This window comes from Gimesia aquarii (assembly GCF_007748175.1).
Lineage (GTDB): Bacteria > Planctomycetota > Planctomycetia > Planctomycetales > Planctomycetaceae > Gimesia > Gimesia aquarii_A.
This window is the reverse complement of the sequence record NZ_CP037422.1, coordinates 4,879,704-4,995,046: the sequence shown is the minus strand read 5'-3', so window position 1 is coordinate 4,995,046 and position 115,343 is coordinate 4,879,704. Positions and strand designations below refer to the sequence as shown.

Sequence of the window (115,343 nt, the reverse complement as noted above, 5' to 3'; positions counted from 1 at the left end):
CGACAACACACTTCGGCGGGCGCACAATACCATCGGGTGAAGGTTGGAAATTACCAGCCAATGCTTTGGCATAAGGGTCTATCAGACGAGCCCGCTTATCAAAACGCTGACCGATCTCTGGCTGAAAAGGACCATCAGCTTGAAAATGATAAAGTTGCCCTGGCCCGATTCCAGAAATAAAAGCGGTCCAGATATCTCCCAATCGCCCATATTCTTGATTGAATTTAATGACTTCTGACGGCTCTAAATCTTCAACATGGTCGTAAAGCAGCAACCACATCGCCTTTGCTGAGCGGCTATATACAGAAAAATGCACTCCATTATCCTGTGGAACTGCTCCATAGGAAAATGTATGCATTGAGTGAATCGGGGAACTTAAAGAATGTACCAATTCGCGACCCATTAATTAACCTATTCCACTAAAAACATTTTTAAACAAATCACCTTGAAAATTTCGTCTTTTTGTGAATGTCGAAAAAACAGAACTTTCAATTCTACTTGGTGATTTCGTCTCCTCATAGTATTAGATGTCAATATACAACACATCCACTATTACTAATCACTATACCTATACTTCGGCGCACTCCCAGTGAATAATCATGTCTTTTTTGACTTCTAAGTTAGTTATCTGCGATCGGTGACTGCCAACAAAAAAGATCGAGAGAATAAGCCTTTTGTATTTTATTCAACTAAAACTCAGGTTAGATACATATTATCTGATTGTTCCAAGCAGTTAATCAAGTAAAACAAATTTACACAGTACACTTTTAAAATAGACAAAACTGAGCTACTGAAAAAACAGTAGCTCAGTATGTTCTTAACCGCATTGTAAACCCTGTCTTAAGAATCTTGTTTTCTTAATAATCACACTTTCAGATTACCGGAAAAAAGGATCATTACGGATAGAATTGCTTGGGGTATAAGGCTTGTAAACTGGCCGACTTACAGGTTGGTAAGCTGGACGATAGGTCGGATATTGCTGTGTAGAATTCCAATTCGTCCCTCGATAACCTGTATGATTTTGGTAAGGTGCCAGGTAACGAGTCGTACCACAGTTTCCTCCAGGACAGTTACTATAACCATAGCCTGTTGAGCAATTTCCGTTAGTACAAGGGCTTCGATACCCAGTCGGATAACATCGACCATTCACACAATTGGCTCCTCCATAGATAGATTGTCCACGATAAGACTGATGCCCTCTATAGCTGACTGGTGAAGTTAACGCTCTAAATGGTGATGTCACTACATCTAACACGCCACCAGGACGTGGTTGAAAAAATGCGGTCTTAGTCTCTGATGCAAAACCAATTGAGTTGTGATCAGCTGCATTTGCCTGATCTGAAACTAGCAGCATCGAAGCCAAACATATTGACAATGTTGTTAATAAACGTGTCATCTTAAATTCTCCTCATTTTAATTTTATTGCTGAATAACTGTAATCATTTAAACCAACGAGTGGTGAATAATATCAATTGCATTCGCCATGCCAAAACGAGAATTCAAAATAGCCCATCAATACTTATCAACAATCACAAAAAGCACTTACATCTTTAACAGAAACACAACAAAATCATTTACGCGACACATTACACGTATTTTTTGTAACAATTACGACACCATAAATACAAAATGACCTCTCCAAAGAAGGTTCGATTCACACTAGGTAATATTTAACAGCATCATTTACTACTTAGTACGGATATAAAAGGATTTAAGTTTTAATTCCAGATGGATACATGTCATCATATTGATAATCATGAGCTTCAAATGCTGGTGACAGATCCGATTATTCTGAATAGGCGCTTTTGCCGATACTATTTATAAATTCCCCCCCTTCATTTTCATGCTGTAGAATTTTTTCATTTCAACAAATTCTTTGATCACCCAATCTATGAACCAATACATCAAAAAAGTCGATCAGTTAGCGGCAGCCCCTATGTTTTTTGGAACTGTTTTGTTCCTCGTTTTTTTTGCTGGTACTTTGCATTTATTTAATGTGGAATCGCCGGGAATCGCGTTAGACATCTGCAACTGGTGTCTCTTTCTGATCTACCCATTATTTATTATTGAAGCAGTAATCCACATAGCACTTGGAAGTCCAAGGTGGAAATTCAATCTACTTTATTGCCTCATTCCACCATTACGAATCTGTGCACGCGACCAAATGACGGGACGGGCCATCTGGTTTCCGATTCTTGCTTGGCAGGAAGTTACACCAGAGTTTCGAGAGAGGATTAGAAAATCATTTTCTGTGCCACTACTATTGATAGCACTATTAGTACTTCCCTTGTTTGCCGTTGAACTTTATTGGCAAAAGCAAATTGAATCCAGCGCCATGCTGGCTGACTTGACTGCAATCGCGACCGGTTTTATCTGGTTTGCATTCACACTGGAATTCATTGTGATGATTTCGATAGAAGAAAAACGCTTGGAGTACTGCCGGAAACACTGGATTGATCTCGCCGTTATTTGCCTACCAATGATTGCCTTTATGAGGGCGTTGAGAATCACCGGGTTACTGCGACTGCAACAACTCACAAAATCAGCTCGGGTTTTTCGGCTCAAAAGTTTGATTATGAAGCTTTATCGCGCAATGCTGGTACTGGAAGTTGTGAACCGTTTAATACATCGCAATCCTGAAAAAAGTATCGCACGACTTGAAGTATTGCTTGCCGAAAAAGAAAAGGAAGTGGAAGAAATCAAAAAAGGAATTTCGGCTCTATCTGAACGAATCGCTATGAATACATTGCCTCACTCTGAAATATCAGAGCAACAAGGAACACAGCGAGAAAATCGCAGAGCCGCCTGAAATTCCGATCAGAATAAGCGAGAAACTCTATTCTTCACGATCATATCGCGGCCTTCGATCAGACCAGTCACCAGGTAGTTTTTTGAGATTCTTGTCTAGGAATTTAAGAATATCAATTTCAAGACCTAAACGCTTCCCAAGCATATCAGTGCCTCGAAGCTTTCCACGGTACTCCTCAAGCACGTATTTCGTTTTCAGCTCCTTTGGAACGGGAGTTGGAGACAACTGCGTAAATAGTTTTTTGGCAGAACCTCGATCAAGTGAATCACTTTTAGTCGTACATACTAAAAAACTGATTCCGAATAATGGATCTCGCAATCGCATCGCAGGACGAGCAGAGGTAACACCTGTTACACTGTTAACCGGTGAGATTAATACCATTGCTCTAACAGTTTGTCCTTTGGGAGTTTTGGCCGCGAGCACAGGTGCATCATCATAAGGAATTTTACTCCAGTCAAACAGGGCATAATTTAAAGCAATTGGAACACTCATGTCTGAAGCGATAATTGCTGTCTTCTGCATATTCAAGCGTTTTTTCTGATGTTCTTTATAGAGAAATCTCCAGACTGCTTCCATATCCAGGGCAATCATTGCCTTGTAATCTAATGAGGACAACTTTGACTTCGTTCTCCCTTTTTGATTTTTGTTTCCCCCTTGGTCAGCTGAGTTCCCTTTACTTTTCCCATGTTTCCTCAAATCAACGGAAATGACTGCATATCCATTTTGCTGTAAGATGGGGGCAAACTGGTTATCCCACGTTCTTTTACTCCCCCCCTTCCCATGTAAAAGCACAACAACGGGCGCATCAGCGGCATTACTCGATTCGTAATAAGTAATAGAAATTGGCCAACCACCTTGCGCTGTTAACGTAACTTCTTTCGGCTTGGGAGGCCCTTTTGAGTCTTTACCCTGTGCATACAATGCACTCGTAGTCAAAAGTGAAATGACCATGAATGTTAAAACTGGTTGGGCTAACTGACTCTTCTTCATACAGAGGAAAAAGTTTTTCACAGGGACTCCTCATAGATGGGATAAAATCTTTTCGGCTTCAAGCTTGCAGTTTCGGGGGATCCCGATTATCCAATATGTTAACTAATTTATACCTTTATTCTATGGATAATTTGTAGCGAGGTCAATTAGTGGTCTGTAGTTTTAAGCCCTTTAACAACACCACGATCAACCCTACTATTCATAGTTGAGCCATACGACAACACTATTTTCAAACTGCAGAACGACTCTTTATGTCATTTTTTACTATTTGATTGGCAGAAGACACATGCAGGAAGAACATCCTGAAGAAATCCCGAAACCATTTCTGGGACTGCAAAGAGATGACCAGTTTTTTCTGGGTACGCTCTTGATTGCGATTCTGGTTCTCGCAGTAATCTATATTGGCCAACTTTCCCGCTGGGGTACTGAACCGATAGAAATCAAAAGACAAAACCATCTACCTTATGACTATCAAATTGACATTAACAAGGCGACATGGGTTGAGTTTGCACAATTAAAGGGAATTGGCCCAGTCTTGGGAAAAAGAATTGTTGCATACCGAGACGAACATGGCCCCTTCCAGTCGATTGATGATTTATTGATGGTCAAAAATATTGGCCCAGTAAAACTAAATGAAAACCGAATTTATTTCAAACCAATACCAATTTCCCCTGAATAACTATGCAGACGATCAAGTCCTGTTTCATTTTTATCACAACGCTTGGGTCACCGACTCATTTTTTTCTAATTAAATGTCCTCAGATTCTCAATTCTTCTCCTGTGCTGTCTGTTGTTAGTTGATTCCTCGCTCATTTCCGGGTTGAATAGGCGTTTCAAACAATACTCCTGATCCAGTACTTCTGGCTGATCACGCCCGAATTCGCGTTCAATTAAAGGGTTTACTTTTTATGGCAGGTTTTGACCACGGGTCCAACGAGCCTGATGAGCAAGAAAACATCGAGACGATTAATCGTAATACTCGTTGGGGTCTCAAGCTATTCGCCGTTTATCTTGTCCTTTATGGCGGGTTCGTTTTTCTAAATACGTTCTCTCCTGCAAAAATGGAGGTCGTTGTTTTTGCTGGATTAAATCTGGCAATAGTTTATGGCTTTACTTTAATTATCGCTGCATTTGTGCTGGCGATTATCTATGGGTGGTTATGCCGTAATGATCTTTCCTCCTCAAGCTCTGAAAACGAGGAGGTAGCTCAATGATCTATGAGCCCTCTTTCATGGCAGTGCTTGTATTCGGAGTCATTGTCGCCATTACACTGGGACTTAGTTTCTGGCTCGGCGCAAAAGCAAAATCATCAAAAGGCTATTTTGCTGCCGGTGGTGGGATCCACTGGTTTATTAACGGAGTCGCATTTGCGGGAGATTATCTCTCTGCAGCTTCGTTTCTAGGCATCTGCGGTATGATTGCCTTCTATGGTTATGACGGATTTCTTTACTCCATTGGATATCTGGCTGGCTGGATTGTGGCACTCTTTGTGATTGCAGAACCGCTCAAACGCATGGGGCGTTTCACTTTTGCCGACGCGTTAGACAGTAAGTTTCAATCGAGGGGTATTAAACTGGCGGCTGCCATCAGTACTCTCGTAGTCAGTATCTTTTATCTGATCCCACAAATGGTCGGTGCCGGCGTTTTAATTACACCGCTACTTGGATTCCCCCATTATGTTGGCGTGCTGATGGTGGGAACGATTGTCATTTTAATTGTTGTAACAGCAGGCATGGTCAGTACGACTTATGTGCAATTCCTGAAAGGTTCATTGCTTGTTATCTTCAGCACGGTTCTGACCGTCCTGATCCTACAACGAGGTCTTTCAACAGATCCTGAAAATCATGGAAAACCAACACATCACTTCCAGATTTTTGGTCCTGCTGCTTCCGATAATATCGATTACTGGAAATCAGAATTAAAACTGGATGACAAAGACACACTGATTCCTTTGAACCAAGGAGCCTGGGCAAAAAAAGGTTTTCTTCAGCTCACCAAAGATAAAATTGTCAGTTATTGGAAATTAACAAAAAATTCAGAGCAACAATTCTTTCTATCGGAAACGCAATATCAACAAAAAAATAAAAATGGTTCGATTCTTATTAATGGACTGCCTCAAGGAAGCGGTGAAGGACAAACCGATTTCTATCCTGTGGGGCGCATCAGTAAGTTACCAAATAACGAAACGAAAACAGGCTCTCTGGGACCTGCGGAATTTCTCAGTACAATCCGCGAGAGTGAATTGATCCTCTGGGGCTCCGAAACGATCAAAGAAAAAGATGGTACAGTTCTGACCATCTATTTCCCCAAGCCAACATCAGGCCAAAAAGTTCTCAGTCCGGGCAATCACCCCAAGTTCGCAGGTATACGTGGCGATGATATTTGGGGGAAATTAAACTTCCTGTCTTTAATGCTTGCTTTGTTCTGTGGGACAGCTTCACTTCCCCATATTCTCATCCGGTATTACACAGTCAAGGATCAAGCGAGTGCCAGGAAAAGTACAATTGTTGGTATCGGAAGTATAGGCTACTTCTACATTCTGACATTGTTTATGGGTTTCGGAGCCATGACCAGTGGAGCGCTTGATGTAACGAACTCTAATATGGCAGCCCCACTTCTTGCCAAAAGTATCGGTGACTGGCTGTTCGCGGTAATTTCTGCGATTGCTTTTACGACCGTCTTGGGAACTGTGAGTGGACTCATTATTGCTTCTAGTGGTGCTGTCGTACATGACTTGATGTCGAGCTTCATGAAAATCGAAATGAACGATTTTGCAAAAGTCCGCATTGCAAAAATCGCCTCAGTTGTTGTCGGTGTGATCGCTATTATTCTGGGAATTCTGTTTGAGAAGTTCAATGTGAATTATCTAGTTGGCTGGGCATTCAGCGTTGCCGCTTCTGCAAATCTACCCGCCTTAGTCATGCTGTTATTCTGGTCCAAGACGACGAAACAGGGCATTACAGCTGCAATCTTTGTCGGTATGATGTCCTCATTAGGATGGATTCTGCTAAGTGCAGACACTTATAAAGGCGTTTATGGACTCTCACCAGAGAGCGCCATCGTTCCATTCAGTCAACCAGGTCTGGTTACAATTCCATTAGGCTTTCTAACCCTGGTAATTGTTTCACTCTTAACACAACAGAAATCTGTAGGAACTGAACAGTGACAGAGCATCCATCAGAGCAAGAATGGTTGACGGCAACCGCACTTGAAGACGAGTATACTGTCTTCTTTCGATTGCTACCAAAGATTCCGGAAGCGATTTCTACTGCTGATTTTCCAGATAGAATTGAGATTATCTGGTCTTACCAATCACCTAATGACACCGGTATGCCTGCTGCGGAAGATCAGCAAAGAATGAATGAATTTGAAGAACGGCTGGAAGAAACTTGGCTGAATACGGGTAGTGGTTATCCGACAATGCTGATTACTGGAAACCAGATCTGTCAATGGCAATGGTATGTTAAACATATTGATCAAGCTCTAGAGGCGCTCAATGCAGCACTGGCTGATCTGCCGGAATTGCCAATTGACATTCACACGGAATCAGACCCCGACTGGTATGCTTATTCTAATTTCATGCAACAGATAACAAAATAATACTATCTTCTTCAGGTTATTTTCTTTGCTCTCAAGAAGTAGAATGCGTTACTTCAACTGTAGAATCGCCTGGTCGTGCTATCTCACAGGCATTCTTTCCAAATCGATCCAAAATTTCGTTCACGGTAGAACGAATCGTAATACACAAGCCATCCAAATCCAAATCGTCTTCATCCAGACCAAATGGTTCTTCAACGGAATGCGCAATCACTTCGATCCCAATCATGAAATAGGCCAATATGATTGTTAGAGGCACAGTCCAGAACCCGAAGTCATCTACTAATCCCCAAGGAAGCGTACACAAATAGAGCGAAATACAGTGACGAACAAACAGACGATAAGAAGGCGAAAGACGAGTCCGGCGAATCCGCTCACAACCTCCGCAAATTTCCATTAATTCACGGATCTCAGAATCCAGAACTCTTAATTCATCGCCATCAATCACACCCGATCTCTTCCAGCCAATCACTTTGCGGTAAACGAGATCTGCAATATAAGCGGGAATATGACGGGGAGGCGGGTCTATTTGCTCCAATTCAGGAAACATGGCAAAGTCATCATCTTCGCGTAAATGGTCCCGCAATGCTTCGGGAAAAGCGACAATTAAATTTCCCAGCTCCCGAAGTTCATCAGCACCGTAGTTAGTGAATTCACGAAATTTGATTGCCATATTTCGGCTGACATTTACCAGCTTGCCCCATAGTTGGCGGGCCTCCCACCAACGTGCATAGGAACTGTTTGTCCTGAATACGAGTAGTAGACCAAGTACTAACCCGAGAGTCGTATGTAAATCGGAAGACATGTCACCCAAACTCAAAAACTCTTTAGCATGGGTTTCTGAGAATCCAAGCGCGATCAGCAGTCTTTCGCTATGATTTTTGAGTACGGGGATAAGACTATACACCCCTAATAATCCCGCATAGAGAGAGATACGTCCTAAAGTTCCTAGTTTTTTCTCGATAAACGAAAGATTTAATTCGGCATCAGCGGCCATAAATGAAATTTCCCTATATCAATTAGACGTAATTTGTCAGTCAATCTCGCGTTAGAGAATAAAGGAACTCTAATTTTTTCGCCCCAATAATACAACTGATGTATCATCGTGCCTGCCAGATCCGTCTGTAAAAGCGTTGGAATCACGGAACAAGTTCTCCAAGGCCGATTCCAATTGAGAAGACCGAGACGCTTGCAATGATTGCATTATGCCAGGAATTCCAAATTCGCCGAAGCTCTCTTTTTCCCCAGGGAACGCCTCTGCCAGCCCATCTGTAAAAATCAACAGCCGGCTGTTAGGAGGCAGAATCGAGGTATGGATGTCGTATTCGACATCGGGCACTATTCCAAGCGGGAGCCCACCATCATCATTTGTGCCTAATTCATATGTCTTATTTGTCTCCAGTTCATGCACAATTGGAATCGGTGCTCCTGCTGACGTCCATTGAAACTCATTCGTCTTCGAATTTAAGATCCCATAGAGCAGAGTAATAAAGCCACCATCATCATTCACTATCGCCTGATTGCAAAGGCGATCATTCACATCGGAAACAAAAGCCGCGGTATCCAGATACTTGTTCGAACGAATCATGCCCACTAAGGTGTGCATCGTCATAATCGACATGCAGGCTTTCATTCCGTGCCCCGATGCATCTCCCACTAACAAGACCAGATTTTCATCGTCCAGCATGAAGACATCGTAATAGTCTCCCCCCGCCAAAGTCACAGGTTGTCCGCCAAACACACGAATCTGTGACGATTCATATCGTGCCGTCACATCATATCTCTCAGGAGAGATGAGATCACTCGGGATAATTGATTCTTGTAATTTGCGTACCGATTCGACTTCTTCGCGCAAACGTTCTGCCACAAATCGTTCACGTTCCGCTTTGACAGAATCAACAACGCTCTGCAATGTTGTTTCAAGGAGGAACATAAAGTCCCCCCCTTCATCTCGAATAATATAGGCACGCATTCCCGCCGTTAAAAAACGGGCTACATGAAACGTCCCTTGAGTCGGACAGGCACCCACAACGGGAGTATCAAGATGTTTCTGACGGATTTGCTCGAAATGCTCAAACGCCGTTTGAGGGTCGGGATTCATAATGGACATCAAAATGATATCCCATGACTGTCCATTTAAAACTTGTGAGAGAAACTCTTCAGTCGTATTACAGATGACCAAGTCATTTTCACTGACTCCAAGGTAGAGCGAAATAAGATCGCTCTCTTCTGGATTGTCCCAACCAATAAGAATTCGCATATATGGCCCCTGATAAAATCGAATTCACTATAATTTAACTGGAACATCATATAGTATTAATAGTCTAAAATCGACATAAATCTATTTGAATCGCGTGTTAGCAGGAACCCAAAAACTTCATTAATAACTTAGACTATCGGGTTATCAGACGTGTACATTTTCTTTGAACACAGGACGATTACAATTCTGTAATAAACTGAACAAGTCCATTTTTCATTCTAATGATTCGTTTTAAGCAAGGAGCCTTTTTTGCCTAATCATAAATTATTTGTTCGAAGTCTCATCAATGGGTTTTTGTTACTAGTTGTTTTTCAAACCTGCCCCTGCTTTTCAGCAACTGAAAGTAAAAAACCAAACATCGTCATTATTCTGGCAGACGACCTCGGTTTTTCTGATCTCGGGTGTTATGGCTCTGAAATCGAAACGCCACATCTAGACCAATTAGCGCAAGAGGGGCTACGATTCTCTCAGTTTTATAACGCTGGCCGCTGCTGCCCGACCCGCGCTTCGCTGATGACGGGACTCTATTCACACCAAGCAGGTATGGGCTGGATGAATCGCAACGACAAACTTCCAGGTTATCAGGGGGAACTCAATGAACACTGCGTCAGTCTAGCTGAAGTGCTCTCATCTGCTAACTATCAATGTTACCACGTTGGTAAATGGCACCTCACGTATCGCATGCGGAAAGCCAATGAGAACTGGCCCCTTGGTCGCGGATTTCATCATGCATACGGAACAGGAGGAGGTGGGAATTATTTTGCTCCCAAACTACTTTATGAAGATAATCGCCTGACGAAACCGCCTCAAGAAGATTATTATATTACGGACGCCTTTAGTCAAAGGGCCGTTGATTACTTAAAAAAACACTCGCAGGAAAAGACGGACAAACCATTTTTTCTCTATCTGGCATATACAGCTCCTCATTTTCCACTACATGCCAAACCAGCCGATATTACCCGCTATCAGAGACAATACCAAACAGGCTGGGATCAACTCAGAGCAGAACGTCACCAGAAGATGCAAGAGATGGGCCTGATTAATTGCCCGCTCTCTGCCCGTGATCCTGATGCGAAACAATGGAACACACTCTCCCAAGCTGAGCAAGAAGAGTGGGACCTGCGAATGGCTGTGTACGCTGCCATGATCACCAACATGGACCAAGGAATTGGCAAGGTACTCCAGCAAATCGAAGACATGGGAAGCGCAAACAACACCATGGTGCTGTTCTTGTCCGACAACGGTGCCAGTGCAGAATTTATCGACCGGGGGCACCAACCAGGTGCAGCGACTGGCACGCGTGAATCATTCCGCTGCGCAGAAGTTGGCTGGGCCAACACTAGTAACACTCCCTTCCGCTTTCATAAAATGTGGATGCATGAAGGGGGTATCTCGACACCTCTGATTGTGCGTTGGCCTGCACAAATCCAACAAACGGGTGGCTGGACGAATCAAACAGGCCACGTGATAGACCTGATGGCAACCTGCGTTGATGTTTCAAAAGCAAAGTACCCGACTATGAAAAAGAGGCAGAAAATTACTCCCCTGGCAGGAACAAGCCTGCTACCTATCTTTCAGAATCCAAAGAAAACGGAACAACGGACACTTTTCTGGGAGCACGAAGGCAACAAAGCTATTCGTCAGGGAGATTGGAAGCTCGTCAAACAACACAAACAAGCTTGGGAACTTTACAATTTGAATCGTGATCGAAGCGAACTTACTAATCTAGCGAATGTACATCCGGAACTGGTTTCTACACTTTCAAAATCCTGGAAGACATGGGCTCAAAAGTCAAATGTTGTCCCTTGGGAAACATTACCTCAGCCCGGCTATCGTAAAAAAGGTCCGGCCTTTTATCGAAAAAAGTAAACTTTCATTTGAATCTCTGATATCGGGATGACATCATGCCTAACCGCTACAAATTGCTTCTATTCGTTATCTGTCTATTTTTTACTCCTGTTGTCGATCTCTATGCGGAGGAATCACCACAGTCAACGAAGCCGAATATCATTCTGATTCTGATTGATGACATGGGTTGGCCCGATCCTAGTTGTTATGGACATGCATTTCATGAAACGCCAAATATTGATCAGCTTGCAAACGATGGTGTCCGCTTTACTGATTTTTATGCAGCTTGCCCTGTCTGTTCCCCCACGCGTGCCAGTATTCAGGCAGGACAGTATCAGGCACGTCTGCATCTGACTGATTTCATTCCCGGTCATTGGCGTCCCTTTGAAAAACTGATCGTGCCCGAGAATGCCCCTCACCTGCCACTGGAAATTGTAACTCCCGCTGAACTGCTGAAGACAGCAGGCTATAAAACCGCTTACTTTGGTAAATGGCATCTTGGTCCTGAATCGCATTATCCAGATAAGCAGGGCTATCAAACTTCGCTCGTCACAAAAGGTCGCCATTTTGCACCACGATTTCGAACTACTCCGAAATCGGATGTCCCCAAGAAAGCGTATCTGGCCGATTTCCTGACTGAGAAAACGATCGAGTTTATGCAACAAAACAAATCCCATCCCTTCTTTGTACAACTCTCGCATTATGCGGTCCACATTCCGCTAGAAGCCAAGCAAAAAGAGATTGAAAAGTATCAACAGAAACCAAAGCCTTCAACTGGTGTGAATAATCCGGTGTATGCCGCGATGGTGGCGCATGTCGATGAGAGTGTGGGGCGTATTGTGCAAGCACTAGAGGAATTACAGCTCTCTGAGAACACAGTCGTCATCTTCAGTTCTGACAACGGTGGCCTGCGACAAACATTTTCTGGTGGCGAAACGGTTTCCACAAATGCCCCCCTTAGAGATGAAAAAGGATCACTTTATGAAGGAGGCATCCGGGTTCCACTCATTATTAAATGGCCCGGAGTTGCCAAAGCGGGAACAACCTGCGCTGAACCGACCATCAGCGTCGATTTCTGGCCTACGTTCGCTGAAATTGGAAAAGCAAAATTGAAAGAACATCAAATCATCGATGGACTAAGTATAGTCCCTTTGTTGAAAGATCCTTCCAGTCGTCTTGATCGAGACGCAATCTATTTTCATTATCCCCACTATCATCATTCAGAGCCTGCAGGCGCCATTCGTACTGGTAACTGGAAGCTGATCGAATTCTTCGCCGATGGTAGACAGGAGCTTTATAATCTGGAACAGGATCTGTCTGAAACAACCAATCTATCAGCAGCGATGCCTCACAAGGCCGCTGAATTACAACAAAAGTTATTAGACTGGAGAAAAACAACCGCGGCTGCATTGCCTCAGAAAAATCCCAAGTATGATGCCCAGCGGTCGCCTGAGTGGTGGAGTCGACGAACCAATCAACCAATCAAGAAACAAAATCAGAAGAAAACAGGCAAGGCAAAAACATAAAAGATCAAGCGATCCCCTCTCACAGTTTACTCCCGGTTTGTTATTACATTGTGTATACTTCAGACCAGAAGTTGCTACTTTTTCTACCTTTTAGATCGTAAACCCAATATGTCAACAGTTCAAAATTCACCACTTTTAAAGCTCCATTCAGACGATAATATCGCTATCGCTCGCAACTCCGTGACCGAAAACCAGGAGTGCGCACTCTCTGAAAACGAGAGTGTGACTACTCGAGAAAGCATTGATCTGGGCCATAAAGTGGCTATTCAGAATATCGCCAGCGGTGAACCAATCCGTAAGTTTGGACAGACAATCGGCTTTGCTACCATCGATATTCTAGCAGGTGACTGGATTCACAGTCATAATCTGGAATCAGGGGTCTTGAGTTTGGACTACGCCTATTCAACGGATGTCCCAACCCCACCAGAACCCATTAAAGGCCGGACTTTTATGGGCTATCGCCGTCCGAATGGGAAAGCAGGCACCCGAAATTATCTGGCGATTATCAGTACAGTAAACTGTTCTGCAACAGCCTCCAAATATATTGCCAGGGAATTGGCTCAGACGTCATTGGAAAATTACCCCAATATTGACGGTATCATCCCGCTGGTTCACAAAGGTGGGTGTGCTATGCAATATGATGGGGAAGATCATCATCAGCTGATGCGGACTCTGGGTGGATTTGCAAAACATCCGAATATCGGCGCTTATATTGTTCTGGGATTAGGTTGTGAAACGGGACAAGGTTCGTTTCTCTCTGAATCCGAAGGCCTTGTCCAGCTAGAGAACCCCAACGAACCTCAAAACCAAGGCCCTCTAGTACTCAATATCCAAGATATAGGAGGCATAGCCAAAACAGTCAAAAAAGTAACCACACTTTTGAAAGAGTATCTACCTCAGGTAAATGATGTCACACGCGTTCCGATTCCGGTCTCGGAACTAATTCTAGGTACGGAATGCGGCGGTAGTGATGGAAACAGTGGTGTGACTGCCAACCCCGCATTGGGAATTGCCAGCGATCTTTTGGTCGCGCATGGTGCGACCTCAATACTAGGGGAAACACCTGAGATTCATGGTGGAGAGCACCTTCTCACGCGTCGATCTATCACCCCTGAAATTGGTAAAAAGTTAATCGACCGCATCAAATGGTGGGAGGAGTACACCGGAAAATTCGGTGTCGTAATTGATAATAATCCGTCCGTTGGCAACAAAAGAGGTGGTTTAACCACGATTTACGAAAAGTCATTAGGTGCCATTGCTAAAGGGGGCAGCAGTGCATTGCGAGAAGTCTATCGATTTGCAGAACCTGTGACTGAAAAAGGATTTGTCATTATGGATACTCCAGGCTATGACCCGGCCTCGGTAACAGGAATGGTCGCCGGTGGGGCAAATGTTGTGGCATTCACAACTGGTCGCGGAAGCTGTTTTGGTTGCAAGCCAGTCCCCAGTATTAAAATCTCGACAAATACCCCCATGTATCATCGAATGCAGGATGACATGGACCTTGATGCAGGCAGAATCTTAAATGGTACTTCTGTTGAACAGGTGGGTCAGGAAATCTTCGAGCTGATCATTGAAGTGGCCAGCGGTAAAAAAACAAAGAGTGAGGTCCAAGGCATAGGAGACGAGGAGTTCTGCCCTTGGAGTATTGGACCAGTCCTCTAATTCACGCATTCAACCTATTCTATATTAGACCATGATTTCTTTGATTTATTTCAAAGCTAAGATCTGATCTACCCTAAACTTTTTCTCTATCTATCAAAATAAATTAGACTTATAACAAAAAATTGTGCCTACCCCTCGTCTTGGTAAGTATCCATGCGATCACACTTTCATACCCCATCACAATCGTTAAAACTATTGAAACTGGAAAATTCGGTATCTTCCGAATAATCGCTACAGTTTACCAGAAGCTCTGTCCGATATAACCAGCAACAGACTCCGCGCTTTCCCGTTTTAGACGGCGCGAATTGTTCTCAAAGTTTCCGCTGTTTGTAAGGACGTATAGATGCGGCTTCTTCATTGGCTAGCACCGGTATTGAGCATCGTTCTGATCTCACATGCATACTCGATTGTTCAAGCGCAGGGTGGATATCCTCCTCCGATGACACAGTCAAGTATGATACAACCTGTATCGTATAATTTCCCAGGATTCGCTCAAAATGCGCAATCGATGGCGGCCTCTCCACAGCCTAACTTTTTTCAAGGCGTGACAAATGGATTGACAAGTCCATACGGTTCAGCTTCAAGACCTGGAATCCCTATGAACGTCAACCCACAAGGAGCATTAAATGCATTTCCGCAAATATCTCCTTTTGAAAAGATGTTTCAACAACATCGCATTGATAATAATGGCTTATGGTCATACAGAGATAGTAATGGTGGAAAAAAATATTTCTTCAGCACCGAAGCACTATTCTCTCGATACCGTTCTCCAGGTAGTACCCTTCTCGGAAATGTTGGGACAATCTCATATTTTAATTTGGTCGAAGATGACTTAATCGCTGCCACAGATGAAGAATTTGCGGATACAGCAGAAGGCTTGAATTTCTTTGATTCCACGACCTTTGACGTCGTTCCGAACTTGAACGCACCAGGAACTAGACTTCGCTGGGGATGGACTAATGAAGATCAAAGCGGATTTGAATTCACTGGTTGGTGGCTTGCTCGCTCTGATTCAGAATGGTCTGCCATTGAGACTTCAACTCATAAACCACTCGCCGAAAATCAAGCAATCATGGATATTCTGTTGTCACCACCCAACTTCATTGACCCTACGGGTACCGGTGTGGTTTCCTCTATCCCAGGTGTGACAACAGCTGAAATCAACACCATTTTACAACAAGAATTGATGAATTTACGTTCCTTGCCACTCGATGACGGATCAGTCAATGGTGTTTCTGTTCCATACGATTTGGATTTCAGGATTAAAGTAGTCAGTCAAGCTTGGGGAACGAACGCAACTTGGATGTCGACACCAGTCATTGACCAAAAGAGCCTGAAAGTTCGAAGTCTTGTCGGTGTAAGATACATGCAAGTGAGGGAAGCTTTTGGGTTCGTAGGTCGTGATAGCGGGTTACTTTATAGTGACGCAAACAATATTGCAGGTATCCGACCAGACTTGAAATTGTTCTCACACCCTACAGGAACTGATGAAAACGAAGATGGCATCATTGATAACGCTGGTGTCGTGGAAGATGAAGATGGTGGTGGAGGAGGAACAGGTACTACGACAGCTTTCTTTGCCGCACCTCTCGATCCTGTAACTGGACTGCCTGTGACCCCCACAACAACCGTCGTGAACAGCCAAGTTGATACCCATTTAGCTGGGCCTGAAATTGGTATTCAATTTGATTTAGGTGGTGATAAATTTAAAATCTGGGGCCAAACGAAACTGGGTTTAATGGCTAATCAGGAAGAAATCGAACTGAGCGGAGACAACGTAGGTATGATTACCCGAGCTGATCCAGATGATCTGGATCGTCCCAAGGCATTAATTGACCCTACTCCCGATAACCCCAACCCGAACGCGTTTAGAGATGAAACTTCACATACTCACGTTTCACCAATTTTCGAACAATCCATCTTTATGGAAATGGCGATTTTTGACAAAGTACCTGTTTTGAAACGAATGAAAATCCTTGAGGAAGCAAAATTCCGATTCGGTTATACTTATATTATAGCCGGTGAAATCGCCAGACCTTTTGATAGTATTCGTTGGCAAGGTATGCCTACCAGAGGACTATTTCCATCAATTGAGATCGAACGGGAAAAATGGAGTGTGGGCTCATGGAGTGTGGGTATTGACTGGCACTATTAAAATTTGTTGAATTAAAAATCATAAATTGAATCTAACCGGCATTAGGATAATCCAGGCCGGTTTTTTTCAATTGTTCCTTTCTTAATCCAATCGTTTCAAGATCACATCTCCCACTGTTCCATTCTCAGTTGGATGACTGCGGTCTTCCCCTTCCACTTGAAACCAGATATCGAGTAATCCAGTTCCCTCGGATAACTCAAAATTCGCCATTGATTCGCTCTGCTTTAAGTACTCGTGAGTCTGTCGACCTTGCCAGTACACGATCAACTTACCCGATTTTTGTACCTGGCCTTTATCAATTTGGATTTTATACAAACCAGAGTGAGTGATTTTCACCATCCAACCTTGAGACCTTCCCTGAAAATAATTCCCATCCTGATAGCGGCATAAAACACAAGGACTTTCTTTTTCTTGGTTGACGATGATTAATCCTGGTTCAAAGTTTCGGGATTGTCTCATCGATAAAAACCAAGATTCATATTGTTGTCGTAGTTGTTGAGCAATCTCAGTTTTAGTCTGTATCAGGTTATTTTTTTCTCCTGGATCGATTAAAATATCATACAACTCCAAAGTAGGTTCATTACTTCTCATCAGATTTTCATTACCAAATGTTCCCGGATAACCAACGAGCTTAAAACGACTCGTGACAACTGCAGAATTTTGGTATTGCTGCGGTGTCAGCCCTCGGTGGACCTGAAAAAAAGACTACGTTCCGGTAATACTTTGCTCTGATTCAAAAGAACCTCCGAAAGATCAACTCCATCGAGTTCCAGCGATGCAGGTAGAGGTGTTTTTGTCAGTGCTAACAAAGTCGGCAAAATATCAATATGAGCTGCAATCAGATCACTTTTCGTTCCTTCCTGAAATCGTCCTGGCCATTGGGCAAGAAAGGGGACACGAATCCCTCCCTCATAAGTCGATGATTTTCTACCTCTCAAACCAGAATTGAATCGCTTTTGCTGTGGTCCGTTATCGCCTATAAATAGGACAATGGTCGTGTCTAATAGATGAGATCTTTTCAGATACGACATTAATTTGCCCACATTGTCATCTAAGTTCGAAATCATTCCATAAACTTTGGCAGTGGTCTCATTAAGCCCCGCTTTTTGATACGGCTGCCAGTACGACGGACTCACTTCTAATGGTGTATGTGGGGCATTGGTAGGCAAATAAACAAAGAACGGCTGTTGATCTGTTTTTTGTCGATCAATAAAATCGATAGCTGCTTTAAAAAAAACATCAGAGCAATAACCAACCACTTTTTGCTTTGTACCGTTCTTCCATAACCAGGGATTCAAATAAGAATTCGGTTGATCTGGCGATTGTCCAAGGCCACCACTTTTATGAATGAGTGATTGCTCGAATCCCTGATCTTGAGGGCGCATCGGAAAATTATCCCCTAAATGCCATTTGCCAAAAATTCCAGTTTTATAACCAGCATCTTTCAATAGCTCAGCAATCGTTACTTCGTCCCCATGCATCTTAGCCCCACCGCGCGAAGTATGTATCACTCCAGTACGATAGTAATATCGGCCCGTCATCAAGCTAGCTCTTGTTGGTGCACAAACCGGACTGCAATAAAAACGGCTTAATTCGATGCCTTTTGCAGCCATCTGATCCAGATGAGGTGTCTTAATTTTTGTATTTCCATGAAAACCAACATCACCATACCCCTGATCATCAGTAAGAATTAATACGACGTTTGGACGCACCGATTGAGAGACCTTTGCATGAGCAGAAAAAAGATCTCCTAAAGCTAATAGGGTTCCAGATATCATGAAAACCTGCTGGATAAATCTATATCTGGAATTTAATGAATACATAAGTCGTTTCTTTCTCAGTTAAATAAAACGATTCGCATTAATTGAATCCGCTTCAAGGAGAGGTCTCAAGTGTATTTCTAACTAATGCTTCTGATTATTTCGTTGCACCAGAGAAACAGATGACGTAGAATTTCAGGTAGAGATGCCCCAAAATGAGGATGAGCTTTCATGAACCAGAAACGATTAATCGATCTCAGCATTTCTGTCTGTTGCTTAGTTTGTTTCCCACTTACTCCGGGACGCGCACAGGAAGTCCGAATCCAGCAACCCATCGTACAACAATTCTCAACAGGTACAACAGTCAGTGTGCCTGATCGAGGTCGTGCATTATTGGGAGGGATCAGTTCAGGCGCTACGAGATCAAAGCGTTTCGGTCCATTTCGACGTGGTTCTTCATACGGTCAAGAATTTCAAAGTTCGACGAGTAGTGTGGGAGTCTACATCCATGACTTTGAGGCAATGGACCGCTTCCTGTTGAAGAGCGCTACTTCAACTGCCAGCAGAATAGAACCACCTTTCCAGACAAATCATTCGTACTGGAAACAGCAACTTTTATCTCAACATTTTCAAACGGCTAAATCGAAAAATTTCTCGGGCTCATTCGGCAAGAGTCAAAGATCTTCTTTACATTTGAATCAAATCACTCGATCCAAAGCAGAACGTTTTTTTGAATTAGGTCAGAAAGCAGAACGAAAATATGCGACATCAAACGTCGCGAAATTACACTACCGCATGGCTGCGAAATATGGCAGTGTGAAAGCCAAAGAACGATTAACAAAATTGAACGCTCACCAAGCAAAAGGTGAGTAGTTAATTAAGCCGCTTCTTCAGAATTGCCATCTGCAATAAAAATCCGATTGGGAAGATGGACTTTTGCGTAACGTTCTCCCCGCGCGTCATAAAAGTAGACCATATTGGAGTCAGAAGCCCAGATTGCTCCTAGACGGACACTTCGAGGACCATTAATAGAAAATTGCAACCCACAGCTTCGATTTCGGCGTCTCAATGCCATTTCAGACATTGAAAACTGTTCTTCGAGCAAATTCTCTTTTTCACAAAGTGTTTTGTGAATGAATTCTCGAAGCTCGTTGAGTGATTGAATATTTTCTACACTGCTGCTCATTCAGTATCCCTCTCGCAAAAAATTTCGTTCACCTGTTTCTTCAGTTAAGACTGATGCTTGACAACAAGAGACTTAAGGGGGGTAAACAGGTTGACCTCTCGAATATCGTCCAACCTAACAAACATCTCTGAGAAGAATTAGGATGCCGTTCTCTTTGTTATTATTTGATAAGATTATGAATCTGATTTATTCGTTACCTCCTTGACTTATTTCTGATTTTCCCAATGATTCAAAAAATATCACTATAGAAAACACCTCGTGCCCTCATATTTTAAGAATCTAATTTTGAAACGAGGCCGCATTCGCTGTGTATTATTTATCTAACCGGACCAGATTGTTAAAATCCCTCACTTTCGTCCCCAAAAGTGAAGTCTCGGTGAAAGCCATTTTTCTCTTCAACAAGGAAAATCCTCACATCCGGTAAATTTACCGGATACAAAATAGTTTGTATGATGAGTATTTAATAAAGATACCAAATAGATTTTTTGCTTAAAATTTGTTCAATAAAACTATCTATAAAGAGGATATCCTGAAGTGCCCTTAATCTCGTCCGAGTCGCTGCAAAACTTTGTCAAATCGCTCCTACTGCAAGGAGGAGCGAATGACGAAGAAGCACGTATCGTTTCAAAGAGTTTAGTTGACGCTAATTTACTCGGTCATGATTCTCATGGAGTGATGCGTTTACCCTTTTATCTCGGACGAGTAAAAGAAGGCATTCTTAAAGCAGGCGAGAAGCTGCAGATTTTAAATGAAACTCCCGCTGCTATCGCAGGTGATGGTTGCTGGGGATTCGGTCAGACAGTCATGCACGACATGATGAACCGTCTGATTGACAAAGCAGCTAGCCTGGGAGTTGCTTGTGGAACACTTAAGCGGGCTTCACATATCGGTAGACTTGGAGAATATGCAGAAATGGCTGCTGCTCAGGGGATGGCATCCATTATCTGCGCTAACACTCATGGCTCAGCCCCGCGGGTCGCACCGGTAGGAGGCAAACGTCCTCGGCTCGGAACAAACCCTATTTGCATTGGAATGCCTGGAGGCGTTGAAGGTCCCTTTGTACTTGACTTTGGCACTTCTGCTACTGCAGAAGGAAAAGTTCGCATCAAAAAAATCGCCGGCGAACAAGTCCCCCCCGGTTTGATTTTAGATCCTGATGGAAATCCTACAACAGATCCCAATCAGCTTTATGGAAATCCTCCAGGTACTATTCTGCCTATGGGGGGTGATCAGGCTTACAAAGGATTTGGCCTTTCCTTTATGGTGGAAATGCTTTGTGGAGCGCTCTCAGGAGGACAATGTGCTTTTCCAGATCCCCCCCCACCTCAAGGCAACTGTGTCTTTATCATCGTCATCGATCCCAAGCATTTAGGTGGGCAAAACCATTTGCTGAATGAGATCACCAATCTGGAAAAGTATGTCAGAAATGTTCCAATGAAAGAGGGTATTAACGAAATCTTCCTTCCCGGTGATCCAGAAAAGAAAACTGCCACTGTCCGTAAGGAAAAAGGGATTTCACTGGATCGTGGAAACTGGGAAGCGTTAATTCAACTTGCCGAGGACTTAGGGGTTGAAGTCCCAAAAGTAGAAGAATAGTGTCTGATACTAGAACGCTTCACATTTTACCGTAGCATGTCTCAATCTAATATACTCGGTCCAAATGGCCTTGGAGACGCTACAGTAAAACTGGATACCGTCAAATGGCCAATGATCATCACATCGACGAGCAAACCACTTCTACAGACAAAGATGCGCGGCTATATGTCCCTATAAACGATACAGAAAATATTGAGGTTTCGGTAAAAACATCTACATCGAAAGAGTATTGTTTTTCAAAATTTCCGGGAGAGGATCATTTCCATCTTTTAATGCACGGAGAAATCTATGTCACGAATGGACATGAGATGTACTGTTTAGACTGTGCTATTAGACAGGGTCTTCTCACAAAAGATCGCTTAAACTGGCAGCATCAAAAGAAATAAAATCCCGTCAATCATCCCGCTTACGGTTACGCATTGACAGGCAAAATTGTTGTCGCCTTTAAGTGATCTTCAGACGCATATTCCGGATCAGGCTCATGTTGAACGAATTGTTCCGCATCTGACCACCACTCCGCAGCTTCTTCCTGAGTCCATTCTTTGAGTTTGAGTGCCTTGAGTGCATCACTCAACTCTTCTGCTTTCTGATAGCGATCCTCGGGCTTCTTCTCCAAGCATTTTAGAATAATCGCTTCGAGTTCCTTACAAATTTTTGGATTGATTTCTGTCAAAGGTTTTACAGCCTGACTAGCATGTGCAAACACAACTTTCAGGGCGCTCTCCCCTTCAAATACTGGTTTTCCTGTCAACAAGTAATAGGCAGTCGCCCCTAATGAATAAATGTCTGATCGGAAATCGGGCTCCCCATCACCGGTAACAACTTCTGGACTCGTGTAAAGGGGGGAACCGACAACAGCACCTTCCATTGTTAACTCGAGTGAGTTTTTCTCAGGACGGTTGTCCTTGACCAAACCAAAGTCAAGTAGCTTAGCAACATCATACAAACCACCACGTTCGGCAGAAAAAATATTTCCCGGTTTGATATCCCGATGAATCAAACCTTTATGATGTGCTTCTGCTAGTGCGGAGCAAACCTGTCTTAATAGATAGACAACTCTTTCAGGAGGAAGTTCTCCGAAACGTTCTACGATCTCTTGTAAATTGAGTCCGGGCAGAAACTCCATAGCATAATAAAAGGTGCCTTCTTCCGTATGTCCATAGTCGTAAATTTCAATCGTATTCGGATGGGTTAAACCTGCGGTTGCCTGAACTTCGCTCTCAAACCGCAGCAGGATATTCTCATCGTCTACTTTATCTCGACGGATCAATTTAATAGCACATGGACGCTTGAGAAGTCTATGTTCTGCCAAATAAACTTCTCCCATACCTCCCGTACCAATCTGCTTACGCAAAGTATACATACCAACGCCTTTCGCGTCGAAGGCTTCGCGCCTCAGGCTTCCCACACGATATGATCCATAAATAGCCGTACCAGCAGCGATGGAGAGTAAAATGATCATCTCAGATAAACCACCGGTGTAAAGTACTTCAGAAACCGCTGTCACTTTCATCCCGGTCATGAAGGCACCCACAATCGGGCTGATCACCATCAGACTCACCACGGTTGTGACCCCCCGGAGTGAATTTGGAATAAAAAACCCGTAGGTATAAATCAAGACCATCCAGGGAATAACGGTTTTTAGAGGAAATGCATAAGCCACTTTACCAATCAAGACAGGATCGCAGGCACAAAGCTCGCTAAATTGGAACCAGATGAAAAATAATGCAGGCGCTCCAAATGTAATCGCTTCACAAATTCGTAATCTCCAAAGACATAAACAAGGCTTGATCCAAAGTAGACCAGAGACTGCCAGCAAAATTCCGGTCAGTATCGATTCCAGAATCAGCATCTCTTGCCCATGTGCTTCGAGATATTCTTCGAGTACGATTCCTCGAATTAAAAACGCTGCCGTTGCGAGTGCGAGGAGAAGAGAAGCCATTCGCAGACGGTTCAGCAAAAGCACTCGTCCCTGCTCTTGAAACATGCCTGAGGTGAGGCACGAGAAACCACTCCGGCATGAGGACAAAACTTGCCTGCTTCTTTATTGCGTTCCTGAGAGTGAAATTCCATCGGAATTGCAGGAACTATCGTATTTTGGTGGTCCACTGATGAAAAAGCTTCTTGTTTTGAGTTCATCCTCAAAGTTCCCGCGCATATTTAATATTTATGTGCAAAAATCGAATCGAGTTTTAAGAGCAAATCTCATCATTAGATAATCGGAAAGACTCAATCAGTTTGGTACAAGCGCTGATAGTATAAACTTGAGATCATAGCCTCTACTATATTTATGATAAGAAGAACTACTTTTTGAATCATTATACGTTGAAAGATGTGTGAATTACAGTACCTTTTACTGACTCCAAATAAATAAGCCGTCAATCCTGTAAACCGTTACAGATCAGAAGTTTATAATTTTTAAACAGACTTTTTCTGATAACACTCCCCCAAGTGAACCATCATCTCAAGTGCAAGTAGATCGGCACGAGCCATCACGTGTCTCGAACTTCTATTACCAAGTCCTTTTATAATCAATTCCACACATTCGAGGTGGAACTCAAGCACTTTACGGGGTGTTAAATTAGCATTAGATAACAAATCGGAAATTTGCAAAATCTCGTCTTTCAAACTTCCCGAACCCATGATGACATAAGTTCTTAATAATTCCTGATAATAGTCTTGTACTTCACGAGGAATCTGGAAGCTCTCGGAAACCTGTCTGGAATCATAATGATTCCGGCTTTTTTCTAAAAACAAATCTGTCTCAGTTGTGTCAACTTCATTGGGAAAGGTAAGTGTTTGCAACTCTTCAACCATTAACCGTTGCTGTTTCAGGAGTTGCTCTGCTTCATCACGCTCTCGAACTAATCTGCGATGATTTTCCACCATCAGACGATGTTTGTCTTCACGAAGTTGCTCTATCATTATCGAACGTTTTATTGAGCCCAGCAATACCGGAGACTCCCACATCGCTGCTGAGACCAAGACTTCGGCCTGATATTCAAAAGCAGCCAAAGCAACGTGATCATCAGGCTCTGAGAGAACTAATACTACAGGATCGTGGCAGCTACTACCTCGAATGGCTTTTAAAAGTTCTAGTTGTCTTGTTTTGCTTTCATACAATGCTCCAATCAGCAAACAGTCATAACTATCATTTCGCAGGAGTAAGAGTGCCTCTTCCGAGGTCGATACCCAATCAAAGCGAGGCTCTACACATCCGATTTCATCAAGCCCTAAAGCTAATCCGACCCAAATTGGTCTCTTGTCGCTGACGAATAGCAATTTTAGTTGAGAGGGTATGAATGGTTGCTGAGACGATCGTTGAGTTTCTTGCAAACCTTTTTCAGACGTATCAAAATTTGCAGACTGCTGTATTCTAGACTGGTTTTCTACATCTCCTTCAGAAGAAGAGAGTCCACTCTGATTGACTTTATGATGTTTTACGCTCATATCCAGACCTGCATTTCGCCAAGAATATAGAGTTTCTCAATCAAAATTGTCAATACAAAGCTGTTATGGATACTAGCTTTACACAATATTTAAAATGACCGTGATCTCTAAAAAATAAGGTCTTCTGCCTTAAAAACAGGACCTTCTACACAAGTTCGACGGTAGTCCCATTCATTCTCGCTGATCCGTACTTTCGCAACACAACTGAAACAAGCCCCAAAACCACAGGCCATCGGTGTTTCCAGTGAAAGCCAACAAGAAATTTGTGACTCCATTGCAATCTGGCTTACGGCTTCCATCATCGGTTCTGGACCACAACAAAAAATTTTGGCGGGCGGATTTGGCCCATTTATCTGTTGCTGTAACAGTTCTGTTACATAACCATGATGTCCAAATGAACCATCGTCGGTAGCAACTTCGACATTGAGCCCGTCCAATTTAAAATCATCCAGGCCGGCAAGGTAATCTTTTGAACGTGCACCGTAAAGCAAACTAACCCTTTCTGGAAACTCATCAAGAGTACGCTGTCTCTGTCCATATTCTCTTTGAGCAAGTGCCTCTCTTGCAGTAGCCAGAAAAGGAGTTTGTCCAATGCCACCTGCCACCATCGTCAATCCGCCAACTCCTGGCTGGGGAAAACCGTTCCCAAGAGGTCCCCAAACTTCGACTTGATCTCCTGGTTGCCAATGAGTCATCCGTGTCGTCAATTTACCTACAACTACATATCCAAAGTCCACACCGACTGGTTGTCCTATTTCGTTTAAATAAGTGTCATAAAGCGCAAACGGACGCCCTAATAAGGGGTCATTGACTCCTGGCTCCCGCACCATAAAAAACTGTCCCGGTAGAATTGTCTTAGCGATCTGGGGACAATCAAGCCGAATACGATATGTAGACCGCGCCATTAGTTCCTGTTCGACAACTGTAGCAAAAAGATATTCTGGTGGTGCACAATTACCGAATTGAGAGATCGCCGTCATTTCTGCCTTCCTGATCGTGTTTGTTTTCCTTGCGTATCACCTATGATTCTTCGGCGTGGCGTCCCTGGTTGAGATACTGTCGACCCCTGTTTATGCTTCTTTCTGGCTGTTTTTTTATGTGCTGGAGTTTTATGGGAAGGCTTCTTGTTTAACGCTTTTTTCTCAGCAGAAATTCGAGACGGCCTGGCTTTACCTGGAACTACACTTTTACGACCTTTACGACGACGAATATCGGGGGAATGTTTATCGGTCAACATTTCCCGTAATTTTTTTAACTCCCAATCCGTCAATCGTCTGAACTCGCCAGATTTGAGATTACCGAGATTCAATGGACCAAATCGAACGCGGATTAACTGTATGACTTTATGACCAATGCGAGCCATCATGCGGCGAATTTCTCGATTTTGGCCTTCATGCAGTGTCAATTCGAGAAATGTACTCTTTCCTTGCTTGCGCAAGGGCTTCAATCCGGAAACCCGAAAGACCCCTTCTTTGAAACGAATTCCCTTGCGTAATTCATTCAATTTTTCACGAGGAGGATTTCCTACAACCTGAACCTGATACGTGCGAGGAACCCGATAACGAGGATGCGCCAGTCTTTCGGCCATCTCACCATCATTCGTCACGAGTATTAAACCTTCGCTATTTTCATCCAATCGCCCCACTGTGAATAATCTTTGATTCTCCTTGGGAAAAAGGTCGATGACTCTTCTTCTCCCTGCAGGATCATTGTTCGTGCAAAGAAAGCCTGACGGTTTATTCAACAGGTAATAACGTTTGGGTTGAAGGCGAACCCGCTCTCCATCGACACAGATCACCTGTGTCTCCGGGTCAATCTTCGCACCTAACTCAATCACTTCCTCACCATCGACAGTAACCCGTCCTGTTTCAATGTACTCTTCACAATGTCGACGGGACCCTAAACCTGTTGAGGCAAGAAATTTCTGTAGACGAACTAAGTCTGCATGAGCCGTAGGTTGATCTGATTCGGCATCTGGTTCTTGTGGAGCTGTCGGGGGACTCATGGTACTTCAATTATGGAAAAACTCGAGAAAATGGCTTTTAGGACTTAAAAAGCATCACTTCCTTATACCATACGTTGATGATGATACCAATTAGGAACAATGGATTCTTTTGAGGGAACTCAAATGAATTCTGGGATATCGAGGTTTTGTTCCTCAGCGACCTCTCTCAGTCGCTGCAACGATCGGATCGTCAATTGACGTACTCGTTCTGTGCTGACTCCCAAATCTTCGGCGATTTCACGAAACTTTTGGGGGGTGTTCGAGTGGTGTAATCCAAATCGGCGTTTCAGTATCCACTGTTCTCGTTCATCCAATGAATTCATTACCTTTTGCAGAACTCCCTGAATAATAGCATGATAAGACTCCTCAGAACGCTGAGTCGAGCGATAATCAGTCAAACCCAAGGCAACAGGTTCCACACTGTTCTGGAACATTTTCCTATATTTACGTCCTTTTTTTGTCGACCGGAACAAATAATTTCGAACAGCCCAGGTTCCGTAAGTGCTAAATCGGTTTCCTCTTCCGACATCGAATATTTCCACCGCACGAATCAGAGGCAGGTGTGCGTCACTGATGAGATCGTCAAACAAATTCGCTCGATCAGACAAGTTTTTTGCGATGGAAACAACTAACCTCAAATTGGCTTGGATAATATAATTCCGTAGCTGTTGCGCATCTTTAAGCATTTGTTCAATTCTGTCCAATAGCCCAATGCATGGGGACTTCAAGTCAATACTATCCCTCAATATTGCAGCTCGATACTTCAAATAGTTCATGCCTTTGAACAGTATGGATTCGTGTTCCTTTTCTAACAAGGGCACAGTGTAAAGCGCGACATACTCAGATGAGGAAGCGCTAAAATCATGTTCTGAATCAGGATTTAATTCAGTACACAATTCTTGAAGCGGTCCTAAGATTTGATCACAAGCGTCTTCCATATCAAACTCATCATGAAACACGTATTCAATTTTTTTGGCAACGATTCTTTCAGCACGCTTCTGCAACTCCTTTGTAACACAGTATTTTTTTTTGCGCACCGCTTTATGAGTATTTGCTGTATTCTTTTGAACTTTTAAATCACACGAACACATCTTTGCTCGATCACTAAGAAAAGCGCGGGCTCCCAATTGAGAAAACGAATCTCGCTGTGACCGATTGATCGCTACTGAGCTATACATAGGACTGACTCGATAGTATTTGATCTTAAATCATTGACAAAATCTGAACAGTATCGTAGATGATATTACACAAAAAAACAATTTTGACAGCAATATTTGTTTAAATTCAAACAAAAAATCATAATTATAATCTATATAATATTTTACAACATGACTTTTATTTTAAATAAATTGAATTCTCATTTTCTGATACATCCCCTCTCACCTGGGAAAATAGCAGATATAGAAAAAACAAGCAGAATAAGAGATCATTCACGAAACCATGACAAATAGCCGATCAAGAAAAAAGAACGACACTCCCCTTTCACATCAAAATTAGCTTAAAAAAATGACACGTTTTCATTCCATACCGTTCACAAGTTGCTTACCAACCACCTTTGACGTTTGCTATGTCTGGTAAACAGTTTACATCTGATGCTATGACTCGCAAATTTGACTAGAATTAGTTAGCATTCTCCTAACTGAGATGTATCGTTGCATTCTAAATTCTTGGCACTTGCTGAATACACTCAAAAAAGATCCAATTTAGTTTCCTTAACCACGATTCATTCCTAGAATTGTTTCGTAACTCATCTATGTGATTTCTTTTCAAGGGTCTCTACAAGAGATCTTTCGAAATTAAATTGTACATTGAACATACTTAACAGGTTGAAAGAACCTTATCTCATGGCAGAACAAACAGTTACAGGTGCTGTGCCTGGTGTCGACCCAGCAGAACTTGAAGAATGGTTTGAATCACTGGACGATCTCATCATCCGGTATGGTAAAGAGAGAGTAAAAAATGTGTTGGCAGTATTGCAGGAACGAGCCTATCGTCAAGGTGTGACGATGCCTTTCACTGCGAATACACCCTACATCAACACGATTCCTCTGGAAGCACAAACTCCTTTTCCCGGCAATCGCGAAATTGAAAGACGCATCAAAAGTATCATCCGCTGGAATGCAATGGCGATGGTTGTACGCGCTAATAAAGATCACGATGGCATTGGCGGACATATTTCAACTTATGCTTCGGCTGCAACACTCTGTGAAATCGGTTTTAACCATTTCTTCCATTCTCGAACCGAAGACCACTCTGGTGATGTCGTTTATTTTCAAGGGCATGCGTCTCCCGGTGTTTATGCGCGTGCTTTTGTGGAAGGCCGATTGACAGAAGAAAACCTCGAACACTTCCGCCAAGAGTTACCGCGCGGCGGTGGACTTTCATCTTACCCTCACCCCTGGCTCATGCCGAACTTCTGGCAATTTCCAACTGTCTCTATGGGCTTAGGCCCAATCATGTCAATTTATCATGCACGTTTTTTACGATACCTTCACAACCGAGGAATCATGGATACCTCAAAATCCAAAGTCTGGTGTTTCGTAGGCGATGGAGAAACTGATGAGCCCGAGACCTTAGGAGCAATTACTCTGGCATCTCGCGAGCATCTGGACAACCTGATCTTCGTTATCAATTGTAACTTGCAACGTTTGGATGGTCCTGTACGTGGTAATGGTAAGATTATCCAGGAATTGGAAGCTGCATTTCGAGGTGCAGGCTGGAACTGTATTAAAGTGGTTTGGGGCAGTGACTGGGACCATCTTCTTGCTGAAGACGACGATGGCCATCTTGTTAAGCGAATGGGCGAAGTTGTTGATGGACAATATCAGAAATATGTGGTTGAATCTGGTTCTTACATTCGCGAACATTTTTTTGGAGAGAATCCAGAATTATCCAAAATGGCGGAACATCTATCTGATGACCAAATCAAACGTATGAATCGTGGTGGTCACGATCCCGAAAAAGTTTATGCCGCCTATAACGCAGCTGTAAATCATACAGATTCTCCGACAGTCATTCTGGCAAAAACAATTAAAGGTTATGGGCTCGGTGAAGCCGGCGAAGGACGCAATGTCGCTCATAATGTGAAAAAAGCAAATGAAGACGAATTAAGAGATTTTCGCTCACGATTTGGAATCCCCATCCGCGATGAAGATGTCAAAAACACTCCCTTCTATCGACCTGAAGATAGCAGCCCAGAAATGGAATACCTGCAAAAACGTAGAGAAGAATTGGGAGGATATTTACCACAACGAACGCCGACGGAAGAGCGTATGGAAACGCCGACTCTGGAATCACTTGATCGATTTATGACAAGTATGGCCGGCAAAACAGGATCAACCACTGGTGCCTTCGGAATTCTGCTTGGGAATTTGCTGCGTGACAAAGTGATTGGAAAGCGCATTGTTCCCATTATTCCTGATGAGGCACGAACATTCGGTATGGAAGGCCTCTTCAAACAATGTGGTATTTATGCCAGTCAGGGCCAGTTGTATGAACCTGTCGACCGTGATCAGTTAATGTATTACAAAGAAGCCAAGGATGGTCAGATTTTAGAAGAAGGTATCAATGAAGCAGGCGCGATTTCCTCCTTTATTGCAGCTGGAACTGCCTACGCCAATCAAGGCGTCAATATGATCCCCTTCTACATCTACTACTCAATGTTCGGGTTCCAACGCGTTGGCGATCTTGTTTGGGCCGCCGCTGATTCGCGGACTAAAGGATTCCTGCTGGGAGGTACATCAGGTAGAACAACGCTGAATGGGGAAGGACTACAGCATCAGGATGGACATAGCCACCTCATGGCAACAACGGTCCCCACACTACATGCTTATGATCCTGCCTATGCTTATGAGTTAGCAGTGATCATCCAGGAAGGATTGCGTCGCATGTACCAAGAGGGAGAAGAAATCTTCTATTATCTCTCTGTGTATAACGAAAATTATGAGATGGAACCAATGCCAGAAGGCGACGATGTCGCTGATGGAATCATCAAAGGTCTCTATAAGTTTCGTAGTCAAGATGTGGAAAAACCTTCTGTCGCCATGCGTCCCCAATTATTTGGTAGTGGCCCGATCCTGAGAGAAGTGTTGCGTGCGCAAGAGATTCTTGCAGAGAAATATGGAATCGCCACAGATGTTTGGAGTGTGACCAGCTACACACAATTGGCTAGAGACTTGAAAGACGTCGAACGCTTTAATCGTCTGAATCCTGAATCTGACCAACAGAAATCCTATCTGGAAACAATTTTTGATGGTGTTGCAGGACCATTCATTGCATCAAGTGATAATATTAAGTTGGTGGCAGACCAGATACGCGAAGGAATTCCGGGATATTACTGTGTGCTGGGAACCGATGGATTCGGGCGAAGTGAAACTCGTGAATCACTCAGGCGTCACTTCGAAATCGACGCTGAGAATGTGGTTGTAGCAACACTACACTCACTTGCAGAGGAAGGTCAATTTGATAAAAAACAGCTGGCTACTGCTGTCAATGAGTTAGGTATTGATCCAGAGAAAATTAATCCCCGGACAGCATGATAAGCCAGAACGTACGGGCTAATTATAAAAGAATCATCAACGAATAGAACGACAAAACTATGGCTACTGAATTTAAACTTCCTGAAGTAAGTGAAGGTGTGGAAACAGCTGATGTTGGACAAATCTCCGTTGCTGTAGGGGACAGCGTCGAAGAAGGTCAGGTCTTGATGGACATCGAAACTGACAAAGCGGTTGTCCAACTCGAATCTCCTCATACAGGTACAATCGCAGAGCTAAACGTATCTGAAGGGGACTCTATCGCCATTGGTACAGTCCTGCTTTCCATCGAAGAATCCAATGGTGCTGTAACTCCAGCACCTGAAACAGACAGCAAACCGGTGGAAACACCACCGGCTGAAACAAAAGCAGCTGATCCAGTCAAGCCGGAACCTACTCAGCCCCAACCTGAGAGCAAACCAGCGCCAGCTCCTGCAGTTCCTCAATCAGGACCTGCTTCCTCAGCCGAATCGTCATCAAATAAAGCTCCCGTTCCAGCAGGACCTGCTACACGACGGCTTGCGCGAAAACTTGGTGTCGATTTACATTTGGTGAGCGGTTCCGGTCCTGGTGGTCGTGTCAATCAGGAAGACGTTGAGAATTATGTCAAAAATTTAATCGCTGGAGGAGGCCCTGCTGGTGGTGGAAGTGGGATTGCCGTACCCCCACTGCCTGATTTTACCCAATTTGGTGAAGTAGAACGTAAGAAATTAAACAAGCTCTCACGCGTTTCAGCCAACAACCTCAATCTTTCCTGGCAGATTATTCCTCATGTAACGCAACATGACTTGGCTGACATTACCGATTTAGAAACAGCACGGAAACTGTTTATTTCCAAACCAAACTACTCTGGTCCCAAGATCACAATGACAGCACTCGCCATGAAAGCGGTTGCTATTGTGCTCCATGAGTTCCCCGCATTCAATTCCAGCTTCGATTCAGACACTAATGAAATCATTTACAAAAAATACATTAATATCGGTGTTGCTGTTGATACGGAAAATGGTTTGATTGTCCCTGTTGTCAAGGATGTTGATAAGAAAAACATTATTGCTATCGCTCAGGAAATGACGGAGATGGCAGTCAAAGCCCGTGACCGTAAACTGGAAATGGCTGATATGCAGGGAGGGACCTTTACAATCACCAACCTAGGGGGATTGGGTGGAACCTCATTTACTCCTATTGTGAATTATCCGGAGGTAGCCATCCTGGGAATGTCTCGTTCTCGACATGAATTCCAGTTAATCAATGAGGATCCGGTTGCCCGTCTCATGCTTCCTTTATCGCTTTCCTACGACCATCGAGTGATTAATGGTGCCGATGCTGCACGCTTTATCGTGCGTATCTCCAGTCTACTTTCTGATCCTTTCAACCTTCTGGTTGACTGCTAAGAAATCAACTCGTCCCGTATTGAAGCCTAGAAAAAATAAAAAGAAGGTTAACGTATATTATGCCTGGATCAGCAACCAGAGAAACAGATATTGTGGTCATCGGCGGTGGTCCCGGCGGTTACCCTGCTGCATTCGATGCCGCAGATAAGGGCTTCAAAGTCATCATGGTCAATGATGATGTGGCCCCTGGTGGTGTCTGCCTGAATCGTGGTTGTATTCCTTCCAAAGCGCTTTTACACATTGCCAAACTCATTAATGAAACCAAAGAATCTTCTGCCTGGGGAGTTTCTTTTCAAAAACCCGAAATTGATCTTGATAAATTACGTGAGTTCAAAACCAAAGTAGTCACACAATTGACGGGAGGTATCTCTCAACTCGCGGGCGCACGTCATGTAGAAATCGTGAAAGGATTTGGACGTTTTCACGACTCACATTCCGTTGAAGTCTTGAAGCCAGATGGCACGACGGAAATGATTAGTTTTAAACATGCAGTTGTTGCCACAGGCTCTTCTCCAGCAGTTCCTCCTGTATTTGATCTTGATGATCCTCGAATCATGGATTCAACGGGGGCTCTCGAATTAGCCGATGTGCCCGATAAATTACTAGTCGTAGGTGGTGGATACATTGGTCTTGAAATGGGTAGCGTCTACGCAGCTCTTGGCTCACAGGTTACTGTTGTCGAAATGACTGATGGGTTACTTCCAGGAGCAGACCGCGACTTGGTAAGACCTCTACAAAAACGATTGGCTGAGAGCTTTACCGCAATTCACTTGAATACCAAAGTTGAGAAGCTCACCCCAGATAGTAGCGGGATTATTGCAGACTTATCGGGTGAAGGGGTCGAACCTCAACAAACATTCGACCGGGTACTGATTTCGATTGGACGTCGACCTAACAATAAAGGAATTGGTCTCGAAAATACCAAACTAGAACTCGACGAGCGAGGATTCATTAAACACGATGCCAATCAGCGGACAGCTGAGCCTCATATTTTTGTTATTGGAGATATCGCCGGTGAACCCATGCTGGCACACAAAGCAACTCGTGAAGCGAAAGTAGCCATCGAAACGATTGCCGGTGAACCAGCTCAGTTTGACAACATTGCAATTCCCGCAGTTGTCTTTACCGACCCCGAGATCGCCTGGTGTGGTATCACTGAACAAGAGGCGAAAGATCAGGGACTCGATGTGGAAATTACCCGGTTCCCCTGGGCTGCCTCAGGACGAGCACAAACGCTGGGCCGCACGGAAGGACTTACGAAAATGATCTTCGAAAAGAAAAAGGGACGTGTCCTCGGAGTTGGAATCGTGGGCCCCGGCGCAGGGGAGCTGATCGCAGAAGGAGTTATGGCAGTTGAAATGGCAGCGGTTGCAGAGGATGTTGCTGAAAGCATCCATGCTCATCCCACGCTTTCTGAAACCATGATGGAAGCTGCCGAAGGTTTCATTGGACAAGCCACCCATATGTATAAACCAAAGCGAAAAAAGTAATATCGAATCCATTCGTTTTTATTCAATAGGTATGAGTGGCTATTGAAATATAAAAATCAAAAAAGGAACGAGAAAAAGGCGTTGATGAATGCGGTTTCATAAACGATCTACTACGCCTTCCTACTTCAGCCGTCGCGATCAAGTTCGACTTTTCAGACTGGTCGCCGCGATTGGTGTTATTTTTATAGCAATGCATTTTGCATCCAAACCCAGTAACTGGTACTGGTTAACTGGTCGTCCAGAGAATGAGGCTACCAATCAGCAAACTGATATTCCTAATCGTGAAATTGATTTTAGTGTTAAACAAGAATCGGAACTAAAACCTGATGAGTTTCGATCAGAACCCAAGCCTGAAATCAATGTTCCAGAAACAGTCAAAACGCAACTAAAAAATGGGGAATATGATGTACAAATTGATCCCAAAATTCTGAAATCTGTTTCTGATAGCACACTTGGTATCCGCAATCATGAAGCCGGGGCGCTCTATTATCTACTCGCAAAAGCCGCTTCAATTCCGCAGAATGTTTTAGAACAATCGGCTGAACCTGCACCGCCCTTCGTTGTTTTGATGACGGAATCATCCAAATATCGTGGTCAACTCATGACAGTGAAAGGACGACTCAAAAAACTCACTTCTTTGCCAGTTAGTAAAAATTCCTATGGAATCCAATCGCTCTATGAAGGCTGGTTTTTTTCAAAAGATTCCGGAACTCATCCTTGGCGTGTGCTCTGCGCCCAACTTCCAGAAGGAATTCCCCGAGGTGACAATCTCAAAGAAATGCCCTCCATACAGATTACTGGTTACTATTTTAAAAAATATGGCTATCCATCAGCGGCAGGTAAACTACAAACAGCACCTTTATTGATCGCACGACAAATTCGCTGGTTTCCTCCATCGAAAACACAAACCCGTTCTTCTTCTGGGGCAGCAAAATACATGATCAGTCTCTTTTTGATCATTAGTATTACACTGGCGTTTATGGTTTGGAGATTTTCAATCAATGATCAAAAATTTGCCTATAGCAAAACAGCCAAGCTCATACAACAATCAGATATTTCACTGGAGAGCTTAAAAGACATAAAAACAGTGGACATCAAAGATGTACTTAAGCAGATGGAACAGCAAGCGCCTCCTTCATCTGAACCATCCCCTGACAAAGATGAGCCTAAGAATTCCTAATACCAGCATCACTTCTGTATTGCTCTACGCAACCTGCAAACTGATCACTTCATCAATGGCTGAAAACACAACATCACAAAGTTGATGGATTAATTCGGCAGGCATGCCAGGTGCGGGCATCAGAACGACGACATCTCCCAACGGGCGAACAATCACTCCATTCTTTCTGGCAGCCAAGGTCACTTGATGCCCGACTCGCCTGCCCATAGGAAAAGCTGCTTTTGTTTCTCGGTCTGACACCAGTTCGATCCCCACCATCACTCCTTTTTGACGGATTTCGCCCACGTGCGGGTGATCTTGTAGTTCAGCCAATCGGTGAGATAAAATTTCAGTATTCTCTTTAACATTTTCGAGAGTCTGTTGAGTATCGAATAATTTTAAAGTCGCAAGAGCGGCTGCGCAGGCAAGAGAATTACCAGTATAGGTATGGCCATGGAAAAATGTCTTGTAATCTTCGGGTGCTCCTTCAAACGCATTAAAAATTTCATCTGTCGCCATCGTCACTGCCAGAGGTAGATAGCCTCCAGTGATACCTTTCGCCAGACAAAGAAAATCAGGAGCTACGTCTTCCTGCTCACAGGCAAACATCGTTCCAGTACGTCCCAGACCAACGGCTACTTCATCGGCAATGAGCGGAATTCCGTATCGAGCGGTCAATTCACGCACACGCCTTAAGTAACCGGGAGGGTGCATCAGCATCCCCGCCGCACCTTGCACTAACGGCTCAATAATAAAAGCAGCCAATCTCTGGTGATTCGCTGTAACCAATCGTTCCAACTCCTGATCACAATATTCCAGGTAACTTGATTCTGAATATCCTTCAGGACAGTGAAACGCCGTCGGACAGGGCACTTGTATTGATTCAAACAATAAGCTACCGAAAATCTCATGAAAAATTGAAATTCCTCCTACGCTGACAGAACCAATGGTATCACCATGATAGGCATGCTGCATACAGGCAAATAAATCTCGAGGTTGATCATCAGGAGTCTGTTTCTGTGCATGATATTGAAACGCCATTTTCAATGCGATTTCAACGGCTGTCGAACCACTGTCAGAATAAAATACTTTCGTCAGTTTCTCTGGAGTTCTCTTTACTAACTCGCTTGCTAACTCGATAGATGGAACACTCGCCAGCCCTAATAAAGTCGTGTGCGCGATTTTGTCCAATTGCTCTCGAATCGCCTGATCGATTTCTGGAACACGATGGCCATGCACGTTACACCAAAGTGAGGAAACACCATCCAGATAAGCGCGCCCTTCATTATCTTTCAAAAAGAAACCTTCTCCGGATTCGATCATAGGCACGTTTTCATCCCGATGCGTTTTCATCTGTGTGAAAGGATGCCAAACATGTTCATTATCGATTTTTCGTAATTCTTCCGAGTGCATGATAGATTCGACCGATTCTCATTTTTCTATTTGGTATAAACAGAAAGAGCCACGTCAAATGACTGTGACTCTTTCACTAATCTAATATCGTTCATAGATTATTCAGGCAATAGATCACGAACGACATCGCGCTCATCTCGTAATTCCTGTAAAGTCGCAGTAAATTTATCCTGAGCAAAATCATCATGCTCAATCCCTTCCACGATTTTCCAAGTTGATCCATCACTGGTCAATGGATATCCACAGATCAACCCTTCATCAACACCATAACTCCCATCGCTACAGACTGCCGCACTGAAGCTCTCGCCTAACTTTGTAGGAGTAATGATGCTTTTGATCGTATCCAAAGCGGCATTTGCTGCTGAAGCTGCACTGGAAGCACCACGTGCCTGAATCACAGCTGCTCCGCGTTTCTGCACGGTTTCAATAAATTCACCACGTAACCAGTCATGGTCTTCAATAATCTCAGGCACGGGATTTCCATGAATCGTTGCATGATAAAAATCAGGGAATTGTGTTGCTGAATGATTTCCCCAGATATTCATATTTTTTACAGCGGAAACAGGCTGCCCTGCTTTGTTGGCAATCTGGGAGACCGCTCGGTTCTGATCCAGACGAGTCATTGCATACCAGCGGTCGCGCGGAACCTTGGGAGCATTATGCATCGCAATCAGGCAGTTTGTATTACAAGGATTTCCGACGACGACAACTCGAACATCGTCTGCTGCTGCCGCCTGGATTGCTTGTCCTGTACTTGTGAAAATGGGGCCGTTGATGCGAATCAAATCGCCACGTTCCATCCCCGCTTTTCGAGGAATACTTCCGACACAGATTACGAAATTACAATCGGCAAACGCATCTTCCAGATGATCACTGTCTGCTTTCACAACTCCTGCTAAAGTAGGGAAAGCACAGTCTTCCAATTCCATCTCGACACCATCTAAAGCCGACAGAACGGGCGGAACTTCCACGAGATGCAGAATTACAGGCTGATTGGGACCAAAAATTTCCCCTGATGCCAGACGAAACAACATTGCGTAACCTATTTGGCCAGCGGCGCCTGTCACCGCAACTCGAATTGGATGGTTCATCTCTTAATCACTCCTTAACAATGTATTTTGCTCAATGAACGTACTTAAAAGCATTATATTGACTGTTTTTTAACTAGCCTCTGGCTGATCGGCAACCGTCCCGAAGCAACAGTTTCTAATTTCTGGAGACTCGCAAGAATTGGGGAGTGAATAAAGGCACAAAGTAGCCGAAATCGCTAATTCTACATCTGAAAGCACTTTTGATTGGAAAATCTGAGATCATGCTCATTGATTGGCAAGAGCGAAACCACCGAGCACTAAAGCACCCGCAGCCAGTGATGCCAGCAGAATTTTCACCCAACTATAAGGACGCTCCCCATGTACCTCCCCTGTCGCCGCATTGACGGCGACTTGATAGAGCTTGTCCTTATATTTATAGGTCATCAGCCAAAGGGGCAACAAGAGGTGCTTATAAGTGATCGCATCATACTGGCTTTGTACTGAACTGACTCGCTGAGTGTCGCCACCAATCCGACTGCAGACATCGGAATAAATGGCAGCATCAATCCGCTCTTTGCCCAATATAAAACCATCATCTAACTCGACATCATAAGTCCGGGCAGTAAACCCGGCCAACAGTGCATGACGAAAAGGAACGAGTAACTGCATTGGAAACGGTTCCAACTCCCGAATCAGTTTTCGTGGCAAACCGCGTGAAGCCAGAATCACAACATCATCAAAAAAACGCTGAAAAGAACCAGAGGCGGGATACCAACGCGTACGACGTACAGTGCGTCGATTCTTTCCACTACCAACTGTTACGTAATAATACTCACCCCGCTGGCCGGTATAATGTGTACTGGTCATGGAATCAAAAGTGAAATAAGGCAGGTAAACACCATGAAACGTTCCCTCAGCTCCCTTGGCGACAAAATCATTTGGTGCAAACCAAAGTGATTTTACCCAGTCGCTTAAATTTTGTCGCGCAGTCTGCTGCTCTACTTGAAACGGCAACACTGCATCAACGGGAACACGTTTTTCGCAGGTATGAACATTCTCTAACTGAATCGGCGAAGTACAATAAGGGCATTCAGAACTGGTCATCGTATCCACAAAAAGCAGTGTAGCACCACAACTTTCACATTGTACTTCGCGTTTTTCTTCTTCATCTCCTTCAGCCTGCTGCTCTCTCAGTTCTGTTAAATGAGCGAGCATGCCATAAAAATCCTGCTCTTCCACTACTTCTTCGTCAGAGAATCCAATCTTTTTTTCGAATCCACAATGTCGGCACTTCAAACTTTGAGTTTTAATATGAAACACCAGGTCAGCGCCACAGCCTTCACAGGGAAAAATTCGACCATTTTCATCGTCGATTTGCTGTCCACCCCCTACAAACGATTCCTCCAAAAAAATGGGCTCTTCTGCGTTATCCGGAGGCAAAGGAGGGGGTTGTTGACTCATCATTCACTTTCCAGACTCTGTATCAATCAAGATCAAATAGTGTAAGGAAGCTATATCTTACGAATTAAAATAAAGTCGGTTACTGCTGAAACGAATTCTCAGGTAAAACGGATCAAACGTAATTTGAAAAAATCATCCTTCATAGTCAACCTGAACCAGATATAAACCATTCGCAGGTGCCGTGGCTCCAGCCTGAGAACGGTCGAGAGAGTTAAGAATTTTCTGTACATCACCGGGTGACCAACGTCCGACTCCCACTTCTAATAACGTTCCGACAATCGCACGAACCATATTGTATAAAAAGCCATCTGCAACAATATCGATTGTGATAAATTCACCCTGAGCAGAATTTCTATCAGTAGTCTGCTGTAGCCTGCCTTCATTCCAAACTGGCCAGACAGATGTCCTCTGAACTGTCAATTCTTTAATGGTTCGTACACTTGTCGCTTTATTAGGAAAATGAGATTCGAAGCAACGAAAATCATGCATTCCCAATAGATGCTGACCTGCTGTGTGCATTCCATCTGAATCAAGCGGTCTTCCAAATTCGCAAACATATCGTCTCAAAAAAGGATAAACAATTGCCGTATTATGGATCACATATCGATAACGTTTTTGAACCGCAGAATAAGTCGCATGAAATTCGGCATCAACTTCATCAACTTTTCGTATACAGATACTGTCTGGCAAAAAACGCTGCAAGCCTGATAGAATATTTTTACATGGAATGGAAGACTCTGTTTGAAAGTTAGCAACCTGCCCTAAAGCATGTACGCCAGCATCCGTTCGCCCCGCAACCAGCACTCCACTTTTCTGCTGAGTCAGCTTCTCAATTGCTGTTTCCACACAGGCTTGAACCGAGAGACCATTGGGCTGAACTTGCCAACCGGCAAACTCTGATCCATCATAGGCCAGCGTTAATTTGATATTTCTCATAAACTTAAAATGGAAGCTCTGCAAAACCAAAGGAATACAAAGAGCAATTCAACGTGTATTTATATACCGAGTTTTTCTTTCCAGTATTGCCATTGCTCATTCACTGGTTCCTCACCCCCGGAACCAAAGCTACAAAGTGCTGCCATCGCATTTCGTGCCCCCAAAATTTGATATATATCATCCTCAATTTGTGGACAAGCTTGTTGCAGTTCTTCGAGAGAGAGATCAACCAATCGAGATTGACGCGATTCGCATAATGCGACTAGTTTCCCGACAATTCCGTGGCCAGTTCTCATCGGTGTTCCTTTTTTAATCAAATACTCCATTAAAGCGGTTGCGTCGAGGAAGCCATCTTCCAGCTTGGCAGCAATCGTTTCCTGTTGCAGCTCTGCTCCTTCGACCATCGCAGCTGCTAACTCCAAGCACGCGGCAACGGTATCATATGAATCAAACAGCGCCAGCTTGTCTTCCTGCATATCTCGGTTATACGCCATCGGCAGCCCCTTTAACAAAACCAAGATCTGCTGGACATCAGCAATCGGACGAGCCGACTTTCCCCGAATCAATTCCAGTACATCCGGATTTCGTTTTTGTGGCATGATAGATGAACCAGTGGTAAATGCATCGGGAAGCTTGATAAAACCAAATTCAGTCGAAAACCAGGCAATCCATTCTTCCGCCCAGTTACTGAGATGAGTCGCAACCAGTGCCATACAGAAACAAAACTCAGCCAGATAGTCTCGATCACTGGAAATATCTAAACTATTCCGGGCAACATCTGTGAATTCCAATAATTGAGCTGTATATTGTCGATCGATGGGGAGTGATGTTCCGGCAAGCGCGGCCCCCCCTAAAGGAGAAACATTCACTCGTTTCAAACAATCCTGCAGACGTTGGCGATCCCGATCAAACTTTTCGCAATATGCGAACCAGTAATGGGCGGCCTTCACAGGTTGTGCGCGCTGCAAGTGCGTAAAGCCGGGAAGCACTAAATCCTGGTCTCGTTCAAAACGTTCAACAAAAGCAACCTGCAAGTCTTTGAGAAGTGAATCGATTCGATGAATGGCTTCTCGCGTGTAAAGCTTCAGGTCTGTCGATACTTGATCGTTACGGCTGCGTGCTGTATGCAACTTACGACCGATATCACCGACACGCTCAATTAAAGCACTTTCGATATGCATGTGAATATCTTCGAGATCAAATCGAAACTCAAATTGACCTTGCTCAATCTCAACTCCGATTTGCGTCAGAACCTCTAAAATCTGTTGGCATTCCTCGTCGGAAATTAATCCAACCTTGGCAAGCATTTGTGCGTGCGCCTGCGACCCTTTAATGTCGACAGGTGCCAGTCGGCTGTCAAAGCTAATTGATTCTGTAAATGCTTCAACGCGTGCATCAGTCTGCTGTTGAAATCGTCCTCCCCAGGCTTTTGCGGCCACGTTGTTTCTCCACTTCATCTCTAAATGTGAATGTGTAAGTTTTTATAACCTCTACTACAATACAGGTTATGCATAGGCAGATTAATCAGCTAAGAACAATCCATCAAGCCACCATGACTCCTGAGTGCGTATGTCAGGATAATTTATGCATTTTCGAGCTAGAATTGGGAATTTTATTGGTAAATGGTCTATCTGGCTCTCTAGGATAGAAAATAGTCATTTTATCGTGATAACATCAAAAAATCAGTTGTATATCTCACTAAGTTCAAAGTACCTGCTATGAAAAATCTATTGACATTTAGTATTGGTGTCGGGTTGATCCTGTTTAACTGCTTTGCGAACGACACTCTCGCCGCGAATGAAGTAACCAAACCAGAAAACGTGTCAACAGAAACCGACAGAGCTCAAATCTGGACCGTTCAGATTTCACCAGCCCCCGGCTTGAATTCTTACGCCACTCGAGAAATCAATTTTGGTTCATCGAACGACTCTATACTCACCAACGCTCCTGTCAATGCAACCAATTTAATTGAAATTGAACCGCGTACAATTCCTGCTGTAGCAGAAGTGCCAGAGTGCTCCCAATGCAATCATCCACGTCACCGTGCTAACAATCGAGTCGCCTATCGAAATCGATATTCTACTTATCACAACCCGTTTCCCTGGTTTCAAAACTACTATTATGGAAACCGATATTCAGCACCGGCACTTTACATGTATAGCGACCTAATACGGTCCAATTGGTATGGCTCGCCATACTTTGGACACAGTTTCTACTATAATGGTTACCGCCCTTCGTTTACTTTTGGTTCTCTCCAATTCAGGGGTTTCGGTTATTATGATCGCATGTATAATCCCCGTATTATTCCATTCGGATATCAATATGCAGGATCCCCGACTTACTATGCGAGACTTGCTCTGATTTCTCAGTATCCCACTCTTCCCTAGTAAGCTCCTGCGTGATGTAACATTCAATACATCTCTGTGCAACTATTTCAGAAGCCTCAAAAATGCAATCAGGCCAAACTATATCTGGCCGGATTGGATTTTATTTGATAGAATCATTGGTACAAGCACACCGCTTCACTTCCACATTGTTATCTAATGGGTCGAATAGATGGCTGATGCGTTTTACAACGGGATGTGCGCCCCTCACTTATTAAATCGACGACAGGCGATGCAGATTGGTGTCGGGCTGTTCGGATTGAATTTACCACAGTTACTTCAGGCTGCTACGAGTTCAACTAAGTCAGACATTTCCTGTATTTTTATTTTCCTGGCCGGTGGTCCGAGTCATTTTGAAACATTTGACCCCAAACCAGATGCTCCATTAGAGATTCGTGGTCCCTGGAAACCAACCAGCACGAATGTGCCAGGAACATTCATCAGTGAAAAACTTCCTCTCATGGCAACTCGGATGGACAAGGTAGCCATCATTCGGTCCTGGCAGGGCAAAAGCGGATCACACCTCACCGGCTCACAACATGTTGCCAGTGGATTTGCCCCTGTTGGAAAACAGTATTTTCCCAATTTTGGTTGCCTCATTTCCGCATTACAGGGTAGCCGAGTTAAAGGTGTCCCTCCACACCTTGGTTTGCCTGTGGCAGCGCGGTATACCAATCCACCTGGATATTTAGGCGCTGCCTACTCTGCCTTCGATCTCAAAGGTGATCCCCAAAAACCGGAAATGGAACTGGGAGGACTAAATCTTTCCAGAATTCGTTTTGAAGATCGACTTTCGATGTTGGCACAATTGGAAAATCTCAGTCAATTGCAATCGGTGAAAAATTCGCAACTGGAATCAGTTGATAACTTTACAGAAGAAGCAATTGCGATGCTAACAAGCGGAGCGATGCAAAAAGCAGTCAATCTAGATGAAGAATCTCCTCAAACACGTGAAAGCTATGGCGATAATATTTATGGTCGCCGCGTGTTACTCGCACGCAGATTGATTGAAGCAGGTGCTCGATTTGTCACTATCAATCAGGCAGTCCAAGGTGGATTATTTGGTAACGCCAAAACAAATGGCACTTGGGATAATCATGGTTGGCTCTTTGATTCCATGATGTCGTTTTCTAATCGTCCCACCGGTATGCCTAGCAATAAACGCTGGCACAGCTATTCGGGTCCAGGTAACTTGCCACAGTTAGATATGTCGCTTTCTACTTTACTGGATGATCTTGATCAGCGTGGATTACTGGAGACAACTTTAGTAGTGGCGATGGGTGAATTCGGCCGTACTCCTAAAATTAATGCCACATCGGGCCGTGACCATTATCCTAATGCTGGTAGCGTATTAATGGCGGGTGGACCGGTCCAACGCGGTGTTGTGATTGGAGCCACTGATCGAACAGGAAGCTTGCCCAGTACGCGACCATACCGTCCAGAAGACTTTGCCACTTCAATCTATCACGCGATGGGGATTGATTCACATCAAACCTACTTCCCTCGACTTCCACGGCCGACACCCATTGCTGCAGGTGAAATCATCGATGGCCTCTTTTAAATTTATCGCGATTTTATTTTCTGCTAGAGTTAGTGAAAATATTTAATCGATGATTGCAACGGGATTGCATCACACTATCGCTCCTGATAGCTTTCTTTTTAGCGCAAATCAATCTCAGGAGTATTTTTATCGATGACAACCAGTTCTCGCAAAGCCGTCATTCTTGTCAGTGGCGGACTCGATTCTGCAACCGTATTGGCCATCGCCGCAAATGCTGGATTTGAACTATACGCGCTCTCATTCGACTATGGTCAGCGACATCGACATGAACTCGAAGCCGCGAAAAAAGTCTGTCGATCGTTTGATGTGAAACAGTTTGTGATCTTTCCACTCGATCTGCGCGTTTTTGGTGGATCGGCACTCACAGCTGATATCGATGTTCCCAAAGACCGTTCTGAACACGATTTAGAAACCGGCATTCCCATTACTTATGTACCTGCGCGAAATACTGTGTTTCTTTCGCTGGCATTAGCCTGGGCAGAAACTTTGAATGCCTTTGATTTATTTATCGGTGTGAATGCGGTTGATTATAGTGGCTATCCTGATTGTCGTCCCGAATTCATCCAGGCTTTTCAGAAAACCGCGACCTTAGCGACAAAATCTGGCGTAGAAGGCGATGGTAGATGGAACGTGCATACTCCACTCATCTCTCTAACAAAGGCTGAGATTATCAAAAAAGGAATGGAACTGGGTGTCGACTATGGCTTAACACACAGCTGCTACGATCCATTACCTGATGGCATGCCCTGTGGGCATTGTGACTCGTGTCAGTTACGCGCCAAAGGTTTTCAGGAGGCAGGCTTCAGTGATCCCGCTCTCAAATCGAATTAAAATTTAACCCGATGGTTTTAATTCCCATCCAGGTTGAGTCACCGGAGGTTCTTTAGGAGCTTCGACAAGCTTCCCATACAAATCGGGACGCCGCGCTCGAATATAGCGGCGTCCACTTGATGGGGGTATTTTTTCTGCCGTGCATAAAGCGACAACGACATCATCACCCAACTTGGTACACTCAGCGATAATCTCACCATACGGATCCAAAATCATCGAAAGCCCTGGTTTCACTTCATCATCATCCATTCCAACCGGATTCGTGAAAATTGCATAGATGCCGTTATCATAGGCACGCGCCGGTAGCCAGCGCATCAACCAACCTTTCCCCTTGGGCCCTTCGAATTCCTGTCGCAGTCGAACTGGGTCTCGATCACGGTTATGCCATAGTTCCGGATCAACCAGACCACGACCGGGCATGACTGAAGGCAGACAACAAGTAACATGTGGCATAAAAATAATGTCAGCGCCCAGCATCGTCGTCATACGGACATTCTCGATGATATTATTATCATAACATATCAGGATACCACAGCGACAATCGCGCACATCAAATACAACATATTCATTGCCAGAAGCCACATGAGCATTTACAAATGCATGTAGCTTTCGATATCGAGCGACCAGTTCTGTCCCATCGACGCAAATATAGGTATTGTAAATTTCTCCCTGATCCAATTCTAAAAGTCCCGCCAAAATAGGAACGCCCACTTCTTGTGAGATTTTCATTAATTCCTGAGTACTTGGACCGTTGGGAACAGGTTCGGACAGATCAGCTAACTCTTCTTTTGAAAATGATTGCACAAACGTGTAAGCAGGAATGCAGCACTCATGAAAGCTAACAATTTCTGCTCCCTGTTCCACAGCCTGTTTTGAGAGTTCACGAATTCGTTGTAAATTATATGCTTTATCACCATTACGATTTTCAAACTGAGCAGCAGCAATTCTGATATCTCTCATTTGGTTTTTACTCCTATTTTGTTAGACTATGGAATCAACTTATCATAATCTGACGTGTACTCACGATAAAGGGATTTGGACAACGAATGGCTATACAATTGACGAATGAATCGATTTCATCTGTTTCTGCTGACTGGTTAGTCATTGGACTTTTAGAATCTGAGCCTTTACCTGATACGGTTGCTCGATTGGATGAAACGCTAGGTGGATTGATCACACGATTACGAGAAAGCGAAGACTTCACAGGCAAACTGGCGTCAACCTCTAGTTTGCTCGGCTTAACAGAGATCAAAACGCAGCGAATCATGTTAGTCGGCCTTGGCTCTGCGACAGAGCTTTCCGCAGCTGCATTCGAAAAAGCAATGTTAACAACCGCCCGCGCGATCTCCAACAAAGAGAATACCCGTATAGCCGTTCTTCTTCCTGAGGTAGAAAATACTTCGATCACACCAAAACATTCAGCAGAATTGATTAGCTCCTCTATGGTCGTGGGCGCGGTCGGACAAGAACTGTATCGTAAGGAAGCAGCCCGGTTTCCGTTCCAAGATATTTTGCTTATAGGTACTGAATCTATAGATCAGACTGCTTACCAAAAAGCTATTGAACTGGGAACTGTTTTAGGTGAATCGATCAATCTGGCACGAGAAATGGTGAATCGACACGCCGGAGACATTTTTCCGATCAGTTTCGCAGACCGCACAAAAGAAATCGCATATGCATACGGATTAGAGTCTGAAATTCTGGATGAGAATCAACTTAAACAAGAAAAAATGGGCTCTATGCTCGCTGTTGCACAAGGCAGTGATCAGCCTCCGCGCCTGGCAATTCTCAAACATCAAGGTGCCGAGCCCTCTGCCCCCACTCTGGCACTGGTTGGAAAAGGAGTCACCTTTGATAGTGGAGGGCTCTCTCTCAAACCCAGTGATGGGATGAAAACCATGAAATGTGACATGGGTGGTGCTGCAGCTGTACTAGGTGCGATGGCCGCCATCGCGCGACTAAATTTGCCCATAAATGTTGTTGGCTACATGGGATTAGTCGAAAACATGGTGAATGGCTCGTCTTATAAACTGGGAGACGTACTGACTGCGCGCAACGGAAAAACAATCGAAGTACTCAATACGGATGCCGAGGGGCGACTCGTGCTGGCAGATGTTCTCACTTTCGCCGTTGATCGAGGAGCAACAAAAGTAATCGATCTTGCGACGTTAACAGGTGCCTGTGTGGTTGCGTTAGGGGAAGAAGTGACTGGTCTCTTTTCTAACGACGAAGACTGGTCCAAAACGGTTCAAAATGCTGCCAAAACCACTGGAGAGGATGTCTGGGAAATGCCTATGCTTCCTCAGTTTGCTGAGCAATTGAAGAGTGATGTTGCAGATTTGAAGAATGTTGGAACTCGCTGGGGTGGAGCGATTACGGCTGCCAAGTTTCTGGAAAATTTCGTTAATGAAACACCCTGGGTTCATCTTGATATCGCAGGCCCCGCATTTGCTTCCACGAATCTGCCGCACCGTGAAGGTGGTGGGACTGGTTGTATGGTCAAAACTCTAGTCGAAGTTGCGAATCAATTCAAACCTAGTAATTGATTACAAGTCATTATTTTTTCTTTGTTTGTCTGCCCAAAGCCCCGAGATCTTTTAAGGAATCTGCGGGGCGTGCAGTTGTACCCCGTGGTCCTTGAAACTGCTTGTTTACCGGAAAGTTTTTCAGCACAGGTCCTGGTAGAGCCACTGCCTTGCTCAGACAAGCAGAATGAGGAGTGAGAAAAAATAGATTCTTTTCTGCGTTCTGAAATCCGGGATCGTCACCGGAATAGATATCATCTTCCGAACTTACTTTCCCAAAACTTCGGGAGTGAGCGTTCTTCCAACCTTTTTTTAACCAGTTATGACTGAGATTAGCTGTCCCCTCTTCATCTAGAATTGCAAAGCTTTTTCCTGCGTGTGATGTATATAAGATGTTGTTACGACAATCCAGATGCTCTGCGTTGGTAGATAACCTCACCAATGTTGTGGACGCCCTCCTTGAAACTATCGTATTGTTATATAAAAAGAGGGTCCCTTTGCGATAAGCGCTTTCATCACCACTGTCACCACCATAGTGAATTACCTGGCTATTGGGGGAGTCTTTCTGCTTGACGAGCACGTTACCGTAAACATAAGTCGTGCGGTACCGAGGATCATAGCGAATCGTATCGCCGCCTTCAGAATCGACAAGATCCAACGCACGATTTCCACCTTCAATCCAGTTGTATCGTACAACTAAACCGGCAGAGCGGTCTTTGAGATTATTTCCCAAACATTCTTTTCGTAATGGACCCAGGTAGTTTCCCTGAAATGTGATTCCGGCCGCCTCCGTGTAGACATTGTGCTCATAATAACTGTCTGAGATACCGTTGTGATAAATAGAACAGTTCTCAATTAATAAATCTTTTGATTCATATGCAACAAACAGGCCATTTCCGCAATCGTGCAAATAACAATTTCGAATCGTAATATGTTCGCCTTTTTCAATAAAAATAGCAGCCGCATTTTGAAAGTACTTCTGTAAACCATCTGAGCTAAAGTAAAAAAAAGCCGGCCGCGCACTACGAATATCCAGATTCTCAATTACGATATAAGCAGGCATGGTATCAGCTGGATCGCGGGCACCACCAATCTTGATGATCCCTCGCTGTTCTCCCCAGTATCGCAACTCGGGACGGGTCATCGCCCGACGTCCATCGATTACAGGTAATTCCCCTTTATCAGAAGGAATTCCCTTTATGATAATCGGTTTATCTTTTGTTCCCCGCCGGCAGATTACCCACTTCGAATGATAAGGCTGCGGCCGCCAATGAATATGCACTTCGTCCCCGGCCACCAAACTTTCCCAGGGAACTTTTTCCACCTGTTTATATTTTTGATCAAAGCCCACTCGATAAATCGCAGACTCGACATTTGCTGCTGAGAAGCACAGAGAAATACAAGAGATATATACAAGGTATTTCAAAACCAGGAAACTGAGAATTGGGGCATCTTCTCGATTAAAGTAACCATTTTGATACACCCAATTTCTCCTGAACATTCTCTTTTGCAACAGCTGTGAATTCAATTTGGCTTAGTGAACCTGAGCAGGAACCCATTGGACTCGTCGTGTTCCCTGTTGATGAATCGCAGCATCAGGAATTACGGTAGGAGTATGCAACATAGCCGGTGGTACTGAACTCGACTTCGGCATTGGATCCTCTGCAGCGGGTGCGGGAGCAGGTTTGTTGAGAATACCATTATGAGAATTCTCAGGAACTGGCGCGATTTTTTGAGGAACAACCGTAGTTGGTGACCCTATGATTTCCCCCGGACTCATATTAGATCCTTGAGGTCCACAATGCGGACAACTGGATTCTGGAGCATATGTTTGTGGAGCGTATGTTTCTGGTGCATAAGTTTCTGGTGCATAAGTTTCTGGAACATAAGAATCAACTGGTCCCTGAATATTAAAGGTGCCGGAAGCTACCATCGCAGGAATTGATCTCCTACACCCCTTTTTGCAACAGCTTCGACAGGGATTACAACAACGTTTCCTCATTCGATGAGCACGGTGTTCAGAAAGCGAACATTTGATATCATCTACAAAGTTAGTTGGACCATAAAATTCGCCACCACAAACCATTCCTGTCGAAGGATCATAATAGCCTGGTCCTACGCATCCTGTTAATGGCAGACAAAGTAAAATCCCAGCACTTATTTTCAGCAATGAATGCATTTTGAAATCCGGTTAATCTCTAAATTTGAATACATGAAGCAAGAATTCGCTCAAAAAATAGAGGTCTATTTAGAAAAGTACCCCTATCATCAAATTTATCGACATTTCAAAATGTTAATCTTTAATGATTATATCAATTTTAACGATCAAGAAATTCGCTAAGATCTTGAAGTCCGAAAACACCTAAATCATTTAACTGCATAACTTACGAGTGGTTTGATATGACAGAGCAGAAACAAATTCAACTCGGAAAAATTGGATTTCGAGCAATGTGGAAGTTTGGAGGACTCACTCCCTGGAATTTAATCAGGCAGGCTGTGAGGGGATATAACAAACATCGACTCAGCGCACAAAGTGCTCAGTTTGCATATTATGCGATGTTTACACTTGTTCCATTACTGATTGTCATTATTGCGTGTACGGCGCAATTACCGATCAGAGGCGTCATCGTCAGTATGGAAAATGCAATCAATCAAGGACTTCCCACTACTGTTTCTCAAATGCTATTTGCTCAAATAGAGGATATTCAAAAGAATTCCACTTATAGTCTCATCATGGCTGGCTTAGCTTTGCTCAGCTTGGGAGGAACACGCTTGTTTTTCACCATGGGAACAGGTTTGGATGCGATTTTCGAAGTCGATCAGAGGCGAACCTTCTGGAAAGCAGGTGGTCTCTCACTGCTATTGACATTTGGAGTCCTATTGTTGTTTTTAATTTCCGTAATTCTTTTAGTACTTGGCCCCGAACTAGCACAAATCGTACTGAAATATTTTTATACCCCCTGGTTACACCTGCTACTTTCTGCAGGCGTCCGCTGGTCGATTGCCTGTGGATTTATGTTGATTTCAACATCCGTGATCTATTGGGTTGTTCCGAGTGTGAAACTTCCCTGGAAAATCATCACCCCCGGTAGCCTGTTTGTCGTCATTAGTTGGGTAATTATGTTACAGGGGTTTCGTATGTATGTTGAAAACTTTGCTCATTACAACGAAACTTACGGTACTTTAGGAGGCTTCATCGTACTTCTTGCCTGGTTATATTTGACAGGTGCAATTCTCATGATGGGTGGAGAAATCAATGGAGTTATCTACCGCTCAGCTAAACAAAGGGCAGAAAACAAAGCATAATGATTGGTTCTGCTTTTTATAAACCTTTCTTTACAACTTGCAAATCGTACAACGAATAAGATAGCCCATTATTTCTTAGCGTTTCTAACTGTGGCGATTTTTAATCATCTGCATGCAAAACGGCTCTTATCTTGGAGCCGATCCCATCTCTTTTCATAAGTAAACTAATCTGACTTATTGCTCGACAAATCTAGCCCTCGCCTCTGTCTCATCCTCGACTTTCTCTTTTCTCTAGAAAAAATTTGCAAAATGTGTTTTTGCAATAGTTGTGCATTTACATACAATTATCACATGTTACTATATATCAATTATAAGAGTAATAACGAAACTCAATTTTTTTCAAACTGACAAGCCATTATTGATTAACGGATCGTTAATCCACATTGAAATAGGAAAAGAAACATGAAACAAAAACGACGCGGATTTACGCTGATTGAGTTGTTAGTAGTCATAGCAATTATTGCGATCTTAATCGCCCTGTTACTGCCAGCGGTTCAAATGGCACGCGAAGCCGCACGGCGGACGCAATGCAAGAACAACCTCAAGCAATTGGGACTGGCGTTACACAATTATTATGACGCTCATTCTCGACTGCCTCTTATGGCATCTTCTTCACTCTACAACTATTCTCCTTCAGCCCAGCTACTGCCATATATTGACCAGGGAAATCTTCATAACCTGATTGATTTCAGGGAACCCTTGTTATTTGGACTTCCTTGGGCACCAACATTGAATCCCAATCTCGTAGATGTCGCTAAACAAACTCTACCTATTTTCATGTGTCCCAGTGATGCGGGAAAAGTTCACTACACTGACGATAATGGAACGATTTGGGCTGGTACGAATTACATGGTTAACGGAGGCTCTGGATTAAATACCGAGTATTGTTCGAGTGAAAATGACGGATTGTTCTGGCGCGGTTCCTCCACCCGCTTTCGGGACATCACCGACGGTTTGACCAATACAATTTTCATGGCGGAAACGCTCTTTGGTGATCGAGGACCAGATACAACAACTTTAATTAACCCTGACCGACAGATGAAACGTGTCAGCGGTGGCCCTCCCTGTGTTTCAACTTCAGACGCTCTCAACGCTATTGCAGCAAGCAGTTATGAAGGCAGACGCGCAGGATCCTGGATACGAAGTACCGGATACCACTGTTTGGTCCATGGTTATTTTTCACCAAATTCCAATAGCCCCGATGTAGCTCATCATGGAGAAGTCATTTCAGGTGCGCGTAGTTTACACGTGGGAGGAGCCAATATTCTGTTATGTGACGGGAGTGTACGTTTTCTTGGCGAAAACGTTGATTTGGAAACACTACGCAACCTGTTTAGTCGTGCTGACGGAAAAACAATTGGCGAATTTTAAGAGACATAACTTTCTTAAACGAACTTTGAATCTAATTACACCCATGAATTTTTTTATGAATCATTCTTTTAAAATACTGTTTTGCAAAACAGTATTGTTGTCAACAGTAATCGGAATGGCAACTAGCTGCTCAGGAAACGTTGCCAGTGAAATAACTCCGATAGAGATTCATCCGCCTGAAGTGTTCAAGATCGATGGAACAAACTGGCAGCGGGAAGACTCTCTTGGTAAGTCGGACACGAAATTATTATCACGCTATTTTGAAAAGAATCCCAGCATGATTGATGGCCCACTTTTTAAAGGTGTTCCGACAGTTTATCACGGGACAAAAAATCGCCGTCGCTTTTACTGGATCGGAGGAACAGCCAAAGAGCCGATCTGGGTTTGTGTGCATTTTGAAAACGGAGCATTTCAACTGCAAGATGGGTACGGAAACCCTTATCAAAATAAGCCGTAGTCATTTTCGCTGCAGAAAACTGTCACGTGTCATTTAATTTATTTTGTTAGTTATACCCTTAAGAGGACGACATGGATTCATTACGACTTAAGTTTAATATGATCTTTCTATTGAGCTTTTTGGCTTTCATCAATGGCATTAAATCAGATTTTCTCCAGGCAGCAGATCAAAAACATCATTCAAGCTCTGGTAAACAGACCAAAAAAACGGCTTCAAAGAAACGTAAAAAACGGACGGTCTGCCGACTCTTCTTTCAAGACTATAAGACGAAGACAGTAAAATGGGCCGACGTTATTTCTGGTGATACACTGCGGATGGAGACGCCTTCCGTGATTAAAGGTTTTCCCAAGCTTGACGCTGAAGATCAAAATCTAGTTCAAATGGAAAGTAGTTCAGGAACGATTCTACTTGGAGTTCGAGATTCTGAAGGAGGAGAAGATCAAAGTGGCTGGATCTTTATCAATTCGGGCGTGAAAGAAGAATCTCATGGAGACCATTCACACTGGTACTATAAAGCACATCCTAAAGTGATCGCATCACAGCTGGATGCCAAGCAGGGAAATCCAGCTCATTTATACTGTTATCAAGGTGTATTTTATCTGGCAAATGATCGTATTTCTGGTTACACAAGACTCGATCCTCAAACCTATTTAGATCAACCGACCCAGAAAATCAAAACCGGTTTTCATCTGGGAGGTGGTAACCATATTACCTTGGCTGTTGTAGAGGGAAAAACTGGCTATGCTTCCTGGATAGATGGTGGAGGGCCGCAAAAAGGGATAATTGATGTAACGCGTATTCGTCCTGAAGGAAACAAGGAAATTGTCTATTCATTTGCATTGCCTTCAGGGGCAATCCATGGCGCTACAACATGTGCCGGAAAAGTTTTCTTTGCTCCCGCTGATGGGATTTGTTGGTGTGAAGCCGACTTAAATCCCGTGCCTCAAAATAAAAAGAATATAAAAATTCATCATCTCTCTTTGGGAAAGGATGAAGAAACAAAAAAACCAAATCGGACTGGTGCCTTTTCCACTCACAGGAACTATGTTTTGTTTCTCTCGGGTAAGGGTACCACAGCCCGTTTATGCCTGTTGAATGCGAAATCAAATCAACCAGAGGTGATTTCTGTTCCATTAAATATGCTGGAAGGCAATTCACCAGTTGCATTACAAGTAATCAAAACTGCCTGGGGAAAACGACTAGCGTTTGTATTTCATAATCATCCAAAAGAATTGGAACAGGACGAATTTCTGAGCGTCATCGATCTGGATCCTGATAACGATCTGGACTTTGTAGATGCCAAATTACGAAAACAAATCAAAGTGGGTCCCAGTAATGTGGAAGGTCATTACGGACATCATGATATCAAATTTGATCGTGCAGGTCGCTATGCGTTCTGGACAGAACCCGGTGCCGCAAAAATTAAAGCTTTGTCACTGAAAACCCTGGAACCCATCAGCACCTTTACTGTTTCTGGCACACCTACCAAACTGATTGTCATGGGACAACAAGATCGTATGAAATAGAACGATCTGAGTTTGATCCTTTTTTCGGGTAAGGCCGCTGAGGACACTTCAAATCTCAGAAAGTCTCAACAATTCGAATAAAGCTCTGTTCCATAAACTCGTAATACACAAGTCTCCAGCAATGCGTTTTGAATTTAGGATCATTCCTTAATAACGCTTTTAAAATTTGTTCATAGCCAAAAATATGCACATATGAATGTCGATTCACCTCAAACCTACAATTAATTTGGATGAGAAAATGAATATTTACAAACTCTGGATATTGTTTTTAATGCTGCCGCTTTCCAATGTTGATGCGGGAGGTTGGACTTCGTTTCGAAATGGAGGCGTCTCCAAAGCACCAGAATCCAAGATAATGTATCCAGTGAACTGGTCACCTCTTTCCGGAATTGCCTGGCAAAAAGAAGTCGAAGGATACGGACAGAGCACACCCGTTATTTGGAACGACCGTATTTACCTTTCCTCTGTCAAAGGAAAAATGAAAGAGCAATGTGTTTTAAACTGTTTTGATCTACAGACAGGAAACCAAATCTGGAAACATGAGAAAAGCTCAGGCGAAAAGGCTGCTTCAAATTATCGAGTCGCACGTGCTGCTCCTACTCCTCTGGTAGATGAATCGGGAATTTATGTATTTTATGAAAGTGGTGACCTGTTAGCCCTGGATCACTCGAAACAGGTTTTGTGGCAGCGTAATCTTTCACATGAATTTGGAAAATTCAAGAATCATCATGGTTTGGGAAGTTCACCTGCCCAATCAAAAGACCTTTTGTTTCTCAATGTAGAACATAATGGACCTTCTTATTTCATTGCGATTGAGAAAAATACTGGAAAAACCAAATGGAAAATCAATCGCCCTTCCGGCATGTCATGGACCTCCCCCATCGTCGCTTCTAATACGGTGGATCAGACTGAAGCAGTCATAATCAGCTCCAATGGACGTGTTGATGCCTATGACAGTCAAAATGGTAAACTGCTCTGGGGACTGGGAGATTTGGGAGGAAACAGTGTCCCTTCTCCCACGTTTGTAGATGGATTGCTTTTCATTGGAGCTAGAATTCCACAGTTTGGAACTCAATCAGCTGGAAGTCGTTCCAATTTGTGCCTTAATCTCAATCATATTCATAAAAAACCCAGCATCTCATGGCGCGCTCAAAAAGCAGTATCTGATTATACGAGCCCTGTGATCTCAGGAGAGTGTGTCTATTTAATAAACAAAGTGGGAGTTCTGTATTGTCTGGATATTAATACCGGGAAACAGCATTTCGCCAAACGTTTAAAGGAACCGTGTTGGGCAACTCCCGTTGTCATTGGAAAGTTGATCTATCTGTTTGGTAAAAATGGTGGCACGTTAGTATTGGAAAATGGAACTCAATACAAAGAGATTGCCTTAAATCGTTTATGGGCTGAGAAAAATCCACCTGCTCCTGAAAATTATGTCGAATATACTGGTACGAAAACCGAGCATAAAAAGAAAGGGGATCAGCAACGTAGAGGTGGTGGCATTGGAGCAATGCTGCTTGAGAATGATAAAAATAATGATGGTCTGATATCCAAAGCAGAGCTTCCAGAACGATTCAAAGCAATGATGATGCGTGTTGATCGCAATCAAGATCAAGTCATCGACAAAGAGGAAATCGCCTGGATGGAAAAAAAATTTCGTGAAGAGCGAGCTAATTCAAGAACACAAGCTCGTGATCCTATTGTGTATGGAGTCGCAGCTGCGAGAGGTAGAATCGTCATTCGAACTGGAACTCGATTGTATTGTATCGAAGGCAATGAAAAGTAACTGTTCTTCTTTATAACCTAGAGTGATTTTCAGTTGACAGATTTAGTATTGGAAAGTGGAACATCCTGTGTGTATCTAATTACGAGCTTTAATTTGAAAAAAATGCCTGACAAAGGTCTCAATTCCAGACACTCATTATTGACGGAATGGCATTCTAACCGATAAAATGAACACATAAAACATCTTTTATGGATCATTTACACAAAGGATGCTTAAACATGTTCCGTCTTGAATTTGGAAAAACAGGAAAATACTGCGATGGTTTGAATCGACGTCATTTTCTGCAAATTGGTGTAGCAGGAATGGGTTCGGCAAGCCTTTCTCAAATATTACATGCCAAAGAAGCTTCCCAACAACAGGGAATTAAAGCCAAAGATACTTCTGTGATTCTGCTCTGGTTAGATGGCGGCCCCAGCCATATGGATCTTTATGACCTAAAACCTGAAGCTCCCAGCGAAAATCGAGGCATCTGGAATCCGATCCATACGAATGTCCCTGGTATGGACATTACGGAAATGTTTCCCCTTCAGGCAAAATGTGCCGACAAGTTTTCCATTGTTCGATCTCTGCACCACAATACTGGTGATCATTTCACAGGAGGACACTGGATGCTGACCGGCCGTGGTGGCGTGAGTGGGGGAAGTACCCCCGGAAAGAATCCTTCTATCGCCTCTATGGCTACAAAAGTCCTAGGACCACGAGACCCTGGGATGCCAGCTTATGTTTCTGTTCCCTATGCCTCCAGTATTGGTTTGCGACCGGGTTACTTCGGTGGAAACTTCCTGGGAGTTCAACATAATCCTTTTGAAACGGGCTCAGATCCCAATAATAACAATTTCCAAGTTAAAAACTTGAATCTAGCAAAAGGGTTATCAGTCCAACGTCTGAAAGACCGTAAAGCATTATCAAAGAGTTTTGACAAACTCCGCAAAGACGTGGATCAGTCGGGTATGTTGGGATCGATGGATCGACTGGATCAAAAGGCCTATGAGCTGGTCACTGGTGAGAAAGCCCGTAAAGCATTTGATCTGAACTCGGAAGACGAAAAAATTCGGGAACTATATGGCCGTCATACCTGGGGGCAAAGTGTCTTACTGGCACGTCGTCTGGTGGAAGCGGGAACCACATTCGTCACTGTCCACTTTGGAGGTTGGGACCACCACTGGAACCTGCAAAGTGGAATGGAAAGTTACCTACCTCGTGTTGATCAAGCTGTCAGCGCTCTGTTTGGCGACCTCGCCCAACGCGGATTAAGTGATCAAGTTCTTGTGGTACTCTGTGGAGAATTTAGTCGAACTCCGCGTATGAACAATGGTGGTAACGGTGGTCCTCCATTAAGTAAAGGGACTCCCGGTCGCGATCACTGGGGTAACTCCATGTTTTGTCTCCTAGGTGGAGGTGGTGTCAAGGGAGGCCGAGTCATTGGCTCTACCAATCGACTGGGAGACTCTCCCGCCGATCGCCCAGTACGACCAGGACACATCCATCACACTATCTATCGTGCTCTAGGCATGGATCCTGAAATTCATTTTCTCGATCATTCTGGCCGACCAACGGTGGCCATCGACCATGGTGAAGTGATTCATGAACTCTTTTAATCTCAGAGTGATTAGTTGACCTTTTGTCTTTTAACATGAAACAATCGCGATTTTTCCAAAAGCCTCATAGACTCGGCCGTTCAAAGCGTCAATGGGTGATATTCCTATTATTGACTTCCTCTCTAAGCCTAATCTGGCTCGTCATCCTACCAGGGGCCGCGGAAATCCCACAAATACGATCAGATATCGACTTTTTGGAACAAAAAAAAATTGATCCAACGGCGATGTTTTATTCTGATCTCGAAACGATCGAAACTACCGTGCAAAACATAAGGGACTTCCAGCATGAAAATCCCCACGCTTTATGGTAAGCTAATGTAGCGTTTGTTCTAATCGCTTTTTTGCACGAGATCAGAAATCTTCATCTACTTTAAGTAAAGATGGAATCATACTGCTCAAGAGTTATTTATGAATCAAAATTCTCTTAAACAAGCGCTTGCCGCTTTTCCATCAGCTCAAGGAAAAACGTTAGTCGAATTGTCGGAAGCTCATCCCGTCCTTATCGTTTTTCTGAGACACGGAGGTTGCCCCTTTTGCAGGCAAGTGCTGGCACAACTGCAAACGTATTCTGAAGAAATCGCAGAACGGAATCTGCAACTGGCAATTGTCCACATGATGGATCAGGAACAAGCCAATAAATTACTGGCCCGTTATCAACTACAAAACGTAGAAACTTTCAGCGACCCGGATCGAAAACTCTATGAGCTGTTTCAAGTCAAAAGAGGCAGCTTGGCTGAGACAATCGGACCTGCTATCTGGTGGTCTGGCTTTAAAACCACAGTCCTTTCTGGATACTTACCTGGAATTCCAGGTAAAGATATTCAACAACTGGGTGCCGCTTTAGTTTTTGACAAAGGGAAAGTTGTTGCCAGCTACTTTTCAGAAAATTCGGCAGACCTGCCTGACTGGGACCTGCTTCTTGCCTGCGAGATACCGTCTCATTAAAGTTTGATTGGTTTCCAATTCAAATGCCAAACTGTCATAATGTTGAGATATATCGACAACCGCTGAAACTCCTCATCCTGATTTAACTCTATCCTATTAGATATATAAATATGCAAGATCTTCCCCAAACTATTGAGAACGTAGAACAACTAGAAGAACTATTAAGCCGCCCAACTCCTCAAGTAATCAAAGCGTTAAATCAAACCAGAGGTGATCTGATTCTCCTCGGAATTGCTGGCAAAATGGGACCGACGTTGGCGCGGATGATCATTCGAGGAGACCAGGAAGCAGGCATTCAACGACGTCTCATCGGTGTGAGTCGCTTTTCAGATGAATCAAGCAGGCAACCTTTAGAAGATTTGGGGATTGAAACGTTGAAAGGCGATTTGCTTGATGTCGATTTTATCAACAGCTTACCTGATGTCCCAAATGTAATTTACATGGCTGGCATGAAATTTGGGGCGACAGGCAATGAATCGCTCACTTGGGCCATGAACACCTATCTGCCTGCTCTCGTCTGTAACAAATATCAGAATAGCCAGATTACGGCCTTTTCAACGGGTAATGTTTACGGGCTTGTGGACGCATCAGGGAATGGGTCGGTTGAAACAGACAAGCCTAATCCAACAGGCGAATATGCGATGAGCTGTCTGGGGCGTGAGCGTATGTTTGAACATTTCAGCCGCACGCTCAAAATTCCTATGACTCTCATTCGCTTGAACTACGCGACCGAATGCCGCTATGGTGTTCTCGTCGATATTGCGCAACAGGTTTATCAGGAAAAAACTATTGATATTTCAATGGGATATGTCAATGTGATCTGGCAAGGAGATGCTAATGCCATGACTCTCTGTTCGATGCCCGATGATACATCCCCCCCTGCTTTTTTGAATGTCGCTGGCCCGCAAATTCTTAGTGTCCGCGAAATCAGCGAACGATTTGGAAGTTTGTTCGGCAAACCCCCTCAGTTTAACGGAACTGAATCGCAAGACGCCTTACTCAATAACGGCCAATATGGGCACCAACGTTATGGCGCCCCCTTGGTCGAAGTCGACCAAATTATTGCTTGGATTGCAGACTGGATACAACACGAACGCCCTTTGCTTGGCAAACCTACCCATTTCGAATCGCGCAGTGGCAAATTTTAGAATAATTTGAAACGAAACTCCTTACGCTTCGATACGCAGGAAATCTGGATTGTGAACTTATCTCTTATCACACGAACTTTGCAGCAAGGAACCGCAATCCCTGCACACCCACTGGCTCTGACATCTGCGCGCAAACTTGATGAACGCCGACAAAGAGCTCTTTCGCGGTACTATATTGCCAGCGGAGTTGGCGGACTGGCTGTCGGAGTGCATACGACACAATTTGAAATTCGAGAGCCGGACATTGATCTCTTTCAACCTGTCTTAGAGCTTGCGGCAGAAGAAATGAATCGTGCCGACAAAGCGAGGATCGCTCCTCTATTACGTGTCGCTGGCATCTGTGGAGAAACCAGTCAGGCTATCAGGGAAGCAATTATCGCTAGAGATTCCGGTTATCACTTTGGCTTACTCAGCCTGTCAGCGCTAAAATCCGAAGATGAAAACAATCTGATTCACCATTGCAAAGCAGTTTCCGAAATCATGCCTGTCTTTGGTTTTTATCTACAGCCAGGTGTAGGTGGTCGCTTGCTGCCTTATTCTTTCTGGCGTCGATTTTGTGAAATTGAAAATGTCGCTGCGATCAAAATGGCACCTTTTAATCGATATCATACGCTTGACGTGATCCGTGCAGTCATAGAATCAGGACGCGAAGATATCGCCTTATATACAGGAAATGATGATAATATCGTTCTCGATCTTGTCACCCCTTTTCGTTTTCAGGTAGAAGGGAAACTGATAGAACGTCGCATCGTCGGTGGGCTGCTTGGGCACTGGGCTGTCTGGACACAAAAGGCTGTCGAAATTCTCAAAAAATGTCACCATGTCGCCGCATCAGAAACAGCGATTCCACTCTCTATACTCCACAGCAATACCGAAGTCACAGACTGCAATGCCGTGTTGTTTGACGTGGCCAATCACTTTCAAGGTTGCATTCCCGGCATTCATGAAGTCCTCAGACGTCAGGGTCTGCTAGAAGGAATCTGGTGTTTAAACCCCAAAGAGAACCTCAGCCCTGGGCAGGCAGCAGAAATCGATAGAATTTATCAAGCTTATCCTCACCTGAATGATGATACTTTTGTAGCAGAACATCTCGATGATTGGCTTAGCGGGTAAGTGGGTAACTCCTTTAAACAGAATCTTTCTTTTTCGACTATGTTAGTATTCAGGTTAAATACGAGTGAGCCTGATTGTTCAATCGAAATAAACTTTATTCAAAGCTAATTCGATCATCCATAGCCCAAGTTTTAGGCTGGGGTTGACGATAATGATAAAACCGGTTAATTAAAGCGTCTTCTCTCAATATAGACCTACCAAACCAAACAAATAATTGTAAACTATATCTGTATAAGCATTTAACGACGAAGGACCGTCAAAATGTTTGATGACAACACCACCAAAATTCTACAAGAGGCTATCAATGAAATGTTAGTCTGGGTAGGATTCGGAACTTTAGTTGGTTTAGCAGCGAAAGCCATTATGCCCGGTAAAGATCCAGGTGGGGCTGTGAGTACATTGTTAATGGGAATTGGTGGTAGTGTCGTTGGATGTGGCACATTGATGTTTTTCTGGGACGGTGCCCGAGTCACTCCTATCAGTACTGTTGGTTTTCTAGCCGCCACAGGTGGGGCGTTCGTTCTCTTATTCTTCTATCGCTTACTGGCAGGCTCCTTCTTTGCTGAAGCAGAAGATGGCGAACGATGGTTACACCGCCGTCGACGTCGACGTCGCGCACGCGGGCTTGTCGACGAAACCTATTAATGTTCGTTCATATCGTGTCTACGCAAGCTAATCCTGACAAAACACTTTGGGGTTTTGGCAGTATTTATTTAGGTGTCCTTCACTTGCAAGCCATAAAACATTTGATTATAAACACTTAACTGTTAGGCCGAGTGGCGGAATTGGCAGACGCACGGGACTTAAAATCCCGGGTCCGTAAAGGGCGTGCGGGTTCGAGTCCCGCCTCGGCTACATACAGTGGATTTACAATGCCTCTTCTTAGACTCACTCATCTGACCGAAATCTGGTCTTCTTTTTCCAAAGCTGATCAAAGTTAAATTAGACGCTCCTGTGTAATATTACCCGTTTTTAAAACCCTATTTAAAGCAATTTTCACACTTGTACGACGTGCAAATTGCGGTTTTTCTATCATTCCGGAACAAATATAATGAAGAGATAAATGTTTCTATTATCGTTTCAGGAAAGAACAGTTCATGTTTTTACAAGCTAGATCAAAGCTGATCTTCTTACTCGCTTTCTTCTGTTATGTATCTCTGCCCTCACAAGTTTTTGGCATGACAAACAATCGAATGATTCAAAACAAGATTGACATCGATTCGCCCCCTATCTATTCGGTCTGCTCTCATAACACATTCTGTAGTTCCCAAACACCTGATTGGATCTATACTGGCTGGATATGGAGTCGTAATTCGAGATCCACCAACCTTGCCCCCTACAGATGGTGTCCTGGAGAATCAACTTCTCATTTACCAGAACCTGAAGGTCTCAAATACATCAGCAGTGGCGCATTCATTTTTGGCCCACCTGATGCCGAGCTCTAAAATCAAACAAACGCGACCAGGTGTTTCGATACGCGTCGAAATTTTTTGATTATCTTACTTCGAAAAAAAGCTGATCGCTGGCAGAGATTTTCACCTATTTTCAAAAATGCGGGGTTTATCAATTGGTCTAGAATAGTCATAATAAAATATCTCTGTCCCAAAGTCTGATTGGTACTTCAGGCATACCCCAAAATCAGACCAGCTAAAAATGTAAATGAATTTCTTTGAATGAAATTCAATTTGCTTCGCTCATTAAACAGGGATAGCTAATGCGCATACAGCGACAGAGTTTCCGGCATCTTGCTGTAATCATAATTCTCACACTTCTTATTTTTCTCATGGACTTCCATGTATCATCAAATATAGCGATTCCGATCTTCTATACTGTGGTGATCGTCCTTGTCATTAGCTACCAGCGTACATGGGCACTCTTACTTACTGCCAGTATTTGTTCGGCACTCACACTCTCTCGTACTTTTCCAGATTTAGGAGTCGAAGCTCCTCAGTCCACCTGGGAAAATCGCGTGATTTCACTATGTATGATCTGGCTAGCTACAATGATTGGATTTCTTTGCTTACGACAGTCTCGGTTCAAAAATGAGCTCCAGATTCAATTACGATCTTTTTTTGAAAGCTGCTCTCTAGCAGTTTCCATCGCAGAATCCCCTCGAAAGTTTGATTGGTTAAATCATCAATTCAAAATGCTATCGGGTTCTGCAAATCAAGTGCTTGACAATGTAACATTAAACGCAGAAATACAGAAACTTACCGCAAATAAAAGCAAGGTAAACTATCGGGAACTCGAGTGGCATTCAACACCTCTCATCAATGATGCAAACCAAGTTGTTGCAAATCTCTACTTGGGTATAGACATTATAGAACCAGGTTCTCCCCAAACTTCATTGAACACCAACTCAGTGGATCAGATTTCAGAGTCATTCCAAATCGATGCAGATTCCAAGCAGGATATCCCAGAAGAAAAACAGATAGAGCATGAACAGAAAACAGTGATCTGTCGAACGCACGACATCCTTGACACTTTAATTATTTTTGTTGGAGTCTATTCAATTGATGGGATTATTCTTGAAGCCAATCAGTCGCTACTTGATGCAGTAAAACTAAAAAAGTCAGACATAATTGGTAAAATTTTCTGGAAAACCGAATTGTGGTCCTACTCTGTTGAAGTACAGCAACGATTAAAACAAGCAATGCATCGAGCAACGGCAGGAGAAACAGTCCGTTTTGATACACAAGTAAAATTGGCAGATGAAAAAAAGATGAGCCTTGATATCACATTCAGCCCGCTCTATGACGCTGAAGGTAACATCATACAAATCATCAGCTCAGCTGTTGATATTTCCGACCGCTTGATCACAGAAAAAGAACTCATTAAAAAAAATGAGCAGCTTCAAGCCATGCTCAAAGCAATTCCAGACTTAATCTTTCATATAAAAAATGATGGTACAATTGCAGGTTATGAAAGTGGTGCAAACAAAAATTCAATTCTGCCAACTGAACAATTCCTTAATAAAAAAGTACAGGACATTTTACCTAAGCATGTCGTTCAAAAATATGAAGCGGCATTTCTGAAACTCAGTAAAACCAAGCAAACAACTTCATTTGATTATCGATTGAAAGTCAATGAGCAAAATCGCTGGTTTCAAGCTCATCTGCACCCTTACCTTGCAGATGAACTTGTGGTTGTTATTCAAGATATCAACGATCAAAAAAATATTGATATTCAAACGAAAAACACACACGCCCGGCTTTTTGAATCACAAAGACTAGCTCATGTTGGAAGTTGGGAATGGAATATTCAAGACGATACTGTGTGGTGGTCAGAAGAAGTTTATCGAATTTTTGATTTAAATGCTTCACAGTTCCAACCAAACTATGAAGCATTTCTTCAAATTGTTCATCCAGATGATCGAGAACTCGTTAATCAGGTTGTCACTAATACTCTTCAAAACGACTCTCCATTCAGTATTGAACATCGAATCATTCGGTCAGATGGAGAGGTACGGCATGTGTATCAGCAAGCTGCACTGAAAAAAAACACAGATGGAGAGACACTGCTTCTATATGGGACTGTTCAAGATGTGACAGAAAGATATGAGGCAAATAGAATGGCACAGGAGTACCGCGACGAGCTAGCTCATGCCTCACGCTTGGCAGTAATGGGAGAACTGGCTGCAGGTATATCACATGAGCTTAATCAACCACTGACCGCAATTTCCAACTATAGTTCTTCTATGAAAATTTTATTGGAACAGGGTCAGGATGTAACTGAACTACTAAGCAAAATAGAAGCACAATCGTTGCGTTCAGGCGAAATTGTACGCAGATTAAAATTATTAGCAGGAAAGCGAAAACAACAATCATTTTTGTTTAACATACATACCAGTATTCAAAGCGCACTTCAGTTAATTAATTACGAATTACGCTTAAGGCAAATCCAAGTTAAGATCACATCTGATAAAAAATTTGCTACGGTCTATGCGGATCGTGTTCAGATTGAGCAAGTGCTCGTGAATTTATTTAAAAATGCGGCTGAAGCGATGGAAGAAACAACATTACCAAGAGTTTTAACTATTACGCTTTCATCTGCTGACGACTCTATGATTTTGATTTCTGTAACAGATACAGGAAAAGGTATCCCAGCTCAATTCGTAGATCGACTTTTCACCCCCTTTACAACAAGCAAAAAAGAAGGGCTCGGAATTGGTCTGTCTTTAAGCCGGTCTTTGATAGAAGCATCTGGTGGAAAAATGTGGTTTAGTCCGAACAAAAGCCGAGGTACCACTTTTTACATTTCTCTACCAGGATCTCAATCACAAACAGAAATTGATTTTAGCTAGAAATGAGCTTTGGTCGTGTCAGAGTCCCCTTCCTTGAGAATTCTACTACCAGATCATAAATTCTTTCAGACAGACATCTGATCTTGACCGTACTTAATTTGAAAGTACTTCTTTTTTTTGAGGTAAGTAACGATGCACTACTTCACGTAGCACTTCATACTTGATGGGTTTACTTAGATATTCAGTACAGCCCGCGGCAAGACATTTTTCTCTATCAGAAACGAGTGTATGAGCCGTAATTGCAATAATTGGAATCTGATTCTTTTGAGACCTGAGTAACTGCGTTGCTTCATACCCATTCATGACTGGCATTTGCATGTCCATCAAAATCAGATGGTAAAAATCTTCTTTTATTGTCGCTTCATGCACCAAATCAACAGCTTCCTTTCCATTTGATGCAGTCACGACTTCCAGCCCCATTTTATTCAACATATAGCTAAATAATTTTCGTATTTCTTTCGTGTCATCAACTAGAAGAATTTTACCTCTTGCACCTGGGGAAACATTTTTATCATCGTGATTATTTTCCACTCTTCTAACAGCGCCACTCGTACAGAAATTTTGGCTCGATTTATCAGATTGCCTCGAAAAATTTTTTTCATCTACATTGAGAGTCACTGTAAATACACTTCCCCGATTCACAGTTGATTGCACGGATAAATTCCCGCCTAGCAATTGGACAAGCTTATGGCTAAGAGTCAGTCCTACCCCAGTCCCTCCATAATTCCTTGAACTAGAACTATCAACCTGAGCAAAAGGTTCGAAGATATATTTCATTTTTTCCTTAGGAATTCCAATCCCCGTATCTGATACGATATATTGTAACAACCTATCATCTTTAGATTGGCTCAACATTCGAATCTCCAGATAAACACTTCCAGATTCGGTGAATTTAATGGCATTGCTCACTAGATTCATCAGAACCTGCTTCATCCTTAATGGATCAGATTGAATTGAGGAAGGAATCAAATCATGATATCTTGTGTAGAGATTAAGACCTTTTTGCGAGGCTTGCGATTCGAACTCATCAACGATTTCCTGCAAGATCTTCGTCGGGGAAAAGTCGACTTTCATAATCTCAAAATTTCCCATCTCGATCTTTGAAATATCAAGAATATCGTTAATCACCTGTAAAAGGTGTGATCCATTTTTTTGAATAATGTCGATAAACTCGAGATTATCTTTCGAATCAAGTTTTTCTTTTAATGCTTCAGAATACCCCAAGATAGCAGTCATTGGAGTGCGAACTTCATGACTCATGTTTGCTAAAAATTCACTTTTTGCCTGGTTGGCCCGTGCAACAACCTTCTGAGCTGACTTAAGTTCATGAATTTTTCTTTTGAGTTGTTTACGAGATTGCTTGAGCCGCTCTAAATATTCACCTAATTTGTTTTTTGATTTCAAATGCTCAGTAATATCTCTAATGATGCCTATATAACGGTTCTGTCTATGAGAATCATCATCACGCCATACGGTTATCTCACAGGCAATGTAGGAACCTCCTTTATGAATTCCTTTGAATTGATGTGCATGTCCAATCGAATTTTCATTTTCAGAACCGAGGCATTGCGCTAAATACTGATCAAACTGTTTTAATTGCGATTCAGAAGCAAAAACACGGATATTTTCTCCCACGATTTCGTCTGGTTGCCACCCAAACACTCGAGAGACTGATTCACTGGCCATAAGTACTACACCCAATTCATCAATCGCTACTGACACATCTATACTAAATTTTAAAATCTGTCTCGCTAAGTAATCGTCAAATAATTTGACTTGGTGAGAAGTCATGTGAGGCCCTTTTAATCTACAGGAATCTTCTTTATTACACTTTCTCTCATTCCTCCCTATTAAGCACATCGTTCACGTCACAAGATCAACACTTGGCCATGTAGCCAGCTGAATTATCGACTTTCTAAAGGTGTTTATAACATAGGGAAATCTCCCCAAAAAACATGGAGGGTAATCACTCTCGGTGTAGATAGACGATGAGTTTGAAATTGCTTCGCGTAATGTACTCTTAAGCTTTAGCTTGAAATAGTTTAAGAAGAAATCAAGTAGTCTGTGTAAGTAACAGACAGGCTATTCATCGTTGAATTGAATTTGAGTGGATTCTTGAAGTGTGAATACGAGGGCGAGTTTTTTTAGAATTTTGATGTGCAAATACAGAAATACTATAAACCTGATTGAAAGGATTACATTAACTATGAATCATTATCAGTTTTCGAATACCCCGGCAGGTCTTTAATTTTGTACAAAATATGTACAATATCAGTGGCACTTGAGATCCCCAATTTGTTTAACACATTCGCTTTATGCTTTTCCATAGTCCGGTAGCTGATCGACATACAGCTTGCAATTTGCTTACCAGAATGCCCCTCAGCAATTAAATGAAAGACCTGCTTCTCTCTACGAGTTAAACCATTATACAAATGCAGGTGAACTCGACCATTATTTTCCGAATCGTCTTCATCAGTATTCAAAAGTGATTTAGCGTATTCGATGGCTTTGATACATTTTTCTTTCTCGAAAGGTTTTTCAAGATAATCACAGGCTCCCAGTTTTACTGCGGAAACCGCTTTTTCAATATCACCATATGCACTCATCATAATTAAAGGAAAATGAATGTTTTGCTTTTTAAATAGCTCCATTGCTTCAATACCAGAAATTTCAGGCATAATCAGGTCGATTAGGATACAACCTGTAAACACGACTTCTTTAGATTCCAAAAATGAACGAACACTGTCAAAAGTTTTGACTTGATAACCTGAAGTGTTTAGTAGAAATGCAATAGAATCCAGGACATCTGGATCATCATCAATTACATAAACAACAAAATCGTTCATTCGGACCTCAATAAAATGTTATTTTGCACAGAGTATTAGTGTTAGTTCACTTACACAATTAGGAAATTCAGAATACTCTTTATTTTATAGATCATATCTCTATAAAAAAATTGAAAATTTTGTGTCGCAAATTAATTCTACTTGGTTGTAGTAACTGAGCCATTTTGAGGGGAGGCAACGAATATTGAAAACTTAGACGTTGTCTTTGATTTCAACAATCAATTATATCAGTCACTCTATTTTGTAAGATTCTAAGATGAACTAAGTATGATTGAGAGAGGGTATTTGATGTTACTTTGACCAGAAAATTCTTAGTGAAATCGCTTGTCAAGCACTTCATCAAGAAAAATATAACACCGTTTTCTGGTACTTTTCAGTATCTGCGAAGGGGAATAATACAGGTACTATGATGCACAGCAGCACCCAATAAATGAGGTCGCTGATTTTTTCAAAATACTAAGAGAAGTGATTCCTAGAATGATTGATCAGTGCACTTATTTTCTTTTTCAAAAATATGTAAGCGAATATGCCACATTTCAAAAAATTTCAATAAAGTGATGCTTTATATAATCACATAATTTAAACCAAACAAACTACTAAAAAATTTTTTTAGCAATCGTAAGAAAATGTAAAGCTAATCACGACTAATACAATTCGATTCCAACCACTATAAAACCATAGCATCTAACTCCACCTGTAATACCCAAATATACCATACTATTCAATATTGAGGTAAATACTCCACCCTAAATTGGGTAATATCCCCTATTTTTATTTTGATATCAGAAGGCGATAGAAGAATATGTGTAAGACCCCAAATCAAATAGCAAGATGCGCATGCTTTTAGATTCATGACAGGGTGAGATTATGAAAATACTAATCGTCGATGAAATCGGATTCATACGACAGAGTTTGAACCAGAAATTGACTTACCATGGTTTTGGTACATTAACTGCAGAAAGTGGGGAAGAAGCACTCGCCATCTTAAAATCAGATTTTTCGATCGACACCGTCATAACCAGTCTTTTTCTACCTTCAATGAATGCGATTGATTTGTATAAAGAAGCAGCAAGAATAGAGCGATTTGATGATGAAGGAGTTAGTCCACCGCTGCATTTTTATCTGACTGTTACAAGAGAACATGGTACATCATCTCCTAAGATGAAAGGCCTGACGCGAGAAGCACTTGCACTTGGTTTTAGAGATCTCTTTGTAAAACCAATCGATACAGAAATGCTAGTCAGTAAGTTAATGAACTCTATGCCAGACTCTGAAATTGAAGAGCATCAAAGTAAACTCGATGAACGAGAACTCACAAGCGACCCATCCACAAATGATAAAAAAACTAAAAATCGAATCGATGGATTGGTTGTAGTGCAAAATAGTTTGCATGCGTTGAAAAAAGAGATGTGTCATTCAATAGACGCTCTGTTAGACGAAGTCGCCAAGAGTGTCAGTGACTAACGCCTCTATTCAAACCTGATGGTCAAAACTCTATTTATTAATGATGTGGTTTAAATAATTGCTCATATAGAGTTATGGTGCTCTTTTCAAAGGTGGTTGGCTTACTAAATCACGTAAAACTTCTCGAACTCGTATTGCCTGGACTGCATTCATTTTCAAAAAACGATCACGGCCATCCTTTTCAGATTGAAATTTTGTAAATCCATCATCTGAAACACTTACTCGCCCGGATTTTGATAGGTTAAAGTAATTCTCTTGCGGACGAATCGCATAAAGAACACTCGTCAAATCCCAACAGGGCCGATCATGTTCAGGTCCACTATGCAGTAAATAGGATTCACGCACGATGTGATGTTTCATATACTCAAAATCTCTCGCGATACTCTCTCGTGGATAAGGGACAGCGACACCAATTTCAAAGCCACTCCAAATAACAGGGACCTCTTCAGGCCATAATTTTGCAAATCGTTGCATCGAGTGAATCCCATTACGAACATTTGCTTCAAGATAGCGTTCGTTGCCGTTAATGGACTCAAACGCCCCCGCCATTACTGAGGCCAGCCGTACTTTACTACGGATCAATTCCACACCGGTGAGTGGACTGAATTCATCTGGTTTGGATTCTATAAGATCAGCCAGATTTGCTGCTAATCCTACCTGAATAATCACCACCGATTGATTTTTTTCCAAGGCGAGCGTCTTCCTCAGTAATTTAACAGCATTAGGAAGATCCTTGTTAGATTTAACATCATGTGGATAACGCAGCTGATTGTTATCTCTCTTATGAATCAAATTCAAATATTTGCTTTGACGATGTTGAGCTTGAAGTGTAACACCAATCGGAATCTCATTCCTCCCATAGAAAGTATTTACAGCATCGGTAAATGGCCCCGTCAGAGGATTAATCTTTGAAATCGTAACTGCCAACAATTCACACTCTCCTCGATCTGCCAGAGTATGAATCATTGCTAATGCAAGCACATCATCCACATCACCTGAAATATCTGTATCGAAAATAACGCGGACAGGCTCGGCAGAATTAACAAATTTTGCGGTCATCAGAATATAAAAACTTACAAGCATTAAATGCTTCATCAATGTCATGGCGGTTCTTTTTCTATGAGAAAGCTCTATCATAAGGGTTAGAATGTCAAAGATCATTATGTGAAGACTACAAGTAGGCACTCACTTTTTCTGTTTTTGTCTTGCGCGGTTTTCCATGATACGCTGCAATTTACGTTGCTCTGCTGCCATTGCTGTATCTGAAACTTTAGCTGGTTTAATTGAAGATCGATCTAATTTTTCATCTTTCGGAATCATCCTCATTTTGACTCCTCGATACCAAACCGGGTCACCATGATCTTGCAGAGATAAGTTTGCTCCCCGATCAGCAAGGTCTCCTCCTCGATTTGCCAAGAGCCCGACCTGCCATGCGTAACGAGGATCAGTGTAATCCAAGTCGATAACTTTCTCACCATTCAACCAATGTTGAATAACAGTTCCTTTACACTTAATCCGCCCTTTGTTCCACTGCCCAACCGGCCTTGTGGCGTCATGTGAAGGCGGCATACAGAAATAAATAGAGGCGGCACTAGTACGTGGATTTTTACCATCTGGATGCTTCGCATTATCAAGGATCTGATACTCATATTGCCCGGGACGATAATAGACACCGCTATTACTACCATCCGCTACTTTCCATTCAAACACGAGTTCAAAGTCATCGGGCATGGGTCGTGTTTGATAAACAAGACTGCCACCTTTTCCTCCACGACTAATTACTCCCTCTTCCACTCTCCAATTCCCACTATGTTTCCATCCCTTCAAATCTTTTCCATTAAAGAGCGATTTAAAGCCCTGTAGTTTTTCCTGTTTCGTTAATTGATTAGGATCTTCAGCACAACCCACTTGACTCGCGTGAAAGATACAAATTCCTACAAGCCCAAAAGCAATCCATAATCTTTTCATTTTTTTGTCCTTTAGAACTCATGTGATTTCATTCATCAACATATCAGAGTCAAATCACAATACATTATTGCTTTAATCACTGATCTGCTTGAGCATCATTATAATCTGTTTTTCAATTTTTTTCGAAGCATCAGTTTCCAAGTAACTCCATCCCGAACGCCAGGTTTCATAACCTTGCAGTATATGTTGTTCCGGCGTTGGCAAATAACCGTTATAACCATTGGCCAGACCAATAATAAAGGTTGGCTTAAGTGGACTCTTCTGTTTGATATCCAGACCAATTTCTACAAATACTTCGCATGGAATTGCCACAATCCCCAACTCATCAATTCGCAAAACCTGAAGCTTGAGATTCACGTTGTCAGGACCTTGATCTATGCGGATTGTCTCTTGGGCATAGACTTCCTTTGTCGTTAGCCTTTGGATGTTTTTCGCTTCAGATAGGAGTTTGCTGGCGTACGTCACTTCTTCTGGAGTCGGTTTTCGGATTGCCAAGTCAATTGTTCGCTCCTGCATTTGTAATGAAATATCACTATGGTACTTGAGACCTTTGACAGCCTGATATGCACGGTCGGCAATGATTGATGCAACTGCAAATACCCGCTCAAATGCGGCCCCCCGAGGTCGTGGTTTTTTGAAATTATAGTTATTGATATCACCACTGGTCCCATTCGACATAATTCCAATGAACGTATCATCTCCACCGAGTCGTTTTTTTATCTGTCTTGCAAACTCACCAAAGTAATCTGCCGAAAGTTGATTAGGAGGAATTCCGCCTACATAATGCAACGAATAGTTGGCTAAAAGTGCCAGTGGACGCCCATCTGCATGTTGTAACGAGAGGATTGCAATCTCGGGATCGATTGGGCCTGCCGGTTTAATCAACAGGTCACTTCCCCTGGGAGGGTTCGTCCGCACCTTGTCAGTTTTTTTTCCAAACGGATTAGTTTGAAGTCCCTCCGCTTTCACATACCAACGACGGTTATTCACTTCTCCAGGTTCTTGAGCCGAAGTCCAAGCGATTTTGGCAGGTGCAAGTCGCGCATGCGCGTCGATAATTGCTCGAGCAATACTTTCGGTTAGAAATTGTACATATTCCGGATTCGGATTACATTGTGCTAGCGGTACTGAAGTGGGTGCAGTATGTGTATGTGTTGCAGATGTCAGCATGTGACTGGTCGGAATACCTGTTTTCAACGATGCTTCTTTTTTGGCAGCATCGAAAATATCACGTGAAATCAAACAAATATCACACACTACAAACGCAATACTGGTTTGCCTATTTCTCAACACCAGAGCACGTGCATGCAGGGGATCATGAGCCGATTTTGCCTGGCGATCTTGAAAACTTCCAGTCATAGAAACCGGAAAGTTCCGAGGATTAATATTTACTTTTGCAGCTCCTGCCCGAAGTGAATTCCCAGTATTCTCTGCTGCATTCAAGTTCAAAGGTAATAAGAAAATCAGCAGTAGCATTAGTCGAAACATTAAGCAGTCTCCTAATTGTGAACTCTTTGCATTTTATTTTTTTTCAGGTTGTGATGTAGCTGTTTGATTCATCTCTTTTTTCCAGAGATTAAGTGCCCTCTTCATTTGTTGTACTTTCTCAGGATTCTGTTTCGCCAGATTATTTGTTTCAGAGAGATCTGTTTGAAGGTCAAACAATTCGACAGGTGTTTGACGGTTCTGATTCAATACAAGCTTCCAAGACCCTTGTCTGACTGCATAACGTTCACGGTAGTCCCAAAATATTTTTCGTGGCTTTAGTCGTTGCTGTTTGGTCAATAAATTTATCAGACTGACACCGTCTAATTGATGAGAAGCGGGGACAGTCGTTTGTGCCAACTCTAAAATTGTAGGCATCAGATCAATACTAATCACAGTTTCGTCACAAACACTTCCCGCTGGGATATGGCCAGGCCAAAAAGCAATCCCGGGAACACGATGCCCCCCTTCCCACACACTACCTTTGAACCCGCGTAATTTTCCATTAGATCCTTTATTATTTGCACCATTATCGGACAGAAAAAATACAAAGGTATTTTCAGTCAGTTCTAGTTCATCCAGCACTGACATCACCTTACCAATTCCTCGGTCCATTTCTGTATTCATTTCTCGATAGGCATTAGTTACATCTTTTCGTTTGGCTGATTTAATATCTCCAACGCCTTCTTTTCGTATTGGTTTATCATTTGGTCCCTGATAGGGATAATGTACTGCTTCATGAGCAATATAGATAAAAAATGGTTCGTCCTTTTGTTGACGGATAAAGTCAACCGCATGGTCTGTAATTAAGTGGGTCACATACCCCTGTTCCGATCGATTCAATTTCGCATTGTGCCACCAGTCAAAGACACCAGTTCCATCCAGATGTGCAAAGTAGTCTACATTTCCACTCACATAACCCACAAATTTTTGGAAGCCTCGAAATGTCGGATTGTATTGCCTCTGATACCCTAAGTGCCATTTACCAAACATGCCCGTTCGATAGCCAGCAGCCTGTAAACATTGCCCCAAAGTGACTTCATTTTTTTGCAGTCCATGATGTCGATTTTTTTGGGGATCTGCATAAACCACTCCATCAATACCAGCACGTTGCTGATAACGACCCGTTAAGAGACCAGCGCGCGTAGGACTGCAAACAGTTCCACTCGAATGAAAATCTGTAAATCGCATCCCTTTGGCAGCTAAACGATCAAGATTAGGAGTTTGACAATTAACACTGCCGTAGCAACTCAAATCACCATACCCCAAATCGTCTGCCATAATGAGCACAATATTCGGTTTAACTGCTCTCTCCTCTGCTTTTGTCAAAAGGGGAAAGAAGAAAAAGCAGAGCATAATAGCCACGAGATATTTCATAATAAATGTGCCTTTATAATACTGTGCGCCTACTGAAATAAAATGACGCATCTTGAGAAAAGAAGACGTTTCAGCCTTACAATATGCTCATTAGACTACAGTCAATGACACAAAGCAATCATGCTTGGAAAAGCAAAGAACGTTAAGGAGGAATTATTGGCAGATAGTCCAGCCTCAGTCATTCACTTGAATCCAGCCTGATCAGATGAAAAGATTTATCGCGTCGTTCCGCTGGAACTTTAGGCAAACAGTTCACGCATGATGCGGCCATGTGGAACCAGCATCGTTGGACGTCCGGTATTGGTATAGTATTCCATAAGTGGATCGATGCCCAAAGCGTGATAAATGGTTGCGGCGATATCATCTGGTTTAATATTTGTTTTATCATCAGGCGCATCACCGGCTTTATTCGTACCACCAATAAACTGTCCAGGCTTAATTCCTCCGCCAGTCATTAAACACCAATTCGCACGAGGATAATGATCACGCCCCGCGTTCACATTAATTTTGGGAGTACGACCAAATTCCCCCATAATGACAACCAGCGTCCTCTCCAATAATCCCTTTTGCTTTAACATTTTCAAACCGGCTGTGATCCCCACATCGAGGGGCGGTAACAATCTTCGATGACCAGCAAAATTTTCGGTGTGTGTGTCCCAGCCTTGGTACGTTGCTGTTACAAAGGGAACACCATATTCAATCAAACGACAGCCAAGAAATACGGATTGACTGAACTCATCAGTACCAAATAACCCACGGATCTTTGATGATTCCCGCTCAACATCAAAGGCAGCACGCGCTCGTTTTGATGTTATCATGTTATAGGCTTGAGACCCAAATTTATCTAACGCTTCCAATAATTGACTCTCAGTAGAGTCCTCTTTAAATCGACGGTCTAACTTGCTGAGCAACTGCTGTCGTTGATTTACTTTCTCAATTGTTAAACCGTCAGGCAAAGAAATACCTCTTACTTGAAATGGTTGTCCCGGACGGGGAACGGTATTCGTTTTGAACGGAGCATACGCATCCCCCATATAACCGGCATTCCACTCTGTTTTGGGTATTGCTACATATCCTGGTAAATCAGGTTTACTCGAAATCTCTTTACTGACTACAGATCCCAAAGAGGGATAAATCAAAGCAGGTACGGGACGATTACCAGTTGAGATCCAGGATTGGCCTTGAGGATGGGCCCCCGCAGAATGTGAAATCCCACGAATCAACGTAAATTGATCAGCCATTGCTGCATACTTTGGCATATATTCACATACACTGTGGCCAGGAATACAAGTTTGAATCGACTTAAACTCACCTTGAGTTTCGACGGGGGCTTCCGGTTTTCTATCAAGCGTATCGAGGTGAGAAACTCCCCCTGCAAGATTCAAAAATAAGACTGAATCCGCTTTCGAAGATTTCTTTCCAGTCGTTTCCGCATTCAATGCTGACAAGTTGAGGAAATTAGAAAGTGAGAGCCCAAGCCCCCCCAGAAACCCCGCTTGTAACACATTCCGTCTCGTGATTTTGTCGCAGTGTTTCATTTGATATTCCTCAGTGAAAATAGTTTTAAAAATTCACCCAACCGCTAATTTTAATTTAATGATTAGTAATAAATTCCTGTGTGTTCAATAGCGCCCACATTAAATCATGCATACCCTCATGCAGCGTCTTTGTCGACTTTAAATGAAGTTGGCTTTCTTTCATTTCTATCTTATCAGGAAGTCGAGAAAGCGTTCTTAAATAGGCTTCTGAAACGAGAGCATCTAAATCAGCCTGCTCAGAACTTCGATTTTTCAATTCACTCAGCCAACCATTGGATCGAGTTAAGTGACTCAACATTTCTTCATCGTTACGCACATACAATGACTGCAACAGTGTTGGTTCATTCTGTCGTTCACAGTCACAGTTCGTTGTTCGTAACGGTTTTCCGAAAACTAACAGTGAAAAGTCAATGGCCCTGGCCTGATAAGACCTTGGGTGTTGTGAAATTTTCCGTTGATCTATTTTACTGGAAAACTGGCTTGCCGTCTTTTGATCTGCTGTCGCTTTCAGAATCGCATCAATGGCAACTTCCGCGGGCAAACGCCTCAAAACGGCATGACTGAAATTACGAGTGTCTTTGCGATTCGTATCATTAGGGCGCCAGCTCAATTGATAAGTTCGACTATTAGTAATCGTACGATGCAGCCATTTCATATTATACCCGCTATCTACAAATCCCTTGACCAGATAATCCAGCAATGCCTTATTGCTGGGTGGATTGGCTTGATTCAAATCATCAGGAGGATTAATAATGCCCACATTGAAATAATGAGCCCAAATGCGATTTACAAACGCTTTCGCAAAATAACGGTTTGGTTCATTCAACATCCAATGCATCAATAATTGACGCGGATCAGAATTTTTGCTGATATCCATCTTCTGGCCTCCAAGCAATTTCGCAATTTGCTTGTCCCCCTTGGCTGCTTCGATGTAGACTTCTCTCCAGGGAATGGGACGTCCTTCTGCTGCGATCCGCAAATAACTCTGCCTCCGTAATGCAGCGGTATTCAATTTGACAGGAACTCCCAACATATTACGTGTCTGTTCATGCAAGACTTTCGCATCAGCAGGAGTACCAAATTTAATCCGTGTAAAAAACTCGGTAAAAAGTTGAAAGTCTTGTTTCGACCATTCATCAAACGGATGTTTGTGACATTGAGCACAATCAAGACGCATTCCCAGGAAGGTGTAACCGAAAGCTAATGCCTTATCAGAGGGAACTGACATATTACTCCGCGCCCAGTAATGAGGCATACTGTTATTAAGTGCCGTGAAGTCCTTTCGATCTTTGACACTCGTGAATTCACTCTGTCTAACCATGAATTCATCATAGGTTTCCCCTGGTAAACGACTTGTGCCTAAAATGATACCCGAAACGATTTGATTCCATCCAATATTGTCTTCAACTCGACGCTTGATCCAGGCATTCCATTGACTGACCACAGGCTGAGCCATTTCAGTCCCACCCAGATAGCCCGCATTACTCCCTGTTAGGTCACAGAGTTTCATACTCCACCAGGCAACGTAAGCAGGTTGCTTGAGCAATTCCTCAATCTTTTGACTGCGTTTGTCAGGTGTCTTATCGTTAAGAAACTCTCGAATCTCATCTGGTGAAGGCAAGGTGGCTGTAATATCAAGACTGACTCGTCGCAAAAATTCATCATCAGTGCACAAGCCTGATGGTTGGATGCCCAGTTTTTTCAGTTTATTAACTACATGTCGATCAATCTCAGTTGGCGTCGGAACAACGGGGTAATCATCTTTTTGCTTTTTCTCAACAGGCAATATGACCTGAGTCGAAAAAATCCCATTGTCATAATAGGAAATCACATAGGTATCGCCGGTCCCTTTGGCATGGATTTTCCCTTCAGCTGTTACCTCGGCGACGCTATCATCTTTTGACTCGAATCGTGTCAAACAAGTCACATCTTCCCGCGTACCATCTGACCAGACTGCAATCGCCTTAATCGAAGTCATCTCCCCTTTTTTCGAAAACACAACTTGCTTGGGCGTTACATCCAAGCGTACAAACTGGGGAGCATTTTCGACTACAGATTTCGCACCACTGGCAATCCACTCACGCAACAGTTTTTGTTCCCAGCCACCAGGTGGTAAACGAAGTCCTCCTTCGTGTTCATCTTCGGAGGTTGGTTTATTCAGGATCAAACTTTGGTCTGGTACTTTTTTATCAATACGTTTTAGCAAATTATCGTGATCCAATTTAAAGTCATATCCAAACATCGATAGTTGAAATCCACCACGCCCTTGAAATGAGCCATGACAATTGCGGCTATTGCAACCCAATCTGCCTAACAGTGGAATGACATGCCTCTGAAAACCAGGCTGCAGTGTTTCATTCGCACGAATCCGATCCTGAATCGGGCTCAATATCGGTTTCAGATTCAGAGAATCCGATTTCATGAACACAAGGGAAGAAGTTTCATCTTTTATTACAGTAGAGACATCAGAAAAGACATTGGTCTTTGTTAAGCTTCTCGTGAGTTGATTGATCGAATCACCAGGGAGTCCCGTGTGTTTCAACTCCAAGCCTTTCAACTTAGGCATTTTGACAAGTGTTTGCACACACTGCTTGTCTAGCACGTTTCGATTCAGAACCAAATATTCAAGTTGTGGTAAGTCAGTAAGCGTAGCAAGCTGCTTTCCTTTGACTTGGGTGCGAGCGAGATACAATATTTTCAGTTTTTTCAGACTTGCTAAAATTCCGAAACCCGCATCACTCACCTTCGTCCCGGAAAGCAAGAGTACTTCGAGATTCTTTAAACCGGTGAGGCGTTTCAAACCTGCATCGGTAATATTCGTATTTTTCAAAGAAAGTACTTTGAGTTGATCAAGATGTGAAAGGTGAGCCAATCCCTCATCAGAAATTTTTGTCTTATTGAGCTCAAGCCGTTCCAATTTGTTGAGTTGCTTTAGGTATGAGAGTCCATGATCACCAACTGCAGATTCGGAAAGCATCAGGGTGTCGAGGTTGGTCAGATGCTGAATGTGTGACAGCCCTTCATCGCCAATGTGAGGACAGATAATCGCAAGATAATCGAGCTTTCGAAATTGCTCGAGATGCTCCAATACTTCAAGTTTTACATGTGGTTTACTCAAACGTACAAGTCGTACAGTGCCGTCTTTATGCTTCTGTAGATTTGTATAAAAACCACGTAGCCCTTCAACTGCGATCTGCTCGGGTGTCTTTGCAGTGATTGGCTCGTTAACCTCAACTGCATAAGTTTGGTGAAAGCAAAGGACCAAGAAAAGAATTACTGCAATGGTTGAATGTCGCGGGAAATGCATCGATAACCTCATGTGGAATGATTTCAAATATGCATTTTGGTAGGTCATTACATAAACACACTCTAATATGTCTACTATATATAAGCAATGTTAAAAAAAACGGTTCTGAGAAATTTAAAAAGTTCCATACCAGAACCGATTATAAAATAGACATTTAGGTCTTTTTATTGTGCCGTCCAACCGCCATCAATTGTCCAACAGGCACCTGTAACAGATTTTGCTAAATCCGAGCAGAGATATCTGACTATTTCTGCAACTTCAACAGGTTCAATAATCTTGCCTGTTGCCGATGCTTTTAGAAAGACTTGGCTTTCGACCTCTTCGCTACTAATCCCTAGTGCTTCCGCCTGTGATTCAATCTGTTTCTCAACGAGAGGCGTACGAACATACGCGGGACAAACCACGTTCGCTGTAATCTGGTATGGCCCACCTTCCAGAGCAATGGATTTCGTCAAGCCGACTAATCCATGTTTTGCAGCAGTGTAACCGGCTTTATTGAGCGAAGCCACATGCGAATGAATGGAACCCATATTGATAATGCGCCCCCATTGTTTTCGTTTCATGCCGGGAAAAACATGTTTGGTGAGTAGGAAAGGAGCCGTTAACATGACTTGCATCATTTTTTCCCAGACACTCTCTGGGAAATCTTCTACGGACGAGATATGTTGAAAGCCAGCATTATTGACTAGTATATCCACGGCCCCAAATTCTTGTATTGCTCGATCTACTAATGCCTGGCAATCTGTCTGGTCAGATAAGTCGGTAGGAATATATGAAATTTTTTGACTGGAATTAGAAAGTTCTGCTAGAAATTCGGGTTCATTCAAATCAGCAATCACTATATGACAGCCATCATTATAAAGTGTCTTCGCAATTTCAGCACCGATGCCACTGGCAGCTCCCGTGATCAAGGCTGTTTTTTGTAGTAACATCGGCTTACTCCTCACTTAATACTTGTTGAATTTGGGCCAGCTTCTGGTCTCTCCAGGCCGTCCATTCGCTACGGTTTTTCTGTTCGAGATATGCTTGCGTTCCTGCGACTGCTTTTTGTTTCACTGCTTCGGGAATCGTTGTCCAGTCTTGCATATCTTTCCAGTACTCTTCGAATGAAGCACCAATTGTATCGAAAAATTTCTGATAGCCCCCTTCACCACCACCGAGTTCATAGATTAGATGCTGCCCCATCATTGCCCATCTCAGACCTGGTCCCTGACACAATGCCGCATCGATGTCTTCGACACTGGCAACCTCTTCATCCAGTAATGCAAGAGATTCGCGCCAGATAGCCGCCGCCAAACGATTGGCAATGTGTCCCTGAACTTCCTTATTCAAGACAACCGGATGTTTACCCAATTGAACAAAAAATGTTTTGACTGTATCAATAATAGAACTCGCGGTCTGTTCACCGGGGACCAACTCGACAAGTGGAATCAGATGCGGAGGGTTAAAGGGGTGTGCAATTAACGCACGAGCAGGGTGCTTCATCACCGACTGCATACGTGTCATCAACAAACCAGAAGAACTACTGGCCAGGATTGTGGATAGTGAAGCATATTGTTCGAATTCACGGTAGACATCAGCCTTAATCGCATAATCTTCAACCACGGACTCCTGAACGTAGTCCATATCAGTCAATAATGCTTTCATTGAATCTACTGTTTGCAGATTTTGTTGACCTGTTTTTGCCGCTTTCGACGTCAACATCTTCAGATTGACAAGACGTTGCAGATTATCATTAGCAGTTTGAAGTGCATTCTCTTTCACTTCCGAATTTACGTCGTAGATACGGACCTTGAGACCTTTCGCGGCAAAAAAAGAGGCCCAACTCGCGCCAATTAATCCTGCACCCAGAATTCCAATGTTGTGCATGAGATTTGCTCTCTATTAAATTTCGCTGACTAAGTTCCTGCCGACTCAAATAACATCGCAATCCCCATCCCACCTCCAATACAAAGTGAAGCGATACCGCGCTGCGATTTCCGTTTTTGCATTTCATGAAGCAATGTCACCGCGATCCGAGCCCCACTGGCCCCCAGCGGATGCCCTAACGCAATTGCTCCACCATTCACATTCACGCGTTCATCATCCCAATCGAGCGATTTTCCTACGGCGAGAGTTTGTGCCGCAAACGCTTCATTGATCTCCAGCAAATCGATATCAGATAACTTGAGTTTTTCCTCTTTCAATAACTGCTCTATCGCATACGCAGGTCCCATACCCATAAATTGTGGATCAAGACCTACATTAGAATACGCACGAATCCAAGCCAGCGGTTTCAAGCCTCGTTCTTTCACGAAACTTTCATCTGCAATCAGCAATGCAGCCGCACCATCATTCACACCAGAAGCATTCGCGGCGGTCACCGTTCCCTCTGATTTAAATGAAGGACGTAAACCCGAAATCGTTTCATAATTTGTTTCTTTACGTGGATGTTCATCAACTGTAATCATTTCCGGCCCTGCTTTCCTTTTGGGAACAGAGACGCCCACAATCTCATCGTCAAATTTTTCATTAATTAACGCGGTCTGGTATCGTTGCTGACTTTGAACGGCATATCGATCTTGTTTCTCACGCGCTATTTCATATTCCTCCGCCAAATTCTCAGCCGTAATTCCCATATGACAATCATAAAATGCATCCCACAAAGCATCCTGGATCATAGAATCAACTAATTGCTGATTTCCCATTTTGAACCCGGTACGTGCACCACGAAGAAGATAGGGAGTATTACTCATACTTTCCATCCCCCCTGCTAACACTACCTGCGACTTACCATATAAGATCGACTGCATTCCCAGCGCCACTGATTTTAAACCCGAACCACACACCATATTTACAGTCGTTGCCGGGACGTTATATGGTAATCCGGCATGAACGGCCACCTGACGCGCCGGATTCATTCCACATCCAGCAGTAAAGACTTGCCCTAGAAAAACTTCATCAATTTGATCTCCAGACAGACCAGTCCGATTGAGCACTTCTTTGGCAGCTACCGTACCTAGTTGTACTGCAGATAGATCTTTGAACGCACCGTTAAATGTACCAATGGGCGTTCTAACTGCACTTAAAACGGCAACTCTGTTTTGTCCTGGCTGACTCATGTATCTGCACCTTGATATAAATCTCTTAACTTCCGACGCATCACTTTATTGGATGCGGTTCGCGGCAATTGCGCAATCTCACGTACCGCATGAATTTTAAATAGCGGGTTAAGTTGCATGCGAATTAACTGCTGCATTTCTTTCTGTAATTGATCTACAACCAATTCCGTTCCTGCATTGATCACTACAAATATGACTAACTGGCTTGGACCACCACCCTCTGGTGGAACAGCGATAGCCGCAACCTCGACAACGTCTTTTATTTGACTTAGAAGTTCTTCAATTTGCACCGAACTGACTTTGATGCCTCCTAAATTCATCGCATCGTCAATGCGGCCCTGTGCCCGATAATAACCACCTGGTAGCGCTTCGATCTGATCGCCGTGCCTTCGAAGAACTTGCTGCTCTGGTCCAGGTGCGATATCGGCAAAGTAGACTTCATGATGATTGCGATTGATCAGACGTGTAGATAATCCAATGACAGGAGGTTCAAAGAAAACTTCTCCGTTTTTCGTTTTATTTCCAGATTCGTCTAACAACAACCAGGAAAAACCAACAGCAGGACAAGAGAAGAATCCAGGAACTCCAGGTTTTAAAACCGTGCCGGTTATATAGCCCCCTCCTGTTTCTGTACCACCACAATATTCAATGACCGGACGATAACCGGCACGGGACATCAGCCACAACATATCATCGGGGTTGGAGCATTCTCCCGTCGAACTGAAAACCTTTATCTGAGACCAATCAAGGCCTGATACACAATCCTGATTACGCCATACAGAAACAATGCTGGGAACCAATCCTAACATGGTCACGTTCGCATTCTGTACAAATTCACAAAACTCGCGACTCGTTGGAACTGCATCAGTCAGAGCAATTGTGGCATCATTAATTAACGAAGCATAGACTAGCCAGGGCCCCATCATCCAACCCAAATTCGTCGGCCAGCAAACGACATCACCTGGATGAATATCATGATGCAGAAATCCGTCTCCTGCTGACTTGATCGGCGTAGTCTGATCCCAGGGAATCCCTTTAGGACTACCCGTTGTTCCTGAGGAAAATAGAATCGTTGTATCATCATTTGGATTTCGAGCAACGTACGATAACTCTGTGTTATTGGACAAAAAATTAATCCATTGTCGATCAATGGATCTCAGTGAAATCTGTAGAGACTCCCCCTCCGACAGTACCACTGCCGGTAATTCTCTATTGAGTCCTAACTTAGAATAGAGAGGGAGCTGTTTACCGTTACGAGATATCACATCTTGTATAAAGATGAGACAGGGCTCAGTCATCTTGAGCCGCACTTCCATTTCCTCGGCTGAAAAGCTGTCGGCAATCGTCACGACAACACAACCGGCCGCGATGATTCCCAAAAATATCGCAACCGATTCAGGCGTCATCGGCATCATCACCGCCACTCGTTCTCCAGGATGGACTCCGGCCTCCTTGAGTCCATTGGCTACCTGAGCTGTAAGTTTTTTCAATTCCTGGTAGCTGAGTTGTTGTATTTCCTGATTCTGCTTCTGAAAAATAATCGCTGCCTGCTCTGACTTGTCTCTAAAACAACTTTCAACAATATTCAACTTTGCTTCAGTCAGCCAATCGACATTTTCGACACCAGCACTTAGATTCATGATATGTTCTGGCTGTTGAATGAATTGAATGCGAAGCGATTCAATTAGTTTCCGGGTGAATGCCTCTCGATTCTGAATTGACCATTCATGTAACTCATCCATGCTACACAAATCAAAATCACGTAACCATTGGGCCAGATGTGAATGAGATAACTCTGGATCCCCGGAAAACCAAGCCGGAGCGGGAACTCCTTGTTCAATTCGCCTCTGAAAGACTTGCTGATGTAAGAATCGATGAATTGAAAAAGGGATCTCTGGTGTAAGAACTTGTGATATTAGTTGTTGCCAAATCTCAGAATCTTCTTTAATAGAAATGTTTTTGAGTGTATTTACCAGACCCTGTGCTTCGGCAGAAGTCAGTCCAAGCTCAATAAATACATCTAATATATCGACGGGGAGATCCATTGTTTGTCCCATTGTCAATTTGGGGAACTCGATATTTGGCTAAATCTAAAACTCTACCTTCTTCGATATCAATTCGCCAGTTCAAGCCTGTTCCACGTAAAGCCAAACTTAAAATAGAGTTGTGAACTGTGTCGATTTTCAATTAATCTTGAAAACGTGACTTCCATTCAGCATCTCAAATGCGAAAATAAAGACAATAGTCATATGAAGTGTAAATTTGGAGTGAATGAGAATTCCAACACGTTTTTGTTGCTTTTCGTAGTGATAATAAACCAACCTTTAGCAGACAAATAATAGAGAAAGAGCCTTTATGTCTGTTCTGAACACAAAACGCCTATCAAAAAAACCAATTATAGAAATCTATTTACTGGCATCAGTGATCTTTTGCATGGTTTTGTTGCAAACTCCTACACTGGTACTGGGAAAAACACCAGCAAAAACTACCAAGTCAAATGTGAAATCAAACCTGAATTCAGAGAGCAATCAGCGAATGCTGGATGCAATCAAATACCTGGCTTCTGATGAATTGGAAGGTCGTGGTGTTAAGACTCGGGGAATCAATTTAGCTGCAGATTACATTGAGAAAGAATTCAAAGCAGCCGGTCTGAATGTACAATCAGTTAATAATAGTGCATTTCAGAAATTCACAATCAACACTGGCAGCAAATTGGGATCTGTAAATCAGCTTGAGCTGGTAGGACCTGATGGAAAAACGATCCCACTGAAATATGACAAAGATTTTCGCTCCTGCTCATTCGGAGGCTCTGGAAAATTTGATGCAGAGCTTGTCTTTTGTGGATATGGCATCGATGCGAAAGATGTCAAATATAGCGACTACGCAGGCATTGATGTCAAAGATAAAGTCGCCATTATCCTGAGACGGACACCACAACAAGGAGACAAAAAAAGTCCCTTTGCCGGCGCACATGGGATCTCCCGCTATGCGGCCCTTCGATATAAAGTGAGTACGGCCTTTGGGAAAGGCGCCAAAGCGATTTTATTTGTGAATGATTCCTATTCGACTAAAGAAAACAAAAAAGAAGCACAGGAACTTGAAGAAGATGCCATCGAGGAACTTATTACCACCACAGAAAACTGGGAAAAATCAAGCAAAGACAAAAAAACGGAAGCCGACCGTGAACTAAAAAAAGCACTGCATGAAGTTCTGCAAGCACGGAAGCGATTGAAAAACGGAACATTCGATGTGCTAATGAAATTTGGATACGCTGGCAGTGGAGATGGTCGTTCAATTCCGATTGCACATATCACAATCGAAACATGTAATCAACTTTTTAAGGACGCTGGTAAACCGACACTTCAAAAATTGGAAGCCCAAATCGATACCGATCTTAAGCCCGAAAGCTTTGCCTTGCCTCAATGGAAAGCAAAAGGAGAAATTCAAGTTGAGCAAATTCGTACGGAGGTCAAAAACGTAATTGGTGTCCTGGAAGGAAAAGGACCTTTTGCAGATGAAACCGTCGTGATTGGAGCACACTATGATCATGTAGGTTACGGAGGTGAAGGTTCATTGGCTCCCGGTTCGACTGACGTTCATAACGGCGCCGATGACAACGCATCCGGAACGGTCGCACTCATTGAGCTGGCTCGAAGACTGGCCGCTCGAAAAACACCTTTGCCGCGCCGCGTCGTATTTATTGCATTTACCGGAGAGGAACGGGGGCTAATTGGATCTGCCCACTATGTTAAGAATGCGACATTTGATATCAAAAATACAGTCGCCATGCTCAATATGGATATGGTAGGACGACTGACGAATGACAAGCTCACCGTTTTTGGAACAGGAACAGCCCCCCGCTGGAAAAAATTAGTCGAAGAAACCGCGAAAGAATATGATTTAAAACTATCTCTGAAACCAGAGGGATTTGGCCCCAGTGATCATAGTTCCTTTTATGGGAAACAAATCCCAGTATTACACCTCTTTACAGGGACGCACAGCGATTATCACCGTCCTTCTGATGATTGGAACAAAATTAATATTCCCGGCATGCAACGCATCGTCGGATTTTTGGAGGAAATCGCTGTTGCGACTGCTGAGAACCCTGATCGCCCCAAATATGTCAAAATTGAACGGCCTGCTACCAACATGCGTTCTGGAAATCGGCCTTACTTTGGTAGTATCCCCGACTTCGGGGGAGAGGGTCCTGGTTATCACATTTCTGGCGCTTCTCCCGGCAGTCCTGCCGACAAAGCAGGACTCAAAGCTGGTGATGCCATCATCAAGATGGGAAAGACAAAAATTGGAGGTCTCGATGATTTCGATCTAGCCTTGAGAATGTTTTCCCCCGGCGATCAGGTCGAGGTCACTGTGATGCGTGACGGGAAACGGGTCAAGTTGACAGTCAAACTGGCTAAGCCTAAATAACAAATTACAGACAGATTCCGATTCACTTACTATTTTCGAGTGTAGACTAGTGAAACGCTACCTGTGTAATCGCTTTTCTTACGACCTGCACTAGGTAAAGAGTTATATGTCTGTAAAAGTCCGAGTTTCAGGTTCCAGCGATCTTTATTATCCAACTTGAAAAGCAACCCTGATTCTGTCGTCACACGTAGAATTTGAGCGGTATCCAAACTGGGAGTCCAGGTTTGTTTATGTTCCAGTTTAGCATGATCTGAAAGTGGCCAGTGGAATTCGACTTCCACAAACATGTCGAATGTGGTTCTGCTTAAGTTGGGATCAGTGTAAATTTCGTGCGTCCCACCAGGACCAATACGTAGAATTAACCGTTTGTCCCCTTCGTTAATGAATCGATACCCCAAACCTGTCGAGAGCGTTCCTCGCCAGTCAAGATTTTCAAATTCATCATAAGTATTTCTGTTTGAAACAAACACAATCCAGTTGGTGGTACGGGCGACATCCATTGTGGCGTTACCATACCAACGATTAGCGTCCCGGACTCCATTTGACTGCCCCCAACGTCCGCCGATTTCAAATTCAAATAAGTTGTCATTGTCAGATTTTTCTAGATAAAGACCTGTTGTGACATAATCACGGTCTGTATTTCCCGCAAGAAACGTGCCTCCCAGTTCCAAACGCTTGGTCCAAACCTCTACATATTCCCAACCTGTATCAACATATTCTTCTATCGTATCTAAGGGTGTTTCTTGTATTTGTTCCGAATCTGGTGCGGGAGGAATACCTAATGGTTCCGGTTCTGCAGTGATCAGAGGAGGCGGCAACAGAGGCAACTCGCCACTTTCGTTATTGACCAGGAGTTTCTCCTCTTGAACAGGCGATTTAGAGTCCAAGTTTCCAGAGCCGAATTCAAGGCGATCTACTAATCCCAATAAGACCGGATAAATCTCGCCATTGGGCAATCTGAACAGAATGTTTCCGTCTTCAAAACCGATACTTTCACCTGAAAATTGTTGCCCATCTTTAAGATAGAGTGTTTCTATCCCTGTAGCATGATCACTGAAAGCAACTCCAGAACTGCTCAGGATATATAATACAAGATGAATCAGAAAAAATCTTATTAGACATTTGGTTCGATTAAGAGTGTGAGAACACCCCATGAAACCATCCGTGGCTGGATAAATCATTCGTAAAATATTGAGATGAAGAAGTACGGCTGGATATAAGAATTCGGCGGTAATTCTAATAATGATAGTAGTTTACCACAATGTGTCTATTTGTCAGTTAGCAGCAGAAATTCAAAAAAATCCTGGGAGCCCCTATTTTCTGATACTGCATTCTAACTTGTTAAAACATCAATGTTTATATAAATCAACTCCTATTGTATTTCAGAAATCTAAGTTTGCCCTCCCAGTCTTGACGATGACAGGGAATACAACAATTCTCCCTGTCGTTGCCCTATCGATTACGGTTTCAAGATTACCTAATCGGTACAACCGGACGTTTTATCTGTCTGGAACTCTTACCTCATCTCATCCTTCCGGCTCTTTTGGCTCAAACTCGCCAAAAAAGAACGCAACATCGAGACTACTTGAGACCTCTCCTCATTTTGCGTGCTAGAGTTTTTTGATTCCAGTTCGTTCCAGTCACAACAACTAAGAACAAACTGCCAATTCTAAATACCAATCCAAAAAGTTAAGTAAATACGGTGTTACAAGCCCAAGTGGCAACATGATTTTTGTCTGTCGTGAGGGGGGGAAGATTTATTATGGGATTCTTAAAAAAATTCTTGAAGACGACCTACCGGGATAACTCTGCGGGGAAAGTACGCAGTAGTTTTGAAAGTCTTTCAGAAGATCAATTGGAAACACACTTGAATATCGCCAAGTATGGCAACTTCATGCTAACTGAAGCCATTCGTCCTTCTTACGATCTGGAAGTCGTACCTCAAGCTGGTTACCGACATGATGTTTACACGGACAAAGAGACTGGTATTAAGATTCCGGTTCTGATGGCATCTGCTTCAAGAGAAGTGTTATTTGATCTGTTTATCGACCTGCTTGATCCACTTGGTACCGAAGTTGATGTTGTACTTGAAACGAGCCACGAAGGTTCTAACAATCAACACCAGGACCTGTATCGCGAACACATGGATTTACCTGTTCTCAAAAGTACGCTCTATGACTATGAAGATTTGCTGCTGAACGATGGCTGCGCAGGGATTGCAGTTCTAAACCCACTCATTCCGCTCGAAGTTCAATTTGATGAGCACAAACTACTTATCATGTACGGGCAGGGAATCGATCAATTCGAAAATATCTTAGATGAGTATGATATCCCCCACATCTCGGATTTAAAATTTATTACGGAAGCAGAACACGTGCATTCATCCAGTGATGAATCGATTGAAGAGTTGGATCAACTAAAATACCGTCTTGGAATTGATATCGAATATTCTTAATCGAAAAATCAATTAGAGATTTCCGAGCTTGAAGTGGGCCTGCCTTCAATCAATAAATATATTGATCAACAATATCTATTAAATCGTCGCATTTTCCTGAGTGGATAATTCTACTTCTTCTGACAGCGAATGATCTGATTTCTTTTGTTTCACTAAACTTGGCCGCAAGAGATTCACGCCCCACTTCTTGGCATCCATTGTCAAGCTAAACAAAGTCGGAACGAGTACAAGTGTAAAGAGCGACGAAACAATCAGCCCCCCCAGAACGACACTTCCCAAACCACGATATAATTCACTGCCTGAACCGGGAAATAAAACCAGCGGTAATAACCCTAGTACAGTTGTTGTTGTCGTCATAAAAATAGGCCTGATTCGGGTACGAATACTTTCCAAAATTGCTTCACGGGGTGACATGTCGTCTTCTTTGATGTGATTTAAAGATTGGTGAATAATTAATATCGGGTTATTTACCACGGTTCCAATTAAAATCACAAAGCCCAACATTGTGAGTACATCCAGAGTCTGGAGTGTAAACAAATTAAGAATACTCAGTCCTACGATTCCACCGACGGCCCCTAGTGGGACACTGAAAATAATCACTAATGGATAGAGCCATGATTCAAACAACGCTGCCATCAAAAGGTAAGTAATCAATAAAGCAAGCATCACATTGAACTCCAGTGCAGCCCATGTATCCCGTAATTTGTCAGCGGTTCCTGACAAGATAATGCGATACCCCCCTACCAATTGTCCGTTCTCTCGCAATGGCTGTACAATTTTCGACTGAATCTGCCCCATGGCATCTTCGAGTGCCATCTCTTCTGGTGGTGACACTTCAATGGTAATCGCACGCTGACGCTCTCGGTGATTGATTTGTTCCGGACCACTTGTAATTTCCACGCTTGCTAAGGCTTCTAATGGCACGAGTGATCCCATGGGAGTCGCCACCGATAATGCTTTGACGTCTTGCGTATTCTGGACGTGTTTCGATCTACCCACAATCGTCAGATCAATTTTATCTCCTCCGAGATAATAATCTCCAGCAAAAGCACCATCAATCAAAGCATTCGCCGTATATCCCAAATCAGCACTACTGACTCCCATTTCGGCTGCTTGAACTAGTTTGGGTTGGATATGAATTTCTGGACTCGAAAGATCAAGGCTGGGAATAGGACGTACTTGAGCAGCCGGCATGATTTGTTTTACTTGTCCCAGAATCTGCCCCCCCATACCCACCAGTTTTTTTAAATCAGGGCCAATAATCTCAACTTCAATAGTACGTCCCCCCGTAAGTCCTCTTTCAAACAGACTGGATTGTTTAGCGACTGCGAATGTCCCCGGCAATTTCATACCTGCCTTTTGGACTAGAGGAATCAACTCTCCCACGCGCTGTGAATCATAAGCACGAATCCCCATAAAGACCTGACGCCCTCGTGCAACAAAAAAGAAATCCCCAATCACAGGATAATCCAGTTTATTGGCTTCCTCACTGGTAGGATCGATATCCCAGTAAGGTCGCAAATCGTTTTCAACGGTCTCTCCCAACTCCATCAGCTGGTTGAGGTTATATCCGGGAGGTGGCAGCAAAATGGCGAAAATTAAATTTCGATTCCCTGTTGGCAGATACTCAACTTTAGGCCACAACTGCCAACTGATGCCTACCGCAGCGCCAACAAGTAAGCCAACAACAAGTAACCGACGAATAAAACCGCGCTGAATCCAGTGATTCACTCCCACAACCATTTTTACAAACGCAGCTCCTCCCGCTTCAATAGGTCCAATCAGGACTTTATGTAATTTACCTTTTGGATTCGGTTTTTCAGACGTTATCTCATCCCGATGCGAAATGTGTTCGTCTTCAATTTCCTGGCCTTCTCTCTTCTTGAGCAAACGAGCGGACGCAGTGGAAATCAACGTCATTGAAACTAATAATGAAAGACCGACGGCAGCACTGATTGCGAGCGCAATATCTCGAAATAATTGACCTGCTTCTTCTTGTATGAAGACAACTGGAAGAAAAACTGCAATGGTTGTCAGTGTTGATGCAAGAACTGCGCCCCAAACTTCTTGAGTCCCTTTAATGGCAGCCCGGAATGGGGATTCTCCCAAAGAATATCTGCGGAAAATATTTTCCAAAACTACCACGGCATTATCAACCAACATCCCAACAGCAAATGCCAACCCAGCTAGACTGATGACGTTCAAAGAACGTCCCAATGCTCCCAGAATCAGAAATGTGCCAATGATACTTGTTGGAATTGCCAACCCAACCACCAAAGCCCCACGGGCAAACCAGAACCCCGCTCCCACAATCAATGCTAAACTGATCACAAAGAACCAGGGAGAGATGAACATCGCAGCGACCGCTGTGAGAAGAATAAATGGCACGAACAGTAGAGTCCGGACACCCAAATGCAGAAAAGACATCAACACAATCATAGTTAATGCCCCGCCGATGAAAATGTTATTCTGTACCAAATCGATAGAGGAATAAATATAATCCGTTTCATCATAAACTTGAACGAGCTGTAAACCGCGTGGCTTTAGAATGTTTTCATCGAGGTCTTTCGTAGCTGCTCGCAAACCATCCATGATATCCAAAACATTGGCTCCGGTTTCGCGGACGCAGTTAATTGCGATACTGGATTCACCAAACCGCCGCACAAGACCAGCCGGTTTTTTATATCCCAAGCGGACTTCTGCAACATCTCTCACATAAACGGGAGCACCATCGCGAATCGCCAGCAACTGATTTTCAACTTCTTCTACATCACGGAACTGACCAATCGTCCGAACAACCCATCGCCGTTTTCCCTCCCAGAAATCCCCTGCTGAGGTATCCGCATTTTGTCCTCGTAGCACAGCACGAACATCTGAAATCGTTAATTGCCGCGCTGCCAATTGTTCTGAATCTACTACTACCTGAAGTTCATCTTCCAGACCACCTAATACATTGGACTGAGAAACTCCCGAGACTCGTTCAAACCGCGCTTCAATTTCATCTTCAGCAAAGCGACGCAATTTTGTGACTTCCAAATCTCGAGAGGGTAATAATCCGCCTCTGACTTCGGGATGTTCTTCGGCTAATAGCCTCAATCGCAGCATCGCTAAACCAGGGTTAGGAGTAGTGCGAATGACTTCCAATTCTTCCTTAATCTCAGGATGTGATTTTTGAAATTCAACTAATTTTTCATCTGATGGTAAACGACTACTAAGAATAAACCAGGCAATCGGACGATCTGCAGCGTTCGAAGTACTGATAATGGGTTGGTCTGCATCTTCTGGATATTCTGGTACCTGCTGCAAACGAGAATTCACCTTCAGTAATGCCTCATCCATATTCGTGCCGACCAGAAACTCAAGTGTGATTGATCCTTTAGAATCCGCACTTTCTGAACTCAGTTTTGTGATTCCCTCCACACTTTTGAGTTGTTCTTCCTGCTCTAGAACAATTTCTCGTTCAACTTCCTGAGGGCTGGCGCCAGGCCAACGTGTCTCTACGGTAATAGTGGGTCTTTGCACCTCTGGCGTCAGTTGCATCGGCATTCGAATTAATGCAACCAGACCGAATAAGACCGTCATCAATACTCCGACAGTTACCTTGACAGGATTATGTACAATGGCGTGAATCAAATTCATTGAAAACCCTCTTTAACCCTCCGACTTCATGGCCTTGGCTTTTGGTTCCGCATCGGGAGATAAGACTTCAGCTATTACAACATCCTGCTCTGGTCTTAAGCGTTCATTGCCGCGTATGACAACAAACGCCCCACGTTTTAAGTCACCCTTCACTTGAATTAACCGACCTTGAGCTACACCAACTTGGACGGGAACAGCACGTGCTTTACCCAGTTTTTGATTTTCTTTATTGGGCTCGACGACAAAAATCATGGGACGAGGACCTCCTAAAACCAAAGCATCCTTGGAAACCAGTAAGGCAGTTTGAGCCGAACCTGTAGGTAGCACAGCGCGGGCTAACATTCCCGATTTGAGGATCGGTCCATTCTTAGTAATTGTATTTTTGATCCGAACTTTAACTGGAAACGTACGAGATCGCACATCTGCCTGCGGGATGACCATGGCTACCTTACCTATAAATACTTCTTCTGGAATAGCAGGAACTTCTACACGAACATCCATTCCCAATCGAACATGTGGCACATGGTTCTCAAGTACTTGAACACTGACATCCACTTCATCTAATGCAATCACTTCGGCAACAAGCTCACCCGAGTTAACCCATTGACCGACTTCCGTATGTTCGGCAACAACGTACCCATTAAACGGGGAGATAATGGTGTGCTTTACGACCTGACTTTCAAGTTTATCAACCAGGGCCTGCTGGATAGCAACACGAGATCGCGCCTGAGCAATTTTCTCTTTTCGAGGCCCTTTCACTGCGAGTTCATAAGCTGCCGTCGCTTCCTGAAATAATTGCTCAGCACGAATTGACTCTGAGACAACCTGTTGAATATCATCATCATTCACTGCTTTTCTAGAATAAAGAGATTCCAGACGTTTACGTCGTTTTTGCTGATATTCGCTACCAGCCTTGGCAGCCATCATGAGCGCTTTGGTTCTTTTTATTTCATCTGGTCGGGAACCATTTTCTAACTCAGTCAGCTCATGTTTGCGAAGTTCTAATTCCGCTTTTTCAGCATCTACTTCTAAACTGACAGTGTTAATCAAGAGTTGAGCCAAAGGTTGTTTGGCGCGCACATAGTCTCCCTCATTCACAGGAAACTCGGAGACACGTCCACCGACGGCACTTCCGATGATACTTCTCTTAATCGGCTGCACAGTTCCGACAAAGGTTTGTCCTGATGCAATTTTCTGCTCCACAATTTCAGCAACGGCTACCGCGGCGGGACCACGTTGAGCAAGCAGTTGTTCAGAAAACAAAAAACATAACAAAAAAAAGGCAACGAGGCTGGTTGCTAATCTCATAAATCCCCTCAATATTATATTAAGTATTATCTATCGTTTATAAATCTGATTTCTTCTTATTTATGCAGTCTCATACTCGGAAGTCGTCACTCCGAGATTTTCCTGCACCTGCATTAATAGCGACTTCAAGATTTCAACCTGTTCCGGTGTCATACCTTGAGTCGCCTTTTTTCTGAGCCGCTTCAAACAGGCCACCATCTGCGACCAAACGGGTTTTGCCTCAGGAAGAACTTTCACCACTTTACGGCGGCGATCATCGGGATCATTTTCACGTTTGATCCAGCAATCCCGCTCCATACGATCCAGGATTCTAACCAGCGTTGGTGGCTCGATCATCATACGCTCGGCCAATTCGACTTGGGAAAGCGAGCCTTCATAAACGAGCCAACCAATCACCTGAAACTGACGGAATGTAATTCCATAAGGTATTAATTCCTGATTTAATGCCTCTTGATAAAAATGCGAGGTAATCGTAATCCAATACCCGATACTTTCCTCAAAGTCGTATTGCAGCATCAGTTTCTCCTCCGGTAGATTAGAAACCCTCATTCATTAGCCAGGCTAATTATTAGCCCTGTTGTATATTATGACAAGAGCGACCGCAACATACAATTTCCATGGGAGTGTGAATTTACGAGGTCATCAGGCGGAAAACGGCAATCTGAGAAGACTTGCAAAGCGAACCGAAACTTGAATGGAAGCAGCAGAAAGCTTCCCCAATCAGCTAAATAGAGTAGACACTCGGGAAACGAGAATCAAAATGGGCCAGAAGTTTTTGGAGCTTCGGAATCGGCTGATACTTCAGGAAGATTCAGAACACAACGAAACCCAACATCTGCAGGAGGCTTCCTCATATTTTCTCCCGAGCGTTTCCAGACGTACCATGCTTGTTGATTTCCTCTTACTGCCCGCATGCTGGGTATCACAGATCTTTTAGGACCCGTCCAATCTCTTACGACTCCCGCATCAGCTAATGTAATCGCAGCCTGATAAGGATTGTTAGAATACCAATCTTCACACCATTCTCGCGCATTACCGGCCAAATCAAAAACACCATAGGGACTTTGATCACCAGGAAATGTTCCCACTGCATCAATTTGTCCTGGCTTACGTACTCTCTGCCAGAGCGGACGCCCATTTCCCCAGGGATATTGGAAACCGGATTCTCCGCGAGCCGCTTTTTCCCACTGAGTTTCAAGAGGTAACTGCTTGCCCATAGTACGTGCATAGTTGAGAGCATCGGTATAGGAGATCCCTAGGGCAGGAAACTGAGCTGGTTGAAGATCATTGCCGGCGGGGCTCGGAATTTTTCCTTTTTGCGCAATCATCTCTGAACGCCAGCGCCGGTATTGTTCCAGAGTCACTTCATATACATCAATGTAAAACGCATTCTGGTAAATCGTGAATTGAGGCTCTGCATTTTTTTCGCCATCATTTATTCCTTGAATCGAAACTCCAGCAGGGACCAACACCATTTCGCTATAATCCCGCGCACAACGAATTCGATGGGGCAGCCCTTGTAATGAATAACCAGCTTCTGCGATAGCAGAAAATCCTTCGGGTAGCTTAAACGAAGAATCAGGTTCGCCTTGCTCTTCCTGCTTTCCACTTGCGGTAATCAAAAAAGTAGAAGAATCGACATCCCCCTGTGCAGGTAACACAACTGAGATTAAGTCATCAGAGCGACTAGTTGATTCGGGTTTTTGAATTTCAAAGTTATGAACATAATCCACAACTTCAAACATATCTTCCGAATTGCCTTCGATTTCTGGCTGCTCTGATTTCTTCTGAAATCTTTTTTTGAGCTTGGAACCTATAGATTTCAGTTTAGGATCTTGAACCGAAGAAGATTTTTCTTTCACAGGAGATCGCTGTACTTGTTGTTCGCTTCCACCACCACAACCAACAGTAGTTAGCAACATTCCCCCAACGAATAAATGGAATGCCCCACAACAAATTTTTCGAATTCGCACCATAGTAGGAACCAATCACTGCTAGTAAATGACTTAAAATGAACATCATTACCCATAATTTTAACATTTCTGTAAGCGAATCATAGCCAAATCCTGCAAGCGTGATCAATTTGTTTCTTGAACAGATTTGAGTAATAGGTCTTCGAAATCGCTCATGTCCGCACAATACTCTGCAATTTGAGGATGAACAAATACACGAACGCGTTTAACAAAATCATCAAATTGCTTCTGAGCCAATGTATCAACGACGGGAGACACTATATGCAGAGGTTGATATTTCGCTTCACGTGACGAATAAATCTCAACATTAAATTCGACTTCACGATGTGTGGGTGGTGCGTCAATTAAAATATCGGTTGAAGAAACGGGCTGATTTAAGCGCTGAGAAAGCCGCTTCGATAAGTTTTCGCTCCATATTACCAACGAAGAAACTGGTTGATGCGCGATCAACTCAAAAACATCAGATGATTCATAATAGCTATATTCAGCAATTCGTTTATACAATATGCGTTTCGTACTGAAAATACCTTCAACTAGTCTTTCACATAATGTGCCTTTCGCCTGTTCTCGTAATACAGAAATAGAATCCGCTTCTGTTAACTTAAAATACTCAGACAAATCAAGCTTCTGATAGAGATGATAAAAAGCGCGGGCAAACATTGTGCTAGCGGAGCGGACCGCATGGTGCCAATAGACTTCGCTAAACATAACATATCGGGCAAATACCATTAACTCTGCTGCAGTTTTTCCTTTGGAACCAATGGCCAAACCATCGCCAGCTTCATTAACCATCAATGAATGAACCAAGCGATTCTTATCAAAGTTACGACCATAGGGCACCCCGGCATGCAAACTATCACGGTCCAGATAATCCATCTTATCAATATCAATGGGACCCGATAAAATAGATCGAACCAGTCGCATTTCTATGGTATCTGATTGAGGGACCAAAATATCTAAAACCTCCTCGGGTTCTATCCCCCACTCTGTTCTCAAAATCCCTGCTAATTCATATTGATCAGATAGAAACTCTCTAGCAAACATTTCATGCCGGGGAATTCCTTCCAATGACATATCTTCAATTAAATGACAAAAAGGCCAATGTCCTAAATCGTGTAGTAAGGCTGCGACAATCAAAACCTCCGCGGTATGTACATCTATTGTAGTAGAGAAGCGAGCGTCTTTCCCTAACTGCCAGAGGTACTGTAACGAATTTTGATAGACCCCTAATGCATGCTCAAAACGTGTGTGCGTCGCTCCAGGATAAACCAGAGCAGTAAACCCCAACTGGGTTATATGCGATAATCTACGAAACTCAGTTGTATCAACGAGTGCACGAACACGGTCCGTAAATGGAACATCCTGCTGATAAGGAATGCGAACTAAGCCACTACCAGACTGTAAGTTCGAAATTTCCGGAATCGCAACATAAGGATGATTCATATGTGGATGATCAATTCTTCTTTTTCATTTCTGATTCAGGCCAGTAGTGTCGATCGATCATTGGGAGCAAACAGGTCTTCGACAACTGAAGCAATCATTTCATTATTTTCCTGTGCGCCTTCTGCGCACAGCGCCTCCCATAAGATCCGTCCAGATTTGACTGCCGCCTGAACTTTTGAGGGTAATGAAGAGACTTGTAACACGGATGGAAGATTATGCTGCATAATTGCAACAGACAATGCATTGGGAATCTGTTCTATCTGATCAATCGATTCAAAATCTATCATACCCACCAAGAGTGGATTGACACGTCCCTGAATCAAAGACCGAACATCATCTTGATAGGCAATCAATGGTTTTCCCAACATCCAGGCCATAGCCGCTTCTGAAACGGCACCTTCATCGGGTGTACGTCCATTTAAATTCCAAACCATTGCCTCGCACTCACTGACTAATTGATAAACATCCAAGGCAAAAATGGCTTCATGTAAGAATTGAGCTGCCATAGGAGCATCCCAGTTTCGTTCGACTAAAACATCTAAGACTAGGCGAAACTCCATTCCATCACGATGAGGCAGATATACTGAGTAACCAGAGTCAGACAATAGATTGGCAATAGACATCATCTCTTGACGTTCAGATCGATTAAATAAAGGGCCAGCACAGTAAACACGAATCTGCTCATTAGAATGTTTCATGGTCAAACCTATGTTGCTTCCTTGCTGAAAGAAAACCATTTAGAATATTAACAGACGGGATCCTTTTCCAATTGTAGCAACACTCGGTATTTTTTCACCTAAACCGCATTCTTTTCAGATTTCTTCTCTAAAATTTGTGAAGTGAATCGCCTATCTTGTCACAAGAAGCACGCGCGAACCTGATTTCAGATAGAAATTGATGAACCAAACAACCACCCCATCTTCGCAATTTGATAGACGACGATTCACTTATGCGCTGCTTTGTGTCCTGCTGGGAAGTGGTGCTGTCACATTATCAATTCAGTCTATACTCAGCAATTTAAACATTGCTACGTTATACGTTAGTGCGACGCTCTGGCAGGACCTCGTTCAAAATTGGTCTGGTACAATCGAACCAACCACTCAATCAGCTCTGATCCCGTTTTTCCCTTTGATGGGTTATCTATTAATCATATCCATTACAACATGGGGTATTGGATCATTTCTCATTTCCAAAGTGTGTGGCTCCTCTCTAAGCATGGCGTTTACAAACTGGGGCTGGAAAGGTTTCCGCTGGTGGTTGCTGCCAGCAGCCTGGGAACTGCTCCGCATCACAGCTTTCATTTTGGGCTGGACCAGCTTGGAAAGCCTCTTATTGGCGACATCACAATTCTGGTTTTCTCTCACCATCGCAGGTTGGATGGCTACGTTTGCCTCTCTAATCTTTCCCGTTTCTTATTTGGAACTCACTCCAGAATCGCTGGAAGCAAAACGGACACAAACAATCAAGATCCCTCTCGGAGCCTGGCTCATGATGGGGGTGTTTATCTCTCTGTTCACATTTATGAACTGGAGACTGTATGAAGGTTTGCTGATCCCGCATGGTGACTCTGCCATGTATGAAGAACACCTCTGGAACATCACTCATGGAAAAGGATTTCGCAGTTATCTGGATCAAGGATTATTCTGGGGAGAACACATTCAGTTCATCCATCTACTTTTACTTCCTCTCTATCTGCTTTGGCCCTCTCATCTACTATTGGAATTGTGTGAGACACTGGCATTAGCGATCGGCGCAATTCCACTCTACCGGATGGCTGTACGTCACAGTCATTCAACCATGATTGGCAAAGCAATGGTGGCTGCATACTTATGCTACTTTCCTTTACAGTTTCTTGATATTGCGATCGACTTAAAAACATTTCGCCCTATTTCATTTGGTGTTCCCGCCCTGCTCTTTGCGCTGGATGCGATTGAACAAAAACGCTGGAAATCTGCTATTCTTTTGCTGGCACTTACATTAACTGCCAAAGAAGATTATGCCATCATTCTCGGACCGTTAGGACTCTGGATTGCATATCAACAATGGCGAGAAAGTAAACAGGACAGCACCACAACAAAACCAGACCTCTTCAAAGTCCTCACTCCCGGAATCAGTCTCTCACTTTTTGCTGTTATTTATCTGTCATTCGTCGTGAAAGTCCTCATTCCCTGGTTTCGTAGTGGCGAACAAGTCCACTATGTGGGGTACTTCAGTAAATTTGGAAGTTCTCTCGGTGAAGTAGTACAGAATATATTATTCAATCCATCCTTATTGTTCGGTGAATTAGTTCGGCCCGACACTTTTATCTACGGATTGGCTTTAATCGTACCGTTAGGTTTTCTCCCGCTGTTTTCTCCGAGTCGCTTACTAGTAGCGGCACCACTCTTTGGATTACTTTGTCTGAATGAATTAGCACATGACCCTCGACACCACTTCCATGCTCCCATAGTTCCCATTTTGTGTTGGGCGGCGGCAATAGGATTAGGTAATATTCCTGTTTTCATTAAACGCTACTCATTGAAAACTAAGATTACCGCGGCACAGACATTCGCGACTCACTTCACTTGGTGCTCTGCCATTGCAACGGGACTTTTTTTCAGCCTGGGTCCGATGGGGTTGGTTTTCTGGGACTCTGGATCTAACTGGTACTGGAAAAAACTTTATGTTCCCGGAGAACGCGCTAAACAATTCACTAAAGTGATTGCACTTATCCCACCGGAAAGTCGTGTTGCCTCCACTGACTTTGTGCATCCCCGTTTTACGCATCATGCTCGATCTTACGACTACAGCGACTATCGTCGTAAGGTGAACGATTACCGATCGGGCGTGCCCGCTGATACCGATTTTATCATTATCGATACACAACACCCCTATAGCCAAATTAAGACCCCCGATCAGATCCCGGAATACAAAAATGCGCCTGATCAATGGGAGCTGATTCCAGATCAGACAAATGGGCATTTTATAATTCTCAAACGTAAATCAGAATCCAATTGAGAACCTGATGCTAAAATGCAAAGAGACAGTTGCTCTCAAATTTTGAAAAACGAGCTTCATTTTCAATAATTTTTTGAATAATTCGTAGAGTAGCCCCCCCGTTTCGAGTGACTTGTGGTGAATCTCCAGCTATGTTATCCCGCAAGATCGAATATCGTTTCAGGCTCTTTCAGCCAGGCATTATCAACCAACCCTATATCAGACACGATTTGACTCAAGGTTTTTGTAACACAAATTGTAGTCGTCCATTTGGACATGAGATTGAAACATGGCACAACAATATATTATGCAACTGGAAGGCGTCACCAAAGTCTATGAGCAGAAAGAGGTTCTGAAAGACATTTGGCTTTCATTTTTCCCTGGTGCAAAAATTGGTGTTTTGGGTACAAACGGGGCTGGTAAAAGTACCCTTCTGAAAATCATGTCAGGAGAAGATACCAATTTCTCTGGCGATGCCCGACCCGCGAAGGGAATTAAAATTGGTTACTTTAAACAGGAACCAGATTTAGATCAAACACAGACGGTTGATGAGTGTATTGCAGAAGCAGTCGCTGAATCACAGGCAATTTTAGATCGATATAATGAGGTCAACCTAAAATTCGGAGAAGACCCCTCTCCCGAAGAAATGGAAAAACTGATCGAAGAACAGGCAACACTTCAAGATCAGATTGATGCAGCGAATCTTTGGGAACTTGATCGGACACTGGAGATTGCGATGGATGCCATGCGGGTTGCCCCTGGTGACTCAGTAATTGGAAATCTGTCTGGTGGTGAACAACGTCGTGTCGCGCTCTGCAAAATATTATTACAAAATCCTGATCTGTTACTTTTAGACGAACCGACCAACCATCTTGATGCGGAATCGGTTGCATGGTTGGAACGCTTCTTGCATAGCTTTCAAGGCACAGTTGTGGCCATCACTCACGATCGCTACTTCCTCGATAATGTCGCTGGCTGGATTCTGGAATTGGAACGAGGCAGAGGCATTCCGTTTGAAGGCAATTATTCATCATGGCTGGAGCAGAAGCAGGCTCGGTTAAAAGTAGAGGAAAAACAAGAATCCAAACGACAGAAGTTTCTCAAGAGGGAACTGGAATGGGTTCGCATGTCTCCTAAAGCACAGGCTTCCAAAAATAAAGCACGTATCCAACGTTATGAAGAACTTGCTGCAGAAGATTACGAAAAACAAGATGATGCTTCCGATATCCAAATCCCCATTTCCAAACCACTCGGAAGCAGAGTACTCATTGCGGAAAACCTCTCAAAATCCTTTGGTGACAAACTCTTATTCGATAACTTTACTTTTGAATTACCCCGCGGTGGGATTGTTGGCGTCATTGGACCCAATGGTGCAGGAAAAACAACTCTGTTTAAAATGATTATGGGTCTGGAGCAACCTGATAGTGGGACTTTGGAACTGGGAGAGACTGTTCAATTATCGTATGTAGATCAGAGTCGAGATGCATTGAATCCAAAGAAAACCGTATATGAAGAAATATCACAAGGTCATGAGCATCTGGTGGTCGGTAAGTCCAGCATCCATGCCAGAACTTATGTAGGCCGCTTCAATTTCAAAGGTCCTGATCAACAAAAGTTGGTAGGAGAACTTTCGGGGGGGGAACGTAATCGCGTCCACATGGCAAAATTGCTTCGTTCAGGCGGTAATCTCCTTCTTCTTGACGAACCGACTAACGACCTCGATGTAGACACACTTCGTTCATTAGAAGAAGGTCTGGAGCACTATAGTGGATGCGCACTGGTCGTGAGTCACGACCGTTGGTTCCTGGATCGTTTAGCGACTCACATTATCGCCTTTGAAGGCGATAGCACAGTTCGATGGTTTGAAGGAAACTACAAAATGTACGAAGCCAAACGTCATGAGGAACTTGGTAAAGATGCGGACTCTCCTCACCGACTTCAGTTCAAACCACTTTCACGTTAGGAGTCAATTCTTTCCATAATAATATAGAACCACTTAATTACTTTCTTCTATTGCTGGTTCTACTAAATGTTGAAGCCGGATCATAATCGGTTTTTAAGTTCGTATAGATAGGATTTTCCTTTGGTGTTTTTTTCCTGGTCACTTCCACTTTTGCCATTTCGACGATTTTTTTTGCAGTCAATAATTGAGCTGTTGAGAAAAGGGGAACACCACCGGCAATAGTACGGTGTTTTCTTTGTTTAGCAAGTTCCTGCCAATCCATATGGCTCGATAAATGCCATGCGATAGCCTGCATCATTTCCCAGTCGTCGTAGCGAGGGTTAAACTTTTTGAGTAATAAGATCAGCGCCTTGTCTTGAACCTGGGTTTCAATAGGTCGCAGCTCGTACGTCTTGAGGCTGGAGGGACTTGGCTTCCCATGCTCCAAACACACTGACTGCAAACGTAATCGTACTGTCTTTTCTGGCGGGATTGTGAACAGGCCTTGAAAATCAAAGTTCTGGTTATTTCCTACAGGAGTGAGATTTCCTCCCACTGATTGACTATTCCCTGTTTGTTGTTGAGGGTTATTCTGAAGCGCCTGTAAAAAACCATTATTGGGGTCCATCTGCTTGAGAACATGGACAGATGAGACAGCATCGGGAATTTTTACTGTGATCGGCTGTTGTGTCAGATTTTTAATAAAAACGGATGACTTATAAGCACTGACAGGTGCCACTCTGACACTCAATTTCTGACTTTCAATCCCCTCAAATAATTTGACATGTGGCACATCCGGTTTCAATGTCAATGTTGTAATCATACGATTACGAGGTGTGCCCTCAGCAGGATTACTCCCAACCCAGACTACGGAAAAGAATATCCCCAATATCATGAGTAGCTGTATTCGTTTGACCATTTTCAACTCCTGTTTAGCAAATCTACAGATAGTGATTTGAGATCACTGTTCAATGCGTAAGTATTTACAAAGCATATGTTCAAGAGATGCACACAAGAAACGTGTGCGTTCATATTGATGTCAAAAAAGAAATGCCGTTGGAGCGCGACTTCAAATCTAAAAAGGGAAACTGAACGACGATCACTTTACAGGACTCGAAAAGTCTGTGATATTGAGCAGGATTATTAGATATTTTAAAGAATTGAATAAAGACATGCTGCTCTATCCTTACAATAACAACTTGCTTTGAAGAATTCAAATTCTTTTCATAAATAATTGGAACTCATCTAATGAAAGACTCAAGTCGAACTGTGCGCTGGGGTATCTTAGGCACTGCTCGTATTGCAGAAAAAATTAGTATCGCGATTCATCAAGCTGAGAATGCTGAGCTCACATGCATTGCGAGTCGTGACTCTCAAAGAGCCGTTGATTGGGCACAAAAACATCATGTCAAACGTAGCGTAGGCAGTTATGAAGCGCTTTTGGCTGATTCAGAAATTGATGCCGTTTATATTCCTCTGCCTCCCTCTTTACATGGTGAATGGACTGTCCGAGCAGCAAGGGCCGGTAAACATGTCCTTTGTGAGAAACCATTGGCATTAAATGTCAATCAGGCACGAGAAATGCGCCGAGTCTGTTTAGAGAATCAAGTTCAACTGATGGATGGTGTCATGTGGTACCACCATCCACGAGCACGTGAAATCCTCCAAAAAATTCGTAGTGATGCACTCGGCGAACACCGCCGTTTTACTTCTGCATTTACTATCTGCTGGGACAACATTCCTGAAAATGATTTACGCCTCCAGCGAGACTTGGGTGGTGGTTCTCTGGGAGATCTTGGTTGGTATTGTATAGGCGCTACACTATGGGCTTTTAACGAACTACCGCAAAAAGTTTTTGGTACATCGCGCTCATATGAAGATAACGATGTCGACTACAATTTTTCAGGTACCATGTGGTTCAGTAAAGATCGAATTGCTTCTTTTGATTGCGGTTTTGATGTCTGTATGCGTAAGTGGTTTGAAATTGCCGGTACCAAAGCATCTTTGGTTTGTGATGACTTCACACGTCCTTGGGACAATGGTAGACCTAAGTTTCATATTAATGACGATCAAGGGAATTCCATAAAGTATGAAACGGAAGATCCACTCCAAGAAACGTGTATGATCAATCATTTTTGTGATATTATTCGCTCTGGTCGATTGGAACAGCAATGGTCAGATCTGGGAATTAATACACAAAGGGTTCTTAATGCGATTGATTACTCTGCTCGTACAGAACAAGTCGTAAATCTGGCTGATTTCTTCCCTCAATAATCTCCATAAAAAAACACCCTCATCATGTTAAATGATCAGGGTGTCTGAGGTGGAGACCTCCGCCTCGATGCAAGCCTGCTTCCTATGCGGAAAACTTTATCTATTTCGCGGTCATAATGAGACGCCTAGTTGTTGTAACCTCGTCCTTCACGAACAGGGCCACGGTCACAAACGATGTCGTTTTGACTGTCACAGAAATCAACCCGATCATTGAAATCACTTCCAAACGTATAGCCCTTGTGGCCTGAGGCACCGGAAACATAGAAGCTCTGGTTGACCCGACCAAATGCACTACCAACATCTTCCAGTTCCTGGTTAATGTTGTGAGCGACTTCGCTCAGCCCTACAATCATCGCCAATACGGCAATTGTTGAAACGAGCACTAACTCGGAAGAGATAATAAATCCGGCCTCGTCGTTCATCAGTTGAATCAACACGGTTTTCATGGTGATAGTCTCCAGTTCATAAAGTGGGTATTGGGTTTGTTTCGGGTTTTAAAATCTGCAGGGTTGGTGAAGCCCTGCAGACAGTCTTCAGGAAAGAAAGGACGTTTCGGAGGTTGTCATTCGGTTTTTCAGGGAACGATTATTCAACGTCCCACTGACCAGCACAGAAGTCAGTCGAATCGTAAAAGCTGCTCGATTCGGTGCAGGCTTTGTGACCGTGTGCATGTTTGAGTTTGAAAGACTGATCGATGCAGGAGAAGGCACTGCCCACATCTTCGAGTTCATTGTTGACGTTTAAAGCGACTTCAGACAGTCCGACGATCATTGCCAGAACGGCGATACTGGAAATCAAAACAAGCTCGGCAGAAACAATGAATCCGGCTTCGTCGTTCATCAGTTGAGTGAAGATGTTTTTCATGGTGTTGGTCTCCCTGGTGTTAAATATGAATGCTTTGCATCGAGTTTTGTGTTTTCAAGTTGATACAGGGATGTAAAGCAAGCTGAATACCAAAAGGGGCTCTGCGCTAAAAACTTTTTACATTCTGTTCAAAATCAGAAGCGTAAGTCATTAAGAGATCGTCAGATAGAAAAAATGTGCTCTGGACATTTTTCTCAGCACACGGCAAACCGAGACCAAAACAGAATGAGGCGAATTCACAACGCTTTAAACGTTGAAAAAGGGTTTAAACACGTAAACCATTTATAGAGAAGCAGTTATTGCCATGTAGCCTTAAAACAGCATGATGCGAAAAATCAACATGAATTCTCCAAGAAGAACAATCAGCTTAGTCATGCCCCAGTGCAACCGTTAAGCTGAGAGAGTTCAATTGAAACCAGCAAATCATAGCTTGATTTCAATCAAAAAATGAAAAAAGTCACTGATATCCATGATTTACTTCGTCTCATACTCTTGACCTCAGAGATTTACAAGACATAATCTCAAGCAAAGGTATCTCGTGCCTTTACCAACGATAGTCGGTTTACAAGTGACTAGGTACGAGCTAACTTGCGGGTGTAGCTCAGTGGTAGAGCACCACGTTGCCAACGTGGCTGTCGAGGGTTCAAATCCCTTCACCCGCTCTTTTTTGCTGGCATGATCTTAAGGGATAGAGACGCAGACCCCTTCAAATTAGATAAAGGGGCAGATTAATACTGTAAATAGTATCACAAGAAAAGCAACATCATAGATTGCAACTGCCACCCTTAGATACAGTGCAAGATTTGATCAATGCCCCCTAAGCTATTTCTCACACATCATTAAAGAAAAGGATTGGACCGTGTCCGACGAACTCGCAACAACTGATACAACAGAGGGAGAAGCCGTATCTGCGGATGGCGAGTACAAGATGTCTGTAACCGCCCAGATTGATGAAGTTGGTCCCTGTAAAAAACATGTTACTGTGACTGTGCCCCGGGCAGATATTGATCATTTCTATTCCGAATCAGTTTCAGAATTAGGTGGTCAGGCGACGGTACCTGGATTTCGTGTTGGTCATGTCCCGCGCAAGCTTGTTGAAAAACGGTTTCGGCAAGAACTTTCCGATCAGGTCAAACAACGGATTTTGATGGAAAGTCTTGAGCTAGTCGCTGAGGATAATGACCTTGATCCAATCAACGAGCCAACCATTGATGTTGAGACTCTGCAGATTCCTGAAGAGGGAGAATTCAAATTCGAATTTGAAGTAGAGGTTCGCCCCGACTTCAAACTCCCTGAATATAAAGGCTTAAAGCTGGAGCGTCCGGTTCGGACAATCGAAGATCAAGATGTGGACCAATACTTAAATCGCTTCCTCGGTCAATATGGTGAAATGGAAGAACGAGAGGGAGCAGCTGAAAAAGAAGACTTACTGGAGCTCTCTATAAAATTTGAACATGATGGTAAAACCCTCAGCGAGATCAATGAAATTGTCGTTCCCCTGCGTCCTGTATTTCGTCTCCAAGATGCAGAACTTAAAGATTTCGATAAATTAATGGATGGTGTCAAGGCTGGCGAGACTCGAGAGGCTGAAATTGAAATCTCCGAAGAAGCTGAGCAAATTGAGATGCGAGGAGAAAAGGCACATGCCATCTTCACCATCAAAAATGTTAAATTTATTCAAATTCCAGAAATCAACGAAGAACTCCTGGAAAAAGTAGGAGCGAAATCGGAAGAAGAACTACGAGAAGAAGTAAAAAATATTCTCGAACGTCAAGTTACCTATGAACAACGACAATCAACACGTTCACAAGTTCTGGGCAAAATCACAGAATCTGCAGATTGGGACCTTCCAGAATCATTGGTCTCAAAACAAGTAGAAAACGCTTTAAGACGTGAAATCCTGGAAATGCAGCAAGCTGGATTTTCGAGGCAGGATATCCAGGCACGAGAAAACGAAATTCGTCAACAAGCAATTTCCTCGACTCGTCAGGCACTTAAAGAGCATTTTGTGCTCGATAAAATTGCATCTACCGAAGAGCTAGAAGTGCAGCCTAATGAAGTTGACATGGAGATTTACTATATGGCGATGCAGCAAGGGGAGAGTCCTCGCAGGGTTCGAGCTCGTCTGGTGAAATCGGGTATGATTGAAAACCTCGAAGCTCAACTCCGTGAACGCAAAGCCGTTGATGTCATTCTAGATAAAGCAGAATACAAAGAAGTAGATATGGATCCACCACAGGAAAATCAAATTTCTGCCGTCGCAAGATCTGTCTGTTCTACTTTCTCAGCGACAACCGGTGAAGAAGAAGCAGGTGAAGCGTAACCATTGCATGGTCTCTTCAGCTATTTGCAATCTATCACAAAGCGATACTGTCATCACAGTATCGCTTTTTTAGTTATTTTCAGAACACAATTGATTTGTTCTTCTCCCCAAGAGATATAGTAAGAACACTTAGCAAAATATTTCAGTGGGTATCCTTTATTTATGAGCTCCACCGAACCACTTGACTGCCAACAGCTACTCTATCAACCAGTGATTCTGTTAGGTGCGAGCAATCTGACTCGAGATTTCCCACTTATCATAAGACTGCTTCAAGCTTCAATTGAATCACCACTTGAAATTTATACTGCGATGGGACATGGGCGTTCTTATGGAAATTGGAGCCATTTGCTCTATCGTGCACTTCCAGGAATCTCAAAGTGTGAGATTTGGGATGTGATTTCTGCAAACAATACCGAGACTCGAAAACCAATCGCCCTGTTAACAGACATTGGTAATGATCTAATTTATGGACAATCTGTTGATGTTATCTTTGGATGGATCGAGTCTTGTATAAGTCAATTACAGAAAATTGATGCGCGCATTACAATTACGCTTCTCCCCGAAGAAAGCATTTCGCAGCTCTCAACGATTCGTTTTGAATTAACTCGACGACTATTCTTTCCCAAAAACAAAACTTCTCTGACAGATCTCAAACAAAGAGTACAGTTACTGAATCGTCGACTCTCTGAACTCGCTCAACAAGATCAAATTGCAATTGTGAAAATACCGTCTGACTGGTATGGATTCGACCCTATCCATTATCGATACTCGCGAAGAGCCACGCTGTGGAAAAGGATCCTCTCGGATTGGGATTTTTCATTTTCTTCGAACCACTCAATTCAAAATCGCTGGTTTGATTTCCTCTATTCGTTCTACCATTTGCAACCAGCACTCAAACGACAATGGGGCAAAACCTACCATTCGCCGCAACCAACGCAAATTTTAGATGATGGAACTCGCATTTCTGTATTTTAAGTTTGCTCATTTAGTACCTCACTTCAGATAGATCAAGCATACAGTAAAATTTTAGGTACTTCTGGGAACTCAGACATTGGACGTTGTACATATTCCACTTTGTGCGATCCAACAGTTCGATCTATTTTTTTGGTATCCGCTATGAAAGTTTCATTACATCCAAATCTGAGCTAAAATGTCATAATCTCAGCATAAATAGAGACATACAAGACATTTATCGTCGCTAATTTAGACAATTTTTGAAATTCGGAGTGATCAAATTGAAAAAAAGACGCCTTTAATTCAGAAGGTCATCTGACACTTTTGCATCAGTGAAACTCTACATCAGGAACATATGAGATGGACATTGAAGTGATCTTCGGAATTCTGGTCGGATTAGCGATAATCACAGTAATGGGTCACGGCCTCTGGTTACTGGTTTCATTTTTGTTCTCTTTACTATTCCGAGATGAATCTCCTGAATTAGCCTCTCCTCAGGAGAACCACAAAAAAAAAGAAGAAGACCGATTAATCACACAACGGTTCATCAGGCGGTTATATTATGAGGGTAAGATTCCTGAGCAGGAATTCCTGAAACTCATCAAATTCACTGAAGAAGCCCCCGGGTCACTTTCTATAAAGGAAGCGATAAAACCTGAAAAGCTGATCCAACAAGTCCAACCTTTTCAAAAACCCAAATACAAAGAAACGACATCTGCTTCAGAAATCGCTGACTTTCTCGATGACGACGATTTTCTTGAAGAACCAACGATTCAGAAAAGCCCTGTCTCCTCCGTCGCTTCTAATTCATCAAAGGCAACAATGCTCTCTGAGTTCGATGAGGCGCCCAAAGAGAAAACCCCCTTCGGGGCTATTCTGAATGCCTTCATGGAAGACAAAAATATTCGTTGGGGTGAATTGATTAGCGGCCTGCTCATTGTTGGTAGCGCAATCGGTCTGGTTGTCAGTCTCTGGTCTACACTGAAAAATCAGATCCCCTATTTCCCCGCCCTGCTGTTTTTACTGGCAACAGCAGCCATTCACGGTTCAGGTATCTATACATTTAAACGCTGGAAATTAGAATCAACGAGCCGTGGACTGTTATTGATTACCGTTTTATTAGTTCCACTCAACTTTTTGGCTGCGATTCGACTTTCCGACCATCGGCCGATCACCGACCCTCTTTTCATCCTCGCTCTTAGTATTGGCTTTGCAGCGTTTGGATGGATGGTGTATTCCGCCAGCCGAATCCTTGTTAGTTTCGGACGCTGGCAATTATTAACCACCGTACTAGGTTCATCGGCTGGTCAAATTATGATCTCTCGAATGAGTGTGGACGATCCGTCCTTTCTACAAACCATTCTTCTGGCGTTGCTTCCGATCGGCTGCTTTATAGTGGCAATGTCAAGTATTCTCCAATCTACATTTCGTTGGATTGAGTTCTCAGATTCGCAATCTCGCGAGTTAGTGACCATCGGTGGACTTTCAGTCTTTGCTGTTCTCGCTCCCTGTTGGCTGTTGATCTGGAGCTCGACCAGTCGCCTGGAAACATTCGCCTATCTCACTCCGCTACTCTCTATCATGGAAATCATTCTGATGGGAATGGGACTGGTTCTGCATTACAGAAAAGAAAACGATCACTCTCCGCACTGGTCTTTGGCCGGCTCATCAATCGCGATCTTTTCTGCATTAATGATGCTTGTGAATTTCGTCATAGCCTGGCCGCGTGTTGAAATCATGATTGTGTTGGGAATCGTCAATTGTATTAGTTTGACATTGCTGGCTACCAAAGCACGTTTTGCCCTCTGTCATATCCCAGCCCTGGTTTCAGGGGCGATTGCCGGTTTACTGGGCTTTCACGTCTTTACAAATACCATTGAATTACTGGGAACTTCACAGAATACCTTGATTGAATCCCTTTTACTGGGACGTAGTGCGGCGGTTTTGATTACCTTTGCCATCTTTGCTTCAATCGTCGGCGTTCTTTTAAAACGTGCCCAAAAAAGTGAAGATGAACGCTATTATTTTTATACCGCGGGATGCTTCTCAGTTCTTTCAAGTTTGATTGCCATATATGCAGGCTTTATCACAAAAACAGATGGCATGTGGGCCACTCTGTCTTTACTCATAAACGCCATCATTTGTCTGATTGCAAACTGGCACATTCGAAAGCAATTGATATCAGCCATCGCCTCTGGCCTGTGGTTTTTGACTCTACAACACGCTATTGGAATCAATCCCACAATTCGGTCGTGGCTTTCTCAATTAGAGCTTCTACCCGACGTTTCTTTTGTTTGGGCCAGCCTGATCCATGCCACCGGTGGAATATGTTTTTTGATTACACTAAAGTACTGGTCTCAATCACATTATCGTATAGGCGCATACTGGTCCATTATTCCCTTAAAATCGAACCCTTTTACGCCCCCCATCGTGAATGGTTCATTACTGACGTCTTCTGTGCTTATTCCCTATGCACTCTTTGGTAAAATCACTCCGGAATTACATACAGCATATTTATTCTGGATTATGTTAATCTGGATCAGCAGCGCTCTAATCAAAAAATCTGATATCTGGTTTATGCTTTCACAACTTGCTGGTACGGCAGGCAGTCTCTATGCCGCGACAGCCATTGGTGAATCGTATGCACTTTGGGACAACCCTGGTTGGACGAATCCCAAGTTCTGGTTAATCCATATCTTGGCTGTGGCAATCTGGATCTTATTCGGGTCCGCTCTTCATTCTAAAAAATATTCCCAAAATCAACTCGGTGCGTTATCTCGAACTTCCCGATGGAATATACAGCCTGCACTCTTAGCTGTGTCCATCGTCTCAACAGGATTTGTTCTTTTTTTGTCAATCATACCTGCCATCGCCGCTGATTTTGATACGACGTTTAAAATGGATCAGGTCCAGCATTTCACGACAGTTCCACTAATCATGCTCTTTGCCTATCTATCCTGTCTGGTTGGTTTCAATACGATTAAATCAAAAAAGGATGATGTTTCGACGCACTTAGCTGTACTACTCGCCGTAGTAATCTCGGGAGGCATGGTCAGCATACCATATTTTAATCTTTCCCTAAGTACGATTGGATTCATGCCCCCCGATTCAAAGGAAGCCTTCAGTGTCTGGAGTTGGGGATGCATGATATTATTGTCAGTTGCCTGCTTGCCTTATCTCAACAGTCGATTTCAACAAATCACATCACAGGGGATGCACTTCATTGTCTACCTCATTCCTTTCCTGTGTGCGGGTTATTTTATCGAACAACACCGTGTTGCAGATGCCCTGCGGTGGGGGTTGGGGATTTATGCGTTGGCTCTAATGATTCTCGTTTTGAAATCAAAATCTCTTATACAATATCTGCGTTCAAAACAAATACGATTACGCTATTTGCCTCGACTATTGGAAGACAAACCGACGTGGCGCAACCTTAGTATTCTAGGCGCCGGTTTACCATTACTTGTTTTGACAATCTATCAAATCTATGGTAACTGGCTGAATATTGATCAACCTCTAGAGCATTTAATGCTTTCCGATCTGATCGCCTCTCTGCTCACTTTCTGTATTCCCATTTTGATACTGATGGTTGCCTCTGTTTTTTACTCGATTCACTTCCGTTCAAACAGTTGGATGTTCATCGGCTCTCATTTTCTCGCATCGACAGTGATCGCAGGTACGATCATCACGATTTCAGAACCTTTAAACTTATTCCAACTGGATGACCTGATTCGAATTTCAATCTACACTGGTCTTTCGTTTGCATTCTATGGCCTTTTTTGGCTGGCCATCGAAAAGAAAGTCAATCCAAACTATGTAGAACATCAAACTCTCGCTCCCGTTTCCTGGCCATTGATTCGTGTGCACCTCACGATGATGCTTTGTCTGGTGGCAGCCCCCTACTTGCTCCCGTTCACAATGAATCTGAGCAACCCTGAACGCGAATGGTTATCACACTTCCCCAAGATGCTACCAGCCACGCTTGTCACTTTTGCTATGGCAGCTGGCTGTATCACATTTTTTTCGCGTAGATACACCAGCAGCTTCAAAACGAATGGGTTCTCTTTTTTAAGTTTAGCTTTAATTGGCTTAGTCACAGTCGCAAGCTGGCAATTCACAGAATGGGATGCCTGGAAAATCAATCTGTTTATGGAAATTGGTCTGATCTTGATCGGTGTATTCCACACACTTCGATTTGTACTGGAATGGAAGCAATTACATCATGAGCCCCTACATCAAGCTAACAGTAACCGACATTACTATTGGAGCCAATCGATTGCGCTGATTTTGTCAGCATTCGCTTTCCGAGGAGGCTGGTCTGATCCACTCAGGCCTCTACCAGCACTATTGATAACCACTTCGTTAACAGCCATGTATCTGACTCTGGGAATTTGCCTTCGCAAAGAACGCCTTGCTTATACATCGTTAGCCACTGCTCTACTGGGAACCACTTTTTTGGTCACCGCTCAATGGACTACCCCAGGTATTTATGTAGAAGCTCAAGATTGGATGGATCTCCTGAAGTGGTTAGTCACTACAGCGGCTACTTTATCGGGTTGCTGGTTGATTGTCGATCTTTACCGACAAGTACGCGGCAACAGGATTACCGCAAACGAAAAACCAGCGATTCAACAGATACTCGCCAGAGTCCTCACTTGTCTTGTCTTATTTTACACACTGCTGATTACTGTCTCGCGTTCGTCTTTGATCTCGGTAAACGTACCAGTCATTAAAGACCTTGCCGGTTGGATCACTTTAAGCGCTGTGTCACTTTTGCTTTTAGGGATGCTATGGGATCAGAAAAGCCGCTATTGTCTTCCAGCTCTGTTTACATTAGGAATCTGTGGAGTTGTTACATACCTAAGTAATGAAACCAAACTACGTCTACTTGTTCAACATTCTGGTTTGGCCATGGCCTGCTACACTTGCCTGCTCGGAGGGTTCTGGAGTCTGCGTAGTGCAATATTGTCAAATGCAACTAAAGTAAAGCTACCCAATCTTGAGTTACTTCAAAAGCAAACCTTGAACTGGCTGCCTCAGGCAGTAAGCTGGCTTTCCGTTTATGTCGTGCTCGCATTGTTGCATAGCGTTTTGCGCTTCGAAGATCAGACAATGCGATGGTGGTCCGTTGTGGGAGTAGCCATCACAAGCCCTGCTTTATACGCTTTTAGTAATTATAGTGAGCTCTCTCAGCAGTTTAAGAAACGTGCGCTATTTGCAGCGGGAATGGGTTTCATCTATTTTGGCTGGGTATTGCTTCCCGTTCAGGGTAACTTCTATTGGCTCGACCATTTAATTCGATTGTTAGAAGTACTCTCCGTATTAAGTCTGGTGACGACTATCATTCTCGTGAAATGGCCGTCCCTGAACGAGGATTGGTCCGAAGCACTCCGAAAAAATTCACGTACTTATTTGATCGCAGCTGGGATTTCGCTGTTATCTATTCTGATCTCCGAAACTGGATTTTTGATTGCTGATATTCCCTTAGTGGTTTCAAAAGCACAGATTGCAGTAGTTTCCGTGACGCTGGTTGCACTTTCGGCTGCGTTAATTTTGATGGCAGCACTTCCCCAATATGATCCATTCCAGTTCTCCCTTAAACAACGCATGTTTTATGTCTATGCATCTGAAATTGTTTTGGCTCTGTTGTTCCTGCACATCTACCTGACAATGCCAGAACTCTTCCGTGGCTACCTACTTCCCTACTGGCCGTACATTGTGATTGCCATCGCGTTTACTGGTGCCGGTGTAGGAGAGTTCTTCCAGCGTATTGGGTTGAACGTGCTGTCAGAACCCTTACAAAGAACAGGAGCTTTTTTACCTTTATTGCCTGCACTTAGTTTTTGGATTCATGCTTCTTCACAACAATCTCCTGTAGTGGGCGATTATTCGATGATCCTCTTGTTGATTGGTATCGTATATGTTGTGATGAGCTTGTGGAGAAAATCCTTTGTCTATACCACTCTGGCTGCGTTAGCCGGTAATGGAGCACTTTGGGCGTTCTGGGTAGAACAAGGACAGGTCTTTACTCAACATCCTCAACTCTGGTTGATTCCTCCGGCCCTCTCAGTACTCATTGCCACTCACTTAAATCGAGAGAAATTAAGTGCCAAACAGATCGCATCCATTCGTTACTTCTCGACAATCACGATCTACGTTAGCTCTACGGGCGATATGTTTATCGCTGGTGTTGCCGACAACTTATGGCTCCCAGTCATTCTATGCTGCCTCTCAGTTGCAGGCATGTTCGCAGGCATGCTGCTTCGAGTTCGCGCCTTTCTTTATGTAGGAGCCTCGTTTCTCGCACTCTCGATCGTCAGTATGATCTGGCATGCATCACAGTCACTTGGTCACATTTGGCCATGGTGGGCGTTTGGAATCGGCCTTGGAATCTGTATCTTGATTCTGTTTGGTACATTTGAGAAACGACGAAACGAAATGTTAGAGCTTGTTGATAAACTCAAAGCATGGGATCGTTAGTCGGAGTTCGAAACGAGCTACTCACCAGTCGAAGTACGGTGTTGCCGTTTTCGTTCATTCTCAGTCAGATAGATTTTTCGC

84 protein-coding genes and 2 tRNA genes (2 of these 86 cut by a window edge) are annotated in these 115,343 nt (G+C 43.3%); 42 read left to right on the top strand and 44 right to left on the bottom strand.

Features of this window, described 5'->3' with window-relative positions; translation table 11 throughout:
* Together glgX and V202x_RS19065 are read right to left on the bottom strand one after the other, a co-directional pair.
* A protein-coding gene (gene glgX / locus V202x_RS19070) for a glycogen debranching protein GlgX (protein ID WP_144985376.1) crosses the window boundary here: on the bottom strand, positions 1-403 show its 5' portion. The gene continues 1,694 nt to the left of window position 1, outside the view; only the first 403 of its 2,097 coding nucleotides appear in the window; its start codon is at positions 401-403; the stop codon falls past the left edge of the window.
* Positions 404-877: 474 nt separating this feature from the next.
* Positions 878-1,396: a hypothetical protein gene (locus tag V202x_RS19065; protein WP_145178293.1), complete on the bottom strand. Its 519-nt coding sequence runs from the start codon at positions 1,394-1,396 to the stop codon at positions 878-880.
* A 495-nt stretch (positions 1,397-1,891) separates the two neighbouring features.
* Here V202x_RS19065 and V202x_RS19060 point away from each other — a divergent pair, with 495 nt between their 5' ends.
* Positions 1,892-2,809, top strand: coding sequence for a hypothetical protein (locus V202x_RS19060; protein ID WP_145178291.1), 918 nt, complete (start codon positions 1,892-1,894; stop codon positions 2,807-2,809).
* 27 nt (positions 2,810-2,836) lie between these two features.
* Here V202x_RS19060 and V202x_RS19055 read toward each other — a convergent pair whose 3' ends face one another.
* On the bottom strand, positions 2,837-3,820 hold the full coding sequence (locus V202x_RS19055; RefSeq protein ID WP_145178289.1) for an alpha/beta hydrolase: 984 nt from the start codon (positions 3,818-3,820) through the stop codon (positions 2,837-2,839).
* A 265-nt stretch (positions 3,821-4,085) separates the two neighbouring features.
* Here V202x_RS19055 and V202x_RS19050 point away from each other — a divergent pair, with 265 nt between their 5' ends.
* From V202x_RS19050 to V202x_RS19035, 4 genes are all read left to right on the top strand, one after another.
* Positions 4,086-4,478 (top strand): ComEA family DNA-binding protein, encoded by a 393-nt coding sequence (locus V202x_RS19050; RefSeq protein WP_197992966.1) that lies wholly within the window; start codon positions 4,086-4,088, stop codon positions 4,476-4,478.
* A gap of 229 nt (positions 4,479-4,707) precedes the next feature.
* Positions 4,708-5,013: a DUF485 domain-containing protein gene (locus tag V202x_RS19045; RefSeq protein WP_144985371.1), complete on the top strand. Its 306-nt coding sequence runs from the start codon at positions 4,708-4,710 to the stop codon at positions 5,011-5,013.
* The gene (locus tag V202x_RS19040) at positions 5,010-6,965 is read left to right on the top strand and encodes a cation acetate symporter (protein ID WP_145178287.1); all 1,956 of its coding nucleotides are present in this window, start codon (positions 5,010-5,012) and stop codon (positions 6,963-6,965) included. The genes V202x_RS19045 and V202x_RS19040 overlap by 4 nt, the downstream gene beginning before the upstream one ends.
* Complete coding sequence (locus tag V202x_RS19035; protein ID WP_145178285.1) at positions 6,962-7,399, top strand: DUF695 domain-containing protein; 438 nt, start codon at positions 6,962-6,964, stop codon at positions 7,397-7,399. Before V202x_RS19040 ends, V202x_RS19035 begins: the two co-directional genes overlap by 4 nt.
* Before the next feature lie 31 nt (positions 7,400-7,430).
* Here the strand turns inward: V202x_RS19035 and V202x_RS19030 are convergent, their stop codons facing one another.
* Both V202x_RS19030 and V202x_RS19025 read right to left on the bottom strand, forming a co-directional pair.
* The gene (locus V202x_RS19030; protein WP_145178283.1) at positions 7,431-8,393 is read right to left on the bottom strand and encodes a bestrophin; all 963 of its coding nucleotides are present in this window, start codon (positions 8,391-8,393) and stop codon (positions 7,431-7,433) included.
* 69 nt (positions 8,394-8,462) lie between these two features.
* A complete protein-coding gene (locus V202x_RS19025; protein WP_145178280.1) occupies positions 8,463-9,656 on the bottom strand; it encodes a PP2C family protein-serine/threonine phosphatase in 1,194 nt (397 codons plus the stop codon).
* A gap of 249 nt (positions 9,657-9,905) precedes the next feature.
* Here V202x_RS19025 and V202x_RS19020 point away from each other — a divergent pair, with 249 nt between their 5' ends.
* From V202x_RS19020 to V202x_RS19005, 4 genes are all read left to right on the top strand, one after another.
* Positions 9,906-11,525, top strand: coding sequence for an arylsulfatase (locus tag V202x_RS19020; protein ID WP_145178278.1), 1,620 nt, complete (start codon positions 9,906-9,908; stop codon positions 11,523-11,525).
* Positions 11,526-11,560: 35 nt separating this feature from the next.
* On the top strand, positions 11,561-13,030 hold the full coding sequence (locus tag V202x_RS19015; RefSeq protein ID WP_145178276.1) for a sulfatase: 1,470 nt from the start codon (positions 11,561-11,563) through the stop codon (positions 13,028-13,030).
* A gap of 108 nt (positions 13,031-13,138) precedes the next feature.
* Entirely contained in the window at positions 13,139-14,695 is a 1,557-nt protein-coding gene (locus V202x_RS19010; protein ID WP_145178274.1) for a UxaA family hydrolase, read from the top strand.
* A gap of 343 nt (positions 14,696-15,038) precedes the next feature.
* Positions 15,039-16,850, top strand: a complete 1,812-nt coding sequence (locus V202x_RS19005; RefSeq protein WP_145178272.1) for a hypothetical protein — start codon at positions 15,039-15,041, stop codon at positions 16,848-16,850.
* A gap of 81 nt (positions 16,851-16,931) precedes the next feature.
* Here V202x_RS19005 and V202x_RS19000 read toward each other — a convergent pair whose 3' ends face one another.
* Positions 16,932-17,441: a hypothetical protein gene (locus V202x_RS19000; protein ID WP_145178270.1), complete on the bottom strand. Its 510-nt coding sequence runs from the start codon at positions 17,439-17,441 to the stop codon at positions 16,932-16,934.
* 86 nt (positions 17,442-17,527) lie between these two features.
* The gene (locus V202x_RS18995) at positions 17,528-18,628 is read right to left on the bottom strand and encodes an arylsulfatase (RefSeq protein WP_197992965.1); all 1,101 of its coding nucleotides are present in this window, start codon (positions 18,626-18,628) and stop codon (positions 17,528-17,530) included.
* A 213-nt stretch (positions 18,629-18,841) separates the two neighbouring features.
* Here V202x_RS18995 and V202x_RS18990 point away from each other — a divergent pair, with 213 nt between their 5' ends.
* Complete coding sequence (locus tag V202x_RS18990) at positions 18,842-19,483, top strand: hypothetical protein (protein WP_145178265.1); 642 nt, start codon at positions 18,842-18,844, stop codon at positions 19,481-19,483.
* Between the two features lie 4 nt (positions 19,484-19,487).
* Here V202x_RS18990 and V202x_RS18985 read toward each other — a convergent pair whose 3' ends face one another.
* Positions 19,488-19,796, bottom strand: a complete 309-nt coding sequence (locus V202x_RS18985; RefSeq protein ID WP_145178263.1) for a hypothetical protein — start codon at positions 19,794-19,796, stop codon at positions 19,488-19,490.
* Positions 19,797-20,330: 534 nt separating this feature from the next.
* Here V202x_RS18985 and V202x_RS18980 point away from each other — a divergent pair.
* Positions 20,331-21,392 (top strand): Ldh family oxidoreductase, encoded by a 1,062-nt coding sequence (locus tag V202x_RS18980; protein ID WP_145178261.1) that lies wholly within the window; start codon positions 20,331-20,333, stop codon positions 21,390-21,392.
* Between the two features lie 104 nt (positions 21,393-21,496).
* Entirely contained in the window at positions 21,497-21,778 is a 282-nt protein-coding gene (locus V202x_RS18975; RefSeq protein WP_145178259.1) for a hypothetical protein, read from the top strand.
* A gap of 26 nt (positions 21,779-21,804) precedes the next feature.
* Here the strand turns inward: V202x_RS18975 and V202x_RS18970 are convergent, their stop codons facing one another.
* The 5 genes from V202x_RS18970 to V202x_RS18950 all read right to left on the bottom strand — a co-directional run bounded on the left by V202x_RS18970 (position 21,805) and on the right by V202x_RS18950 (position 28,025).
* The gene (locus V202x_RS18970; protein WP_197992964.1) at positions 21,805-23,334 is read right to left on the bottom strand and encodes a serine/threonine protein kinase; all 1,530 of its coding nucleotides are present in this window, start codon (positions 23,332-23,334) and stop codon (positions 21,805-21,807) included.
* Between the two features lie 476 nt (positions 23,335-23,810).
* Positions 23,811-24,842 carry a hypothetical protein gene (locus tag V202x_RS18965; RefSeq protein ID WP_145178255.1) on the bottom strand — a complete coding sequence of 344 codons (1,032 nt, stop codon included), beginning with the start codon at positions 24,840-24,842 and terminating at the stop codon, positions 23,811-23,813.
* Between the two features lie 107 nt (positions 24,843-24,949).
* Positions 24,950-25,822, bottom strand: a complete 873-nt coding sequence (locus V202x_RS18960; RefSeq protein WP_145178253.1) for a dihydroorotate dehydrogenase electron transfer subunit — start codon at positions 25,820-25,822, stop codon at positions 24,950-24,952.
* On the bottom strand, positions 25,819-26,847 hold the full coding sequence (locus V202x_RS18955; protein WP_145178251.1) for a pseudouridine synthase: 1,029 nt from the start codon (positions 26,845-26,847) through the stop codon (positions 25,819-25,821). Before V202x_RS18955 ends, V202x_RS18960 begins: the two co-directional genes overlap by 4 nt.
* A gap of 119 nt (positions 26,848-26,966) precedes the next feature.
* Positions 26,967-28,025: a sigma-70 family RNA polymerase sigma factor gene (locus tag V202x_RS18950; protein WP_145178249.1), complete on the bottom strand. Its 1,059-nt coding sequence runs from the start codon at positions 28,023-28,025 to the stop codon at positions 26,967-26,969.
* A gap of 666 nt (positions 28,026-28,691) precedes the next feature.
* Here V202x_RS18950 and aceE point away from each other — a divergent pair.
* The 4 genes from aceE (at position 28,692) to V202x_RS18930 (ending at position 35,443) form a co-directional block, all read left to right on the top strand.
* Positions 28,692-31,385 (top strand): pyruvate dehydrogenase (acetyl-transferring), homodimeric type, encoded by a 2,694-nt coding sequence (gene aceE, locus V202x_RS18945; protein ID WP_145178247.1) that lies wholly within the window; start codon positions 28,692-28,694, stop codon positions 31,383-31,385.
* A gap of 59 nt (positions 31,386-31,444) precedes the next feature.
* Positions 31,445-32,773, top strand: coding sequence for a 2-oxo acid dehydrogenase subunit E2 (locus tag V202x_RS18940; RefSeq protein WP_145178245.1), 1,329 nt, complete (start codon positions 31,445-31,447; stop codon positions 32,771-32,773).
* 59 nt (positions 32,774-32,832) lie between these two features.
* Entirely contained in the window at positions 32,833-34,263 is a 1,431-nt protein-coding gene (lpdA, locus tag V202x_RS18935; RefSeq protein ID WP_145178243.1) for a dihydrolipoyl dehydrogenase, read from the top strand.
* Positions 34,264-34,351: 88 nt separating this feature from the next.
* Positions 34,352-35,443: a hypothetical protein gene (locus tag V202x_RS18930; RefSeq protein WP_145178241.1), complete on the top strand. Its 1,092-nt coding sequence runs from the start codon at positions 34,352-34,354 to the stop codon at positions 35,441-35,443.
* A 24-nt stretch (positions 35,444-35,467) separates the two neighbouring features.
* Here the strand turns inward: V202x_RS18930 and bioA are convergent, their stop codons facing one another.
* The 5 genes from bioA to argH all read right to left on the bottom strand — a co-directional run bounded on the left by bioA (position 35,468) and on the right by argH (position 41,702).
* Positions 35,468-36,835, bottom strand: coding sequence for an adenosylmethionine--8-amino-7-oxononanoate transaminase (bioA, locus tag V202x_RS18925; RefSeq protein WP_145178239.1), 1,368 nt, complete (start codon positions 36,833-36,835; stop codon positions 35,468-35,470).
* 98 nt (positions 36,836-36,933) lie between these two features.
* Positions 36,934-37,926 carry a malate dehydrogenase gene (locus V202x_RS18920; RefSeq protein WP_145178237.1) on the bottom strand — a complete coding sequence of 331 codons (993 nt, stop codon included), beginning with the start codon at positions 37,924-37,926 and terminating at the stop codon, positions 36,934-36,936.
* Positions 37,927-38,151: 225 nt separating this feature from the next.
* Positions 38,152-39,330, bottom strand: a complete 1,179-nt coding sequence (locus V202x_RS18915; RefSeq protein WP_232098574.1) for a hypothetical protein — start codon at positions 39,328-39,330, stop codon at positions 38,152-38,154.
* Positions 39,331-39,459: 129 nt separating this feature from the next.
* A complete protein-coding gene (gene truA, locus V202x_RS18910) occupies positions 39,460-40,263 on the bottom strand; it encodes a tRNA pseudouridine(38-40) synthase TruA (protein WP_145178235.1) in 804 nt (267 codons plus the stop codon).
* Positions 40,264-40,322: 59 nt separating this feature from the next.
* Positions 40,323-41,702 carry an argininosuccinate lyase gene (gene argH / locus V202x_RS18905; protein WP_145178233.1) on the bottom strand — a complete coding sequence of 460 codons (1,380 nt, stop codon included), beginning with the start codon at positions 41,700-41,702 and terminating at the stop codon, positions 40,323-40,325.
* Positions 41,703-41,981: 279 nt separating this feature from the next.
* Here argH and V202x_RS18900 point away from each other — a divergent pair, with 279 nt between their 5' ends.
* The 3 genes from V202x_RS18900 to queC all read left to right on the top strand — a co-directional run bounded on the left by V202x_RS18900 (position 41,982) and on the right by queC (position 45,039).
* Positions 41,982-42,650, top strand: a complete 669-nt coding sequence (locus V202x_RS18900; protein WP_145178231.1) for a hypothetical protein — start codon at positions 41,982-41,984, stop codon at positions 42,648-42,650.
* Between the two features lie 169 nt (positions 42,651-42,819).
* Complete coding sequence (locus V202x_RS18895; protein WP_145178229.1) at positions 42,820-44,208, top strand: DUF1501 domain-containing protein; 1,389 nt, start codon at positions 42,820-42,822, stop codon at positions 44,206-44,208.
* 132 nt (positions 44,209-44,340) lie between these two features.
* The gene (gene queC, locus V202x_RS18890; RefSeq protein WP_145178227.1) at positions 44,341-45,039 is read left to right on the top strand and encodes a 7-cyano-7-deazaguanine synthase QueC; all 699 of its coding nucleotides are present in this window, start codon (positions 44,341-44,343) and stop codon (positions 45,037-45,039) included.
* A 3-nt stretch (positions 45,040-45,042) separates the two neighbouring features.
* On the opposite strand, the gene V202x_RS18885 is transcribed toward queC, so the two are convergent.
* Positions 45,043-45,999, bottom strand: a complete 957-nt coding sequence (locus V202x_RS18885; protein ID WP_145178225.1) for a nitrilase family protein — start codon at positions 45,997-45,999, stop codon at positions 45,043-45,045.
* Between the two features lie 86 nt (positions 46,000-46,085).
* Between V202x_RS18885 and V202x_RS18880 the strand changes: the two genes are divergently transcribed.
* Positions 46,086-47,585 (top strand): leucyl aminopeptidase, encoded by a 1,500-nt coding sequence (locus tag V202x_RS18880; RefSeq protein WP_145178223.1) that lies wholly within the window; start codon positions 46,086-46,088, stop codon positions 47,583-47,585.
* Between the two features lie 10 nt (positions 47,586-47,595).
* Here the strand turns inward: V202x_RS18880 and V202x_RS18875 are convergent, their stop codons facing one another.
* Both V202x_RS18875 and V202x_RS18870 read right to left on the bottom strand, forming a co-directional pair.
* Positions 47,596-49,047, bottom strand: coding sequence for a right-handed parallel beta-helix repeat-containing protein (locus V202x_RS18875; RefSeq protein ID WP_232098572.1), 1,452 nt, complete (start codon positions 49,045-49,047; stop codon positions 47,596-47,598).
* 51 nt (positions 49,048-49,098) lie between these two features.
* On the bottom strand, positions 49,099-49,497 hold the full coding sequence (locus V202x_RS18870; RefSeq protein ID WP_145178219.1) for a hypothetical protein: 399 nt from the start codon (positions 49,495-49,497) through the stop codon (positions 49,099-49,101).
* A 467-nt stretch (positions 49,498-49,964) separates the two neighbouring features.
* Here V202x_RS18870 and V202x_RS18865 point away from each other — a divergent pair, with 467 nt between their 5' ends.
* The 12 genes from V202x_RS18865 (at position 49,965) to V202x_RS18810 (ending at position 65,117) form a co-directional block, all read left to right on the top strand.
* Entirely contained in the window at positions 49,965-50,870 is a 906-nt protein-coding gene (locus V202x_RS18865; protein WP_145178217.1) for a YihY/virulence factor BrkB family protein, read from the top strand.
* 402 nt (positions 50,871-51,272) lie between these two features.
* Positions 51,273-52,241: a DUF1559 domain-containing protein gene (locus tag V202x_RS18860; protein WP_144985335.1), complete on the top strand. Its 969-nt coding sequence runs from the start codon at positions 51,273-51,275 to the stop codon at positions 52,239-52,241.
* A 115-nt stretch (positions 52,242-52,356) separates the two neighbouring features.
* Positions 52,357-52,698, top strand: a complete 342-nt coding sequence (locus V202x_RS18855; RefSeq protein ID WP_145178215.1) for a hypothetical protein — start codon at positions 52,357-52,359, stop codon at positions 52,696-52,698.
* A 71-nt stretch (positions 52,699-52,769) separates the two neighbouring features.
* On the top strand, positions 52,770-54,224 hold the full coding sequence (locus V202x_RS18850) for a hypothetical protein (RefSeq protein WP_145178212.1): 1,455 nt from the start codon (positions 52,770-52,772) through the stop codon (positions 54,222-54,224).
* A 238-nt stretch (positions 54,225-54,462) separates the two neighbouring features.
* Positions 54,463-56,010 (top strand): PQQ-binding-like beta-propeller repeat protein, encoded by a 1,548-nt coding sequence (locus V202x_RS18845; protein ID WP_197992963.1) that lies wholly within the window; start codon positions 54,463-54,465, stop codon positions 56,008-56,010.
* A gap of 218 nt (positions 56,011-56,228) precedes the next feature.
* Entirely contained in the window at positions 56,229-57,608 is a 1,380-nt protein-coding gene (locus V202x_RS18840) for a DUF1501 domain-containing protein (protein ID WP_145178208.1), read from the top strand.
* A gap of 408 nt (positions 57,609-58,016) precedes the next feature.
* Positions 58,017-58,553, top strand: a complete 537-nt coding sequence (locus V202x_RS18835; protein WP_145178206.1) for a SelL-related redox protein — start codon at positions 58,017-58,019, stop codon at positions 58,551-58,553.
* 110 nt (positions 58,554-58,663) lie between these two features.
* Entirely contained in the window at positions 58,664-59,701 is a 1,038-nt protein-coding gene (locus V202x_RS18830; protein WP_145178204.1) for an NAD-dependent epimerase/dehydratase family protein, read from the top strand.
* A gap of 51 nt (positions 59,702-59,752) precedes the next feature.
* On the top strand, positions 59,753-60,814 hold the full coding sequence (locus V202x_RS18825) for a dihydrodipicolinate synthase family protein (protein WP_145178202.1): 1,062 nt from the start codon (positions 59,753-59,755) through the stop codon (positions 60,812-60,814).
* Between the two features lie 261 nt (positions 60,815-61,075).
* On the top strand, positions 61,076-61,459 hold the full coding sequence (locus V202x_RS18820) for a GlsB/YeaQ/YmgE family stress response membrane protein (protein ID WP_145178200.1): 384 nt from the start codon (positions 61,076-61,078) through the stop codon (positions 61,457-61,459).
* Positions 61,460-61,584: 125 nt separating this feature from the next.
* A tRNA-Leu gene (locus V202x_RS18815) sits at positions 61,585-61,669 on the top strand.
* 1,129 nt (positions 61,670-62,798) lie between these two features.
* Positions 62,799-65,117, top strand: a complete 2,319-nt coding sequence (locus V202x_RS18810) for a PAS domain-containing protein (protein ID WP_197992962.1) — start codon at positions 62,799-62,801, stop codon at positions 65,115-65,117.
* A gap of 93 nt (positions 65,118-65,210) precedes the next feature.
* Here the strand turns inward: V202x_RS18810 and V202x_RS18805 are convergent, their stop codons facing one another.
* Positions 65,211-66,908 (bottom strand): response regulator, encoded by a 1,698-nt coding sequence (locus V202x_RS18805; RefSeq protein ID WP_197992961.1) that lies wholly within the window; start codon positions 66,906-66,908, stop codon positions 65,211-65,213.
* Positions 66,909-67,321: 413 nt separating this feature from the next.
* Positions 67,322-67,963 (bottom strand): response regulator transcription factor, encoded by a 642-nt coding sequence (locus tag V202x_RS18800; RefSeq protein ID WP_145178194.1) that lies wholly within the window; start codon positions 67,961-67,963, stop codon positions 67,322-67,324.
* A gap of 867 nt (positions 67,964-68,830) precedes the next feature.
* Between V202x_RS18800 and V202x_RS18795 the strand changes: the two genes are divergently transcribed.
* Positions 68,831-69,427, top strand: a complete 597-nt coding sequence (locus V202x_RS18795) for a response regulator (protein ID WP_145178192.1) — start codon at positions 68,831-68,833, stop codon at positions 69,425-69,427.
* 72 nt (positions 69,428-69,499) lie between these two features.
* Here the strand turns inward: V202x_RS18795 and V202x_RS18790 are convergent, their stop codons facing one another.
* The 10 genes from V202x_RS18790 to V202x_RS18745 all read right to left on the bottom strand — a co-directional run bounded on the left by V202x_RS18790 (position 69,500) and on the right by V202x_RS18745 (position 84,248).
* Positions 69,500-70,510: a nucleoside hydrolase gene (locus V202x_RS18790; RefSeq protein ID WP_409996685.1), complete on the bottom strand. Its 1,011-nt coding sequence runs from the start codon at positions 70,508-70,510 to the stop codon at positions 69,500-69,502.
* A gap of 102 nt (positions 70,511-70,612) precedes the next feature.
* Positions 70,613-71,395: a DUF1080 domain-containing protein gene (locus tag V202x_RS18785; protein ID WP_145178188.1), complete on the bottom strand. Its 783-nt coding sequence runs from the start codon at positions 71,393-71,395 to the stop codon at positions 70,613-70,615.
* 72 nt (positions 71,396-71,467) lie between these two features.
* Positions 71,468-72,883 (bottom strand): neutral/alkaline non-lysosomal ceramidase N-terminal domain-containing protein, encoded by a 1,416-nt coding sequence (locus tag V202x_RS18780; RefSeq protein ID WP_145178186.1) that lies wholly within the window; start codon positions 72,881-72,883, stop codon positions 71,468-71,470.
* Positions 72,884-72,916: 33 nt separating this feature from the next.
* Positions 72,917-74,257: a sulfatase gene (locus tag V202x_RS18775; RefSeq protein ID WP_232098570.1), complete on the bottom strand. Its 1,341-nt coding sequence runs from the start codon at positions 74,255-74,257 to the stop codon at positions 72,917-72,919.
* A 239-nt stretch (positions 74,258-74,496) separates the two neighbouring features.
* Positions 74,497-75,795 (bottom strand): DUF1501 domain-containing protein, encoded by a 1,299-nt coding sequence (locus tag V202x_RS18770; protein WP_145178185.1) that lies wholly within the window; start codon positions 75,793-75,795, stop codon positions 74,497-74,499.
* A gap of 55 nt (positions 75,796-75,850) precedes the next feature.
* Complete coding sequence (locus tag V202x_RS18765) at positions 75,851-79,102, bottom strand: DUF1549 domain-containing protein (protein ID WP_197992960.1); 3,252 nt, start codon at positions 79,100-79,102, stop codon at positions 75,851-75,853.
* 164 nt (positions 79,103-79,266) lie between these two features.
* Entirely contained in the window at positions 79,267-80,034 is a 768-nt protein-coding gene (locus V202x_RS18760; RefSeq protein ID WP_145178181.1) for a 3-hydroxybutyrate dehydrogenase, read from the bottom strand.
* Between the two features lie 4 nt (positions 80,035-80,038).
* Entirely contained in the window at positions 80,039-80,971 is a 933-nt protein-coding gene (locus tag V202x_RS18755; RefSeq protein ID WP_145178179.1) for a 3-hydroxyacyl-CoA dehydrogenase family protein, read from the bottom strand.
* 29 nt (positions 80,972-81,000) lie between these two features.
* A complete protein-coding gene (locus V202x_RS18750) occupies positions 81,001-82,203 on the bottom strand; it encodes an acetyl-CoA C-acetyltransferase (RefSeq protein WP_145178177.1) in 1,203 nt (400 codons plus the stop codon).
* On the bottom strand, positions 82,200-84,248 hold the full coding sequence (locus V202x_RS18745) for an AMP-binding protein (RefSeq protein WP_145178175.1): 2,049 nt from the start codon (positions 84,246-84,248) through the stop codon (positions 82,200-82,202). The genes V202x_RS18750 and V202x_RS18745 overlap by 4 nt, the downstream gene beginning before the upstream one ends.
* Positions 84,249-84,558: 310 nt before the next feature.
* On the opposite strand from V202x_RS18745, the gene V202x_RS18740 reads away from it, so the two are divergent.
* Positions 84,559-86,631 (top strand): M20/M25/M40 family metallo-hydrolase, encoded by a 2,073-nt coding sequence (locus V202x_RS18740; RefSeq protein WP_145178173.1) that lies wholly within the window; start codon positions 84,559-84,561, stop codon positions 86,629-86,631.
* Between the two features lie 29 nt (positions 86,632-86,660).
* On the opposite strand, the gene V202x_RS18735 is transcribed toward V202x_RS18740, so the two are convergent.
* Positions 86,661-87,785, bottom strand: a complete 1,125-nt coding sequence (locus V202x_RS18735; protein ID WP_197992959.1) for a YdiY family protein — start codon at positions 87,783-87,785, stop codon at positions 86,661-86,663.
* Positions 87,786-88,393: 608 nt separating this feature from the next.
* On the opposite strand from V202x_RS18735, the gene V202x_RS18730 reads away from it, so the two are divergent.
* Positions 88,394-89,086, top strand: coding sequence for a hypothetical protein (locus tag V202x_RS18730; protein WP_145178169.1), 693 nt, complete (start codon positions 88,394-88,396; stop codon positions 89,084-89,086).
* A 78-nt stretch (positions 89,087-89,164) separates the two neighbouring features.
* On the opposite strand, the gene V202x_RS18725 is transcribed toward V202x_RS18730, so the two are convergent.
* The 6 genes from V202x_RS18725 to V202x_RS18700 form a co-directional block, all read right to left on the bottom strand.
* Positions 89,165-92,725 carry an efflux RND transporter permease subunit gene (locus V202x_RS18725; RefSeq protein WP_145178167.1) on the bottom strand — a complete coding sequence of 1,187 codons (3,561 nt, stop codon included), beginning with the start codon at positions 92,723-92,725 and terminating at the stop codon, positions 89,165-89,167.
* A 12-nt stretch (positions 92,726-92,737) separates the two neighbouring features.
* On the bottom strand, positions 92,738-94,033 hold the full coding sequence (locus V202x_RS18720) for an efflux RND transporter periplasmic adaptor subunit (protein ID WP_145178165.1): 1,296 nt from the start codon (positions 94,031-94,033) through the stop codon (positions 92,738-92,740).
* Between the two features lie 60 nt (positions 94,034-94,093).
* Positions 94,094-94,549: a MarR family winged helix-turn-helix transcriptional regulator gene (locus V202x_RS18715; protein ID WP_144985308.1), complete on the bottom strand. Its 456-nt coding sequence runs from the start codon at positions 94,547-94,549 to the stop codon at positions 94,094-94,096.
* Between the two features lie 239 nt (positions 94,550-94,788).
* On the bottom strand, positions 94,789-96,009 hold the full coding sequence (locus V202x_RS18710) for a formylglycine-generating enzyme family protein (RefSeq protein ID WP_145178163.1): 1,221 nt from the start codon (positions 96,007-96,009) through the stop codon (positions 94,789-94,791).
* Between the two features lie 102 nt (positions 96,010-96,111).
* Positions 96,112-97,449 carry an HD domain-containing protein gene (locus tag V202x_RS18705; RefSeq protein WP_145178161.1) on the bottom strand — a complete coding sequence of 446 codons (1,338 nt, stop codon included), beginning with the start codon at positions 97,447-97,449 and terminating at the stop codon, positions 96,112-96,114.
* A gap of 35 nt (positions 97,450-97,484) precedes the next feature.
* Positions 97,485-98,147 carry a nucleoside 2-deoxyribosyltransferase gene (locus V202x_RS18700; RefSeq protein ID WP_145178159.1) on the bottom strand — a complete coding sequence of 221 codons (663 nt, stop codon included), beginning with the start codon at positions 98,145-98,147 and terminating at the stop codon, positions 97,485-97,487.
* A 199-nt stretch (positions 98,148-98,346) separates the two neighbouring features.
* Here V202x_RS18700 and V202x_RS18695 point away from each other — a divergent pair, with 199 nt between their 5' ends.
* Complete coding sequence (locus V202x_RS18695) at positions 98,347-100,446, top strand: DUF2079 domain-containing protein (RefSeq protein ID WP_145178157.1); 2,100 nt, start codon at positions 98,347-98,349, stop codon at positions 100,444-100,446.
* A 268-nt stretch (positions 100,447-100,714) separates the two neighbouring features.
* Positions 100,715-102,388 carry an energy-dependent translational throttle protein EttA gene (ettA, locus tag V202x_RS18690; protein WP_145178155.1) on the top strand — a complete coding sequence of 558 codons (1,674 nt, stop codon included), beginning with the start codon at positions 100,715-100,717 and terminating at the stop codon, positions 102,386-102,388.
* A 37-nt stretch (positions 102,389-102,425) separates the two neighbouring features.
* Here ettA and V202x_RS18685 read toward each other — a convergent pair whose 3' ends face one another.
* Complete coding sequence (locus tag V202x_RS18685) at positions 102,426-103,286, bottom strand: hypothetical protein (protein WP_145178153.1); 861 nt, start codon at positions 103,284-103,286, stop codon at positions 102,426-102,428.
* A gap of 329 nt (positions 103,287-103,615) precedes the next feature.
* Between V202x_RS18685 and V202x_RS18680 the strand changes: the two genes are divergently transcribed.
* Positions 103,616-104,641 (top strand): Gfo/Idh/MocA family protein, encoded by a 1,026-nt coding sequence (locus V202x_RS18680; protein ID WP_145178151.1) that lies wholly within the window; start codon positions 103,616-103,618, stop codon positions 104,639-104,641.
* 125 nt (positions 104,642-104,766) lie between these two features.
* Here the strand turns inward: V202x_RS18680 and V202x_RS18675 are convergent, their stop codons facing one another.
* A complete protein-coding gene (locus tag V202x_RS18675; protein ID WP_144985300.1) occupies positions 104,767-105,087 on the bottom strand; it encodes a branched-chain amino acid aminotransferase in 321 nt (106 codons plus the stop codon).
* A gap of 139 nt (positions 105,088-105,226) precedes the next feature.
* Positions 105,227-105,505, bottom strand: coding sequence for a Flp family type IVb pilin (locus V202x_RS18670; protein ID WP_145178149.1), 279 nt, complete (start codon positions 105,503-105,505; stop codon positions 105,227-105,229).
* Positions 105,506-106,095: 590 nt separating this feature from the next.
* Between V202x_RS18670 and V202x_RS18665 the strand changes: the two genes are divergently transcribed.
* The 4 genes from V202x_RS18665 to V202x_RS18650 all read left to right on the top strand — a co-directional run bounded on the left by V202x_RS18665 (position 106,096) and on the right by V202x_RS18650 (position 115,262).
* Positions 106,096-106,167, top strand: a tRNA-Gly gene (locus V202x_RS18665).
* 197 nt (positions 106,168-106,364) lie between these two features.
* Positions 106,365-107,828, top strand: a complete 1,464-nt coding sequence (gene tig, locus V202x_RS18660) for a trigger factor (RefSeq protein ID WP_145178147.1) — start codon at positions 106,365-106,367, stop codon at positions 107,826-107,828.
* A 162-nt stretch (positions 107,829-107,990) separates the two neighbouring features.
* The gene (locus tag V202x_RS18655; protein WP_145178145.1) at positions 107,991-108,803 is read left to right on the top strand and encodes a hypothetical protein; all 813 of its coding nucleotides are present in this window, start codon (positions 107,991-107,993) and stop codon (positions 108,801-108,803) included.
* Between the two features lie 339 nt (positions 108,804-109,142).
* Positions 109,143-115,262 carry a hypothetical protein gene (locus V202x_RS18650; protein WP_145178143.1) on the top strand — a complete coding sequence of 2,040 codons (6,120 nt, stop codon included), beginning with the start codon at positions 109,143-109,145 and terminating at the stop codon, positions 115,260-115,262.
* Positions 115,263-115,279: 17 nt separating this feature from the next.
* On the opposite strand, the gene typA is transcribed toward V202x_RS18650, so the two are convergent.
* Positions 115,280-115,343: the final stretch of a translational GTPase TypA gene (gene typA, locus V202x_RS18645; RefSeq protein WP_144985295.1), read on the bottom strand. The gene runs 1,760 nt beyond the window's last position; only the last 64 of its 1,824 coding nucleotides appear in the window; its start codon lies beyond the right edge, outside the window; the stop codon is at positions 115,280-115,282.

Excerpts from the sequence above, each read along its gene's own strand:
- V202x_RS19030 (WP_145178283.1), bottom strand. The coding sequence starts at position 8,393 with ATGGCCGCTGATGCCGAATTAAATCTTTCGTTTATCGAGAAAAAACTA.
- V202x_RS18670 (WP_145178149.1), bottom strand. The coding sequence starts at position 105,505 with ATGAAAAACATCTTCACTCAACTGATGAACGACGAAGCCGGATTCATT.
- V202x_RS18725 (WP_145178167.1), bottom strand. The coding sequence starts at position 92,725 with ATGAATTTGATTCACGCCATTGTACATAATCCTGTCAAGGTAACTGTC.
- V202x_RS18770 (WP_145178185.1), bottom strand. The coding sequence starts at position 75,795 with ATGAAACACTGCGACAAAATCACGAGACGGAATGTGTTACAAGCGGGG.
- V202x_RS18850 (WP_145178212.1), top strand. The coding sequence starts at position 52,770 with ATGGATTCATTACGACTTAAGTTTAATATGATCTTTCTATTGAGCTTT.
- V202x_RS18845 (WP_197992963.1), top strand. The coding sequence starts at position 54,463 with ATGAATATTTACAAACTCTGGATATTGTTTTTAATGCTGCCGCTTTCC.
- V202x_RS18755 (WP_145178179.1), bottom strand. The coding sequence starts at position 80,971 with ATGCACAACATTGGAATTCTGGGTGCAGGATTAATTGGCGCGAGTTGG.
- V202x_RS18965 (WP_145178255.1), bottom strand. The coding sequence starts at position 24,842 with ATGAGCGTAAAACATCATAAAGTCAATCAGAGTGGACTCTCTTCTTCT.
- V202x_RS18990 (WP_145178265.1), top strand. The coding sequence starts at position 18,842 with ATGAACCAGAAACGATTAATCGATCTCAGCATTTCTGTCTGTTGCTTA.
- V202x_RS18680 (WP_145178151.1), top strand. The coding sequence starts at position 103,616 with ATGAAAGACTCAAGTCGAACTGTGCGCTGGGGTATCTTAGGCACTGCT.
- V202x_RS18760 (WP_145178181.1), bottom strand. The coding sequence starts at position 80,034 with ATGTTACTACAAAAAACAGCCTTGATCACGGGAGCTGCCAGTGGCATC.
- V202x_RS18930 (WP_145178241.1), top strand. The coding sequence starts at position 34,352 with ATGCGGTTTCATAAACGATCTACTACGCCTTCCTACTTCAGCCGTCGC.
- V202x_RS18880 (WP_145178223.1), top strand. The coding sequence starts at position 46,086 with ATGGCTATACAATTGACGAATGAATCGATTTCATCTGTTTCTGCTGAC.
- V202x_RS18790 (WP_409996685.1), bottom strand. The coding sequence starts at position 70,510 with ATGCTTGTAAGTTTTTATATTCTGATGACCGCAAAATTTGTTAATTCT.
- V202x_RS19065 (WP_145178293.1), bottom strand. The coding sequence starts at position 1,396 with ATGACACGTTTATTAACAACATTGTCAATATGTTTGGCTTCGATGCTG.
- V202x_RS18795 (WP_145178192.1), top strand. The coding sequence starts at position 68,831 with ATGAAAATACTAATCGTCGATGAAATCGGATTCATACGACAGAGTTTG.
- V202x_RS18785 (WP_145178188.1), bottom strand. The coding sequence starts at position 71,395 with ATGAAAAGATTATGGATTGCTTTTGGGCTTGTAGGAATTTGTATCTTT.
- V202x_RS19025 (WP_145178280.1), bottom strand. The coding sequence starts at position 9,656 with ATGCGAATTCTTATTGGTTGGGACAATCCAGAAGAGAGCGATCTTATT.
- V202x_RS18830 (WP_145178204.1), top strand. The coding sequence starts at position 58,664 with ATGCAAGATCTTCCCCAAACTATTGAGAACGTAGAACAACTAGAAGAA.
- V202x_RS18685 (WP_145178153.1), bottom strand. The coding sequence starts at position 103,286 with ATGGTCAAACGAATACAGCTACTCATGATATTGGGGATATTCTTTTCC.
- V202x_RS18950 (WP_145178249.1), bottom strand. The coding sequence starts at position 28,025 with ATGTATAGCTCAGTAGCGATCAATCGGTCACAGCGAGATTCGTTTTCT.
- lpdA (WP_145178243.1), top strand. The coding sequence starts at position 32,833 with ATGCCTGGATCAGCAACCAGAGAAACAGATATTGTGGTCATCGGCGGT.
- V202x_RS19060 (WP_145178291.1), top strand. The coding sequence starts at position 1,892 with ATGAACCAATACATCAAAAAAGTCGATCAGTTAGCGGCAGCCCCTATG.
- V202x_RS18715 (WP_144985308.1), bottom strand. The coding sequence starts at position 94,549 with ATGCTGCAATACGACTTTGAGGAAAGTATCGGGTATTGGATTACGATT.
- truA (WP_145178235.1), bottom strand. The coding sequence starts at position 40,263 with ATGAGAAATATCAAATTAACGCTGGCCTATGATGGATCAGAGTTTGCC.
- V202x_RS18940 (WP_145178245.1), top strand. The coding sequence starts at position 31,445 with ATGGCTACTGAATTTAAACTTCCTGAAGTAAGTGAAGGTGTGGAAACA.
- bioA (WP_145178239.1), bottom strand. The coding sequence starts at position 36,835 with ATGCACTCGGAAGAATTACGAAAAATCGATAATGAACATGTTTGGCAT.
- V202x_RS19050 (WP_197992966.1), top strand. The coding sequence starts at position 4,086 with ATGCAGGAAGAACATCCTGAAGAAATCCCGAAACCATTTCTGGGACTG.
- V202x_RS18955 (WP_145178251.1), bottom strand. The coding sequence starts at position 26,847 with ATGAGTCCCCCGACAGCTCCACAAGAACCAGATGCCGAATCAGATCAA.
- V202x_RS18735 (WP_197992959.1), bottom strand. The coding sequence starts at position 87,785 with ATGGGGTGTTCTCACACTCTTAATCGAACCAAATGTCTAATAAGATTT.
- V202x_RS18855 (WP_145178215.1), top strand. The coding sequence starts at position 52,357 with ATGGCAACTAGCTGCTCAGGAAACGTTGCCAGTGAAATAACTCCGATA.
- V202x_RS18985 (WP_145178263.1), bottom strand. The coding sequence starts at position 19,796 with ATGAGCAGCAGTGTAGAAAATATTCAATCACTCAACGAGCTTCGAGAA.
- V202x_RS18675 (WP_144985300.1), bottom strand. The coding sequence starts at position 105,087 with ATGAAAACCGTGTTGATTCAACTGATGAACGACGAGGCCGGATTTATT.
- V202x_RS18885 (WP_145178225.1), bottom strand. The coding sequence starts at position 45,999 with ATGAGAGATATCAGAATTGCTGCTGCTCAGTTTGAAAATCGTAATGGT.
- V202x_RS18745 (WP_145178175.1), bottom strand. The coding sequence starts at position 84,248 with ATGGATCTCCCCGTCGATATATTAGATGTATTTATTGAGCTTGGACTG.
- V202x_RS18920 (WP_145178237.1), bottom strand. The coding sequence starts at position 37,926 with ATGAACCATCCAATTCGAGTTGCGGTGACAGGCGCCGCTGGCCAAATA.
- V202x_RS18650 (WP_145178143.1), top strand. The coding sequence starts at position 109,143 with ATGGACATTGAAGTGATCTTCGGAATTCTGGTCGGATTAGCGATAATC.
- V202x_RS18810 (WP_197992962.1), top strand. The coding sequence starts at position 62,799 with ATGATCTGGCTAGCTACAATGATTGGATTTCTTTGCTTACGACAGTCT.
- V202x_RS18840 (WP_145178208.1), top strand. The coding sequence starts at position 56,229 with ATGTTCCGTCTTGAATTTGGAAAAACAGGAAAATACTGCGATGGTTTG.
- aceE (WP_145178247.1), top strand. The coding sequence starts at position 28,692 with ATGGCAGAACAAACAGTTACAGGTGCTGTGCCTGGTGTCGACCCAGCA.
- V202x_RS18695 (WP_145178157.1), top strand. The coding sequence starts at position 98,347 with ATGAACCAAACAACCACCCCATCTTCGCAATTTGATAGACGACGATTC.
- V202x_RS18865 (WP_145178217.1), top strand. The coding sequence starts at position 49,965 with ATGACAGAGCAGAAACAAATTCAACTCGGAAAAATTGGATTTCGAGCA.
- V202x_RS18765 (WP_197992960.1), bottom strand. The coding sequence starts at position 79,102 with ATGCATTTCCCGCGACATTCAACCATTGCAGTAATTCTTTTCTTGGTC.
- V202x_RS19000 (WP_145178270.1), bottom strand. The coding sequence starts at position 17,441 with ATGAGAAGTAATGAACCTACTTTGGAGTTGTATGATATTTTAATCGAT.
- V202x_RS18995 (WP_197992965.1), bottom strand. The coding sequence starts at position 18,628 with ATGATATCTGGAACCCTATTAGCTTTAGGAGATCTTTTTTCTGCTCAT.
- V202x_RS18970 (WP_197992964.1), bottom strand. The coding sequence starts at position 23,334 with ATGGCTTCTCTTCTCCTCGCACTCGCAACGGCAGCGTTTTTAATTCGA.
- V202x_RS18780 (WP_145178186.1), bottom strand. The coding sequence starts at position 72,883 with ATGTTTCGACTAATGCTACTGCTGATTTTCTTATTACCTTTGAACTTG.
- V202x_RS18895 (WP_145178229.1), top strand. The coding sequence starts at position 42,820 with ATGGCTGATGCGTTTTACAACGGGATGTGCGCCCCTCACTTATTAAAT.
- V202x_RS19040 (WP_145178287.1), top strand. The coding sequence starts at position 5,010 with ATGATCTATGAGCCCTCTTTCATGGCAGTGCTTGTATTCGGAGTCATT.
- V202x_RS18805 (WP_197992961.1), bottom strand. The coding sequence starts at position 66,908 with ATGACTTCTCACCAAGTCAAATTATTTGACGATTACTTAGCGAGACAG.
- V202x_RS18730 (WP_145178169.1), top strand. The coding sequence starts at position 88,394 with ATGGGATTCTTAAAAAAATTCTTGAAGACGACCTACCGGGATAACTCT.
- V202x_RS18835 (WP_145178206.1), top strand. The coding sequence starts at position 58,017 with ATGAATCAAAATTCTCTTAAACAAGCGCTTGCCGCTTTTCCATCAGCT.
- V202x_RS18775 (WP_232098570.1), bottom strand. The coding sequence starts at position 74,257 with ATGAAATATCTCGTGGCTATTATGCTCTGCTTTTTCTTCTTTCCCCTT.
- V202x_RS18870 (WP_145178219.1), bottom strand. The coding sequence starts at position 49,497 with ATGGTAGCTTCCGGCACCTTTAATATTCAGGGACCAGTTGATTCTTAT.
- V202x_RS18860 (WP_144985335.1), top strand. The coding sequence starts at position 51,273 with ATGAAACAAAAACGACGCGGATTTACGCTGATTGAGTTGTTAGTAGTC.
- V202x_RS19010 (WP_145178274.1), top strand. The coding sequence starts at position 13,139 with ATGTCAACAGTTCAAAATTCACCACTTTTAAAGCTCCATTCAGACGAT.
- V202x_RS18975 (WP_145178259.1), top strand. The coding sequence starts at position 21,497 with ATGGCCAATGATCATCACATCGACGAGCAAACCACTTCTACAGACAAA.
- V202x_RS18700 (WP_145178159.1), bottom strand. The coding sequence starts at position 98,147 with ATGAAACATTCTAATGAGCAGATTCGTGTTTACTGTGCTGGCCCTTTA.
- V202x_RS18705 (WP_145178161.1), bottom strand. The coding sequence starts at position 97,449 with ATGAATCATCCTTATGTTGCGATTCCGGAAATTTCGAACTTACAGTCT.
- V202x_RS18750 (WP_145178177.1), bottom strand. The coding sequence starts at position 82,203 with ATGAGTCAGCCAGGACAAAACAGAGTTGCCGTTTTAAGTGCAGTTAGA.
- V202x_RS19005 (WP_145178272.1), top strand. The coding sequence starts at position 15,039 with ATGCGGCTTCTTCATTGGCTAGCACCGGTATTGAGCATCGTTCTGATC.
- V202x_RS18915 (WP_232098574.1), bottom strand. The coding sequence starts at position 39,330 with ATGATGAGTCAACAACCCCCTCCTTTGCCTCCGGATAACGCAGAAGAG.
- V202x_RS18710 (WP_145178163.1), bottom strand. The coding sequence starts at position 96,009 with ATGGTGCGAATTCGAAAAATTTGTTGTGGGGCATTCCATTTATTCGTT.
- V202x_RS19045 (WP_144985371.1), top strand. The coding sequence starts at position 4,708 with ATGGCAGGTTTTGACCACGGGTCCAACGAGCCTGATGAGCAAGAAAAC.
- queC (WP_145178227.1), top strand. The coding sequence starts at position 44,341 with ATGACAACCAGTTCTCGCAAAGCCGTCATTCTTGTCAGTGGCGGACTC.
- V202x_RS18655 (WP_145178145.1), top strand. The coding sequence starts at position 107,991 with ATGAGCTCCACCGAACCACTTGACTGCCAACAGCTACTCTATCAACCA.
- V202x_RS18720 (WP_145178165.1), bottom strand. The coding sequence starts at position 94,033 with ATGAGATTAGCAACCAGCCTCGTTGCCTTTTTTTTGTTATGTTTTTTG.
- V202x_RS19015 (WP_145178276.1), top strand. The coding sequence starts at position 11,561 with ATGCCTAACCGCTACAAATTGCTTCTATTCGTTATCTGTCTATTTTTT.
- V202x_RS18740 (WP_145178173.1), top strand. The coding sequence starts at position 84,559 with ATGTCTGTTCTGAACACAAAACGCCTATCAAAAAAACCAATTATAGAA.
- V202x_RS18800 (WP_145178194.1), bottom strand. The coding sequence starts at position 67,963 with ATGAACGATTTTGTTGTTTATGTAATTGATGATGATCCAGATGTCCTG.
- V202x_RS18900 (WP_145178231.1), top strand. The coding sequence starts at position 41,982 with ATGAAAAATCTATTGACATTTAGTATTGGTGTCGGGTTGATCCTGTTT.
- V202x_RS18960 (WP_145178253.1), bottom strand. The coding sequence starts at position 25,822 with ATGACGGCGATCTCTCAATTCGGTAATTGTGCACCACCAGAATATCTT.
- V202x_RS18820 (WP_145178200.1), top strand. The coding sequence starts at position 61,076 with ATGTTTGATGACAACACCACCAAAATTCTACAAGAGGCTATCAATGAA.
- ettA (WP_145178155.1), top strand. The coding sequence starts at position 100,715 with ATGGCACAACAATATATTATGCAACTGGAAGGCGTCACCAAAGTCTAT.